Annotated in this window: 112 protein-coding genes, 1 pseudogene and 1 other annotated feature (2 of these 114 running past the window's edge); of the genes and pseudogenes, 100 read left to right on the top strand and 13 right to left on the bottom strand. The window is 41.2% G+C overall.

What is annotated here, in order from left to right; genetic code table 11:
* The 40 genes and pseudogenes from pheT to EL081_RS06610 all read left to right on the top strand — a co-directional run.
* On the top strand, nt 1-1,717 hold the 3' portion of the coding sequence (gene pheT, locus EL081_RS06815; protein WP_126404517.1) for a phenylalanine--tRNA ligase subunit beta. 689 nt of this gene lie to the left of the window's left edge; 1,717 of the gene's 2,406 nt are visible here — the last part of the coding sequence; its start codon lies off the left edge, out of view; it ends in the stop codon at nt 1,715-1,717.
* Between the two features lie 235 nt (nt 1,718-1,952).
* Nucleotides 1,953-2,261, top strand: coding sequence for a hypothetical protein (locus EL081_RS06805; RefSeq protein WP_126405059.1), 309 nt, complete (start codon nt 1,953-1,955; stop codon nt 2,259-2,261).
* A gap of 13 nt (nt 2,262-2,274) precedes the next feature.
* Nucleotides 2,275-2,484: a helix-turn-helix transcriptional regulator gene (locus EL081_RS06800; protein ID WP_003002675.1), complete on the top strand. Its 210-nt coding sequence runs from the start codon at nt 2,275-2,277 to the stop codon at nt 2,482-2,484.
* A 2-nt stretch (nt 2,485-2,486) separates the two neighbouring features.
* Nucleotides 2,487-3,260 (top strand): DUF3169 family protein, encoded by a 774-nt coding sequence (locus EL081_RS06795; protein WP_126404515.1) that lies wholly within the window; start codon nt 2,487-2,489, stop codon nt 3,258-3,260.
* 11 nt (nt 3,261-3,271) lie between these two features.
* Complete coding sequence (locus EL081_RS06790) at nt 3,272-4,165, top strand: ABC transporter ATP-binding protein (protein WP_013903836.1); 894 nt, start codon at nt 3,272-3,274, stop codon at nt 4,163-4,165.
* Nucleotides 4,162-5,376 (top strand): ABC transporter permease, encoded by a 1,215-nt coding sequence (locus EL081_RS06785; protein WP_126404514.1) that lies wholly within the window; start codon nt 4,162-4,164, stop codon nt 5,374-5,376. The genes EL081_RS06790 and EL081_RS06785 overlap by 4 nt, the downstream gene beginning before the upstream one ends.
* A 226-nt stretch (nt 5,377-5,602) precedes the next feature.
* Nucleotides 5,603-5,881, top strand: a complete 279-nt coding sequence (locus EL081_RS06780) for a TIGR04197 family type VII secretion effector (RefSeq protein ID WP_126404513.1) — start codon at nt 5,603-5,605, stop codon at nt 5,879-5,881.
* 2 nt (nt 5,882-5,883) lie between these two features.
* Nucleotides 5,884-6,231 carry a cingulin gene (locus EL081_RS06775; RefSeq protein ID WP_126404512.1) on the top strand — a complete coding sequence of 116 codons (348 nt, stop codon included), beginning with the start codon at nt 5,884-5,886 and terminating at the stop codon, nt 6,229-6,231.
* Nucleotides 6,222-7,826 (top strand): virulence protein, encoded by a 1,605-nt coding sequence (locus EL081_RS06770; protein ID WP_126404511.1) that lies wholly within the window; start codon nt 6,222-6,224, stop codon nt 7,824-7,826. The genes EL081_RS06775 and EL081_RS06770 overlap by 10 nt, the downstream gene beginning before the upstream one ends.
* 10 nt (nt 7,827-7,836) lie before the next feature.
* Nucleotides 7,837-8,445, top strand: coding sequence for a hypothetical protein (locus tag EL081_RS06765; RefSeq protein ID WP_003007944.1), 609 nt, complete (start codon nt 7,837-7,839; stop codon nt 8,443-8,445).
* The gene (locus tag EL081_RS06760; protein ID WP_126404510.1) at nt 8,442-9,071 is read left to right on the top strand and encodes a hypothetical protein; all 630 of its coding nucleotides are present in this window, start codon (nt 8,442-8,444) and stop codon (nt 9,069-9,071) included. The genes EL081_RS06765 and EL081_RS06760 overlap by 4 nt, the downstream gene beginning before the upstream one ends.
* Nucleotides 9,068-9,700 (top strand): hypothetical protein, encoded by a 633-nt coding sequence (locus tag EL081_RS06755; RefSeq protein WP_126404509.1) that lies wholly within the window; start codon nt 9,068-9,070, stop codon nt 9,698-9,700. The genes EL081_RS06760 and EL081_RS06755 overlap by 4 nt, the downstream gene beginning before the upstream one ends.
* The gene (locus EL081_RS06750) at nt 9,697-10,323 is read left to right on the top strand and encodes a hypothetical protein (protein ID WP_126404508.1); all 627 of its coding nucleotides are present in this window, start codon (nt 9,697-9,699) and stop codon (nt 10,321-10,323) included. The genes EL081_RS06755 and EL081_RS06750 overlap by 4 nt, the downstream gene beginning before the upstream one ends.
* Nucleotides 10,320-10,937, top strand: a complete 618-nt coding sequence (locus tag EL081_RS06745; RefSeq protein ID WP_126404507.1) for a hypothetical protein — start codon at nt 10,320-10,322, stop codon at nt 10,935-10,937. The genes EL081_RS06750 and EL081_RS06745 overlap by 4 nt, the downstream gene beginning before the upstream one ends.
* Nucleotides 10,934-11,560, top strand: a complete 627-nt coding sequence (locus EL081_RS06740; RefSeq protein WP_126404506.1) for a hypothetical protein — start codon at nt 10,934-10,936, stop codon at nt 11,558-11,560. Before EL081_RS06745 ends, EL081_RS06740 begins: the two co-directional genes overlap by 4 nt.
* Nucleotides 11,557-12,156, top strand: a complete 600-nt coding sequence (locus EL081_RS06735) for a hypothetical protein (protein ID WP_126404505.1) — start codon at nt 11,557-11,559, stop codon at nt 12,154-12,156. The genes EL081_RS06740 and EL081_RS06735 overlap by 4 nt, the downstream gene beginning before the upstream one ends.
* Before the next feature lie 26 nt (nt 12,157-12,182).
* Nucleotides 12,183-12,794 (top strand): hypothetical protein, encoded by a 612-nt coding sequence (locus EL081_RS06730; protein ID WP_126404504.1) that lies wholly within the window; start codon nt 12,183-12,185, stop codon nt 12,792-12,794.
* 111 nt (nt 12,795-12,905) lie between these two features.
* Entirely contained in the window at nt 12,906-13,829 is a 924-nt protein-coding gene (locus tag EL081_RS06725; RefSeq protein WP_126404503.1) for an aldo/keto reductase, read from the top strand.
* A 149-nt stretch (nt 13,830-13,978) separates the two neighbouring features.
* Complete coding sequence (locus EL081_RS06720; RefSeq protein WP_126404502.1) at nt 13,979-14,554, top strand: TetR/AcrR family transcriptional regulator; 576 nt, start codon at nt 13,979-13,981, stop codon at nt 14,552-14,554.
* Nucleotides 14,551-15,231: an ABC transporter ATP-binding protein gene (locus tag EL081_RS06715; protein ID WP_126404501.1), complete on the top strand. Its 681-nt coding sequence runs from the start codon at nt 14,551-14,553 to the stop codon at nt 15,229-15,231. Before EL081_RS06720 ends, EL081_RS06715 begins: the two co-directional genes overlap by 4 nt.
* 3 nt (nt 15,232-15,234) lie before the next feature.
* On the top strand, nt 15,235-16,380 hold the full coding sequence (locus EL081_RS06710) for an FtsX-like permease family protein (protein WP_126404500.1): 1,146 nt from the start codon (nt 15,235-15,237) through the stop codon (nt 16,378-16,380).
* Between the two features lie 258 nt (nt 16,381-16,638).
* Nucleotides 16,639-18,402 carry a glycerophosphoryl diester phosphodiesterase membrane domain-containing protein gene (locus EL081_RS06705; RefSeq protein ID WP_126404499.1) on the top strand — a complete coding sequence of 588 codons (1,764 nt, stop codon included), beginning with the start codon at nt 16,639-16,641 and terminating at the stop codon, nt 18,400-18,402.
* Between the two features lie 284 nt (nt 18,403-18,686).
* The gene (locus EL081_RS06700) at nt 18,687-20,435 is read left to right on the top strand and encodes an ABC transporter ATP-binding protein (RefSeq protein ID WP_126404498.1); all 1,749 of its coding nucleotides are present in this window, start codon (nt 18,687-18,689) and stop codon (nt 20,433-20,435) included.
* Nucleotides 20,425-22,293, top strand: a complete 1,869-nt coding sequence (locus EL081_RS06695; RefSeq protein ID WP_126404497.1) for an ABC transporter ATP-binding protein — start codon at nt 20,425-20,427, stop codon at nt 22,291-22,293. Before EL081_RS06700 ends, EL081_RS06695 begins: the two co-directional genes overlap by 11 nt.
* Before the next feature lie 507 nt (nt 22,294-22,800).
* Nucleotides 22,801-23,178 carry a YbgA family protein gene (locus EL081_RS06690; protein ID WP_126404496.1) on the top strand — a complete coding sequence of 126 codons (378 nt, stop codon included), beginning with the start codon at nt 22,801-22,803 and terminating at the stop codon, nt 23,176-23,178.
* Nucleotides 23,179-23,544 carry a TIGR02328 family protein gene (locus EL081_RS06685; protein WP_126404495.1) on the top strand — a complete coding sequence of 122 codons (366 nt, stop codon included), beginning with the start codon at nt 23,179-23,181 and terminating at the stop codon, nt 23,542-23,544. It abuts the gene before it with no gap.
* Nucleotides 23,545-23,949: 405 nt separating this feature from the next.
* Nucleotides 23,950-24,141: a hypothetical protein gene (locus tag EL081_RS06680; RefSeq protein ID WP_126404494.1), complete on the top strand. Its 192-nt coding sequence runs from the start codon at nt 23,950-23,952 to the stop codon at nt 24,139-24,141.
* Nucleotides 24,142-24,312: 171 nt separating this feature from the next.
* Entirely contained in the window at nt 24,313-24,594 is a 282-nt protein-coding gene (locus EL081_RS06675; RefSeq protein WP_126404493.1) for a hypothetical protein, read from the top strand.
* A gap of 76 nt (nt 24,595-24,670) precedes the next feature.
* Nucleotides 24,671-24,886 (top strand): hypothetical protein, encoded by a 216-nt coding sequence (locus tag EL081_RS06670; RefSeq protein ID WP_126404492.1) that lies wholly within the window; start codon nt 24,671-24,673, stop codon nt 24,884-24,886.
* Between the two features lie 60 nt (nt 24,887-24,946).
* A complete protein-coding gene (locus EL081_RS06665) occupies nt 24,947-25,174 on the top strand; it encodes a 16S rRNA processing protein RimM (RefSeq protein WP_126404491.1) in 228 nt (75 codons plus the stop codon).
* A 326-nt stretch (nt 25,175-25,500) separates the two neighbouring features.
* Nucleotides 25,501-28,563 (top strand): DEAD/DEAH box helicase family protein, encoded by a 3,063-nt coding sequence (locus tag EL081_RS06655; protein WP_126404490.1) that lies wholly within the window; start codon nt 25,501-25,503, stop codon nt 28,561-28,563.
* On the top strand, nt 28,563-30,167 hold the full coding sequence (locus EL081_RS06650; protein WP_126404489.1) for an HsdM family class I SAM-dependent methyltransferase: 1,605 nt from the start codon (nt 28,563-28,565) through the stop codon (nt 30,165-30,167). The genes EL081_RS06655 and EL081_RS06650 overlap by 1 nt, the downstream gene beginning before the upstream one ends.
* Entirely contained in the window at nt 30,160-31,467 is a 1,308-nt protein-coding gene (locus EL081_RS06645) for a restriction endonuclease subunit S (protein ID WP_126404488.1), read from the top strand. The genes EL081_RS06650 and EL081_RS06645 overlap by 8 nt, the downstream gene beginning before the upstream one ends.
* A gap of 18 nt (nt 31,468-31,485) precedes the next feature.
* On the top strand, nt 31,486-32,553 hold the full coding sequence (locus EL081_RS06640) for a hypothetical protein (RefSeq protein ID WP_126404487.1): 1,068 nt from the start codon (nt 31,486-31,488) through the stop codon (nt 32,551-32,553).
* Nucleotides 32,550-33,938: a hypothetical protein gene (locus EL081_RS06635; RefSeq protein ID WP_232011390.1), complete on the top strand. Its 1,389-nt coding sequence runs from the start codon at nt 32,550-32,552 to the stop codon at nt 33,936-33,938. The genes EL081_RS06640 and EL081_RS06635 overlap by 4 nt, the downstream gene beginning before the upstream one ends.
* A 295-nt stretch (nt 33,939-34,233) precedes the next feature.
* Nucleotides 34,234-34,590, top strand: a complete 357-nt coding sequence (locus tag EL081_RS06630) for a hypothetical protein (protein WP_126404485.1) — start codon at nt 34,234-34,236, stop codon at nt 34,588-34,590.
* Between the two features lie 89 nt (nt 34,591-34,679).
* Complete coding sequence (locus EL081_RS06625; RefSeq protein ID WP_126404484.1) at nt 34,680-34,943, top strand: hypothetical protein; 264 nt, start codon at nt 34,680-34,682, stop codon at nt 34,941-34,943.
* Nucleotides 34,944-35,084: 141 nt separating this feature from the next.
* Nucleotides 35,085-35,357 (top strand): annotated as a pseudogene (locus tag EL081_RS06620) (HigA family addiction module antitoxin); the annotation flags it as partial.
* A gap of 162 nt (nt 35,358-35,519) precedes the next feature.
* Complete coding sequence (locus EL081_RS06615) at nt 35,520-36,371, top strand: VOC family protein (RefSeq protein ID WP_126404482.1); 852 nt, start codon at nt 35,520-35,522, stop codon at nt 36,369-36,371.
* 147 nt (nt 36,372-36,518) lie between these two features.
* Nucleotides 36,519-37,058, top strand: coding sequence for an NADPH-dependent FMN reductase (locus tag EL081_RS06610; protein ID WP_126404481.1), 540 nt, complete (start codon nt 36,519-36,521; stop codon nt 37,056-37,058).
* 288 nt (nt 37,059-37,346) lie between these two features.
* On the opposite strand, the gene EL081_RS06605 is transcribed toward EL081_RS06610, so the two are convergent.
* Nucleotides 37,347-38,042 carry a VIT1/CCC1 transporter family protein gene (locus EL081_RS06605; protein WP_126404480.1) on the bottom strand — a complete coding sequence of 232 codons (696 nt, stop codon included), beginning with the start codon at nt 38,040-38,042 and terminating at the stop codon, nt 37,347-37,349.
* Between the two features lie 236 nt (nt 38,043-38,278).
* Here EL081_RS06605 and EL081_RS06600 point away from each other — a divergent pair, with 236 nt between their 5' ends.
* From EL081_RS06600 to trxA, 12 genes are all read left to right on the top strand, one after another.
* The gene (locus EL081_RS06600) at nt 38,279-38,884 is read left to right on the top strand and encodes a hypothetical protein (RefSeq protein ID WP_126404479.1); all 606 of its coding nucleotides are present in this window, start codon (nt 38,279-38,281) and stop codon (nt 38,882-38,884) included.
* Between the two features lie 184 nt (nt 38,885-39,068).
* Nucleotides 39,069-40,106: a M42 family metallopeptidase gene (locus tag EL081_RS06595; protein WP_126404478.1), complete on the top strand. Its 1,038-nt coding sequence runs from the start codon at nt 39,069-39,071 to the stop codon at nt 40,104-40,106.
* Between the two features lie 492 nt (nt 40,107-40,598).
* Nucleotides 40,599-41,954 carry an anthranilate synthase component I gene (gene trpE / locus EL081_RS06590; protein ID WP_126404477.1) on the top strand — a complete coding sequence of 452 codons (1,356 nt, stop codon included), beginning with the start codon at nt 40,599-40,601 and terminating at the stop codon, nt 41,952-41,954.
* A complete protein-coding gene (locus EL081_RS06585; RefSeq protein WP_126404476.1) occupies nt 41,951-42,517 on the top strand; it encodes an aminodeoxychorismate/anthranilate synthase component II in 567 nt (188 codons plus the stop codon). Before trpE ends, EL081_RS06585 begins: the two co-directional genes overlap by 4 nt.
* A gap of 64 nt (nt 42,518-42,581) precedes the next feature.
* Entirely contained in the window at nt 42,582-43,586 is a 1,005-nt protein-coding gene (gene trpD, locus EL081_RS06580) for an anthranilate phosphoribosyltransferase (protein WP_126404475.1), read from the top strand.
* A complete protein-coding gene (gene trpC, locus EL081_RS06575) occupies nt 43,583-44,350 on the top strand; it encodes an indole-3-glycerol phosphate synthase TrpC (protein ID WP_126404474.1) in 768 nt (255 codons plus the stop codon). The genes trpD and trpC overlap by 4 nt, the downstream gene beginning before the upstream one ends.
* Nucleotides 44,337-44,918 (top strand): phosphoribosylanthranilate isomerase, encoded by a 582-nt coding sequence (locus tag EL081_RS06570; protein WP_126404473.1) that lies wholly within the window; start codon nt 44,337-44,339, stop codon nt 44,916-44,918. Before trpC ends, EL081_RS06570 begins: the two co-directional genes overlap by 14 nt.
* Nucleotides 44,915-46,117 carry a tryptophan synthase subunit beta gene (gene trpB / locus EL081_RS06565; protein WP_126404472.1) on the top strand — a complete coding sequence of 401 codons (1,203 nt, stop codon included), beginning with the start codon at nt 44,915-44,917 and terminating at the stop codon, nt 46,115-46,117. Before EL081_RS06570 ends, trpB begins: the two co-directional genes overlap by 4 nt.
* 2 nt (nt 46,118-46,119) lie before the next feature.
* A complete protein-coding gene (gene trpA / locus EL081_RS06560) occupies nt 46,120-46,905 on the top strand; it encodes a tryptophan synthase subunit alpha (RefSeq protein ID WP_126404471.1) in 786 nt (261 codons plus the stop codon).
* Nucleotides 46,906-47,014: 109 nt separating this feature from the next.
* Entirely contained in the window at nt 47,015-49,015 is a 2,001-nt protein-coding gene (locus EL081_RS06555; RefSeq protein ID WP_126404470.1) for a peptide ABC transporter substrate-binding protein, read from the top strand.
* 114 nt (nt 49,016-49,129) lie between these two features.
* A complete protein-coding gene (locus tag EL081_RS06550) occupies nt 49,130-52,198 on the top strand; it encodes a CocE/NonD family hydrolase (protein ID WP_126404469.1) in 3,069 nt (1,022 codons plus the stop codon).
* Between the two features lie 93 nt (nt 52,199-52,291).
* A complete protein-coding gene (gene trxA, locus EL081_RS06545) occupies nt 52,292-52,606 on the top strand; it encodes a thioredoxin (protein WP_006595996.1) in 315 nt (104 codons plus the stop codon).
* Nucleotides 52,607-52,972: 366 nt separating this feature from the next.
* On the opposite strand, the gene EL081_RS06535 is transcribed toward trxA, so the two are convergent.
* The gene (locus EL081_RS06535) at nt 52,973-54,424 is read right to left on the bottom strand and encodes an alpha-amylase (RefSeq protein WP_126404468.1); all 1,452 of its coding nucleotides are present in this window, start codon (nt 54,422-54,424) and stop codon (nt 52,973-52,975) included.
* Nucleotides 54,425-54,898: 474 nt separating this feature from the next.
* Here EL081_RS06535 and EL081_RS06530 point away from each other — a divergent pair, with 474 nt between their 5' ends.
* From EL081_RS06530 to EL081_RS06515, 4 genes are all read left to right on the top strand, one after another.
* Nucleotides 54,899-57,991: a CocE/NonD family hydrolase gene (locus tag EL081_RS06530; protein WP_126404467.1), complete on the top strand. Its 3,093-nt coding sequence runs from the start codon at nt 54,899-54,901 to the stop codon at nt 57,989-57,991.
* 118 nt (nt 57,992-58,109) lie between these two features.
* Complete coding sequence (locus EL081_RS06525; protein WP_126405057.1) at nt 58,110-59,684, top strand: M20/M25/M40 family metallo-hydrolase; 1,575 nt, start codon at nt 58,110-58,112, stop codon at nt 59,682-59,684.
* A gap of 106 nt (nt 59,685-59,790) precedes the next feature.
* On the top strand, nt 59,791-60,534 hold the full coding sequence (locus tag EL081_RS06520; RefSeq protein WP_126404466.1) for an ABC transporter ATP-binding protein: 744 nt from the start codon (nt 59,791-59,793) through the stop codon (nt 60,532-60,534).
* Entirely contained in the window at nt 60,524-62,170 is a 1,647-nt protein-coding gene (locus EL081_RS06515) for a hypothetical protein (protein ID WP_126404465.1), read from the top strand. The genes EL081_RS06520 and EL081_RS06515 overlap by 11 nt, the downstream gene beginning before the upstream one ends.
* Before the next feature lie 233 nt (nt 62,171-62,403).
* Here the strand turns inward: EL081_RS06515 and EL081_RS06505 are convergent, their stop codons facing one another.
* Nucleotides 62,404-63,246: a DegV family protein gene (locus EL081_RS06505; protein ID WP_126404464.1), complete on the bottom strand. Its 843-nt coding sequence runs from the start codon at nt 63,244-63,246 to the stop codon at nt 62,404-62,406.
* Between the two features lie 127 nt (nt 63,247-63,373).
* Between EL081_RS06505 and EL081_RS06500 the strand changes: the two genes are divergently transcribed.
* Nucleotides 63,374-63,952, top strand: coding sequence for a TetR/AcrR family transcriptional regulator (locus EL081_RS06500; RefSeq protein WP_006596003.1), 579 nt, complete (start codon nt 63,374-63,376; stop codon nt 63,950-63,952).
* A 26-nt stretch (nt 63,953-63,978) separates the two neighbouring features.
* Here the strand turns inward: EL081_RS06500 and EL081_RS06495 are convergent, their stop codons facing one another.
* The 3 genes from EL081_RS06495 to coaA all read right to left on the bottom strand — a co-directional run bounded on the left by EL081_RS06495 (nt 63,979) and on the right by coaA (nt 65,850).
* The gene (locus EL081_RS06495) at nt 63,979-64,509 is read right to left on the bottom strand and encodes a DNA topology modulation protein (protein WP_126404463.1); all 531 of its coding nucleotides are present in this window, start codon (nt 64,507-64,509) and stop codon (nt 63,979-63,981) included.
* Between the two features lie 65 nt (nt 64,510-64,574).
* A complete protein-coding gene (gene rpsT, locus EL081_RS06490) occupies nt 64,575-64,823 on the bottom strand; it encodes a 30S ribosomal protein S20 (protein WP_023027010.1) in 249 nt (82 codons plus the stop codon).
* 106 nt (nt 64,824-64,929) lie between these two features.
* Nucleotides 64,930-65,850: a type I pantothenate kinase gene (coaA, locus tag EL081_RS06485; RefSeq protein ID WP_126404462.1), complete on the bottom strand. Its 921-nt coding sequence runs from the start codon at nt 65,848-65,850 to the stop codon at nt 64,930-64,932.
* A 95-nt stretch (nt 65,851-65,945) separates the two neighbouring features.
* On the opposite strand from coaA, the gene EL081_RS06480 reads away from it, so the two are divergent.
* The 6 genes from EL081_RS06480 (at nt 65,946) to EL081_RS06455 (ending at nt 71,681) form a co-directional block, all read left to right on the top strand.
* Nucleotides 65,946-66,539 (top strand): class I SAM-dependent methyltransferase, encoded by a 594-nt coding sequence (locus EL081_RS06480; RefSeq protein ID WP_126404461.1) that lies wholly within the window; start codon nt 65,946-65,948, stop codon nt 66,537-66,539.
* Nucleotides 66,536-67,813, top strand: coding sequence for a pyrimidine-nucleoside phosphorylase (locus EL081_RS06475; RefSeq protein ID WP_126404460.1), 1,278 nt, complete (start codon nt 66,536-66,538; stop codon nt 67,811-67,813). The genes EL081_RS06480 and EL081_RS06475 overlap by 4 nt, the downstream gene beginning before the upstream one ends.
* A 22-nt stretch (nt 67,814-67,835) precedes the next feature.
* On the top strand, nt 67,836-68,498 hold the full coding sequence (gene deoC / locus EL081_RS06470) for a deoxyribose-phosphate aldolase (protein ID WP_126404459.1): 663 nt from the start codon (nt 67,836-67,838) through the stop codon (nt 68,496-68,498).
* A complete protein-coding gene (locus EL081_RS06465) occupies nt 68,485-68,874 on the top strand; it encodes a cytidine deaminase (RefSeq protein ID WP_006596010.1) in 390 nt (129 codons plus the stop codon). The genes deoC and EL081_RS06465 overlap by 14 nt, the downstream gene beginning before the upstream one ends.
* A 78-nt stretch (nt 68,875-68,952) precedes the next feature.
* Nucleotides 68,953-70,008: a BMP family lipoprotein gene (locus EL081_RS06460; protein WP_120701814.1), complete on the top strand. Its 1,056-nt coding sequence runs from the start codon at nt 68,953-68,955 to the stop codon at nt 70,006-70,008.
* A 137-nt stretch (nt 70,009-70,145) separates the two neighbouring features.
* Nucleotides 70,146-71,681, top strand: a complete 1,536-nt coding sequence (locus EL081_RS06455) for an ABC transporter ATP-binding protein (RefSeq protein ID WP_126404458.1) — start codon at nt 70,146-70,148, stop codon at nt 71,679-71,681.
* A 294-nt stretch (nt 71,682-71,975) separates the two neighbouring features.
* Here EL081_RS06455 and EL081_RS10060 read toward each other — a convergent pair whose 3' ends face one another.
* Entirely contained in the window at nt 71,976-72,233 is a 258-nt protein-coding gene (locus EL081_RS10060) for a hypothetical protein (protein ID WP_164555420.1), read from the bottom strand.
* On the opposite strand from EL081_RS10060, the gene EL081_RS06450 reads away from it, so the two are divergent.
* Together EL081_RS06450 and EL081_RS06445 are read left to right on the top strand one after the other, a co-directional pair.
* Nucleotides 72,133-73,212 carry an ABC transporter permease gene (locus tag EL081_RS06450; protein WP_414485340.1) on the top strand — a complete coding sequence of 360 codons (1,080 nt, stop codon included), beginning with the start codon at nt 72,133-72,135 and terminating at the stop codon, nt 73,210-73,212. The genes EL081_RS10060 and EL081_RS06450 overlap by 101 nt on opposite strands.
* 2 nt (nt 73,213-73,214) lie before the next feature.
* Nucleotides 73,215-74,171, top strand: a complete 957-nt coding sequence (locus EL081_RS06445; protein ID WP_126404457.1) for an ABC transporter permease — start codon at nt 73,215-73,217, stop codon at nt 74,169-74,171.
* 59 nt (nt 74,172-74,230) lie between these two features.
* Here EL081_RS06445 and EL081_RS06440 read toward each other — a convergent pair whose 3' ends face one another.
* A complete protein-coding gene (locus EL081_RS06440) occupies nt 74,231-75,148 on the bottom strand; it encodes a polysaccharide deacetylase family protein (protein ID WP_126404456.1) in 918 nt (305 codons plus the stop codon).
* A gap of 221 nt (nt 75,149-75,369) precedes the next feature.
* Here EL081_RS06440 and EL081_RS06435 point away from each other — a divergent pair, with 221 nt between their 5' ends.
* The 25 genes from EL081_RS06435 to EL081_RS06315 all read left to right on the top strand — a co-directional run bounded on the left by EL081_RS06435 (nt 75,370) and on the right by EL081_RS06315 (nt 105,398).
* Nucleotides 75,370-76,656, top strand: a complete 1,287-nt coding sequence (locus EL081_RS06435; protein WP_126404455.1) for a homoserine dehydrogenase — start codon at nt 75,370-75,372, stop codon at nt 76,654-76,656.
* Between the two features lie 2 nt (nt 76,657-76,658).
* Nucleotides 76,659-77,534: a homoserine kinase gene (gene thrB, locus EL081_RS06430; RefSeq protein ID WP_126404454.1), complete on the top strand. Its 876-nt coding sequence runs from the start codon at nt 76,659-76,661 to the stop codon at nt 77,532-77,534.
* A 156-nt stretch (nt 77,535-77,690) separates the two neighbouring features.
* On the top strand, nt 77,691-78,617 hold the full coding sequence (locus EL081_RS06425) for a hypothetical protein (protein ID WP_126404453.1): 927 nt from the start codon (nt 77,691-77,693) through the stop codon (nt 78,615-78,617).
* A gap of 134 nt (nt 78,618-78,751) precedes the next feature.
* Entirely contained in the window at nt 78,752-79,654 is a 903-nt protein-coding gene (murB, locus tag EL081_RS06420) for a UDP-N-acetylmuramate dehydrogenase (protein WP_126404452.1), read from the top strand.
* A 205-nt stretch (nt 79,655-79,859) separates the two neighbouring features.
* A complete protein-coding gene (locus tag EL081_RS06415) occupies nt 79,860-81,017 on the top strand; it encodes an ABC transporter ATP-binding protein (protein ID WP_126404451.1) in 1,158 nt (385 codons plus the stop codon).
* On the top strand, nt 80,998-81,804 hold the full coding sequence (locus tag EL081_RS06410; RefSeq protein ID WP_023023685.1) for an ABC transporter permease: 807 nt from the start codon (nt 80,998-81,000) through the stop codon (nt 81,802-81,804). Before EL081_RS06415 ends, EL081_RS06410 begins: the two co-directional genes overlap by 20 nt.
* On the top strand, nt 81,801-82,574 hold the full coding sequence (locus EL081_RS06405; protein ID WP_126404450.1) for an ABC transporter permease: 774 nt from the start codon (nt 81,801-81,803) through the stop codon (nt 82,572-82,574). The genes EL081_RS06410 and EL081_RS06405 overlap by 4 nt, the downstream gene beginning before the upstream one ends.
* A complete protein-coding gene (locus EL081_RS06400; RefSeq protein WP_126404449.1) occupies nt 82,571-83,641 on the top strand; it encodes an ABC transporter substrate-binding protein in 1,071 nt (356 codons plus the stop codon). The genes EL081_RS06405 and EL081_RS06400 overlap by 4 nt, the downstream gene beginning before the upstream one ends.
* 275 nt (nt 83,642-83,916) lie before the next feature.
* Nucleotides 83,917-86,904, top strand: coding sequence for a CocE/NonD family hydrolase (locus EL081_RS06395; RefSeq protein WP_126404448.1), 2,988 nt, complete (start codon nt 83,917-83,919; stop codon nt 86,902-86,904).
* 148 nt (nt 86,905-87,052) lie between these two features.
* Nucleotides 87,053-87,763, top strand: a complete 711-nt coding sequence (locus EL081_RS06390) for a glycosyltransferase family 2 protein (protein WP_006597366.1) — start codon at nt 87,053-87,055, stop codon at nt 87,761-87,763.
* 1 nt (nt 87,764) lies between these two features.
* Nucleotides 87,765-88,100 carry a DUF2304 domain-containing protein gene (locus EL081_RS06385; protein ID WP_164555436.1) on the top strand — a complete coding sequence of 112 codons (336 nt, stop codon included), beginning with the start codon at nt 87,765-87,767 and terminating at the stop codon, nt 88,098-88,100.
* Nucleotides 88,084-89,367: a lipopolysaccharide biosynthesis protein gene (locus EL081_RS06380; RefSeq protein ID WP_126404446.1), complete on the top strand. Its 1,284-nt coding sequence runs from the start codon at nt 88,084-88,086 to the stop codon at nt 89,365-89,367. Before EL081_RS06385 ends, EL081_RS06380 begins: the two co-directional genes overlap by 17 nt.
* Nucleotides 89,351-90,133: a glycosyltransferase family 2 protein gene (locus tag EL081_RS06375; RefSeq protein WP_126404445.1), complete on the top strand. Its 783-nt coding sequence runs from the start codon at nt 89,351-89,353 to the stop codon at nt 90,131-90,133. Before EL081_RS06380 ends, EL081_RS06375 begins: the two co-directional genes overlap by 17 nt.
* A 99-nt stretch (nt 90,134-90,232) precedes the next feature.
* Nucleotides 90,233-91,207, top strand: a complete 975-nt coding sequence (locus EL081_RS06370) for a glycosyltransferase family 2 protein (RefSeq protein ID WP_232011392.1) — start codon at nt 90,233-90,235, stop codon at nt 91,205-91,207.
* Nucleotides 91,208-91,263: 56 nt separating this feature from the next.
* Nucleotides 91,264-92,190: a glycosyltransferase family 2 protein gene (locus EL081_RS06365; protein WP_126404443.1), complete on the top strand. Its 927-nt coding sequence runs from the start codon at nt 91,264-91,266 to the stop codon at nt 92,188-92,190.
* Between the two features lie 64 nt (nt 92,191-92,254).
* Entirely contained in the window at nt 92,255-93,103 is an 849-nt protein-coding gene (rfbD, locus tag EL081_RS06360) for a dTDP-4-dehydrorhamnose reductase (protein ID WP_126404442.1), read from the top strand.
* Nucleotides 93,104-93,202: 99 nt separating this feature from the next.
* Entirely contained in the window at nt 93,203-94,351 is a 1,149-nt protein-coding gene (gene cps2T / locus EL081_RS06355) for a beta 1-4 rhamnosyltransferase Cps2T (protein ID WP_126404441.1), read from the top strand.
* Nucleotides 94,348-95,289 carry a glycosyltransferase family 2 protein gene (locus tag EL081_RS06350; RefSeq protein ID WP_126404440.1) on the top strand — a complete coding sequence of 314 codons (942 nt, stop codon included), beginning with the start codon at nt 94,348-94,350 and terminating at the stop codon, nt 95,287-95,289. Before cps2T ends, EL081_RS06350 begins: the two co-directional genes overlap by 4 nt.
* Nucleotides 95,289-96,095, top strand: a complete 807-nt coding sequence (locus EL081_RS06345) for an ABC transporter permease (protein WP_126404439.1) — start codon at nt 95,289-95,291, stop codon at nt 96,093-96,095. Before EL081_RS06350 ends, EL081_RS06345 begins: the two co-directional genes overlap by 1 nt.
* A complete protein-coding gene (locus EL081_RS06340) occupies nt 96,095-97,297 on the top strand; it encodes an ABC transporter ATP-binding protein (protein WP_126404438.1) in 1,203 nt (400 codons plus the stop codon). Before EL081_RS06345 ends, EL081_RS06340 begins: the two co-directional genes overlap by 1 nt.
* Before the next feature lie 17 nt (nt 97,298-97,314).
* Nucleotides 97,315-98,973 carry a glycosyltransferase family 4 protein gene (locus tag EL081_RS06335; protein WP_126404437.1) on the top strand — a complete coding sequence of 553 codons (1,659 nt, stop codon included), beginning with the start codon at nt 97,315-97,317 and terminating at the stop codon, nt 98,971-98,973.
* Nucleotide 98,974: 1 nt separating this feature from the next.
* Complete coding sequence (locus EL081_RS06330) at nt 98,975-100,720, top strand: rhamnan synthesis F family protein (protein ID WP_126404436.1); 1,746 nt, start codon at nt 98,975-98,977, stop codon at nt 100,718-100,720.
* 10 nt (nt 100,721-100,730) lie between these two features.
* Nucleotides 100,731-102,215 carry a DUF2142 domain-containing protein gene (locus tag EL081_RS06325; protein WP_126404435.1) on the top strand — a complete coding sequence of 495 codons (1,485 nt, stop codon included), beginning with the start codon at nt 100,731-100,733 and terminating at the stop codon, nt 102,213-102,215.
* Between the two features lie 36 nt (nt 102,216-102,251).
* Nucleotides 102,252-104,780: an LTA synthase family protein gene (locus EL081_RS06320; RefSeq protein WP_126404434.1), complete on the top strand. Its 2,529-nt coding sequence runs from the start codon at nt 102,252-102,254 to the stop codon at nt 104,778-104,780.
* Nucleotides 104,781-104,909: 129 nt separating this feature from the next.
* On the top strand, nt 104,910-105,398 hold the full coding sequence (locus tag EL081_RS06315; protein ID WP_006596041.1) for an EbsA family protein: 489 nt from the start codon (nt 104,910-104,912) through the stop codon (nt 105,396-105,398).
* Here EL081_RS06315 and EL081_RS06310 read toward each other — a convergent pair.
* Entirely contained in the window at nt 105,395-105,592 is a 198-nt protein-coding gene (locus EL081_RS06310) for a ferredoxin (protein WP_126404433.1), read from the bottom strand. The two genes, EL081_RS06315 and EL081_RS06310, sit on opposite strands and share 4 nt — an antisense overlap.
* Nucleotides 105,593-105,637: 45 nt before the next feature.
* On the opposite strand from EL081_RS06310, the gene EL081_RS06305 reads away from it, so the two are divergent.
* The 7 genes from EL081_RS06305 (at nt 105,638) to EL081_RS06275 (ending at nt 110,294) form a co-directional block, all read left to right on the top strand.
* Complete coding sequence (locus EL081_RS06305) at nt 105,638-106,078, top strand: SAG1386/EF1546 family surface-associated protein (RefSeq protein WP_126404432.1); 441 nt, start codon at nt 105,638-105,640, stop codon at nt 106,076-106,078.
* Nucleotides 106,079-106,088: 10 nt separating this feature from the next.
* Nucleotides 106,089-106,772 carry a (d)CMP kinase gene (gene cmk, locus EL081_RS06300; protein WP_126404431.1) on the top strand — a complete coding sequence of 228 codons (684 nt, stop codon included), beginning with the start codon at nt 106,089-106,091 and terminating at the stop codon, nt 106,770-106,772.
* Between the two features lie 20 nt (nt 106,773-106,792).
* Nucleotides 106,793-106,923: a sequence feature (ribosomal protein L20 leader region), on the top strand.
* 15 nt (nt 106,924-106,938) lie between these two features.
* Nucleotides 106,939-107,469 carry a translation initiation factor IF-3 gene (gene infC, locus EL081_RS06295; protein WP_006597373.1) on the top strand — a complete coding sequence of 177 codons (531 nt, stop codon included), beginning with the start codon at nt 106,939-106,941 and terminating at the stop codon, nt 107,467-107,469.
* A 33-nt stretch (nt 107,470-107,502) separates the two neighbouring features.
* The gene (gene rpmI, locus EL081_RS06290) at nt 107,503-107,703 is read left to right on the top strand and encodes a 50S ribosomal protein L35 (protein ID WP_001125942.1); all 201 of its coding nucleotides are present in this window, start codon (nt 107,503-107,505) and stop codon (nt 107,701-107,703) included.
* A gap of 49 nt (nt 107,704-107,752) precedes the next feature.
* Entirely contained in the window at nt 107,753-108,112 is a 360-nt protein-coding gene (gene rplT, locus EL081_RS06285; RefSeq protein ID WP_000124834.1) for a 50S ribosomal protein L20, read from the top strand.
* 130 nt (nt 108,113-108,242) lie between these two features.
* The gene (locus tag EL081_RS06280) at nt 108,243-108,710 is read left to right on the top strand and encodes a deoxycytidylate deaminase (RefSeq protein WP_126404430.1); all 468 of its coding nucleotides are present in this window, start codon (nt 108,243-108,245) and stop codon (nt 108,708-108,710) included.
* 90 nt (nt 108,711-108,800) lie between these two features.
* Nucleotides 108,801-110,294 (top strand): hypothetical protein, encoded by a 1,494-nt coding sequence (locus EL081_RS06275; protein ID WP_126404429.1) that lies wholly within the window; start codon nt 108,801-108,803, stop codon nt 110,292-110,294.
* 192 nt (nt 110,295-110,486) lie between these two features.
* Here the strand turns inward: EL081_RS06275 and EL081_RS06265 are convergent, their stop codons facing one another.
* Genes EL081_RS06265 through EL081_RS06250 form a run of 4 tightly spaced genes read right to left on the bottom strand, consistent with a single transcriptional unit; the run spans nt 110,487 to nt 113,427 of the window.
* Nucleotides 110,487-111,338 carry a cysteine ABC transporter substrate-binding protein gene (locus tag EL081_RS06265; RefSeq protein ID WP_126404428.1) on the bottom strand — a complete coding sequence of 284 codons (852 nt, stop codon included), beginning with the start codon at nt 111,336-111,338 and terminating at the stop codon, nt 110,487-110,489.
* A gap of 11 nt (nt 111,339-111,349) precedes the next feature.
* Nucleotides 111,350-112,108 (bottom strand): amino acid ABC transporter ATP-binding protein, encoded by a 759-nt coding sequence (locus tag EL081_RS06260; RefSeq protein WP_126404427.1) that lies wholly within the window; start codon nt 112,106-112,108, stop codon nt 111,350-111,352.
* Nucleotide 112,109: 1 nt separating this feature from the next.
* Complete coding sequence (locus EL081_RS06255; RefSeq protein WP_126404426.1) at nt 112,110-112,787, bottom strand: amino acid ABC transporter permease; 678 nt, start codon at nt 112,785-112,787, stop codon at nt 112,110-112,112.
* On the bottom strand, nt 112,747-113,427 hold the full coding sequence (locus EL081_RS06250; protein WP_125374917.1) for an amino acid ABC transporter permease: 681 nt from the start codon (nt 113,425-113,427) through the stop codon (nt 112,747-112,749). Before EL081_RS06250 ends, EL081_RS06255 begins: the two co-directional genes overlap by 41 nt.
* 233 nt (nt 113,428-113,660) lie before the next feature.
* Between EL081_RS06250 and EL081_RS06245 the strand changes: the two genes are divergently transcribed.
* From EL081_RS06245 to EL081_RS06235, 3 genes are all read left to right on the top strand, one after another.
* Nucleotides 113,661-114,155, top strand: a complete 495-nt coding sequence (locus tag EL081_RS06245) for a hypothetical protein (protein ID WP_126404425.1) — start codon at nt 113,661-113,663, stop codon at nt 114,153-114,155.
* A gap of 408 nt (nt 114,156-114,563) precedes the next feature.
* Entirely contained in the window at nt 114,564-115,013 is a 450-nt protein-coding gene (locus EL081_RS06240; protein WP_126404424.1) for a hypothetical protein, read from the top strand.
* A 191-nt stretch (nt 115,014-115,204) separates the two neighbouring features.
* Nucleotides 115,205-115,343: the 5' end (the start) of a hypothetical protein gene (locus EL081_RS06235; RefSeq protein ID WP_126404423.1), read on the top strand. Its footprint extends 398 nt past the window's final position; 139 of the gene's 537 nt are visible here — the first part of the coding sequence; it begins with the start codon at nt 115,205-115,207; the stop codon falls past the right edge of the window.

Genomic DNA, 115,343 nt, shown 5'->3' with positions numbered 1-115,343 from the left:
AACCATCGCACCAAGTCCACAATGGTTGCAAAACCTCCTCATGAACGAAGGCATCCGTCCGATTAATAATGTCGTTGACGTGACCAACTATATCTTGCTTTACTTTGGTCAGCCTATGCATGCCTTTGACTTGGATACCTTTGAAGGAACTGATATCCGTGTGCGTGAAGCACGTGCTGGTGAGAAATTAGTGACCTTGGATGGGGAAAAACGTGAGTTAGAAACAACGGATTTAGTGATTACTGTTGCTGACAAACCAGTAGCCCTTGCAGGCGTCATGGGCGGAGAGGCTACAGAAATCTCTGAAAAGTCTAGTCGTGTCGTCCTTGAAGCTGCTGTCTTCAATGGCAAATCTATTCGTAAGACAAGTAGTCGTCTCAACCTTCGTTCTGAATCATCTTCTCGCTTTGAAAAAGGCATCAATGTGGCAACCGTTAATGAAGCCCTTGATGCAGCAGCAAGCATGATTGCTGAATTGGCTGGTGCGACAGTGCGTAAGGGCATTGTTTCAGCAGGACAGTTGGACACTTCTGATGTAGAAGTTTCTTCTACTCTTGCAGACGTTAACCGTGTCCTTGGTACTGAGCTTTCCTACGCGGATGTAGAGGATGTCTTCCGTCGTCTTGGATTTGGCCTTTCTGGAAATGCTGAAAGCTTTACTGTCAGCGTCCCTCGTCGCCGTTGGGATATCACGATTGAAGCGGACCTCTTTGAAGAAATCGCTCGTATTTATGGTTACGATCGCTTGCCAACCAGTCTTCCAAAAGATGATGGGACAGCTGGTGAGTTGACAGCTACACAAAAATTGCGCCGTCAAGTTCGTACCATTGCAGAAGGTGCTGGATTGACAGAAATCATCACCTACGCTCTGACAACTCCTGAAAAAGCAGTGGAGTTTACGACTGCACCAAGCAACTTAACTGAGCTCATGTGGCCAATGACAGTGGACCGCTCTGTCCTCCGTCAAAATATAGTTTCAGGTATTTTGGATACAGTTGCCTACAACGTAGCGCGTAAGAACAAAGACTTGGCTCTTTACGAGATTGGAAAAGTCTTCGAGCAAACGGGTAATCCAAAAGAAGACTTGCCAAATGAAATCAACAGCTTTGCTTTTGCCTTGACAGGTTTAGTCGCTGAAAAAGACTTCCAAACAGCAGCGGTTCCAGTTGATTTCTTCTATGCTAAGGGAATTTTGGAAGCCCTCTTTACTCGCTTGGGTCTTGAAGCAACCTATACAGCAACGCAAGAGATCAAGAGTCTTCACCCAGGACGTACAGCCTTGATCTCACTTGGTGATCAAGTAGTCGGTTTCCTTGGTCAAGTGCACCCTGTTACGGCTAAGGCTTACGATATTCCAGAAACTTATGTAGCTGAGCTTAACCTTTCGGCTATTGAAGCAGCCCTTCAACCAGCAGCAGCCTTTGTGGAAATTACGAAATTCCCAGCAGTCAGCCGTGATATCGCCCTTCTCCTCAAAGCAGAAGTGACTCACCAAGAGGTGGTTGATGCCATCCAAGCTGCAGGTGTGAAACGTTTGACAGGCATCAAACTCTTTGACGTCTTCTCAGGTGAAAAACTAGGAGTTGGAATGAAGTCCATGGCCTATAGCTTGACTTTCCAAAATCCAGAAGATAGCTTGACAGACGAAGAAGTCGCTCGCTATATGGAAAAAATCCAAGCATCACTCGAAGAAAAAGTAGACGCAGAAGTGCGGTAAATCGTAAAAAAATGAAACAGTTGAGAATTTCTCAGCTGTTTTTTTCTTACAGGATTTACAAGTTATCTGGCTTAAAACCCTATAAAAATAAAGAAATTCCTTTAAGTACTCAAAATATCCATGTCAACTATCCTTCTATTTTTGACAAATATTTTTATTTTTTTGTAAAATATACTTGTCAAAAAGAAAAAGAAGTGTTACAATGATTTCAGTTGAAAAAATAGGAGGTTTTCTTATGGGAGCCGTGTGGATTCTATTTATCCCTTTTCTGGTTATCATTTATGCAAGCTCAGAAAAGAAGATAAAAAGGTTGAACAAACGCATCAAAAGATTAGAAAAACAAGTGAAAGGAAATCAAGACATGTCTAGACTTTTAGAAGAATTGAAAGGCCAAACGGCCACTGTTTTAGTGAGTGGTGTTGGATTCGAGTATGAAATTTTGGATATCGACGAAGATTGGGTCAAACTGACTCGTGTGAATCATAAACAACAGAGGGAAACCAAATTAGTCCGCATCGAAGATATTCAAGGTATTCAACTATAAGGGGGCGAAAGCCATGATCTTAAAAAATCGACTGAAAGAGCTGAGGGCGCGTGATGGCCTCAACCAATCCGAGCTAGCCAAGCTAGCAGGAGTCTCGCGCCAGTCCATCAGTCTCTTGGAGCGGGGGGAATACACCCCCTCGGTTATTATTGCCATCACCATCGCCCAGATTTTCAAGGAACCGGTGGAGAATGTCTTTAGTCTAGTAGAGGGAGAGGAATAAAAGTGAAAAAGAAGTTAAAAGAAAGGTCAGCCCGTTTTCGTTTTTGGAGAAACATGGCCATGGTCCTATCAGGATTAATCATTGGTTTTTTGACAGGTTATTTTGGTTCAGACCATCCTATTGAATTCCAAAAGCTATTTGATCGAGATATGATCTATATAGGGTCAATCATTTTATATCTGGTGGTTTTCGGGATTGCGTCTACCTACCTCATCTCATCGCGCCAGTCTTATCAGATGATGGAGGAGGCAGAAGATGAAGACGAAGCCTACCGTTATGAAAGCCAAACGAGAAGAATCTATGACTTGGCTACGATGTTCAAAGGCGTCATGATTGTTCCCTATCTATTAGTGATTTTCTTCTCTTGCCAAAAACTAGTCTATGAAGAAAAACTAACAGGTGCTTTTGGGAAATACACCATCCCGCTTATTTTTCTTGCTTTGTTCCTTCTTACTTTTGGGCTAGAACATCAGTTTCGAAAAACCTTCAAACAGATTTATGGAAAAGCAATCCCACGCAATGCTAGTGGGGCAGAAGTCCGTGAACTAATAATGAGCATGATAGATGAGGCAGAGAAACAAATTTGCTACGAGGAGAATTACGATATTGTCTTCAAGTTAAGCAATTATGTCTTACCGATTTCCTTGATGGTGATATTCTTAGTTGGCATTGCTTTCCAGGCAGATATCTTGTTAGCATTAGTAGTTGTATCACTGATTTATGTCTATATCTTGGTCTCTCAGTACAAGATTACCAAACGTTACTATAAAGAGTAGAGGAGTTTTCTATGTTAGAAATCAGAAATTTAGAAAAAAGCTTTGGCAAAAAGCAAGTCTTGTTCGGCATTGACTTGACGGCGAAAAAAGGATCCATCTTAGGTTTGATCGGGAAGAACGGAGCAGGGAAGACCACTATCTTCCATAGTATCCTCCGCTTCCTTGACTACAGCGGCGATATCCAATTAGATGGCCAAGCAATCAGTCAAGAAACCTACAAGGAAATTGGCTACCTACCAGAAGAGCGGAGTCTCATGCCTAAGTTGACCATCTATGAGCAAGTCCGTTACCTTGCTAATCTCAAAGGCATGTCAACTGCTGAGGTCAAGGAGAAACTTCCGATCTGGATGGAAAAACTCCAAGTAAAAGGAAAATTAACCGATAAGATTAAGAGCCTCTCAAAAGGGAATCAGCAAAAGGTTCAATTGATCATTACCATGATCCATGAGCCAAAATTGATCATCTTGGATGAGCCGTTTAGTGGACTGGATCCTGTCAATACAGAAGTGCTCAAGCAGGTCATTTTTGAAGAAAAAGAGCGTGGTGCGACCATTATCTTCTCTGACCACGTCATGACCAATGTGGAAGAACTCTGTGATGAGTTGGTCATGATTCGTGATGGATCTGTGATTCTCTCAGGTCCCGTACAAGAAGTTCGCAATAGCTTTGGCAAGACTCGTCTCTTCGTATCCAATGACTTCAGTAAAGAGGAGTTGGAAGTGCTGCCTCACGTGACTAAGGTGACCATGACCAAGCAAGGCCTGTGGAAGTTGGTATTGGATGATGAAACAGCAGGTCCGGACCTCTTTGATCAGTTGACCAAGGGTCGCTATCTAGCAACCTTTGACCAACAAGCCCCAACCATTGATGAAATCTTTAAACTAGAATCAGGAGTAGAAGTATGAAACAGATGCTGATTGTTATCAAAGAAACTTATTTACGCCAAGTGAAATCATGGAGCTTTTTACTGATGGTGCTTACTCCCTTTCTCTTCTTCGGATTGACGATTGGAGTGAACTATTTCGTCGGATCTTCTACATCTGCGAAAAGCAACATCGCCTTGATTACAGATCAAGCTCCTGTCAAGGAAGTCTTGAAAGGGACCGATGGCTTGTCCTTTGACTATAAGGATGAAGCAGCAGCTAAGAAAGCTATGAAAGAGGAAGAAATCAAGGGAATCCTCACAGTTGAAGAAAAGGATGGCCAGCTAGAGGCTCGCTACCAGAGTGAGGATGCCATGAAGCCAGGTTTCAAAGCAATCCTTATGGCTAAATTGAGTCAGGTCCAACAAATGCTCAATGTTTCTAAAGCGGATTTAAGCCAAGAGCAGTTAGCAGCCCTTTCGCAACAGGTCTCATTGATTGAAAAAATTGATGAGAAGAAAGAAGGGCTGAAAATGGTGCAGACCGTGGTAGCTGGAGGAATCGGTTTTCTTATCTACATGATTCTGATGTTTTATTCAGGTATCACTGCTCAAGAGGTAGCCAGTGAAAAAGGGACCAAGATTATGGAAGTGGTCTTCTCAAGCATTCGCGCAACTCACTATTTCTATGCTCGCATGATTGGTCTTTTCGGAGTCATTTGTACTCATATTGGTATCTATGCAGTCGGATTGGGAGGCGTTTGGATTTTTAGAGACTCCATTCCTCTTGTGAAAGATATCTTATCTCCAGACTCTCCTATCACCCAACATATTGGACAATCCATTTCCTTGAATACCTTATTCTTGATCATTCTTGGAATCTTCATGTACGTGGTTCTTTCAGCTTTCCTAGGTTCAACAGTTGCTCGTCCAGAAGATACAGGAAAAGCGATTTCGCCACTGATGATGTTAGTGTTCTTTAGCTTCTTTGGAGTAACCACCTTGGGTAGTGCAGGAGATGTCCTTCTGTTGAAGATTGGATCATACATTCCATTCATTTCAACCTTCTTCATGCCATTCCGTACCATCAATGGCTATGCAAGTGGACTTGAATCATGGGGATCATTCGGAATTGCCTTGGCCTTCACGATCCTCGGCACCATGATCATTGGAAAAATCTATTCTAGCCTCATCTTACAAACAGATGACCTAGGTTTGGTCAAGACTGTTAAAAAAGCTTTGAGCTATCGTTAAAAGAGACACCTTCAGTGAATGCTGGAGGTGTTTTTATGTAATCAATTTTTTGTGAATCTAAAATACTTTAGATTGAGAAGTGTAAGAATATAAGCAAATCTAGTAGATGTACTTAAAGAGTGAAACGTACGAATTACTGTGGGGAGCTGAACGTAAAATTAACAATGTTCTTTACTTGTTAATATGGTAGAATAGTACTATAAATTGAAGGTGAGAGATGGTAAGAATGAAAAAACATAATATTAAGTCTAGTACTATTAATGCGAAAGAGGCTATTGCTGAATTAACCGGTGTTGATGTATCTGATCAAAAAAATATGCTTATTGAATTCAGTTATTCTTCTGGTATTCCAGGAATGGAAAAAGGTAAGGAATTGACAAATAACATGCTTCAAGCAGTGAGTAATTTTACTGAGGCTGTTTTAATACAAGCAAATAAATTTCCTCAGATTGCAATTAAAATTGAAGAAAGGGATATTGAGCAAGCTAAAAGATGGGGGAATTAATCATGATGGAAGATGTTAATAAAGATAAACGAGATAAACTATTTCAAGAGATAGTAAATATAGAAAAACAGGAAGATATTATTTTGGATTTAACTCGTGATTATCAAAAAAGTTTAGATGAATTTTTAGAAGATATTTCATTAATAACAAGAGAAGCAGAGATGAGATTGTCTTCTTCTTCTCAAAATGAATTGTTTTTCAAAGAAAAGTATGAAATGGATTTAATAGCAAGAAGATATGTGGCTAAACAGATGGAGGTCTTTAGTGAGGAGAGTGGGACAGCGTTAAAAAAATTAAGTATTAAGAAGGAAAGATTAATGAAAGAAAGGAGTCGTTTGCCGTGGGAGTGAGATACAGTTCATCAGAATCTGCTGCCTTGATTGAGGCTATGAGTGGAAATATTCAAATTGCTAAGCAAATTACAGAAAAACTTACAAGTGGGAGTGATTATTTAATAGCGGAAATTGAAGCTGGTAAACTTCAAGGTGCTGCGTATGAGGCAGGAAAAAATTTATTTGGAAACTTAATTGTCCCTAGTATCAAAAAATTACAAGAAGCGATTGATGATATTCAGATTGAATTAAATTCATACAAAAATGCAGATACAGTTGTATCCCAATATGGTAACATGGATTTAGATGATCTGAAGACACAAAAGCAAAGTTGGGAAAAACAGCTTTTAAAGTATCAAGAACAAATCAGAAAGAATGAAGATTTTTGGAATCGTGTAGGAGCATTTCTTACCGGAAATCTGGGTCAAAATTTATCAGATAATAGAGTACTTCATGAATTGGCTGATAAAACACGGATGCAAATCAAAGATGTGGAAGAAAAAATTGAAAAATTAGAGTGGTTTGTTGAGCAAGTCAATCAGTATTTTTCAGATAGTCTTGAAATTCTTAATTTAGCGATTGAAGGAGCAGGACAACTAAGCCAAATTATCGTTGATAGCAACGGAAATTACTATGCGGATGGTGTAGACATGACTTGGTTTGACAAAATGAAACAAACAAAAGTTGTTTCCTACGCTAAAAGAGACTATCAGGATGCCTTAACAAGGACTTTAAATCAAGCGTCGAGAGATATGTTATTATCAGAGGATGGTGATACCTATTATCGGGAAGAGCTAAAAAAACGCTTAAAAGGACATGATCGGTCACAGTGGAAAAAAATTATTGATGATTATAACCATACTCTAAAAATTGACAATGAAGGGAATTTAATTGAAATTTTTGATAATAGTGCTTATAAAGATCGACATTATCAAAAAGATGATAACTTTTCTGTGCTAAAAAATGGGAAGTATGATAGTGCTTCTACGAGATTGATCAACGAAAAATATCAAGAACTTCTTCAAGAAAATTTTGAAGCTAATTCCACTGAATTTTGGGGTGGAGTTAGTCAGATGTTATCAGGTTTACTGCTTGATTTTGCTAGCGTAGCAGCAGAAACTGGAGGTTTAGCTTTAGCTCCTGAGACAGGTGGAGCAAGCTTTATTGCTGGAACAACTGCAGCAGGGCTTGCTTTAGATGCAGGAAATGCACTCATATTTAGTGGTGTAGTATCTGTAGGATCTGCTATTAGTAAAACAGGTGGCGCAAACGCTGAAATTCAAGTTAATTATTCTAGCAACTACGATAGCTGGCAGGCAAATAAACCGACGAGTAAGACTTTTGGGAAAAAGGTTTCTGGACGAGTTAAAGGTAAAAAAGTCGATAATATTCGAGTTGATGCGGAGCCAGATAGTGGGAAAATCCAAGTTCAATCGGGAAGTGGGAAATCGGGTTATGGCCTCGACATAGATATCGAGGTTTCAAGGATTTCAAGTAGGCAGGATATTGTAGACTGGGTAAGCAAACATTCTGAACTAAAAGGACTTGGAAAAGGAGCTAAAGAAGAAGTTATCAAAAATATGTGGAAAGCTTTTAAATACTTAACGCAATAAGGAGTGAACAATGAAATTATATTTAAAAGGCGATTATACAAAAAGAGTACCTTATGGTTATTTAGAACTAGCTGGCAAAATGTGGTTTCCAGAAGAAAAGCAAGTATCTTACTCAAATGCAGGAGACAATGATGCATTACAAGAAGATTTTTCTGTAAATTTATCCCTGAGGAAAGGCACTGCCGATAAGAGATGGTCTAGTGTCCCCCTAAAGGAAGGGGTACGAAGACTCTTTTCACATCTTGACGAATGTATTGAGATAGAGTTTGAAAATGCATTCGCTACGGATTATAATGAAAAGGGAGACTATCTCCGTATTTTAACCAGCCATCTAGAAGTTTTAACAGTTGATAAACGCGCCATGTACATTATGGCGCTTGAGATTGCAAAGGTGATTGACGGGCAAATTAGCGAGGATAATAAGAAGACATGGCTAACAGTCGAGGAGTTTAGGAAAAAGCACGAGGCTATTCTATCTCTAACTTTTGAAGAAGCAAATGAACGAAGTTTGACTGAAATTCAAATGATGGATGTGGTAGATGACCCTCTTTGGGAGGAAGAAGCCACTCGTCGAAAAGAATATATACTAGCACATGGAGGCGATATCTCAGATTTATGAGACTATACATCAAAAGTGATTTTACGAAAAAAATAGACTTCACAACTAGAGAGCTTGTTTGGAAGATGTGGTTTAAGGAACGGAATGGCAAGAAAATAAGTTTCTCCAATGTTGGTGATGATGCTATGTTACAGGATGATTTTTACTTTGGTGTTCGGTTACACAAATGGTCTTCAGTTGACGAAAGATGGGATAAGGCTCCTTTTATAATTCCTAGTAATCCTTGGTTGTCTTTGGAATATGAGAGTATAACACTTGAATTTGAAAAAACTTTCATTACAGAGTGGAGAGAACGTGGAGATTATCTACGTATCGCAACATCTCATATAGATGTTTTAACTGTAGACAAACGTGCTTTATACATTATGGCAGCTGAAGTAGCATCAGCCATTGATGGTCAGATTAGCGAAGACGGCAAGCAAAGTTGGCTAAGTGTAGAAGAATTTAAGGAATATCACAAGGATGTTCTTTCACTGACTTATAATGAAGCTGTTGAAATCAGTTTGGAAGAATTAAAGACAATGGTACCGGTAAGAGAACCTCTATGGGAAGAGGAGGAACGGCTTCGAGAAGAATACATCAAAATCCATGGTGAACGTGTTTATGACGATGAGGAAGACGATTGAAATTATATATCAAAGGCGATTACACCAAAGAAATTCCGTTTGATTATTTAGAACTAGCGAAGAGAATGTGGTTCGAAAGCTATCAAGGAGAAGGTATATCTCTCTCCTATTCTGGTTTTCTTCAAATCAGAGATGGGAATGATATAGCCATTCATCTAAAACTAAATAAACAGGATTATGACGAACGTTGGTTGTGTATTCCGATACAAGAAGGGATAAAATATCGTTTTTATTCACAAATTGATGAAGACCTAAATTTGGAATTTGAGAATGCTTATGTAACAGATTTTCGAGAAAATGGAGACTGTTTGCGTATCGCTTCTACCCACCTTGAACTGCTCACTCTTGATAAAAGAGCGTTCTATATCATGGCCATTGAGATTGCCACAATCTTTAATGGACAAATCAGTGAAGACGATAAGAAAACATGGCTAACAGTCGAGGAATTCAAGGAAAAGCACCAAGATATCTTATCTCTAACTTTTGATGAAGCAAATGAGATAAGTTTGGAAGAAATTCAGACGATTGATGCTATTGACGACCCCATCTGGGAAGAGTTGGATAGGAAGCGCGAAGAATACATCAAAATTCACGGCGAACGAGTTTATGACGATGAGGAAGATGAGTGAGACTATATATCAAAAGCGATTTTAAGAAAAAAATAACCTTTACGACAAGAGAGTTGCTCTGGGAAATGTGGTTTAAGGAATGGCATGGTCATCCTATTACATACTCAAACGTTGGTGATGATGAGATGTTGCAAGATGATTTCTTTTTTGGAGTTCAATTTGATAAATGGCGATTTAATGATAAACGATGGAATCATATACCATATGACAAGAGTGAGCCTTGGAATTCGTTTTCAGATGAAAATATTCAATTAGAATTTGAAAATGATTTTATTACTGATGGTAGAGAACGTGGAGGATACCTTAGGATTGCGACTACCCATACGGACATTTTAACGGTTGATAAACGAGCTATGTATATCATGGCAGTCGAGGTGGCTTCTGCCATTGATGGTCAGATTAGCGAGGATGACAAAGAGACCTGGATGGATGTAGAGACTTTTAAGGAGTTGCACAAGGATGTCTTATCACTAACTTACGATCAAGCAACTGATATCAGTGTGGAGAAACTGAAAAGTATGAGACCTGTAGAAGATCCCTTGTGGGATGAAGAAGAGCGACTTCATGAAGAGTACATTGCCATCCACGGCGAACGAATTTATGACGACGAGGAAGATGAGTGAGATTATATCTTAATGGCAATTACGAAGCTAGTATCTATCAAGCTAGTATGGAATATCCTTGGAAAATGTGGTTCAAAGAACGAAAAGGTGTGAAAGTTGGTTTTTCTTACGCACGTGATGATGATTTCTATTTTAGCGTTAGTTTGGATAAATTTTCTTCAAATGATGAGCGTTGGGGTATGGCTGATTTTAGAGTAGGCAACGATCCTTGGGCGACTTTTAAGCGTGAAAATATAAATTTAAATTTTGAAGATTCCTATGAAAGCGATGGACGAGAAAAAGGAGACTATCTACGAATCATCACGACTCATAAGGATATTCTAACTGTTGATAAGCGAGCTCTCTATATCCTGGCGATTGAAGTGGCAACTGCAATTGACGGTCACATCAGCGAAGATGACAAGGAATCATGGCTGAGTATTGAAGAATTTAAAACGAAACATGCAGATCTGTTGCATCTGACCTACGACGAAGCAGTCGATATTAGTTTAGAAGAGATAAAGGTTATGAAAGCGATAGACGAGCCTCTCTGGGAAGAATTGGATAGGAAGCGTGAAGAGTATATCCGAATTCATGGGGAAGTGGAGTTGGATGACGATGAGGACGACGAATGAGACTCTATATCAAAGGCGATTATACTAAAAGAGTACCATTTGGCTACAGAGAACTTGCATGGAAAATGTGGTTCAAGGAACGGAATGGTCAAATGATAAGTTTCTCCAATATTGGGGATGATGAGATGCTGCAAAATGACTTCTATCTATCCTTACGATTAGATAAGTGGGGAGCAAGTGGCTCTCGTTGGAAAGAGGTCAAGGTAAAATGTGGTAGTGCTATCAATTCCCAAAAATATGAAAATATTGATTTGGATTATGAAGGAAGTTATGAAAGTGATGGTAGAGAAAAGGGAAAATATCTAAGAATCGCCTCTAATTATTTGGATGTTTTAACAGTTGATAAACGTGCTATGTATATTATGGTGCTTGAGATTGCATCTGCCATTGATGGACAAATCAGTGAGGATGACAAGAAGACATGGCTAACCATCAATGAATTTAAGAAAAAACACGAAGATATCTTATCTCTAACCTTTGATGAAGCAAATGAGCTGAGTCTGGAAGAAATTCAAACGATTGACGCTATTGACGATCCCATCTGGGAAGAATTGGATAGAAAACGTGAAGAGTACATTGCTATCCATGGTGAACGAATTTATGACGATGAGGAAGACGAGTGAGACTATATCTTAAAGGTGATTACACCAAAGAAATTCCGTTTGATTACATGGAACTAGCGAAAAGGATGTGGTTTGAGGAAAAATATGGAATAGAGCCAGATTTGTCGTATGCTGGGTATCTAGAACTACCAATTGAGAAACTTTCTATTCACTTAAAATTAAATAAGTGGATGCATGATAATAGATGGAGTAATGTTCAGATTAAGGAAGGGATAAAATATGATTTTTTATCCCATAAATATGAAGATATAGAGCCAGACTACGAAGATGCTATGATGTCGGACTTTCGTGAGAAAGGTGAATGTTTAAGAATCGATACTAAGCACCTTGACCTCCTCACCGTTGATAAACGTGCTTTCTATATTATGGCCATTGAGATCGCGACTGCTATTGATGGTCAGATTAGCGAAGATGATAAAGAGAGCTGGTTAAGTGTGGAAGATTTTAAAAATCGGCATGAAGATATCCTATCTATGAGTTATGAACAGGCTAATGAGCTGAGTCTGGAGGAAATTCCATTTATGGATGATGTGAGAGACCCAATCTGGGCAGAAGATGACCGCAGAAATGAAGAATACATTAAAATCCATGGATAAGTGGAGTTGGATGATGAGGACGACGAGTGAGACTATATCTTAAAGGCAACTACGAAACTAGTATTTATCAAGCCTGTATGGAATATCCTTGGAAAATGTGGTTCAAGGAACGTAAGGGAGTGCAGGTTGGTTTTTCTTATGCACGTGATGATGACTTCTATTTTAGTGTTAGTTTGGATAAATTTTCTTCAAATGATGAGCGTTGGGGAATGGCAGATTTTAAAAAAGAAAATAACCCATGGAGTTCATTTAAATATGAGTATCTAATACTGGATTTTGAAGATTCCTATGAAAGTGATGGACGAGAAAAAGGAGAATGTCTAAGAATCATCACGACTCATAAGGACATTCTAACGGTTGATAAGCGAGCGCTTTATATCATGACCATTGAGATAGCATCTGCTATTGGTGGTCACATCAGCGAAGATGATAAGGAAACATGGCTGAGCATTGAAGAATTTAAAACGAAACATGCAGATCTATTGCATTTGACCTACGATGAAGCGGTTGACATTAGCTTGAAGGAGATAGAAGTAATGAAAGCCATCGACGAGCCCCTCTGGGAAGAATTGGATCGAAAGCGTGAAGAGTATATCCGAATCCATGGTGAAGTGGAGTTGGATGATGAGGACGAATAAGAAATTCTACTTCAATTTGTAAGCTCTCAGTTATTGCTGAGGGCTTTTTGAATGCAAATTGACTTTTGCAAGCCTTTTCACTACAATAGAACTACAGAAAAGGAGGCGGACATGAACTATATTGAGTTTGCTGAAAATGAGCGTCTGTCCACAATTGTCCTTGGGATGATGCGGATTAGTCAGATGAGTGAAGATGAGGTGGAGGCCTTGGTGGAGGCAGCCTTGTCGATTGGGATTAACATCTTTGACCTAGCGGATATCTATGGCGATGGCCAGTGTGAGGTCCTGCTGGGGAAGGTTCTCAAGCGCCGTCCGGATCTTCGGGACCAGATGTGGATCCAGTCCAAGTGTGGGATTCGCAAAGATGGCTTTACCTATTTTGATTTTTCCAAGGACTATATTTTGGATTCTGTCGACGGCATCCTCGAGCGCCTCCAGATCGAGCGCTTAGATAGTCTCCTCCTTCACCGACCGGATGCCCTCATGGAGCCGGAAGAAGTGGCAGCAGCTTTTGATCACTTGGAGCAAGCGGGCAAGGTCCGTCATTTTGGGGTGTCCAATCAAAATCCTATGATGATGGAATTGCTCAAAACAGCTGTCAAACAACCACTCAAGATCAACCAGTTGCAGTTGAGTGCTGCCTTTACGCCTAGCTTTGAGGCTGGTTTTCATGTCAACATGGAAGGTCCAAAAGCAGCCGTTCGAGATGGCAGTGTCTTTGAGTATTGTCGCTTAACCGATACGGTGATTCAAGCCTGGTCTGTCCTCCAGCATGGCTATTTTAAGGGGAACTTTGTCGGCAAGGAAGAGTTTGCGGCCCTCAATCATGTCCTCAATGACTTGGCGAAGAAATATCAGGTTACTCCGACAGCCATTGCCCTAGCTTGGGTCCTCCGCTATCCAGGGAAGATGCAGGCCGTCATTGGAACGACCAAGCCTCTGCATGTCCTTGAAGCAGGGAGAGCAGCAGAAGTGAATTTGACCCGTAAGGAATGGTACCAAATCTACTTGGCAGCGGGAAATGATTTGCCTTAGAATCTTGTTAGTAAACCAGACTCCACTCCTATCAGTGGGCTGGTTTTTTTGTTTTATGTTTTACTGATTTTTCTTGACAAGTCTTTCTTTTTTATGGTATTCTTTAGGAAACGTATGTTGCGTAACAACTGTTGCGCGAAAGGAGTCTTATGCCACCAAAGGTTAAATTTAGTAAAGAGACTATCATTGGGACGGCTTTACAATTGGTGAGAGAAGAGGGCCTGGCTAGTTTGACGGCTCGAGCATTAGCAGAGAAACTGGGAGCCACGCCAAGGGTCATTTTTGGGCAATTTGCTAATATGGCTGAGTTACAAGCAGAGGTTATTGTTGCTGCGGAGATGGTCGTGGTGGAGTATATTCGTAAGGCCTTAGAAGATGAGAAGCCTTTTCGATCCGTCGGGGTTGCTTATATCCTGTTCGCCTCAAAAGAGCCCCAACTCTTTCAATTGCTTTTCCAAAATCCTAGCAAAGATCCGATTCGTCGCTTTCAAGATTTTCTTCCCATGAAGGATCATAGTTACCAAATGGTTCTGGATTCGATTGTCGCAGACTATCCGTTGACGTTAGAGGAGGCTAGTCGCTTGTACCAGCATCTATTCATCTACTCACACGGGATGGCCTCTATGGTTGCTTCTGGTATTTATCAGTTCAGCATGGAAGAAGTGATTGCTTTATTGACAGAAGTTTGTCAATCTCTCATCAAAGAAATGGTAGGAAAGAAATGATTCAACTAGAAAATGTTTACAAAGGCTACGGCCAAACCAAGGTTTTAAAAGGGATTGATTTGCAGATTCAAGACCAGGATGATGTAGTTATCCTAGGTCCTTCTGGATCAGGAAAGTCAACTCTCTTAAATGTGTTATCAGGCTTAGAAAAGGTAGACGAAGGGCATATTCTCATTCAAGGACAGGATTTGTCTCAACTCACGGATGCTCAATTGACAGCCTTTAGACGTGAGAAGATAGCCTTTATTTTTCAGCAGTATTATTTATTACCGAATCTCACGGTTAGACAAAATGTAAAGATGGGAGCTGACCTGGCAAACAATCATGATTTTTTGCAGATCATCGAGGATTTGGGCCTTGGCGATAAGCTGGACAAGTATCCGAGTGAATTGTCTGGTGGGGAACAGCAGAGAGTCTCCATTGCTCGTGCCTTAGCCAAAAAGCCAGATATTCTTTTCTTAGATGAGCCGACGGGGGCCCTGGATGAAGAAACAGGGCGCAAGATTCTGGACTATATCTGGAAGTTGAAGGAAAAGCTAGGCTTTACCCTCATTATGGTGACGCACAACCAAAATATTGCGGATATGGCTAGAACCATCATTCGCGTCAATAGTGGCAAGATTACCCAAGTTGTGACCAACGATCAGCCTCAGACTGCCTATGAGATTGGATGGTAAGCCATGTTTTCAGTAAAAGATATTCGAAAATTAGTTGTCGTCAGTATCATTGGGGCTTGTGCAGTCTTTGTAGCCAATCTCTTCTTGAATTTTTACCTGGATATCGAGCAGTTGGAGATTTCTAAAACCAATCCGATGATTCAGACCTACTATGATGCCCAGGTTTCGCTATCTTGGATGGTGGCCATGGTCAGTGGGGTTGTCTTGTCCTTGACGTCGATCCTTCTCATGTGTTTTTATATCAAACAATTTGTCGATGACCACAAGGAACAATTAGGGATTTTAAAGGCTTTGGGCTATAGCAATGGCCAGTTGGCGAAACGATTTTGGGCTTTTGGACTCAGTTTTGGAGTTGGAGCACTTCTTGGCTATTTCGCTTCTTTTCTTATGATGGGTCATTTTTATGACTTTCGCAATGAGAAGGGGATTTTGCCAGACATTACCATTCATTTTCATTGGCAGCTCTTGGTCGCTTTGGTGATACTGCCAACTACTTTCTTTATGGTCCTTGCGATTGCTTATGCTAGAAGACAACTACAAACGCCGGCCCTTCGCTTATTAAAAAAATCTCCAACACCGATTAAGGAAAAAAGGAGAAGAAGGGCTCCTAAGAAAGAGAAATCCTTCCTAAAAGAGCTGTCTTCGTCGCTGATTTGGGGGAGAAAATCGATCCTGTTTTTTGTGGTCTTTGGCTCCATGTGTTTCGCGGCCATGGTTCAATTGTCTTTTGGCCTAAGGGACTACACAGATGACATCATCCAAACGATGATGATTATGATTGGTTTGATCCTTTCTTTCTCGATCCTCTTTTTGTCATTGGGAATTGTGGTCTCAGAAAGTCGCGAAACCTTGGCTCTTATGAAGGCATTTGGCTACACCGATCGTGAATGCCAAAGTCATATTCTCGCTCCCTATCGTTTCTGGGCCTATCTAGGATTTGCCCTTGGGACGGCTTATCAATATGGCATCATGGAAATTTTGATTGGCGTAATCAAAGATACAGTTCCTGGTAAAATTGAGCATCACTTTGATGGGAATGTGTGCTTTTGGACTTTGATCGTTTTTGCGGTGGTTTACGAAAGCCTCTTTTATCTATCCAACAGAAAACTCCAAAAGCAAACCATTAGAGAAGTGCTCTTAGCTGAATAAATAGAAAAGAGAGTGGGACAGAAATTGGTAATTCGTTAGAATTTGATTTCGTCGTCCCACCTCCGCACAGTCGAGTAGGGCTGTAAAAGCTGATGAAATCAGCGTAGTAGAGCCCACTCAACCACTGCGTCTTGCTCGACAATCTAAAGACAATTGAGAGGCCAGGACTTTTGTCCCAGCCTTTTTCTTGTAGAATCATTGACAGGGAGAGGCTTTTCCGCTATTCTAGGGGAATAAAAGAAATGAAAGAGAGACAGCATGAAACGGAGTTATTGGCAGGACCTGAAAGGGGCCTTTTACTTAATCTGGCGCAATAAATGGTCCTTTATCTCTGTGGGGATTCTTTTGCAGTTTGTAGTTGGTATAGGGGCTGCGGCCTTGAGTTGGGTCTTTCAACTGGCCCTCCTCTTATCGGGTGAGTCCAACATTGACAAGAACAATATCCTATCTACCTTGACTAACCCTTTGAGTCTGGTAGCTTTGGTCCTCTTTGCTATTGTCTTTGCCTTTCTCTTTATGCTGGAGATGCGGACTATGATTGCCCTGATTTATCTGTCTCGTACGGATCAACACCTTTCCTTTAAAAAGGTCTTTCGCCAGTCTTTTGGTCGCTTAAAGGATTTTAGGAGTTGGAACCTACTTCATTTTCTCTTTTATATGCTACTGACCTTACCTGTAGCAGGTCTCTTGATTGGCTCTACTCTGACGGATGGTCTTTATATTCCGAATTTTATCACAGGGGAGTTTTCCAAGACGATAACTGGGTCTATCGGCCTCTTCCTAGTTCAAGTGCTTCTGATCTATCTCAATCTGCGTCTCATCTATACGGTGCCCAATATCGTGATTGAAGAGTTGCCTTTTGGCGCTGCCATGCGCAAGAGTTGGGAGATGACTAGAAAAGGTGGGATTCGCCTGATCCTGCGGATTTTCTCCTTTGAGTTTATCCTCTCTCTTACCGCTATTCTCTTGATCCTTGGCCTTGTCTTTGCATCTAGTCAGCTGGACAAAACGGGTCAGCATATCTGGGTACAAACCATCTTTTTGGTCTTGATCCGCCTCTACATTTTCCTCTTTTCTGTCATGTCTAAACTGGGAACCTTGGGAATCATCCTAGACAATGGCTGGGAGGCTCCAAGTCGCTCTGTCATCAAGACTCGTGGCTCTAGCAAGATGAAGGGACTCTTTGTCCTGACCTTTCTTTTCCTCTTGGCTCAGTCAGGGATGGCAGCATTTGACTTAGCGACCTTAGAGGTCAATGACCAGATCAAACTCGTAGCCCATCGTGGTTATGTGGCCAAGGGAGTAGAAAATTCCCTTGAAGCACTCGAGGCAGCTGCCAAGGAGAAGGCTTCTTATGTCGAGATGGATATCCTCTTGACCAAGGACAATCAATTCGTCGTCATGCATGATTACAATCTCAAACGCTTGGCTGGAGTAGACAAGGATGTCAAAGATATGACTCTAGCTGAGGTGCAGGGATTGAAGATCCAGCAGGATGGTCATACCAGTCACATCCCATCCTTTGAGGAGTTTGTCACACGGGCCAAGGAGCTGCAGATGCCGCTCTTGGTCGAGCTCAAGCCTCACGGTGCAGAACCGGAAAACTATGTGGATCTTTTCGTCCAAAAAATGAAGGAGCTGGGAGTTGACAAGGACTATCCAGCCATGTCCTTGGATCTGTCGGTGATGGAAAAGGTGGAGAAGAAAGCTCCGGAGATAAAGACTGGCTATGTCATTCCGATTCAATTTGGCAGCTTTGAAAACACCCCAGTCGACTTCTTTGCGATCGAAGACTTTTCTTATCAGGAGGATTTGGTAACCCAGGCTCATGAGATGAAAAAAGAGCTCTATGTCTGGACCATCAATGACGAAGAAAAGTTAACGGCCTATCTTCAACGGCCGATCGATGGAATCATCACGGATGAAGTCGCAGAGGCACAAAGATTGAAGAAAAACCTGAAGAAGAACAAGACCTACTTTGATCGCTTCTTGAGCTTGGTATCTCTCAGTACTAGTGAATAGGAATACAGTTTAAATAGAACTCTAGCCAACTGGGCTTCAAGAAGGTCAAATCGGAATATTCTGTGGAGAGGATGACTAAATGTTTGATTTTTCTCCCATATTGCTCTATACTAAATAGTATGAATAATGAAAGTCGTCCCTACAGTAACGCTGTCAGGGCGCTTTCTCTTTCTATAGCTTTCTTTTGTAGGTGCAATCCTTTCAGACCGAGGGACTGTTTCTTTGTTCGGAAATGGACGTCTTGCTAAAGAAAACTTTACTAACTAGTATTTTAGGAGGTATCTATGCTTCAGTCATTGATTGCTGAAATCAAGGAATACAAGAAACCCTCAATTTTAGCCTCACTCTATATGGTCTTTGAGGTCATGTTTGAGATTTCTATTCCATTCATTATGGCGACGCTTCTGGACAAGGGGGTTCAGAAAGGGGATATGATCACTGTTCTTACCTATGGTCTCCTTATGTTGGTATTCGCCTTTCTCTCTCTTTTCTGTGGGATGCAGTCGGCTCGCTACGGAGCTTTTGCATCAGCAGGATTTGCCAAGAATCTACGGAAGGCAATCTTCAAGAAGATCCAAACCTTCTCCTTCGAAAACATCGATAGTTTCTCCTCAGGTGGTCTGGTAACCCGGATGATGACGGATGTGACCAATGTGCAGAACTCCTATCAGATGGTGATCCGGATCTGTGTGCGGGCACCGCTCAACTTGATTTTTGCCATTGTTGCCAGCTACTTGATCAATCCGCAAATGGCTAGTATCTTTGTAGGGATTACCCTCTTCTTGGGGCTGGTCTTGGGTGTGATCACGAAGATTGTTTATCCACTCTTTACTAAGGTCTTTGATGCCTATGATAACTTGAACAATAGCATTCAGGAAAACATCACCAACATGCGCGTGGTCAAGTCCTATGTCAAGGAAGAAGAAGAGACGGTCAAGTTTAAGAAAGCTTCTCGCTTGATCTACAACATGTTCATGAAGGCTATTCGCATCGTGATTTTGAGTAGTCCAGCCATGATGCTCTCCTTGTATGCTTCCTTTATCTTGATCTCTTGGATCGGGGCACAGCTCATTGTGAGTGGAAGCTTCACGACTGGTGAGCTGACTTCTATGTTTGCCTATGTCATGACCATCCTTATGTCCCTCATGATGTTTATGATGATCTTCGTCATGCTCTCGATCTCTATGGCATCTGTAGAGCGGATCAATGAAGTCCTTGGGACAGAGTCTACTATCGTCTCTCCGGAGAATGGTCTGACAGAAGTAGCAGATGGATCGATTACCTTCGACCATGTGGACTTCGCCTACACGGACGAAAATGGCGACAAGGCCCACGTCTTATCCGATATTAATCTCAGCATTCGCTCGGGTGAAGTGATCGGAATCCTTGGAGGGACTGGTTCTGGTAAGTCTAGTCTGGTCCAGCTCATCCCTCGTCTCTATGATGTAGAGTCTGGTAGTGTCAAGGTAGCTGGTCAGGATGTGCGAAACTATGATCTAGACCATTTGCGCAAGCAAGTTGCCATGGTGCTTCAGACCAATGTCCTCTTCTCCGGTACCATCAAGGAAAATATGCGCTGGGGAAATAAGGACGCGACGGACGAAGAAATCGTGGAAGCTTGTAAGATCGCTCAAGCAGATGAATTTATCCAGAACTTTAAGGATGGCTATGATACCATGATCGAACGTGGTGGAGCCAATGTCTCTGGTGGTCAGCGCCAACGTCTCTGTATCGCTCGCGCTCTCTTGATGAATCCAAAGATTTTGATCTTGGATGATTCGACTTCAGCTGTCGATACCAAGACGGATAGCCTGATCCGTCAAGGTTTAGCGTCTAGTCTCAAGGACACGACCAAGATCATCATTGGTCAACGGATCTCTTCTATCCAAGATGCAGACCGGATCGTGGTCATGAATGATGGGAAGATTGATGCGATCGGTACTCACCAAGACTTGATCGAGACCAATGCCATCTACCGTGAAGTCTATGACATGCAAACCCAAGGGAAAGGAGGACAAGCAGATGAAGAATAAGAAAAAAGCCAGCTGGGGCTCTCTCGTACGCTTGCTAGACTATATGTGGAAGCAATATAAGTTTGTTCTTCTCCTAGCAGCTGCCCTCATCGTGACAGCCTCCCTCTCTACGGTCTATATCACGTCCTCTATCCGAGCCTTGGTGGACCAATACATCCAACCCATGTTGGATTCAGGAAGCAAGGATTTTGGACCCCTCTTAACTTTCTTATCGACACTGGCTGTGATTGGAGTGGTGGGAGTTTTGGCCAACTATGGCTTCTCCCTCATTATGTCGACAGTGTCTCAGGATACCCTGCGCTCTCTACGGAACCAGCTCTTTGCTCGTATGCAGAAGCTCCCTGTCAAGTACTTTGATACCCACCAGCACGGGGATATCATGTCTATTTATACCAATGATATTGACGCTCTTCGCCAAGCAATCGAGCAATCTATCCCACAACTCTTGCAGTCAGCCATCACCATTATCGGGGTAGCCGTCAGCATGATCATGATCAGCCCTCTCCTTTTCCTTCTCGTTCTTTCAATGGTCGGAGTCATGGCCTATGTCATCAAGGAAATCTCTGGTAAGTCTGGTCGCTATTTCGCCGATCAGCAAAAGAACCTTGGGATCGAAAATGGCTTTATCGAAGAGATGATGTCAGGTCAAAAGGTAGTCAAAGCCTTTGTCCACGAAGAGGAAAGCATCGAAGCCTTTGAACGGATCAATGACCAACTCTTTGAATCATCTTATCAAGCCAACCGCTATGCCAATGTCTTGATGCCTGTCTTGGGGAACCTGGGAAATGTCTCCTTCGTTTTGACTTCATTGGTCGGTGGGATCTTCGCCTTGAATGGCATCAGTGGCCTCACCATTGGTGGCCTCATGGCCTTTCTCCAGCTCAACCGTTCCTTCAACGGGCCTATCACCCAAGTATCGCAACAGTTGAACTTTGTCCTCATGGCACTTGCTGGAGGAGACCGGATCTTTGATCTCTTGGATGAAGAAGTCGAAGTGGATGAAGGAAAAGTGACCTTGGTCAACTATGAAGAGGTCGATGGTCGCATGGTCATCACCGATAAGAAGACCAACCTCTGGGCTTGGAAACACCCTCGGGAAAATGGCGACTACGAACTGGTCAAACTAGTCGGAAATGTCGTCTTTACCAATGTAGACTTCTCTTACAATGAGAAGAACCAAATCCTCTACGATATCAATCTCTACGCAGACAAGGGGCAAAAGGTGGCCTTTGTCGGCGCGACAGGAGCAGGGAAGACCACTATTACCAACTTGATCAACCGTTTCTACGATATCCAATCAGGATCTATCACCTATGATGGGATCGATGTGAAGCTGATCGAGAAGGCTTCGCTCCGTCGTTCGCTGGGAATCGTCTTGCAGGATACCCACCTCTTCACTGGAACCATCGCAGAAAATATCGCCTATGGTCGATCAGATGCGACCCGGGAGGAAATCCTGGAAGCAGCCCGCATTGCCAATGTGGATTCCTTCGTCAAACATTTGGACCAAGGCTACGATACCGTCTTGAGCGATGATGGAGCCGGTCTATCCAACGGTCAACGTCAGCTGATCGCCATTGCGCGTGCTGCCTTGGCCAATGCGCCGGTCTTGATCCTTGATGAAGCGACCTCCTCGATCGACTCACGGACAGAGAAGATGGTCCAAGAGGGGATGGATCGCCTGATGGCAGGACGGACCGTCTTTGTCATCGCCCACCGTCTCTCAACCATCGTCAACTCGGATGTGATCATGGTCATGGACAAGGGACGCATCATCGAGCGAGGTAACCACGCTTCCTTGATGGCAGAACGCGGGACTTATTACCGCCTCTATACCGGTGGTCTTGAAATTGATTAACACAAAAAGTCTGAGCGTTGGCTCAGACTTTTTGCTTATAGATAATGTTGTCTTTGAAACTTTCCTTAGGTGAGATCGGACGTCAGCGAACTTCGAAGAAGTTCAGTGAATAAATCAAGATACAAAGGGCGCCTGCGGATAAAGTCAAAATAGGGAGCAGGACAGAAGCACTTTTGTATGGTATTGCTTCGTTGTCCTGCCCCCACAAGGCTGATTAGGATTCTTCCGAGCTAAAAGGGGAGAGAAGAATTCAATCAGCTACTGTGTCTTGGATTTAGTACTAATGTATTTTGTGCTTTTGACACCATCCGCAGCCAGTGTTCAATTCGTTTTGAGCCCCTTCGCTCTTTATTTTCTAATCTCAGGCTAGAACAGTTAAAAGCCTCCCTTTGATAGATAGAGCGGAGAGAAAAAACGGGCCTTGTAGGTCCGCTTTTTTTATGACTTAACTCATTTCCATGGTATAATGGGAGGACTATTTATAGAGAAGATCAAAAGGAGACAAGAGTGGATCAAAAACATCACTGTCAAGTTCTATGGGCGAAAAATAAATACCTGGTGCTGAGTCATTCCAGCAATATTTACAAGGAGATTCGGGAATACCTCAAGCAAGACCAGGTGGAGGTCAGCCATGTCGAGGACCTGATCCAGCAAGCACTGGCCTTGCCGGAAAATCGTGGCCAGGTCTCTAATGCCTTTCAGCATATCTGGGGCTATTTCAAAAAGCAGGCGACTCCTGAGGAAAAGGCAGACTTCATGCTGCTACTTGAGAAGTACCAGCATGGCCAAGCTAGCCAAGAGGATCTCATCAAGGGAATCCAGGTGCTCCTAGAGCGCTATCCTAATCGCTACTTGCAAGACTCGACGCTTCTAGGAGGTCAATAGATGAGACTCTGGCACCAAGACTTGATTCCCAAACTCCCTCGTCCCCAGCTCCTGGGCCAACACCGGGAATGCTGCGCCCTAAGGGGAAATGGCTGGGGCAAGAAGCACGCGACGGTCAACTATGTCTTTGACTACTCGCCCTATCGCCTCTATGCCTATCACCGCCTGATCATGGAGGAGATGACGGCTCGTGGCTACAAGGTTAGCCCAGAGTGGTGGGAGCCGACCTACCGAGGCAAGACCTGCCCAGCCTACCCAGAGCTGGGAGAAGAATCCTTGAGCGCCCCTATCTATCCCGAGCACCAGAATACTTACCTTCAAGAATGCTTGGAGAACCTAGCAGAAAAAGGGATTCAACTAAACTAAGAAAAAACGGACCAGACCAGGTTCGTTTTTTTGCGCCAATTCCCAATAAAATTTTGTAATATCTTTTAACTATGACAGGCTATAAAGCCTTGAAACTAAAGACTTTAGGTCTCTATTCTAGAGTGCTTTCTTCTTTTTACTACCTATTTAGTTACCTATGACTGATTTTTATAAATTGCTAATAGTCATCTCAAAGCAGAGATGTTGCTGGATTTTGCTAAAATCTATCGAGAGGGCACTTTGTTAGCATATGAGTGATCTACGTTTCATATTTGTCTCGATAAAAAAATTAAACGTTTGTTAGGGTATATTGTACTTTAGTAAGTTAGGTATGCTATAATTCTCTTATTAGGAGGGGTAGGCTGTGAGGTATAGCTATATTTTTCCAAAGTATAGGGGTAAATCATGAAATTGTGGAGTTACTTAAGACAAAATGTGAAACTTGTGCTCAAAGGTGGCTCAATCGTTTCAGGCTTTATCCAAGAATACTGTAGCAAAGATGACAACGATGAGGGAATTGACTCAATCGGTTTAGATGTCAATGGTACTCTTTATGAATCTTTTGAGGATGAAATTCTTAGTATCAAAGAGGTTTAACATGAATTTATCAGAGGTTTTTTCTCAGATTGACTCAATGGGGTTGAGTTCTCCAAAGTTTAACCTATCTGAGATGACAGACGAGGAACTATCACATTTGAGGTTTACCACATTTTCAAAAGAAGATGAAGAGGCTATCATGGCTGAACTCAAGAAACGAGGTCTAGTGTTATGAAATACAGTCAACAAGTATTAGACATGCTAAAGCAAGCAGTCAGTGGTCAGATTGATAATTTTTGGGATTTCTCCTTTAAGTTTAACGCCCTTTTTGGAGAAGATGAGGGCTTTGCTGAGGCTTGGGATAATGAAAACCCTGAAATGTTTGACGCTCTCAACGATTTGGAGCTGATGATGTTTTTAGAAGAACATGACCCAAGTGATAAACAAGGCTTTATCAACTTCCTAACACCTTACTACGAAAAGGCAAAGCAATTAGCAAAACATAACGCATAGATCAATATAGGAGCTTTTATCGACCTAATTATAGAAGGACTATTGAAAAATTGATAGCGAATAACGGAGAATGTAAATGAGTAAACAACTTTGGGACTACCTACGATCAAGAGTTCAGGTGGTAACTAGTGACGGTAAAGTTATAAAAGGCTTTGTCACAGATTTTATTGACGAAATGGACAATGATGAGCAAGATGAAATCACTATCCTCATTGACAATCCTAGCACTGATGAGCCAACTGAGATTTCTCTCTTTGAGAGTGAAATTATCTCAATTAAAGCAATCTCGTAGCGCAAAGAACAATCTAGGCACTTTTACCTGCCTTATTTATGAAAAAGGATTTAGATTTATATGGCGATATTAGATGATTTACAAGCGTTATATGATAACGGCTGGGACGCCTCTTTTGATTATAATGGTCAAGCTTGTGGGATTTTTCCTAATTCTATTCATGATATTGTAGTGGTGATTGGAGATAAGGAATATCAGGTATCATCATTAAATGAACTGGTTTCTTTAAAAATTGGCGATAATACTTTAATAAATATTATGGATGGAATTAAAGTGCAGTATTATTAAAATAAAAAACACCTATGACGGGTGCAATTTACTTACTGAACTCATCGATTTAATTTCCTTTTAGTTACCCTCTGTATTTTCTCTGCTTATTTATAAGTAATAAAATTTGGTAGAAACAGGATAAGAAATAAAGCAGGCTTAGGCCTGTTTTTTGTACTTTTTAATAGGAAGATAACAAAATGCTTTGAAAGCGTTAATTTCTTTCCCAAACATGCTATAATAATAGGAGATTATGTACAGGAAAAGGATAGAGGGATGAAGGCAGAAGCAACTCCAGAACTTGAGATTGAAAGATCGGAGCAGCACAGCTTAAATAGGATGATGATATGAAAAGACAAAAAGAGTTTTCTGAACTAACCAGGGTACAAATACCAGCAGCTCTGCATTTCATGCGTATGGGCTATACCTATCTTCCTCGCAATGGAAAAGAGATTGCAGAAAGAGATCTAGATACCAACATTCTTGTATCTGTTTTTAAGAAACAATTTTTAAAATTTAACAACTACTTGTCAGAGGATGACTTTGAGAGAGAACTAGCCAATATCAAGTTGGAACTAGATCAAAACGATTTGGGACGTTCTTTCTTTAAACGTCTGCAAGGTCAGGAAGATGCCATTTATATTGACTGGGAGCATCCTGAAGCCAATACCTTCCATCTGGCGCTTGAAGTTACTTGTCAAAATGGTCAGGATGAATTTCGTCCGGATATCGTTATTTTTGTCAATGGTCTGCCTCTTTCTTATATCGAAGTGAAACAGCCCAATGCGATTCGTGATGGCAAGACTGGAATTCAGTCAGAGCAGGACAGAACCAGATACCGTTTTGAAAACCGTAAGTTCCGTCGTTTTAACAATATAACCCAGTTGATATCCTTATCTGATAACTTAGCGTATATCAGTGGACAAGGTCAGCAAAAACAGGGTTCTTATTACGGTTCAAACGCCTATTCAAAAACCAAATTTAATGCCTTCAAGGAAGAAAGAGTAGAAGATTTCCTTCATTCCCTTTCCCCTCTAACCGAGGACCAAATCGACTTTGTCCTAGAAGACATGAAGCGCTTTGCCCTCAAGTCCCAGCCAGAGTTTACAACAAACCTAAACCCTGATACACCTTGCAATGCCTTTCTGTCTTCTTTGTACCAGAAGGAACGCTTGCTCTTTATGCTTCGTTTTGGTCTTGTCTATGTCGAAGAAGAAAGCAAGGATGGACAGATGCAATTGCAGAAGCACGTCATGCGCTATCCGCAGTATTTTGCAACACGTGCTATCGAAGAAACAATCTCAAAAGGTGTCAAGAAAGGGGTTATCTGGCATACCCAAGGTTCAGGTAAGACTGCCTTGGCTTTCTTTAATATCCGCTATCTGACCAATTATTTCTCAAAAGAGGGAATCGTTCCTCAGTTTTACTTTGTCGTCGATCGTTTGGACTTGGCAGACCAGGCCTTTAAGGAATTCACCAAACGAGGCCTCAAGGTTAAGCGCATCAATAACCCACAAGAACTCAATCAAAAACAAGACGGCTATGATGTCGCAGTGGTCAATATCCAGAAGTTCAAGGATGATTCGGATCTGACAGACCGCTCTGGCTATGACCTCAATCGTCAAAATGTCTACTTTATCGATGAAGCCCACCGTTCTTACAATGAACGAGGTTCCTACCTGCCAAATCTCTATCAGGCAGATACCAAGGCCATTAAGATTGCCTTGACTGGAACCCCCTTGATCACATACAAGAAAGATGGGAAGACCAAGGAAAGTCATGCGACCACGCGTGATATCTTTGGGGATTACATCCACAAATACTATTACAACCAGTCTATCGATGACGGCTTTACCCTACGCCTGATGAGAGAAGATATCGAGACCTCCTATAAGGACAATCTCAGAACCATCAACGAAGAAATCCAACGTGGCGACCTGTCCAAGGAAGATATCTTTGCCCATCCTCACTATGTGGAGCCTATGCTAGACTTTATCATCGAGGACTTTAATCGTGCGCGTGATTTGGTATTTGATGACCAGACCATCGGTGGCATGATTGTCTGTGACTCGTCCAAGCAAGCGCGTGAGCTTGAAAAGCAATTAGAAGAACGACGCAAAGCTGGCTCAACCACCTTGACTTCCGCTCTCATCCTCCATGATGAGGGAGACAAGGAAGAGAAGAAGGACAAGGTAGATGCCTACAAGGAAGGTAAAATTGACCTTATCATCGTCTATTCTATGCTCCTGACAGGTTTTGATGCACCTCGTCTCAAGCGCCTCTATCTAGGGCGCAAGATCAAGGCTCACAATCTTTTACAGACTCTAACCCGTGTCAATCGTCCTTACAAGGACTACCTCTTTGGCTATGTCATTGACTTTGCGGATATTTCCAAGGAGTTTGACAAGACCAATCGTGCCTATCTGGAAGAACTCAATCAAGAGTATGATACGGCGCTAACAGGAGAAAACGGTGAGGATGTTTTTGGCTCCCTCTTTGTGTCAGCAGATGAGATTTCTCAAGAGTTGAGCAAGACTGAGCATATCCTCATCGACTATCCAACGGACAATCTAGAATACTTCTCCCAAGCTATCAATGATATCAAGGATAAGAAGCAGTTAATTGATCTTCGCAAGGCCTTGGAGTCTATCAAGCAGTACTACAATATCGCTCGTCTCCTCGGCTACGACCACCTGCTCCAGCAGATTGACATTGCCCAGATTGCAACCCTGCTCAATATCCTCTCTAGACGGATGCTGACACTGTCTCTGATAGATAAACCAGATGACTTCTCCAGTCGGACGCTCTTAAATCTTGCCATGTCTGAGACTAGCTTTAGTTTTGTTAAGATTGCAGAAGAAGAACTTCGTCTAGCAGCCAATGATCTAGAAGATTTGAAACGAAGAGTGGCAAGCGGCATTAAAAAACAACGTGATGAAAAGGATCCTGAGTGGGTCTCTCTCTACGAAGAATTCCAACGTATCATGAAAAAACACCTGATCCATGGCCAAGAAGGCTTTACCATGGAGAATATCAAAGAAACCCAAAAAGACTATGAAGAACTCTTTAAGTCCGTAGAGGATTATCATACTCGTATGAGACGCTTGACCATGAACTTTAACGGAGATGAGATGGCAGCTCGTTCCTACAAACACGTGACTAACTCGACTATGGTCAGTGATTATCCTGCTATTTACCATGTCATCAAGGGTTCTAAAGTTAGACTGGACCGTAAAATCGGTCAAAACCAAGGAGTGCTCGATAACGAGGACTTTCTCAAGAAAATGATTCGAGAAGAAGCTCGGATTGAAATGAAAACCAACCAATCTGCAAGTGCTTTGACAAGAGAAGATTTTAACTATATCGTCGAGTCACTATTTGAAGGATATGAAGAGGAATACCAACACTAATGAATGAAACATACAAAGTCCAAGTCCAAGGCTTGGTAGATGATTTGAAAGCTGTCTTTACTCACGCGGGACTAGGAGGAGAAGCGGGTGAGTACAAACTCCTCACACAGTCTTTCCTCTATAAATTTTTAAACGACAAGTTTTTGTATCAAGCCAAGGTCCTAGATGAGTCTAACACCTATGAAAACTTATTGTCTATGAGTGAGGAAGACTACGACTGGCTCTTGGAGGATATCGGTACTAGCACGGCTTGGCTCAAGCCAGACCAGTTGATCGAGACCCTCCACCGTCAGCAAAATGAACCAACTTTTTACGAGATTTTTGAGAATACCCTCAACCAAATCGCCATTGACAATAATGATATCTTCTCTGTGCATACAGACGGCGATACAACTGTTCGTCTCTTTACTGAGCGCCTGATTACCGATAACATCTCAGATAGCAGTAAGCGCAACGAGGTGGCAAAATCCATCATCAATCTGCTTGCACGCGTCAAGTTTGATGAAGCTATTTTTTCCCAAGGTTTCGACTTTTTCTCTACCCTCTTTGAGTACATGATCAAGGACTACAACAAAGACGGTGGGGGGACCTATGCTGAGTACTACACACCTCACTCAGTAGCCAAGATTATCGCCGATATCTTGGTGGGAAATGACCAGCCGTCAAACGTGCGTATCTATGACCCATCAGCAGGTTCGGGTACCTTGCTTATGAATCTGGCTAGTCGTATTGGTGTGGAAAAAACTACAGTTTATAGCCAGGATATCTCGCAAAAATCGTCTAATCTCCTCCGTCTTAATCTGATCTTGAATGGACTGCAACACTCCATCCATAATATCGTTGAAGGAAATACCATTTTGCGGAATCGTCATCCTGAAAAGATGGACTATATCGTGTCGAACCCTCCTTTCAAGCTGGACTTTTCAGAGTGGCGTGACCAAGTGGAGACCTTGCCGGAAGCCAGTGAGCGTTTCTTTGCAGGTGTGCCAAAGGTTCCAGCCAAGTCTAAGGACAAGATGGCGATTTATGAGCTCTTTGTTCAGCATATTATCTACTCCTTGAAGCCAGACGGTCAAGCGGCTGTTGTCTTACCTACAGGGTTTATCACAGCCCAGTCAGGGATTGACAAGACCATTCGTCAACACTTGGTGGATAATCAAATGCTGGCTGGTGTTGTCTCTATGCCGTCCAATATCTTTGCGACGACAGGTACCAATGTCTCTATCCTCTTTATCGATAAGAAAAACAAGGGCGATGTCGTCCTCATCGATGCATCAAACCTAGGAACCAAGGTCAAGGAAGGCAAGAACCAAAAGACTGTACTCTCTCCTGAGGAAGAACAGAAAATCGTCGAGACCTTTATCAAGAAAGAAGCCGTCGAGGACTTTTCTGTTACTGTCTCTTATGAGGACATCAAGGAGAAAAACTACTCTCTCAGCGCAGGTCAATACTTTGACATCAAGATCGACTATGTAGATATCTCAGCAGAAGAGTTTGAAGAAAAGATGACCGCCTTTCAAAGCAAACTCTCAGACCTCTTCCAGCAATCACATGCACTGGAGCAGGAGATTGAAGAGCAAATGAAGGGGTTGAAGTATGAGTGAGTTTAAAACCTATACTTTAGAACAACTATGTATCGTTGGTTCAAGTAAAAGAGTACATTTATCTGATTATGTTCAGCATGGAGTACCATTTTATAGAAGTAAAGAAGTGATTGAAATTTCAAGTGGTAAAAACATTTCCGAACAATTATTTATTTCTTTAGAAAAGTACTCTGAAATAAAATCAAAGTTTCCGGTCCCTCAAGAGAATGATGTACTTATCACAGCTGTAGGGACGATAGGTGAGATTTTGGTTGTAAAGGATCCGAATTTTTATTTTAAAGATGGAAATTTAATTTGGTTAAGAAATATAAATTTTGACATAATTGACGTAGATTACCTTTACTATTTTTTTAAATCTGACTTATTTCAAAAAACAATCAAATATAACAACATTGGGGCGGTACAAAAAGCTTTAACTATAGATTTTTTAAAAACTGTAAAAATAACATTACCATCATTAGATAATCAAAGAAAATTGATTTCTGTTTTAAAATCAATTGATAAAAAACTGAAAATCAACACCCAAATCAACAAAGAGCTGGAAGCCATGGCCAAGACCCTCTATGACTACTGGTTTGTGCAGTTTGATTTCCCAGACCAGAATGGCAAACCCTACAAAACATCAGGCGGAAAGATGGTCTATAACCCAGAACTTAAACGCGAAATCCCAGAGGGGTGGGGAGTGACCACATTTTCAAGCTGGATTTCAGACAATAAAACGGGAGATTGGGGGAAAGAGACTAGTCAAGGAAATTATACATTAGAGGTTGATTGTATTCGTGGTGCTGATATAAATGGCTTGTCAGGAAATGGGAAAACAGATATGCCAACACGATTTATCCTAGAAAAGAACAAAAATAAACTGTTGACAGATTTTGATATTGTTATTGAAATATCTGGAGGAAGTCCCACTCAATCTACAGGTCGTATAGTAGGTATCAGTGAAAATGTATTAAATCGATTTGATTTACCTTTAATCTGCTCAAATTTCTGTAAGGCGGTTTCACTAAAAGAACAGGAAACCTTCTATAACTTTGTATATGAATGGAAAAATCTATATGACAATGGTGTTCTATTTAGTTGGGAAGGAAAGACAAGTGGGATAAAAAACTTATTGTTTGATTCCTTTGTTACTAACTATCACATTGCGCAACCACCAATTAGTTTAATGGAACAATTTTTTGATTACGCATCTTCGGTAGATAGAAAAATACAATTATTATTAAAACAAAATCAAGAACTCACCCAACTTCGCGACTGGCTCTTGCCAATGCTGATGAATGGACAGGTTATAATCTAATGTTTAGGAGATAAAGATATGGAAAAGAGACTAAGGTTATTTCATTTTTCTAAAGACCAATACGGAGAACCGTATTATTCACCGGGTATAATTTTTGACGATTCTTTTGAAGAATTCAGTAAAATTGTAGAAGATTTAGATTCTAGAATAATTAAATGTATTGATGATAAATATGCTAAGAACTTCAGATTTAAGAGACCTTCTTCACAGATAGTAACAAATGTATCAGAGATTTTTGAAAATGAAGAAAATTTCGATAGAAATTCAGAAGAAATTGCAGGTAAGTTTCAAGAATCAATTGGACGTAGATTTCAAAATGATTTTTATTTAGTCGTACTTACAACTGAAATTGACAATAGAGAAATTCTTTTTCTTGTTAAGATGGAGACAGGAACGGCTATTCAAGTTTCTGATGAAAATACATTAAGGACATTGGATAAGATTCTTCCAGATAAGAAATCCAGACTTCAAAAGGCTACTGTAATCTACAAAGATAATACAATCCAATTTAAAGATAATAGAGAGGAGCCAAATTCAGAAAGAACAAATATTCACTCAAGAGTATTGGATAGAACCGATGATAATATATCGGGGTATTACTTCAAAGTATTTTTGGATAGTGACAACGTTATAGATGATGAAGATTCAGCAGCTAGAATGGCTATACAAGCGATTGAAACTATCGTTAAACCATACATAAAGTCTGAAGTGAGTCCAGAAATTGTAAAAGAAAAGTTAACAAGTTTTTTATCTCAGAGAAGAGATACATCATTTGAAGGGCTGATTCAAGAGGTTAGTGATGTATTAGACTTTAATATAGAAAATAGAGAAACAGATATAGAAAAATTATCACAGGAAGCATATGATTTAGCGAAAAGAAAAAATAACACTGTTGTAGCTAGTTTCGTTGCAAAGTTATATCGTCCACCTAAAGTAACATATGTAGCTCAGGGAGATGAACAACAAATTAAAATAAGCTTTCTTAAAAGTCTAGAGAGTCATAGAGATGTTTATTGGGATGATGACGACGACGGTTTTTACGTTTTAAAAATTAACAAAGAAGTAATTACTCTGATTGAGAGGTGATTACATTGATTAAAGAACTTATTAAATATATTGACGCTTTCAATGATGTTGTCGGACGTATTAATATTGATTATAAAGAAAATAAGTTTATCTACATTTTAGAGTTTGAAATTTCAGAGAAAGAGTTAGATAGTTTTAAGGAAAAGATCAATAGTTATAAAATAAATGAACTGGATATAACTTGTAATGATTACCCATTGGAGTCCTGTAAAGAAACTAAGGAAATCAATAGGGTTGCTGTAACAATGAAGCAAAACCAATTTCCTTTAGAGAGCCAGTCATTATATTTTAGAAACAGCAATGACTTTTATACATTTGAAAAAAAGTTTTTAAAAAGTACAACATTCGAAAGGCTCAAAAATAGGAATACGAAGATAAGAATCTGGATTCCAGAAGAAGATAGTGATATATATTCGCCCGTTTTTTCAATTTGTGAAGAAAGTTTACAGATACCTGATATTTTAATTTCAAAAACGGAATTTAATCATAATATGCTTTGTGCTCTTCCTAAAATAATTTTAGATAGAAATTTTGATGAATTTAAAAGTGATACACTTGATGGCTTTCTAAGTATAGTGTCGGAAAGAAAAATATCTAGAAATGAATATATTATAAGTTTTGAAAAAAATGCTATTTTAGAAATGAATAGTATTGAAATAGATAATATAGATCTATTTGGTACACTCAATCAATTATTTGATTTTATTTTTGATGATGATAAAACTTATTATGAAAAGTTGATAATTTTTAGAAATATTTTTTCCGAATTTATCAAGCGACAAAATACAATTAGTAATATGGACTTTCAGTATATTTTAAAAGATGTACAATCCAATTATAATTTATTTATCAATGATAAATTAAAAAAGTTTATCTCTGATAAACAAAAGTTAACAGAAGATTTCTCAAAACTTCAAAAAGAGATTTTGGTTAGTATCAAAAACATTTCTAATACATTATCTCAGCAATTTTTAGTTCTAATTATAACAATATTAACTACATTTGTTTTTAAAAATTTTAATACAAGGTTAGCTATGTCACTAACAGTATATTCTGGAATATTGTATTTAATTTGTATAATTTTAGTAAATACAATAAGAGGATGGAATTTTGATTCTAAGTCTATAAAATCAGAGTGTGACGATATTGATAATAATTATAATATGTTATACAGTATAGATAAACATTTTATTAATACTTTGAAAGAATCTGATAGCTACAAAACAGAATTTAAACGGTTAGAAAAAATTGAAACTTTATATAAATGGTTAATTTACAGTCTCTTATGTAGTTTGATAGTTATACTAATTTTGATTTATAATCATAATGAATTTTATACTAAATTTACTTTCTATAAACAAGTAGTCGATTTGTTACTTCCGTAAAATTATAATAATTGCAATCTTCTCAAAAAGAACAAGATAAATCTGGGCATTTACTCTGCATATTTTATAAGGGAATTGAAAGTGGTAAGAGCTAGAACATAATGACGGATTTCTATGTTGAAATTCATGGATGTAATTAAGGATTTATATGAAAATATGATTGAAAAGTTTTTTGAAAAAATCAGAAATAGATGAAATTTAGGCCTTGCTTAATTTGGAAAATTGGTTTTACTTATGTTGAAAACTGACTTAGTGAAGGTAAAGTAGAAGTTTTAAATTTAGAAAGAGTTTTTCGATGTCAGATCAAGATATTTTAAATTTGATGCATATTCCTAGTGAACAACTTACTGATTTGGTTGGATACTCAGTTCAGTATGCATCAAATTATTTTGTAGTAAATGATAATATCGCAACAATTCGCTTTATGAGTAAGGGTGAATCAGGGTATATTGTTCCGCATTCACTAGAGCTAGGTAAGAGACCTAAAGGTGCTATTTTTTATATCAATAAAAATGATAATAATGTTATTAAAACTCAAAAAGAATCAAGTGATAAAAAGAAACGTCGTAGACTTGGAAAACCAAAAGGTTGGAATGATTTATTAAAACCTAATATAAAAAAGCTATTAAGTTTTTTCATCGAGGACATTTAATTGCCTATTCTTTGGGTGGTGATGAGGAACTTCATGGTCATCCTAATAAAGCTTTGAAATCCTTGTTTATACAAACAGCATGGAGCAATATGGGGAAAGATGTTAAGAAAAAAGGTTTTGAAAATCAATTCAGCCAGTGGCATTTTGAAGTGAAGGTAGTAAAAGAACTTAAAAAAAGTTCGGTATGCATGGCTTCTCATCCCATTTATCGAAACAAGGCTGATGTAATTCCGATTGGAGTTCACTTGCAAGCAGTGACGAAAGAAAGATCTTTATTTAACGTCTTTCTTCCAAATATCGATCCTAATATTGTAATTGATTATAAAAAATGTACTTTTAAACCGAAAAAGTAATCCTTTGCAAATGCTTTGCTTTTTGTATGTGAAAGTCATATCTTTTTAAATTAATTATTTTTCCAAGATTTATAACGACGAGCCTTCGTTCTAGTCTGATAAAATTTAAATTCTTAAAAATAAAGGAGGTCAGTAATCACTATGTGTATGAAAATTGTTGAATACAAAGACGGAATTGCTTTCCATCCAGGTCAATATATTGGAGAGCTAATTGAAGATTATCAGATTACCCAGAAAGAATTTGCGGAGAAGTTGGGGCTATCACCAAAGACGATCAGTAAATTAGTGAATGGTGAGGAATCAATTAGTAATGATATTGCTCAGAAGTTAGAGAAGCTTACTAATATTTCGATGAAAACTTGGCTTAATTTACAAGATTTATTTGATAGGAAAGTGGCGGAAGTTACACAAGAATTCTAATAATACGTCCTTTTTTATATCTTTACTAACACATCCCTCCTTAGTTTTCTAAGGAGGGTTTTCTGTCGAGTTATTTAATTTGCTTCTTTTAAAAAAGAGTGTATAATGATGTAATATAAACAGTTACAGCAAAACAAAACCGACAAGGAGATACCCATGAGCTATACCTACAATAGTAAGATTTACTTGGCAGAAGTTGCGCTCAATGTGAAGGACCTGGTGCGCCAAACCGCTTTTTACACCCAAATGTTGGGCTTGGAGATGTTGTCTCAGACGGAGGAGCAAGTCCTTCTTGGGGCTGGAGGCAAACCCTTGGTGCATCTCATCCAAACGGATCGGGCCGAAGCCGTTAAAGCTAGCTATGGTCTCTATCACATGGCCATTCTCCTACCTAGTCGGGAGGACTTGGCGGATGTCTTCAAGAATATGGCTGAGCTGAAGGTTCCCTTTGTCGGGGCTGCCGACCATGGCTACAGCGAGGCTCTCTATCTCGAAGATCCAGAGGGAAACGGCATTGAGCTCTACCGGGATAAGCCAGTGGCGGAGTGGGATATCCGTGAGGATGGTCGCATCATTGGAGTGACAGAGGAGCTATCTGCTCAAGAGATCTATGAAATGGGGCGCAAGGTGGAGCCCTTCCAGATAGCGTCCGCTACCCGCGTGGGACATATCCACCTCTCCGTTAGAGATAGCCGAGCAGGGTCCACCTTTTACCAAAAGGTGCTAGAATTCTCGGATAAGTTTACCATTCCATCCGCCAGCTGGATTGCTTCTGGAGACTACCACCATCACCTAGCAGTCAATGAGTGGGGTGGCAAGCATTTGGCTAAACGGGAAGCCCAGCTTCCTGGCCTTGCTTATTACGTCGTCCACGTAGAAAAGAAAGAAGACTTGGTTGCCATCGCAGAGAGAGCAAAAGAGCAGGAGGCCCCTGTCACTTGGTTGACCTCAAGTGAGCTCGCCTTTACAGACCCAGATGGGATTGTAACTCGTGTCAGAAAGGGTTAGAAAGCTTGATAAATTTTGGCTTATTGAGAGAAAAAAACAAATAGTAAAAATTAGTGATATTTCAAGATGTAATCTTTGACATTACATCTAGGCCGTGTATAATAGTTTTTGTAATAAATAATCTTACAACAGAAAGAGGAAACAGCTATGAAAAACATTTTATTTATCGTCGGATCCCTTCGTCAAGGATCTTTCAACCACCAAATGGCTAAGAAAGCAGAAAGCCTTCTTGAAGGAAAAGCAGATGTAACTTACTTGGACTACAAGGACATCCCTATGATGAACCAAGATTTGGAAACTCCTACCTTGCCAGCAGTGCAAGCGGCGCGTGATGCGGTCCTTGCTGCAGATGCCATCTGGATTTTCTCACCAGTTTATAACTTTGCCATTCCAGGTGTGGTAAAAAACTTGATCGACTGGCTCAGTCGTGCGCTTGACCTATCAGAAACTCGTGGCCCATCTGCACTCCAAGACAAGATCGTAACCGTCTCTTCAGTCGCTAACGCAGGACACGAGCCAATGTTTGCGGCCTACCAAGCCCTCTTACCATTCGTTCGTACCCAAGTAGTGGGTGACTTCACAGGAACGACCGTTAACCCAGAAGCCTGGGCAACAGGTGAATTGGTCTTGACAGACGAAGCCATCGCAGGATTGGAAAAACAAGCCCAAGCCTTGTTGGAAGCATAATAAAAGCTGAAACTGAGGTTCCAGCTTAGATTTCAGAATAAAAAATTTCTAGATGATTCTTCCACATAATGACTTCTGTTTTTTTCATTTAGGAAGATCTAAAAACTTTCCGCTGTGAGAAAGTGCCTGAAACGCATTTGTTTCAGGCACTCGGGAGTTTTGGAACCTTGGGTCCAAAACTAAGTCATGGAACTTCTTCGAAGTTCGCTGACGTCCGTACTCACCTAAGGAAAGTTTTTTAGAGGATTAAATCTTCAAATTTAGCTGAGACAGAAGTCTCAGCCTTTTTTAAATACTAAACAATTGTCCAAAGAGATAGGTAACCCCCATAGTCAGTAGTCCGATGATCAAGTTACGGATCATGGCTTGCTTGGTTGGTGCTTTTCCTAGCTTGGCACTGGTGTAGCCGGTAAAGAGAAGGGAAAGGGCCACGATGATCACCGTTGCTGGGATCCGGATTTCTTTTGGAAAGAGAAGAATGGACAGCACAGGTGGAAGAGAGCCGAGGACAAAAGCAACAAAGCTAGAGATGGCTGCATGCCATGGATTGGTAAACTCTTCAAACTCCAGGCCATACTTTTCTTCCACTAGGGCCTTGAGAGGATGTCTGAGAAAGGCCCGCTCTGTCATGATTTGAGCAGCCGTTTCGCATTCCCCATTTTGGATATAGGCCGCATAGAGGGAATCGCGGGCGGCTTTTGGATCCCGGTCCAGAAGGGCTTGCTCCCGACTCACAGCAGCTTCTTCTGTATCCTTTTGGGTCGATACAGAGACGTATTCACCACCCGCCATAGAGAAGGCACCAGCTAGAATTGCAGAGAGACCAGAGAGAAAGATGATCCAGAGGTTACTGGTCGCACTGGCAACCCCGATAACAACTCCAGCGATTGAGATAATGCCATCATTGGCACCCAGCACTCCAGCCCGTAAGATATTTAAGCGATCGTTAAATGAAGCATCAATGCCATGTTTTGTTTCAGTCATACTTGTCTCCTGATTTCTTATTTAGAATGATTATAATTAAAATTAATTAGTTTAGCAAGTTTTTTGTCCTAAATGATAAAAGTCCGACAATTTAAGAAATGACTATAGAGGATAGAAGGCCTATCTCATCTTAAAAAATGTACCGTCAGCAGAAGGAGCTAAGATATTATAATGCTTTGACAATCGAAATAATTTTAGATATAATTCTATAAATGAATTATGAATAGGAGTCAACCATGAAAAAATTAGTCGCAAGCGGTATTACCCTTCTCTCGGTCTTGACCTTGGTCGCATGTTCGGGAAATCAAACTGCAAAACCAAAGGCTTCTTCAGAGAAGTCTTCAAGCAAGGTGGAGAAATCTTCTTCCTCTAAGAAAACATCCTCATCTAAGAAGAAATCATTTTCTTCAAAGAAATTTGAGTTGACGGATGATACAAGTAGCTCTTCCAGCCAGTCTTCATCAGGCTCTGGCGCTCAAGCAACAGCTCCAGAAGTTGTTTTGGTAACAGATCAGGAAATTGAAAATGCTAAAACAATCGGTGAAATCAAGGGACTTTATGCAAAACTAGCTGAAAATTATAAGAAGCATGCCAATGAATTGGGAGAAAAGTTGCCAAAATCTGAACAAGAATCTTACTTCAAGACCTTGGAACCTGGTATCAAGAAGATGGATGAAGAGTTGGCTTCTGTGAATGAAACACTTGCTCAATTTGGAGATGATACAACGCTATTCCCAGAAGAGCACCGTGCTGCCTTTATTGAGGCCTTCAAAGCAACTCGTGATACAATGACAAATGCTTTGGTAACTGCTTATAAGTTTGTTGGAGGTTTGAGTAGCTAATGTTCATATCTTCTCTGTGGGAACTTAGTTTCTGCAGCTATAGATTGGATCAAGATCGAAAGTAAGAAAAGAGTCAGCAGATTGCAATTTCCATCTGCTGACTCTTTTTTGCTGTCTTGCTTTGCTAGTCTTTTAAAGGCAGTCGTGCTATAATCGTACTAGCAGATTATTGAAGGAGAAATTCATGAATCAAACAGTCGAATATCTAAAAGAACTCACAGCCATCGCATCACCGACAGGCTTTACGGAAGAAGTAGCAGCATACTTGGTTAAGACTTTGACAGAGATGGGCTACAGTCCGATCCGGACGGCTAAGGGGGGTGTGACCGTTGTCCTCAAGGGGGAAAATGACGAGCAACACCGCTACATCACAGCCCATGTGGATACGCTTGGAGCGATCGTACGGGCAGTTAAGCCAGATGGTCGTCTCAAACTGGATCGCATCGGGGGCTTCCCTTGGAACATGATTGAAGGGGAAAACTGTACCGTCCATGTGGCCAATACAGGAAAGACTCATTCGGGTACTATCCTTGTCCACCAAACCTCTTGCCATGTCTACAAGGATGCGGGAACTGTGGAACGGACCCAGGACAATATGGAAGTGCGCTTGGATGAAAAAGTGACCAATGAAAAAGAAACGCGTGACTTGGGGATCGAAGTGGGAGACTTTATCAGCTTTGATGCTCGGACTATTGTCACGGATACAGGCTTTATCAAGTCTCGTCACTTGGATGACAAGGTTAGCGCTGCTATCTTGCTCAACCTCCTCCGCATCTACAAAGAAGAAGGCGTGACCCTTCCAGTAACGACTCACTTTGCCTTTTCTGTCTTTGAAGAAGTGGGCCATGGGGCTAACTCCAGCATCCCAGCTCAAGCGGTTGAATACTTGGCAGTGGATATGGGGGCTATGGGAGATGACCAGCAGACAGACGAGTATACAGTTTCTATCTGTGTCAAAGATGCTTCTGGTCCTTACCACTATGGTTTCCGTCAGCATTTGATGGCCTTGGCCAAGGAGCAAAATATCCCTTACAAACTGGACATCTATCCTTTCTATGGATCCGATGCCTCCGCAGCTATGAGCGCAGGAGCAGAAGTCAAGCATGGTCTTCTTGGAGCAGGGATCGAGTCTAGCCATTCCTATGAGCGGACCCATGTGGATTCAGTGGTGGCGACAGAGCGCATGGTCGATGCCTATCTCAAGAGTGACTTGGTGAAATAGGCTCAGTTTTTAAGTATCACAAAAATAACATCGAATCTGCCTGGACAAGCTGTCTAGGCAGATTTTTTAGGATAAACTGTCAAAAAATTCTTGACAAGCCTAAAAAATGTAGTAAAATATGAAGTAAATCAGAAAGTAACTAGTCTAAGATTTTCAGGGAGCCTGCGGGTATTGTGAGCAGGTAGTCGGAGCTAGTGAACATTGGGCTGATTGTTTAGAGTAGGAGAAGATAACACATATTCTTCTCGGTAGGCACCCCTTATCGTGCGACTCCTTGTTAGAGGAGATAGAGATAATGGTCGCTTTCTACCCTTTTGACCATTAACTGAGGTGGTACCGTGTTAAACCCGATTTAATGCCCTCACAGAGTGTTACTCTGTGAGGTTTTTTGTATTCTTTTGAAGTTGGTCTAGTTGTTAACTTTGAAGAGTATTGAATGTGATTGGATCAGGACTTGCATCGCTTTGTCCCTAGGAAAAGAAAGGAATTCCTATGAAAAAAAATTTACCAGCTGATACCTTAACCCCCATTCTAGCCTACATGCGTGTCCAAGGTGACCATAAGGTCATCCTTGAGTCGATCCCGCGTGAGAAGGAGAACGCCCGCTTTTCTATCGTGGCCTATAATCCAGTGTTTGAGGTGGTCTATCAGGATGGGATTCTGTATGAGAACGGCAAGGTGCTGGAGCAAGATCCTTTTGACTATCTCCATCAGGTAACGGTCAAGGGACTGACGTCTGATCTTCCTTTTGCCGGTGGAGCTATCGGTTTTGCAGGCTATGATATGATCGGGGTTTACGAAGAGATTGGACGGATTCCTCAGGATACGATCGGGACACCAGACATGCATTTCTTCATCTACGAGTCCTATGTGATTTTTGACCACAAGAAGGAAAAAGTCTATGTGGTGGAGGACAATATCTATTCTGGTCGGAGCAATGATGCGGTCCGCCAATCACTGGGGCAAGTGGTGACCGATCTGCAAACCCAAGCGCCCAATGAGTTCACCCCTCAGGCCTTGCAGGCTCTGCAGTTCAGCAACCACATTGAGAAGGAAGTTTTTATGGAGATGGTGGATCAGGCCAAGAAGCTGATCCGCGAAGGCGATATGTTCCAGTGTGTCCTCAGTCAACGCTTCTCAGCAGACTTCGAGGGAGATCCCTTGGATTATTACCGAAATTTGCGCGTGACCAATCCGTCCAACTATCTTTATTTCTATGACTTTGGAGACTACCAGATCATTGGGGCCAGTCCGGAAAGCCTGGTATCTGTGAAGAAGGGAGAGGTGACGACGAATCCGATCGCCGGAACTCGACCTCGTGGAGCGACGGAAGAAGAGGACCAAGCTCTGGCTCATGAACTCCTTCACGATATCAAGGAAACTGCCGAACACCGCATGCTGGTGGATCTGGGACGCAATGATATCGGGAAAATCGCCCAAAATGGGACGGTCGAAGTGACCAAGTATATGGAAGTGGAGCATTTCCGCTATGTCATGCACCTGACCAGTGTGGTCAAGGGGCAACTCCTTCCTCACCTAACAGCCCTGGATGCCCTTAAGGCTACACTACCAGCGGGGACAGTCTCTGGTGCTCCTAAGATTCGGGCCATGCGTCGGATCTATGAGTTGGAACAGGAAAAACGGGGGGTCTATGCAGGTGCGATCGGCTACCTCTCCGCGACAGGGGACATGGACTTTGCTATTGCTATCCGGACCATGATCCTCAAAAATCAAAAGGCCTATGTCCAGGCAGGAGCAGGGATTGTCTATGACAGTGTTCCGGAGAATGAATTTTACGAGACGATTAACAAGGCAAAATCGATGACAAGAATAGGAGATGTTCAATGATTTTATTAGTGGATAATTACGATTCCTTCACCTATAATTTGGCCCAATACTTGGGAACTTTTACAGAGGTCGAAGTCTTGCGAAATGATGATGAGCGCTTGTATGAGCAGGCGGAAGTGGCAGATGCCCTCGTCTTCTCCCCAGGTCCAGGCTGGCCAGCAGATGCTGGGAAAATGGAAGCCATGATCAAGGACTTTGCAGGGAAAAAACCTATGTTAGGGATTTGCTTGGGGCATCAAGCCCTGGCGGAGACCTTTGGTGGCAAGTTGCGCTTGGCTAAGAATGTCATGCATGGCAAACAAAGCCAGATTACCTTTGAAACGCCATCTCCCATTTTCAAGGACATTGAGAATGATGTGCGCATCATGCGTTACCATTCTATCGTCGTTGACCAAATGCCAGAAGAATTTGAGGTTACGGCCATGACCACGGACGACCAAGAAATCATGGCCATTCAACACAAGAGCCTGCCCATCTACGGACTTCAGTATCATCCTGAGAGTATCGGCAGTCCAGATGGTCTAAAAATGATCGAAAATTTTGTGAAGCTGGTCCTAGACTAGACCAGCAGTTCCAAGCAGATAAAATTTCAATTGAATCGTGTAGAAAAGACAAGAGGAAACCCTTATGAAAGAATTATTCTTACAAATCTCTAATCGCCAAGACTTGACGCAAGAGCAGGTCCAAGAAGTCTTTGATCAAATCTTGCAGAACCAACTATCAGAAAGTCAAATCGCTGCCTTTTTGATGGGACTCAAAACCAAGGGGGAAACAGCGGACGAAATTACGGGTATCGTTCGCGCCTTAAAGGCCCATGCGACGGTATTGCCCGAGACTTTTTCAGATGCTATGTGCAACTGTGGGACTGGTGGCGATCAATCCTATAGCTTTAACATTTCGACGACCGTTTGCTTCGTTTTGGCTGCTGGAGGGATCCGCATGGCCAAGGCCGGCAATCGCTCTGTTTCTTCTAAATCGGGCTCTGCAGATGTCCTAGAAGAACTTGGCATCAATGTGGCTGCCTCACCAGAGATCCTTTCGAAAGCTTTGGATGAGGTTGGTTTAGCCTTTATCTTTGCGCAGACCATGCATCCGGCTATGCGCTTCATTGGCCCAGCTCGCCAAGCTATGGGGATTCCAACTATTATGAACCTGGTCGGCCCTCTCGCTAATCCGTTGGATCTAGAAACGCAACTCATGGGTCTTTATCGTGCCGAATTGCAAGAGATTGTCGCGCGTGCTATTCAACAGTTGGGACGTAAACGTGCCGTCGTTATCACAGGTCCTGACAATATGGATGAAGCGGCTCTTTATGGAACCAATACCTACACCCTGCTAGAAAATGGCAAGATCAGCCAGCATACCTTTACCTATGAAGATCTGGGTATGGCCAAGGTAGAGCTGTCTGAAATAACTGGTGGAGATGCCAAGGAAAATGCTACGATTCTCCTCAGTGTCTTGAAGAATGAAGCCAGCCCTTATCTGGAAACAACGGTTCTCAACGCAGGTCTTGGTTTCTATGCCAATGGAAAAGTCGCAACCATCAAAGAAGGGGTGGAGTTGGCACGTCAATTGATTGCGGATGGTTCTGCCCTTGCTAAATTGCAACACTTACAAGAGGTTCAAGTATGAGTAAAGCCTTTCTACCGACGATCCTAGAACAAAAAGAAAAAGAAGTGGCGCAAATGGTCATGGAAGACCTCCAACCTCTCCGTCAGGCCTATCGCCTCTATGATTTTCTCAAGAGCCATCAAGAGCACTTGCAGATCATCGCCGAGGTGAAGAAGGCAAGTCCTAGTATGGGGGATATCAATCTGGATGTAGATATTGTCGCCCAAGCCAAGACCTATGAAGAAAATGGGGCAGCCATGATCTCGGTTCTGACGGACCAAGTCTTCTTCAAGGGAGATCTAGACTACCTTCGTGAGATTTCTTCCCAGGTGACGATTCCAACTTTGGCCAAGGATTTTATCATTGATGAGAAACAGATTGTCCGATCTCGTAATGCCGGAGCGACGGTTATTCTCTTGATTGTAGCAGCTCTGCCAGAAGCCCGGCTCAAGGAGCTTTATGATTTTGCGACGGGGCTTGGTTTGGAGGTGCTGGTAGAGACCCATAACTTACCTGAGCTCGAAATAGCCCATCGGATCGGGGCGGACATCATCGGGGTCAACAACCGGAACCTCGTCACCTTTGAAACGGATCTGAATACTAGTCTGGAATTGTCTACACATTTTAAAGACCAGCCGGTTTATATATCGGAGTCCGCTATTTTTAATGGTGCAGATGCGGCTCTAGTCGCTCCCTACTTTAATGGGATCTTGGTAGGGACTGCCCTCATGACAGCAGGGGATGTAGCAGAAAAGGTCAAGGAGTTGCAAATTGACAAAGGTTAAAATATGTGGCCTGTCTACAGTGGAAGCAGTGGAGACGGCTGTCCTAGCAGGCGCAGACTATGTCGGTTTTGTTTTCGCTGAGAGCAAGCGACAAGTCAGTCTGGAGCAAGTCCACGAATTAGCAAAACTGGTGACTGGCAAGACCAAAATTGTTGGAGTCTTTGTCTCACCAAGTCTAGAGGACTTGGAGCAAGCCATTGCTCAGGTTCCCTTAGACATCGTTCAGATTCATGGAACGTTTGATGAAGCTCTGATACAAAAGATCTCAGTTCCAGTCATTCGAGCCATCCAGCTCAGTGACCAGAAAACTAAAGTAACCAGCCCGGCAGATTTTCTGCTCTTTGATGCTCCCGTAGCTGGGAGTGGGCGAACCTTTGATTGGGATTTGCTGAAAGATCAGAAGATCCAGCAGGATTTCTTTATTGCAGGGGGCTTAACAGTGGACAATGTCCGTCAAGCTAGAGAGACCTTTCAGCCCTATGCACTGGATGTCTCATCAGGTGTCGAAACAGACGGACGCAAAGATATTGAAAAGATAAAAGCATTTATAGAAGGAGCGAAAGCATGAACTATCAACTACCGGATGAAAAAGGGTTTTATGGAAGATTTGGAGGACAGTTTGTCCCAGAAACCCTGATGACAGCCGTGATTGAACTCGATAAGGCTTATAGAGATGCCAAAGCAGATCCAAGCTTTCAAGCGGAATTGGATGACTTGCTCAAGAATTATGTAGGTCGGGAGACTCCCCTTTACCATGCCAAAAGTCTTTCCAAGCACATCGGTGGAGCGCAAATCTACCTGAAACGGGAAGACCTCAACCATACAGGGGCTCACAAGATTAACAATGCCCTTGGTCAGGTCTTGCTGGCTAAACGGATGGGCAAGAAGAAGATTATCGCGGAGACAGGAGCTGGTCAACACGGGGTGGCGACAGCGACGGCAGCGGCTCTCTTCGAGATGGAGTGTACCATCTACATGGGGGAAGAAGATGTCAAACGCCAAGCCCTCAATGTCTTTCGGATAGAGCTCTTAGGAGCAAAAGTCCATAGTGTGACAGATGGATCGCGCGTGCTGAAAGATGCGGTCAATGCAGCCCTTCGTGCATGGGTAGCTGGGATTGATGATACTCACTACATCATGGGATCTGCCCTTGGACCAGCTCCCTTCCCAGAGATTGTCCGAGATTTTCAATCCGTGATTGGTAAGGAAGCCAAACGTCAGTTTGCTGAAGTCTCAGATGGAAAACTTCCTGACGCGGTCCTAGCCTGTATCGGTGGAGGCTCCAATGCCATTGGTATGTTCTACCCCTTCGTAGAAGACGAATCAGTAGCCATGTACGGAGCAGAAGCCTCTGGTCTTGGTTTGGATACGGACAAACACGCAGCGACCTTTGCCAAAGGTCGTCCAGGAATTCTTCACGGAGCTTTGATGGAAGTGCTTCAAGATGCCCATGGACAGATCATGGAAGCTTTCTCTATCTCAGCTGGCTTGGATTATCCTGGTGTGGGGCCAGAGCATTGCTATTTTAATGAAATTGGCCGGGCAAGCTATGATTCCATCACAGATGAAGAAGCCCTCGAAGGATTTAAGTTGCTTTCTCGTTTGGAAGGGATCATTCCAGCATTGGAGTCCAGTCATGCTATCGCTCTAGCGCAAAAGGTCGCAGCAAAAATGACTCCGGACCAAACGCTCATCGTCTGCTTATCTGGTCGTGGAGACAAGGATGTTATGCAGGTAAAAGAACGGTTTGAAGCAGAAGGGAAGTAGAGATGACCAAAACATTAACACAGCATTTACAAGTCATTAAAGACAACAAGCGGGGGATCTTCGTACCTTACATCATGGCGGGCGATCATGAGAAGGGACTCGATGGCCTCTTTGACACCATCCAACTCTTAGAAGAAAGTGGAGCATCGGCTATTGAAGTGGGGATTCCATGGTCGGACCCTGTAGCGGATGGGCCAGTCATCGAAATGGCTGGGCAACGCAGTTTGGCTAAGGGCGTGACTTTAACAGCTATTGTAAAAAAACTCCAAGAACAAGAGACCAAGATTCCTCTGGTCATCATGACCTATATCAATCCGGTCTACCAATATGGGATTGAAGCCTTTATTAAAGAATTGGCTTCTACCTCTGTCAAAGGCTTGATCATTCCAGATCTACCAAATGAGCATGCGGATATGCTAGCACCTTACTTGGATGGGAGTGATATTGCCCTTGTTCCCTTGGTCAGCTTGACCACAGGTATCGAACGGCAGAAGGCCTTGATCCAAGAAGCAGAAGGCTTTATCTATGCAGTAGCCATCAATGGAGTTACTGGGAAGATGGGCAACTACCGGGATGACTTGGATCAGCACTTAGCGACCTTGAGAGACTTGGCCACTATCCCAGTTCTGACAGGCTTTGGGGTTTCCACCCAAGAAGATATCCAACGCTTTAATCAGGTATCTGATGGTGTCATCGTGGGGTCAAAAATTGTTCGGGACCTTCATGAGGGCAAAACCAGCGATGTTAAGGCATTTGTAGACTATGGTTCACACTTTAATAAATGCTAAGGACAAGAAAAATTACAAAATTTAATAAATTTTCAGAAAATTACTTCTCTTCTGAAAATCTTTGTGGTATAATCTTATGACAACCTTAAAAATTTATTAGGAGTAAACAATGAAAAAAAGAAATGTCATTGCTCTTGCAGGAGTAGCTCTTCTTTCAGCAGGTATTCTTGCAGCATGTTCCGGTGGTTCTAAACCATCAAGCTCAAGCTCAAAATCAAGTGAAGCAGGTCAAAAATTCTCTTACGTTTACGAGACAGAACCTGAAAACTTGAACTACATCACATCTGGTAAAGCTGCAACCCATGAAATCACAGGAAACTTGATTGATGGATTGTTTGAAAACGACAAGTATGGGAATTTGATTCCTTCACTTGCTAAAGATTGGACAGTTTCAGAAGATGGCTTGACTTATACTTACAAACTTCGTGATGATGCCAAATGGTATGATTCAGAAGGGGAAGAGTATGCGGACGTGACAGCTGAAGACTTCGTTGCAGGGATCAAGTATGCCGCTGACCACAAGTCTGAAATGCTCTACATCATTCAAAACTCTATCAAGGGCTTGAATGATTATGTTGAAGGTAAGACTTCAGACTTCTCAAATGTAGGCATTAAAGCAGTCGATGATCATACCCTTCAAATCACTTTGAACCAAGCAGAGCCTTTCTGGAATTCTAAGTTGACTCTTGGAATCACTTTCCCTATCAACGAGAAATTCGTAGAATCTAAAGGGGATAAATTTGCCCAAGCAAGTGACACTAGCTCTCTTCTTTACAATGGTCCATACATCTTGAAGAGCTTCACTTCTAAATCATCTATCGAGATGAGCAAGAATGAAAACTACTGGGATAAGGACAATGTTCACATCACAGATGTTAAGCTCGAGTACTATGATGGTCAAGACCAAAGTAAATTGGCCAACTCGTTTGAGGACAATGCTCTTAGCCTTGCTAAATTGTTCCCAACTGGACCTGGATTTACAGACCAAGCTAAGAAGTTTAAAGATGAAATCATCTACACACCTCAAGATGCCAGCACATTCGTTATCGGTGTGAATATCGACCGTCAGTCTTACAAGTACACTGCAAAAACAACAGATGAAGAAAAATCATCTACTAAGAAAGCTCTTTTGAACAAAGACTTCCGTCAAGCAATCAGCTTTGCCTTTGACCGTGAATCTTATGCTGCCCAAGCAAATGGTAAAGATGGAGCAAGCAAACTGATCCGTAACTTGTACATCCCACCTACATTCGTTCAAGCAGATGGCAAGACCTTCGGTGAGATGGTTAAAACTGAGTTGGTTACTTATGGAGACGAGTGGAAAGATGCAAATCTTGACGATGGTCAGAATGGTCTTTACAACGAAAAACAAGCTAAAGAAGAGTTTGCAAAAGCAAAATCTGCACTTGAAGCAGACGGTGTGAAATTCCCAATCCACTTGGATATGCCAGTTGACCAAACGACTCAATCTAAGGTTCAACGTGCTCAATCTTTCAAACAATCGGTTGAAAGTACGCTTGGAAAAGAAAACGTCGTTGTCGACATCCATATGGTATCCAAAGAAGACCTCTTGAACGTGACGCTCTTTGCTGCTAAAGCAGAAGACGAAGACTGGGATATCTCAGATAACGTTGGATGGAGCCCTGACTATCAAGACCCATCAACTTACCTTGATATCTTGAAAGCATCTTCTGGTGAAAATACTCGTACCTTCCTTGGATTTGACCCAAGCGAAAACAATGAGGCAGCTAAGAAAGTTGGTCTCTACGACTTTGAGAAGATGGTAACGGAAGCAGGAGCTGAAACCAAAGACCTTAACAAACGTTATGAGAAATATGCTGCAGCTCAAGCTTGGTTGACAGATAGTGCTTTGGTTATCCCAACAACATCTAAGACTGGTCGTCCATTCTTGACTCGTGTTGTACCATTCTCAGCACCATTTGGCTGGACCGGTGGTAAAGGGAAAGACAACGTTGTCTATAAAGGCATGGAACTTCAAGACAAGGCTGTAACAACCGAAGACTACAACAAAGCTCTTGAAAAATGGAAGAAAGAGCAAGCAGAGTCTAACCAAAAAGCTCAAGAAGAATTAAAAGATCATGTGAAATAAGTATCTTTAGATCGAGGCAAATTTGCCTCGATTTTTTTCTTGGAAAAAATTTGATACAAAAGCGCTTACATAGTATAATAGCTGTATTGATTATAAAATAGCGAGGTTTCGTTTATGAAAAAGAAAACAGTGGTGTCCATGGTAGCTTCTAGCCTCCTGCTAGCTCCCTTTATCTTAAATCAAGTGGTGGCAGCAGATGAGAATCTACCAGAGCTTTCTCCGACGAAAGAAGTCGTGACTCAGGTGGCTCCGGAACCTGTAGCATCTGAAGGAGCAACTTCCCAATCTCAAGTAGATCAAGCATCCGCTCCAAGTGTGGAACCTAAGAAGGAAGTAGAGACTTCTGAACCTGCAGGACCGAGTCCAATTGCTCCGGCGGAGACGGAGAAGGTTGACAAGCCAGTCGAACAAGAAAAGACCGTGACGGTAACTGAAAAAATAAATCTCCCTCAGGCACCTCAGGGGGCAGGTGTCCCAGCTAGTCCAGCAGCTTCGACGGTAGCATCTTCTCCAGCAACAGGACAAGCCTTAACTTCTTATACAGGTAGTTTGGCCAATAGCGACCTCAAAGACAAGGAATTAACGGTTCAAAATGCTGTTGATGAATTGCTTCAGTGGGCTGCGAAGGATCCTAAGCAGGCTGGTCAATCAGCTGCAGATCGAGAACGTTTTGCCAAGAGTCTAGGGATGATCAGCACTCAAGAGGACTTGAACCGCAAGGTTAGTCAAGAAGAACTGACCAATATGTACAGCATCGCCAAGAAGCTCTACGTTGCCTATCGTTCTGAAAAGAAAGCTCCTCTCTTTTTAAATGGACGGGCTCAACCGATTTTCCCTTATACAACTGGGGAAAAATCAAATGAAGACTATCACTATGAGGATAGCGAAATTGTTCGCTTCCCAGTCTATGTGGAGACCGATTACGATACGGATGCGGATGGCAAGCCTGACTTAGTCAAGGCCATTGTCCAGTTGCCTAAGGCAGTTGCCAGGGGAGATTTTAAGGCGGCGACCATTCTCGAAGCGCGTCCTTACGTAGCAGGAACCTTGGATGAGAACTATGTGACTCTTGAAAGCTTGGGCTTACCGACAGATGGCTCTTACGATATGAAGAAATTGCGGGAGCAACCTGCTAAACGACAGGCTGTCGGAAACTCGTCAACTGTAGATGCGGCTAAGAAGGCCAAGGCTTCGGATTGGTACTACTACAGTCCCTACGAGTATATCTATGACTACGAAAACTTGAACTGGTATGACTATTTCTTAGTCAGAGGCTATGCCTTTATCTCCAGTGCGGGGCTTGGTACCAAAGGGTCGGAAGGTTTTAACACGACAGGCTCTGACCTTGAAATCAATGCGTTTAAGAATATCATCGAGTGGGTCAATGGCAAGCGCAAGGCCTACACCGATAAGACCAGCAATGTCGAAATCAAAGCAGACTGGGCTACAGGAAATGTTGCCATGACCGGTCTGTCCTGGGCTGGAACCACGACCTTTGGTGTGGCAAGTACAGGAGTCGAAGGTCTGAAGACCATCGTACCAGCTGCTGGGATCGCTTCTTGGTATGATTATTTCAACAGTCAAGGAACAGCTTATGGGAACCCACCATATAGTGATTTATCTTGGTTGTCCCTCTATGTCGGTACTCGGATTCTAGATGAAAAAGACTGGGCTGGTATTTGGCAAAATTATGCCAACTACATCAACCAGCTCAACAAGGATCAAAATGCGCATGAACGCAATTACAGCGATGTCTGGAAGGAGCGGGATTATACCCTGCATCCTGAAAAATTCAAGACTAGCGCCCTCTTGGTTCACGGCTTGAATGATGACAACGTTAAAACCAAGCATTTTGAACTCATGTACGATGCCCTCAAGAAGGCAGGCCAAGATGTCAAGCTCTATCTCCACCAGGGAGACCACGTCTATCCAGCAGCCATGTCTCGTGGCTATGGCATCCAGGCGAATGGCCAAGATTTCTATGATCTTTTGAATACCTGGCTTAGTCATTACTTGTACGGGGTAGAGAATCAGGTTGACAAATTACCAGCTGTTCTAGCTCAAAACAACTATGACCCAAGTAAGTGGACCACTTATGATAACTGGAAGACTTCGCAACGCCTCTTCCTCAATGCCCAGTCGAAACGCTTGGAAGAGACGATTTCAAGTGACTATGCAGGAGCTGGCATAGAGATTGCTAAACGCAACGAAACTGTGAGCCAAGCTTCTTCAAAAGCCAACATGACCTTTGTATCAGAAGTGACAGAAGATACTACCATCAAAGGGCATATCCCTGTACACTTCAAGGCAGCCCTAGCTAAGGGGCAAGGCAAGAACTTCCAGATCAATGCCCTCTTAGTCGACGTCTCTGATGAGGAATTTGATGTGGTCGGTAACGGTAGCGTCAAGGCAGATAAAAAAGCAGATGGCTTCTGGATGGGAAGTACCCTCTCTAATCTCTCTGTAGCAGAGTTTGAGACCATTAAGACAAAATACAAGGTCATTGCCAAAGGATGGATCAACCTGGCCAACCCTGAGTCTGGCTATGATTCAGCCAGCTCAAGAAATAGTATCGAGCCAAAAGTTGGGGAATTCCACGACTATACGGTCCATCTCCAACCAAACCTCTATACGGTTAAAAAGGGCCACAAATTAGCCCTAGTCTTCAATACCTATGATCCATCTGACTTAACCGTTGAAAATCCTTATGAAGTCACCTTCAAGACAGATTCAATCCGTGCGAGCATTCCAATTGTAGAAGGAACGCGTTCGCAAGTGGCTTCTTATCTTCCTAACGCAGCTGATACAGCATATGCTGCCCTTCCAGAGATTCAGGGGGCAAAATTGGTAGAACCAGCAGTTCATTACATCGAAGAATACCATCTGCCAGTCCTTCCAGAGCCTGAAAGATATGGTAGATCAGAGATTCCTGCTAGTCCAAATCTTCGTTCTCTCGTCAAAACGGCTGAGAAAGAAACTGCAAAACCAGAATCTCTATCTGTTGCTTATGGACAAACATTTGTCTATGAGACGGGTAAAACAGTCCTTCCAGCGCAAGAAAAAGCAGGTCAGCTTCCTCAAACAGGCACGGAAGAGGAATGGATAGGATTCTATGGGTTAGGTACCCTCCTCTTGTCTAGTCTTCTTTTCTGGAAGAAAAAGAAAGAAGATGTCCAAGGCTGAGAGCGTAGCAAATATTTCTAAAAACTTGAATTTTGGTGTAGAATAGAACTATCAATAAGAGATTAGTGGAAATCACTAATCAAAGGAGGAACTATGGTACACGTACTAACAGATGCAACATTTGAACAAGAAACTAGCCAAGGCTTGGTCTTGGTAGACTTTTGGGCAACTTGGTGTGGTCCTTGCCGGATGCAGGCACCAATCTTGGAACAGTTGGCAGAAGAGATCCATGAAGATGACTTGAAAATCTTTAAGATGGATGTGGATGAAAATCCAAACACTGCTCGTAACTTCGGCATCATGTCCATCCCAACACTCTTGTTCAAAAAAGATGGCCAAGTGGTGAAACAAGTCGCTGGTGTTCACACCAAAGAACAACTCAAAGCGATTGTTGCGGAATTAAGCTAAGTTAGAAGAAGCCCTTGCTTCTCAGATCAACTAAACTCGTTCATTTCCAACTATGGAAGTGGGCGAGTTTTTTCTTTTTATGAATTTGTTAACAGAATAAGATAAGGAATTGACAGCGCTTTCCTAAGGTGTTAGAATGAACCTGTGGTTTGCCATGAAATATAAGAAAGAGAGTGGGACAGAAATCGGTAATTCGTTAGAATTCGATTTCGTCGTCCCACCTCCGCACAGTTGAGTAGGGCTGTAATAGCTGATGAAATCAGCGTAGTAGAGCCCACTCAACCACTGCGTCTTGCTCGACAATTCAAAGACAATTGAAAGGCTAGAACTTTTGTCCCAGCCTCTTTACTCGATTTTATTTTCTAGTTAGTCTGCCAAAATCCATGCGCTGACGGAACGTTCTGAGACTGGGAAATCAGCCCAACCGTCTTCTTCAATTTGGATGGTATCTTGGTAATTTCCTAAGGTGTCGTAGTAGGACCGTCCTGCATATGCTTGGCCGATTTCCATCCGTTTGGCAGATGCAGCAGCATTTGAAATGACGCAGGCGATAGGAGCAGACTCTTCAGTTCCAGAGCGAGTCCAAGCGATACAGTTAGGATCGTCAAAGTAGTCTCTTTGTTCACCGTAGGCTAAGTCTTTGCGGATCCGAAGGAGTTGATCAAGCTCCGCTTGGAAAGATTGCTGGGCAAAATCGCCTGAAATTCCGTAATAGTCTCCATAAAAGACACATGGGAGCCCAGCCTCGCGGAGGAGAATGAGGGCGTAAGCAGCAGGCTTGAACCATTCACCGACTGTGGACTCTAAGGCTTGTCCTCTTTGGGTATCGTGATTATCGACAAAGGTCACAGCACTTTCTGGATGATTGCTTGCGAGAGTGCCATTGAATATAGTCGTTAAATCAAAGTTTTCCCCTTCTTGGCTAGCTCTAAAGAGATTTTGGTGGAGGGCAACGTCGACTAAGTCGAACTGATAGTCAATGCTGGCTAGGTAATCATTGTTGCTTTGTTCATCCCCATTCCAAAACTCACCAAATACATAGAAATCTTCTCCATATTTGTCTGTGATTTGCTGGATGAAGTTCTTCATAAAGAAGGAGTCGATGTGTTTGACCGCATCTAGTCGGAAGCCTTGAACTCCAGTGGTTTCGATAAACCATGCAGCCCATTGGTTGAGGTTTTCGATCACTTCTGGGTGTTTAAAGTCGATATCGGCATACATAAGATAGTCATAGTTTCCATTTTCACTATCAACGAGATCGTCTTGTGCCCAACCTTTGTTGTCCCCTTGGATCTGGTAAATCCCACTCTTATTGCGGGAAGCATCGTAATCAGTACCAGTAAAGTGGTACCAGTGCCAGTGGAAGTCATTATAGGTTCCATTTCGACCATCAAAGGTAAATTTTGTCCATCCCTTGATAGTAAAAGGCTCTGTCAATACGATGGTTCGATCGTTAGGGTCCACTTCGACCACTTCAAATTTTTCCAAACCATCGGCAGCTGCCTTATGGTTGAGAACGACATCGGCCATGGGCTGGATTCCAGACTCTTTTAAGGCCTGGATGGCTTGCAAGTAGTCGTCTTTGAAACCATATTTGGTCCGGACAGTTCCTTTTTGGTCGAATTCTCCAAGGTCAAAGAGGTCATAGACGCCGTAGCCGACGTCATTGGCAGATGTCGCTTTAAAAGCTGGTGGCATCCAGATTTTACGAATGCCCAAGTCTGCTAGGTGAGGAGCATCTGCAGCTAAGCGGAACCAGTGTTGACCATCCGAAGGTAAGTACCATTCAAAATATTGCATTAAGGTTTGATTTTCCATTTGTTTCTCATCTTTCGTGAATAATGCCTTATTTTACCAAAAATGACAAGATAGGGCAAAGGTTTGCACTCTCGAAAACGCTGTCTTTATTGGATTAAGGATAAATGGGCTGGAAACGAGCTCTCGCATGAGAAAAATGGGGAATTTGCCCTCATGAATAGGAACTATTTTTTTCGGTTTTGTTCAAGTTGGCTCAATCTGTCTAAGAAGGCTTTGCTACTAGAAGAAGTGTCTCCATCATTTGATTGACAGGAAGGAATGTCTGTAGGATCTTCCCTGCTGTCAGTTAAGTTGTTATCCTGTTTGAAAGCTAGCTGACTACCAGATAAGAGGAAAACTAGCTTGCTGACAGGAGGAGATGCTGTTGTTGAAAGGAGGGTTCGTTTTTACTGCATCTATTAAAGAATGATTTTGTCTATTATTTGTCGTTTCGGTTAAAACGGTCAAAACGACACGTTTCAAAGGAGTTTGTATATGAAAAAATCAACCATTGTTTCGATTGTGTTTGCAAGTTTATTAATAAGTCCAGTTATTTTGGCGCGTCATGTCCAGGCTGAAGAAGTGACTGCGAATAGTCAAGAACCAGCCTTAACCTCTCATGTGGGACAGCCAAGTACAGCAGAAGCCTCTGCTGTTTCAAATGAAATTCCAGCAAGTGGGGAGCTGTCTCCTAAGAAGGAACTTACAAATCAACCTAACTTGGACCAAGCGACTGCTGAAACAGGTCCTACAACAATTCAGCCGACAACGGGAAATGAATCCTCTCCGACCAAGGAGACTGCTGTAGTAGAAAAAGCTCCAGTCCAGCCTACTAGTGATGCTCCTCAATCAGCAGAAGTGTCTGTTGCAGAGAATAATCCATTGCCTGTTTCTAACGCTCCTAAAGTGACTCTAGGAGAGCTTTCAGAAGTGACAGGTCAACCAGTAGCAGAGGCAGATGTGAAGAAGGAAGCTACAGTGATAGACGCTGTCAACCAGCTCTTGAACTGGGCCTCAACCAAGGAGAATCAAGTCGGATCTACTGATAAAGACCGATTGGCTTTTGCTAAGAGCTTAGGAATGATCAAGGAAGGAGTGGAGGGTTCTGCTCCAGTTACTAATCTCACTTCGATGGTTGATGTAGCCAAAAAGCTCCGTGCCGCTTACCGCGCAGACAGAAAGACCCCTCTCTTTTTGAATGGACGAGCACAGCCTATCTTCCCATTTTCACCTGGGGATGATATTGAGCATTATTCCTATGATAAGAGTGACATCGTCCGCTATATTGTCTATGTTGAAACTGACTATGATACGGATGGAGATGGCAAGCCTGACTTGGTCAAGACCTTTGTACAGGTGCCAAAAGCTGCTGTCAATGGGGACTATAAGGCTGCCAGTATCTTTGAAGCTAGCCCTTATGTAACAGGGACGACCGAAGAGCGGACTTTAGAAGGGATTGGCCTAAAAGAAGGCGGTAACTTCGAGATGGCCAAGCTCTATGAAAAACCTGTCAAACGCCAAGCCAGCAAAACCGTAACGACAGAAGAAGTAGCCAAAGCGACCGATCCAAAAGAATGGTACTATGTCAATCCTCGTGAAAGCTCGGATGACTATACACACTATGACTATGAAAATCTCAACTGGTACAATTACTATTTGGTTCGTGGCTATGCAGTGGTGACCAGCAGCGGATTGGGCTCAAAAGGATCCGATGGAATCAATACGACCGGCTCAGACCTTGAAGTGGCAGCTTACAAGAATATCGTGGAGTGGCTTAACGGCAAACGAAAAGCCTACTCTGATAAGACTAGCAACCACGAAGTCAAGGCAGACTGGTCCAACGGCAATGTCGCCATGACAGGCTTGTCTTGGGCAGGTACGACGACATTTGGTGTAGCGTCTACTGGAGTCGAAGGGCTCAAGACTATTGTACCAGCAGCAGGGATTGCCAGTTGGTATGACCATTTTAACAGCCAAGGATCTCCTCTTGATACAGGAGCTTCCAATGACCTCTCTTGGTTATCAGTCTATACCTCAGGCCGTATTCTTGATAAGGAAGATTGGGACAAGGTTAAGGACTACTATGCTGCCTATATTACCAAGCTTAATGAGCTCCAACACAAGGATGGTCATAATTACAACGAAGAGTATGTCAAACGTGACTACACCTTACATGCAAGCAACTTAAAGGCGGCCCCTCTCATTATCCAAGGGCTCAATGACGACAATGTCAAGCCTAAACATTTTGAATTAATGGTTCAAGCCTTCAAGAAGGCAGGGATTGATCCCAAGGTCTTGCTCCACCAAGGCAATCACATCTATCCATCCACTCGTTGGTCAGGAACAGAAGTGGCAGGACAAGCCTTTAATGACCTGATGAACCTCTGGTATAGCCATTACCTCTACGGTATCGAAAATGGCATTGAAAACCTCCCGCAAGTAACAGCTCAGGACAATCTGGATCCTAGCAAGTGGCATCGTTTTGACAAATGGGATACGGATCAAGCTATCTCAGGTCGGATCTACTCTAAGCGGGAAGAGGTAACGGTGACGGGTGATTACTATGGCACGGGAAACAATTGGACCACACGTAACCAGGATGCGGCCTTCCATTCTTCCGAAGTAGCAGCTTCCTATGCAGCAACCGTTGACCAAGATACGACCATCAAAGGTCATATTCCGGTACATTTTAGCGCAGCTTTTGTCAAAGGAGACAAGAAGCATGCCCATGTCAGTGCGACCCTGATGGATGTTTCAGATGAAGAATTTGATGTCGTTAAGGAAGAAATCACCTATGATAAAGATGGCTACAGCATGCGCACATTGGAAAAAGAAACCATTGATGAGACAGGTTACTGGAATGGTAGCAACCTTGAAACCTTGCCTCTCAAACGTTACAAGACCCACAAGGTTAAGAGTGTGGTGATTGCGCGTGGTTGGATGAATTTGGCTAATCCAGCATCTCGCTATGACTCAGCAAGTTCTAGTCATTCTATTGATGTCAAAGAAAATGAATTCCATGATTACACCATGTACTTGCAACCAAACTTGTATACAGTGAAAAAAGGCCATCGTCTGGTCTTGAGCCTACACACCTATGATCCGGATTATATCTATTTTGCGGATCCATATGAAGTGACCTTCAAGACAGACTCTATTTCAACAACCATCCCAACTGTCGAAGCTAGTCGGTCGCTCTTATTCCGCTACCAGCCAAGTGAAAAGGATACTGAATATGCAAGCTTGGCAGATCGTATTCTCCCAATCGCTAAGAAGAATCCTACTGTAGTGGAAGAAGCCGGTAAGATCTCTGTTCCTGATCAAACTAGTCATCTGGAACAACAACCACCAGTCGGACGAGACCAAATGGACTTCCGTAAAGAACAGAAAGAAGAATTGGCTCAATTAGCACACGTCAGCGAAAGTACAAGTCAAGGAGAGGAAAGTGTCGCTCACTTGCCTAAAAAGGAGGAAATTCACTTGCCTGAGACTGGGGAATCAGCAAATATCTGGACAGTTTATGGCTTGTTAACGGTACTTGCCACTAGCTTGTGGAAAGTTGTCTACCGTCGCAAAGAAGATCAATAATGTCAGTCTTATCGCCCAAGGGTGATAGAAAAAAAGGATCCAGTCCATCAGAAGGAGGCTTCCATTGAGATCCATAGAACATTTCCAAGAACAAATTGCCACCATTTTTCAAGAGGCAATGTCCATACCTAGCTTTACCAATACCGAGACAGAAAGGGAGATAGAAGACTATTTAGACCAACGAATTGGGGCTATTCCATATTTTAAGACGCATCCCCAGCACTTTGGACGCTACCCTCTTCCCAATGACCATCTCCATCGTACTGTCAATTGGGCCTTGGTCGATAAAGGCAAGAAAAAGACAGTGATCCTTTTTCACCACCACGATACGGTAGATCTAGAAGATTACGGTCCCCTAGCCCCTATAGCCTTGGATTCCGAGGCTCTGGTTCAAGCCTTAAAGGGTATTGATTTTCGATCAGAAATGCAGGAGGACCTAGATTCTGGCAAATGGCAATTCGGACGAGGTTCTTGTGACATGAAGGCGGCCTTGGCGCTTCAGCTGGGTGTCTTAGAAGCCTACGCCTCCGATTCAGAAGGGGGACAGGTCAGTCTCCTCTACCTTTCTGTGGGAGATGAGGAGTCCTATTCACGTGGAATGAGAGGAGCCTTGGGTCTACTTTGTCAGTTAAAAGAAGAGTTTGACTTGGACTATGTCTTAGCGGTGGATTCAGAGCCTTTTGAAGCCACTAGTGACAAGGAGAAGGTCCTACATATCGGAACGGTCGGCAAGCTCATGCCAGTCGTCGTCACCCAGGGAGTCTTATCCCACATGAAGGAACCTCTCAAAGGAATCAACGCCCTCTCTCTCCTAATAGCAGTCGCATCTAAATTGGACCTCCATCCAGACCTATCCGACCAAGCGCTGGGAGAGCAATCTCCTCTTCCTTCTTGGTCTTATCTGCGAGATTTGAAGGATCAATATGATGTATCGACTGTCCTTCATGCTGCTGGCTATTTCAGTGTGCTGCATCTGAAAAAGACCCCTCAAGAATTGTTGCAACGCATCAAAGAGTTGAGCCAGGAAGCGGTCGATGAGTTTTATGTCAAATACCTGTCCCTCCAGGACCAAGCAGGACAAGACCATGTGATCTCTCAGCCAAGGGTGATTAGCTATCAAGAATTGCTGGATCGTTGCCAAATGAAGGAAGGATTTTCAAGCTTCCAAGACCAGTGTGCGCAAAGAGCCTACAAAGATTTCTTAGCCGGAGTCGGCTATCAGGCTATTGCCATCCAGCAGATCCAAGGTTACTTAAACTTCCTAGGTGAGAAAGCTCCATTAGTTGTCATTGGCTTTGCTCCACCTTATTACCCTTCTATGAATTGTCGGTCTTTACCGAATACCAGTCTAAAAATTGGTAGCCTTGTAGATGATTACCACCACTATTTAGAAAGCAAGGGCTTGTCACTGAAGGTGGAAGAGTATTTCATGGGCATTTGCGACACTAGTTATTGTGCCTTGGAGAGAGATCTAGCAAGCTATCAAGTCGTATTGGATAGTTTAGCTACCCCCTCTCAAGTTTACGAGTTGGATCTTGAAAAGATTGCACAGATCCAAGTGCCTGCGGTCAATTTAGGGCCTTGGGGCAAGGAACTCCATCAAAGAGGGGAGCGGGTCTTCAGGGAGGATCTCCTGGAGACCATCCCTAACTATCTATTTGGCCTTCTCTACCGTTTTGAGGAATTGCTTTAATACTTGAGTTTTCCATTGACAAAAGAGGAAAAGAGGAATAAAATATAGGCAATATGAATAAACCATTTTCTTTTATTAGAGAAGTGGAATAGGAGAAGGAGAATCTATGATTGAATTTCAAGGAGTTACAAAAGATTACGATGGGCATCTGGCATTGAACCACTTGAATCTGACCATTGAAGATGGGCAGATTGTCGGCTTGATTGGCCATAATGGAGCCGGAAAATCAACGACCATTAAGAGCCTGGTCAGTGTCATCACCCCAACGACCGGTAGCATCCTAGTAGATGGAAAGGACCTCTATAGCAATCGCCTAGAAATAAAGAAGAAAATTGGCTATGTAGCTGATTCACCAGATCTCTTTCTTCGTTTAACGGCCAATGAATTTTGGGAGTTGGTTGCCACGTCCTATGATATGAGCCAGCAGGAATGTGATGACCGTTTGGATCATTTGCTCCACCTTTTTGACTTTACTAGTCATCGCTATGAAGTCATCGAGTCTTTCTCTCATGGAATGCGCCAGAAGGTATTTGTTATCGGGGCTCTACTATCTGATCCAGACATCTGGGTTCTAGATGAGCCCATGACGGGTTTGGATCCCCAAGCCTCTTACGACTTGAAGCAGATGATGCGGGAGCATGCGGATAAGGGAAATACCGTCATCTTCTCTACCCATGTCCTCGAAGTGGCAGAGCAACTCTGTGATAAGATTGCCATCCTGAAGAAGGGGAACCTCATCTTTTATGGAACTATCGAGGAGCTGAAGGGGCAACACCCAGAACAAAGCCTAGAGTCCATCTATCTTGGACTGGCCGGTCGAAGAGAAGAGGTGAGTCCAGATGCGTCTTAAGATGGTTCGTCGCCTAGTGGATGTCAACATCATTTATGCTACTCAGCCGGCCCAATTAGCGAAATTTCGTAAGAAGCAGGAAAAGGATCCGACTAGGAAGGTCAATGTTTCCGCTCAGTCTATTCGGACCTATATTTTTATCGGTCTCCTTTATCTTTTCCTCTTTGGGATTCTCTCGAGTGCCAATGATTTTGTCTCTAGCCCTGGTCCCTTTGTCAATATGATTACGCTCTTTGCGCTCCTGACGATCTCCCAAGGTTTGATGAGTTTTTACAATGTCTTTTACGAGAGCAAGGATTTGCAATTTTATCGTCCCTATGCCTTTTCGGATGCAGAAGTGATTGCAGGAAAGAGCATCTCGGTCATTTTAGTGCTCTTGATGGCTCTGCTTCCAATGATTAGTTACTTCATCATTCTGCCCATCCAAGCAGGGGGAAATATTCTGGTGGGGCTCCTTCTTGGCCTTCTTTGTGCCATGATTCTCCTCTCCATCCTCTTTTTAGGCACCTTGTTCTTATCCCACCTGATTACCAAATCAGCTATCTTTAAGAAGCACACGAGTTTGGTGTCTAACCTCATCATTGGCTTGAGTAGTCTCATTTCCATTGGAGCTTACCTCTATATTAATATGCTCCAATCAGAGCATTCGGTGGCTGGTGATCTGGTTACTCAACCCAGTATTTTTCCTCCAATAGAGGTCTTTCATAGCTTTATCTTGAATCCTTTGGATTCAGGTGCTCTGCTTGGGATCTTGGCTTGGATTCTGCTTCTAGCGGTTCTCGTTTGGCTGGTCAAAAGTCAGGTCTTGCCTCATTTTTATGATGCTGCCCTTGAGGTTTCTTCCAGCCATGCGGTTAAGGAGCGGGTGAGTCAGATGAAGGTGGGAGATCAGAAGGCCTTCCATCGCTTTACTGTTTCCTATCATAAACGGCTTCTAAGTGATGGTACCTTGCTGACGCAAGTCATCTTCATGATGGCGATTTTCCCTTATCTTTTCACATTTGGCTTATTTTTAGGAGCGTCGCGAGCTTCCCTTCAAATTGAGAACTACCTCACACCCCAATATTTACTTCCCTTATCCCTCATCGCTTTCATGATTGGAGTCTTCAACTCTGTGGAAAGCTTGACCAGTATTGGGATCTCTTTGGAACGGGAAAATTTCGCTTATCTTCGTGCCCTTCCGATTGACTTCAAACGCTATTGTTTGAAGAAATTTTGGATTCTCTTTTCGGTTCAGTCTGCTTTGCCGATTGTGCTTTTGGTAGGGGTGTCCTGTTACTTTGGTGTCCATCCCCTCTCCCTTCTAGCCATGCTTTTGATTTGGTTTTTGACCAGTTTGAGCTTGAGTGTGATTGCTTTTCGACGTGACTACAAGCTCTTAACGACTAATTGGTCGACTGTAACAGACCTGATGAACCGTAATAGAGGAAACGCAGCCCTGAGAGGATTATTGATCTTCGTCTTTATTATCGTTATGCTAGTCCTGATAGGCTTTACCTTCTATCTATCCGCTGTGGCTTTCACCACCCTGATTGCTAGTGTGATTTATCTTCTCATTGCTGGTATAGGTGCTCTTGCGACTTACTTTATTTATAAAGGTACTTTCTACAAATTTAACCAAGAAATTGGTGAATAAAAAAGATTCCCTCTGGTTTGACCGGAGGGAATCTGTATGGTAAAAGAGAGTGGGACAGAAATCGGTAATTCGTTAGAATTCGATTTCGTCGTCCCACCTCCGCACAGTTGAGTAGGGCTGTAAAAGCTGATGAAATCAGCGTAGTAGAGCCCACTCAACCACTGCGTCTTGCTCGACAATCCAAAGAAAATTGAGAGGCTAGGACTTTTGTCCCAGCCTCTTTTTATGTTGATTTAAATTTCATAGCCGATTAAGAGGCCACCTTCTTCAGCGTAGAAGCTGCAGAGGCCTGAGGTCGGAAGAGCTTCGATATCCGCATTGGCGAACTTTTCATGGACCAAGGCAGAGAGTTGTTCTACGAATTTTTCGTTGCGACGGTGAGCGATGGTGATATGTCCACCTTTATAGCCGGCTTTAAGCATTTCTTCAAAAGTAGTGGAAATGGCTTTCTTTTGGCCACGGGCTTTATGGAGGAGCTCAAGGGTTCCAGTATCGCTAGCTTGGCCAACCATACGGATGTTTAAGAGGCCGACAACTGTTCCGATAATTTTATTGAGTCGGCCATTTTTGACCAAATTATCGACTTTAGCAAGGACAAAGATTAGTTTGGTTTTTTCTTGGTATTTGGTGATGACTTCGACCACTTGATCAAAGTCAAGGTCTTGAGCGATGAGTTGATGAAGTTTACGAACGAGTAGATCCACTTCACCACCAGCTGATAAGCTATCAATCACGTGAATGTTGGTAGTCGGATGATCTTCTTGATAAAGCTTTTTAGCGACCTGAGCACTATTGTGGCTACCAGACAAAGTACCAGTGATGGTAACAACGAAAATATTATCAGCTCCCTCAAAGGCTCTCATATAGTCATCAGGACTAGGACAAGCTGATTTGGAAGCAGTAGTCGTTGCATACATATCTTCCATCATTTTATCTGTATCCAGATTAGCGTCGTCTGTATAGATGGTCTCACCAATCTGAATGGTAAGGGGCACTGAAACAAAGCTAGTATCTGGTGCAGCACTTTCGTAAGTACGATAATCACAGCCAGAATCTGCGATAATTTTCCATGTCATTTTTATTACCTCAAAATGTAAATAATTGTTCATTGACAAGTGGTTAGTCTTTTTTTACAATTATATCATGAAGTTGCATTCTCTGAAAGCAGATACATTCAGATGATACAGATAGAAAGTAAGTGTTATGGCAGAAAGAAAGATATCCGAAAAATCCTTAGAAAATTTGAAACGATCTAACCAAGAAAGCAATGCCATCACACGGGAGTCCTTGGAGATTTCCTTGCTTCAGTTGTTGGATAAAAAGGACTTGAAAAAGATTACCATTTCAGAATTGGTGGAGAGAGCAGGAGTTTCTCGCGCAGCCTTTTACCGAAATTATGAGTCGAAAGAAGAATTGCTGGAATCCATCTTCCAATCAACTGTTTCGAAAATTACCAAGTCTTTAGAGGGGTATAATTTTAAGACCGATTTGTACCAGATTTGGGTTTATCTCTTTAAAGAGGCCAAGAAAGAAGCCCGCATTATCAGCTTGGCCGTCGATTATAATTTTGAGAAATTACTTACCAAGGCTGTTTATGAGTTTCTGGAAAAGAGAAGTAAAAGTCAAAAATCCTCACAAGGACCGGCTAGTTATTTGAATTCCTTCCTCAGCTCAGCCATTGTCTCTGTCCTAGCCAAGTGGATTAAGGATGGCATGAAGGTGCCAGCGGAGAAGATGGCTTCTTTAGGACTTCCCTTGTTTCCTCAAAAGAAAAGAAAATAAGAAAAATGATCTACTAGATCGAATATTTACTTCGATTCCAGTAGATCATTTTTGATGTTATTGAGGAAACGGTCTAGTTCCTTTTGGTTTTTGAGAGTGATGAATTTATCGGGATAGCTAGAACGGATATTTCGATATCTTTCTTTGGCATTCTTAGTTCGACCGTCCCAGAGAATCCAACGGATGAATTCCCAGTCAAAGCGTTCTGGGCAGCCTGCTGCCATACTCTCACGGACTCTGCCTTTATAGCGACGGTATCGTTTCCATCCTCTATAGAGGCAGTTCCAACGGGAGAAATTCAGGAAGATAATCTGGTCGGCTTGCTCCATTCTCTCCTCATAGCAGCACCAAGAGTAATTGCCATCAATGACCCAGTCTCTATGAGTACTGAGAAATTGTTTCATTTCTTCCTCCATCCAATCCCGGTCACTGTCTATCCAACCCGGTTGAAATTGAAGGGTATCCATGTGGAGTTTGGGAATGGAGTAGTAGCGGGCTAAGGTTTCAGCCAAAGTTGACTTGCCAGAACCGGAATAGCCGATAATCGAAATTTTCATCGTATCTCCTCATATCGAAGCAACAAAAAAAGCTCCGGAGAGCTCATTTTGTATGCAATTCTTGATTAACCAAGTTTCGCTGCAAGACGTGCTTTATCACGGCTAGCTTTGTTTTTGTGGATCAAACCTTTAGTTTCTGCTTTATCGATAGCTGAGCTAGCAGCGCGGTAAAGTTCTTCAGATGGGTTTGCTTCAAAAGCTTTGATTGCAGTACGCATAGCTGATTTTTGAGCTGAGTTTTTTTCGTTGTGTTTAACGTTCAATTCAGCGCGTTTGATAGCTGATTTAATGTTTGCCAATTTTTTCACCTCCAATGATATTCTAACTCTCTTATTATATCTGAAAACTTTTCTTTTGACAAGCCCAAACTAATTTTTCTTCGAATCGCCATCTTTTGGGGGTCGTTTTGTTACAATCTCTTTATCTCTTAAGATAGATTTCATCAATCTCATGGTTGGCAGCTTTGTGCAGAATCAGTTCGGCTCGGTTTCGAGTGGGTTCGATATAGTCTTTTAGATTTAAGAGATTGATCGACTCCCATACCTGATGAGCGAAGGCTAGGACTTCAGCTTCTGGTTGCTGGGTAAAGCGGTGGTAGTAGTTGCTTGGGTCATCCTTTGCACGGTCCAACAACTTTTTAAAGCGATCAATATACCAAGACTCAATGTTGGCAACCTCAGCATCCACATAGATGGAAAAGTCAAAGAAGTCCGTCATATAGAGACGATCATTTTGAGGATTCTGAAAAACATTGATCCCTTCTACGATAATGAAGTCTGCAGCTTGGATGGTTTGCTTCTGGTCAGGGACGATATCATAAATCTCGTGAGAATAAACGGGAATCTGGTAACTCTGACCATTTTTAAGCTGATTCAAGAAATCTAAGAGAAGTTCCATATCATAACTTTCAGGGAAGCCCTTGCGATTGAGAATGTTTTGTTCAATCAGGGTCGCATTGGGATATAAGAAGCCATCTGTCGTCACTAGCTCCACTGTAGAACCGGAAAAGGTTCGAGAAAGAAGGATTTGAAGGAGGCGACTAGTCGTTGATTTGCCGACAGCCACAGACCCTGAAATTCCAATCATAAAAGGCTGTTTTTTGCTTTCCTGTTGGAGAAAGATGCCTTTAGAGAAAGCTAAGTCTTCTTTCGCTTTTTTGTAGATTTGAATTAAGTGTGTCAGGGGTAAATAAATGTCTGTTACATCTTGTAAACTAATGAGGTCATTAAAACTCTTGATTGAATTCAATTCCTCTTCAGATAGAGGAGGAGTTGATTTCCGGTGGAGATTTTGCCAAGTTTGTCGATTGATCTTTTCGAAGTGTAGAAATTCTTTATCCATTTCAAGCTTTTCCTCCATAGTGACCTTTAGTATATCAGTTTTAAGATCTTCTGTAAACGATTTAAAAATAGGTTAAATTATGCTATAATGCTAGTATGAGTAAAATGTACTATGATGAACATCCAGATGCTCAACATGATATCCATGAGTTACATGTGGTCCTTCTAGGAGAGCGGATGAAATTTTTGACGGATGCCGGTGTTTTTAGTAAGAAAATGATCGATTTTGGCAGCCAGGTCCTCTTGTCTTGTCTGTCTTTTCAGCAAGGAGAGATGGTTTTGGACGTCGGTTGCGGGTATGGTCCTCTTGGTCTCTCTTTGGTCAAGGCGCAAGGGGTTCATGCTACTATGGTAGACGTTAATACACGTGCCCTTGATCTAGCTCAGAAAAATGCGGCTTTAAATCAAGTCGAAGCTAAGATCTTCCAATCCAATGTCTATGATGAGGTTGAAGGGTGCTTTGACCATATTATCAGTAACCCTCCCATTCGGGCTGGGAAAAAGGTAGTTCATGAAGTACTTTCTGGAAGCTTTGACCATTTGAATCCTGGTGGAGACCTAACCATTGTCATTCAGAAAAAACAAGGTGCTCCCAGTGCGAAAGCAAAAATGGAAGAAATCTTTGGAAACTGTGAAATCCTCAAAAAAGACAAAGGTTATTATATTTTAAGGAGTGAGAAAGTTACATGAGAGCTGTAGATATCATTCAGAAAAAACGTGATGGCATTGAGTTGAGTAAAGAAGAAATTCACTGGCTGATTGAGGGCTATGTAGCGGGAACAGTACCAGACTATCAAATGGCTGCCTTTGCCATGGCAGTTTATTTCAAGGGAATGACGACTCGAGAAATATCAGATTTGACCATGAAGATGGTGGAAACAGGGGAGCAATTCGACCTCTCTGCTATTAAAGGCATCAAGGTGGACAAACACTCAACAGGTGGTGTAGGGGACAAAGTAACGATTGTACTGGCCCCTCTAGTAGCCAGCTTTGGAGTTCCAGTAGCCAAGATGAGTGGTCGTGGTCTTGGACATACAGGGGGGACCATTGATAAATTGGAATCGATTAAGGGATTCCAAGTTGAGCGGACCCAAGAAGAGTTCATCAAACAAGTACAAGACATTGGTCTTTCTGTTATCGGCCAATCTGATCAATTGGTCATGGCGGATAAGCTTCTCTATGCACTTCGAGATGTGACGGCAACAGTTGACACGATTCCATTGATTGCCAGTTCCGTTATGAGTAAGAAGATTGCGGCTGGAGCAGATGCTATCCTTCTCGATGTTACCGTTGGAGAAGGGGCCTTTATGAAGACCATCGAAGAGGCGCGTGAACTAGCTCGTACCATGGTGGATCTTGGAAATGCTGTCGGGCGCAAGACCATTGCTGTCTTGACGGATATGAGCCAACCTTTGGGAACCAGCATCGGAAACCGTCTCGAAATTCTTGAAGCCTTAGATATTCTTCAAGGCAAAGGCAGAGAAGATGTCACCCACTTTATTTGTGAATTGGCTCAAATTATGTTGGAACTCGGTGGGGTAACGGCTAGCTTGGAAGAAGTCAAACAACATCTGACAGCCGGCAAAGCTCTGAAGAAATTTGAAGAAATGGTCCTCGCTCAAGGTGGCGATTTAGAAGATCTCTACCGTCCAGTTCAGGTAAAAGAACAGGTGCCTGTCTATGCAGAAGAGGATGGCTATATTGCAGCCTTGCCTGCCATGGAACACGGACTCTTCGCTATGCGTCTGGGGGCTGGCAGAGCAGTAAAATCAGATGATTTAGACTATGAAACAGGAATTGTTTTTGCTAAGAAAGTCGGTGATCCTGTTCAAAAAGGGGAGCTTGTTGCAACTATTTATACAAATTTAGAAATTTGTCAAAAAAACATTGCAGAATTCCAAAAAAATGTTAAAATACTAGACGAGGTTGTAAGCGTTTCAGAGATTATTGAAATCGTTTCGTAATTCGTTTGGGGGAGATTTATTAATGAAATTAAACAAATATATTGACCACACATTATTAAAACCTGATGCACAACAAGAACAAATCGAGGCTTTGATCGAAGAAGCGAAAGAATATGATTTTGCGAGTGTTTGTGTCCAACCGACCTGGGTTAACTTCGCTGCAGAAGGACTTCGGGATTCAGATGTAAAAGTGTGTACGGTGATTGGTTTTCCTCTTGGCGCGAACACACCAGCTGTTAAAGCATTTGAAACTCAAAATGCCATCCAAAATGGAGCCGATGAGATCGATATGGTCATCAATATCGGTGCCTTGAAATCAAAAAATCTGACATTAGTAGAAGAAGATATTCAGGCCGTTGTAGAAGCAAGTGGCGATCGCTTGGTAAAAGTGATTATTGAAACTTGCTTATTAACTGAAACTGAAAAAGTAGTGGCTTGCCAGATTGCCAAATTGGCAGGAGCAGACTTTGTGAAAACTTCGACTGGCTTCTCTAGTGGTGGAGCAACTGTTGAGGATGTAGCTCTCATGCGCCAGGTTGTTGGACCGGATATGGGAGTGAAAGCATCTGGAGGTACTCGTAGCTATGAGGATGCTCAAGCTATGATCCAAGCGGGTGCTAACCGAATCGGCACTTCCTCTGGAGTAGCCATCATGAAGGGAGAAGTAGCCCATGGCGACTACTGAGTTGATTGACCTAGCTGTAAAAACAAGCGAGAATGCTTACGTGCCTTATTCTCACTTTCCAATTGGAGCTGTCTTAGTTACAGCAGAGGGAAAGATTTATACAGGCGTCAATGTTGAAAATGCGAGTTTCGGCTTGACCAATTGTGGTGAGCGAACAGCTATCTTCAAGGCTGTTTCAGAAGGCGAGCGTTCATTTAAGGAATTAATTATTTATGGCCAGACGGAAAAACCAGTTTCACCCTGTGGTGCTTGTCGCCAGGTGATGGCTGAATTTTTCGAGCCAGACCTACCGGTTACTCTGGTAGCCAAAGATAAATCGACGGTCGTGATGACGGTCAAGGAATTGCTTCCATATTCCTTTACAGATCTTACCTAGTAACTTCTGTAAAGGCGGTCTATTGACCCTTTTATTAATCCGCAACATAGTTGCATATCTTATTTAGGAGGTTCAGAAATGAACAAGAAACAATGGTTAGGCCTAGGTCTAGTAACTGTCGCTGCAATCGGACTTGCTGCATGTGGAAATCGTGCGTCTCGCAAAGATTCTTCAGATGCAAAAACTGATTTAAAAGCTGCTATCGTTACTGACACAGGTGGTGTTGATGACAAATCATTTAACCAATCTGCATGGGAAGGTCTACAAGCTTGGGGTAAAGAAAATGGTCTTTCTAAAGATAACGGATTTACTTACTTCCAATCTACAAGTGAAGCAGATTTTGCGAATAACTTCAGCCAAGCTGCTACAAACGGCTACAAATTAGTGTACGGTGTTGGTTACAAACTTGCTCCAGCTGTTACTGCTGCTGCAGATGAAAATGCTGATATCAACTATGTTATTATTGACTCTGTTGTTGGTGATAAGAAGAACGTAGCATCTGCTGTTTTTGCAGATAATGAAGCTGCTTATCTTGCAGGGGTTGCTGCAGCCAAAACTACGAAGACAAACAAAGTTGGTTTCATCGGTGGAGCACGTGGTGAAGTTATCACTCGTTTTGAAAAAGGATTTGAAGCAGGCGTGAAGTCTGTAAACAAAGACATTTCAGTTGATGTACAATATGCTGAAGACTTCAACAACCCTGAAAAAGGTAGAACAATTGCAGCAACACAATACGCTGCAGGAGCTGACGTTATTTACCAAGCTGCTGGTGGTACAGGAGCTGGTGTCTTCAAGGAAGCAAAAGACTTGAACGAGAAGAAAAACGAAGGCGAAAAAGTTTGGGTTATTGGTGTAGACCGTGACCAAGTTGATGAAGGTAAATACACTTCAAAAGATGGTAAAGAATCTAACTTCGTATTGGCTTCTACTTTGAAACAAGTTGGTAAAACTGTTCAAGAAATCGCAACTCAAACTGCTGACGGTAAATTCCCAGGTGGAAAAGTGATCACATTTGGTTTGAAAGATGGTGGTGTTGATTTGACAACTTCTAATCTTTCAGAAGATGCTAAAAAAGCAGTAGAAGATGCTAAAAAACAAATTATTGATGGTAGTGTAAAAGCACCTGAGAAATAAAACCTTCCGGAAGCGATCCATCCTTCTTGGGTCGCTTTTTTATGAGGTGTTGGGACATTTTGTCTCAATAGAACTTACTAACTTGTTTAGCAGGTCCTACTGAAATAAAATATAGTTTTCTAGAAAGGAATATTCGAATGGCACACGAAAACGTCATTGAGATGCGTGAAATTACCAAAATCTTTGGTGAATTTGTCGCAAACGACAAAATCAACCTCGAATTGCGTAAAGGTGAAATTCATGCACTTCTTGGTGAAAATGGAGCTGGGAAATCAACCCTGATGAATATGTTGGCTGGTCTTTTGGAGCCAACGAGCGGAGAAATTGTGGTCAATGGGAAATCTGAAAAACTAGATTCTCCTTCAAAGGCTGCTTCTCTAGGGATCGGGATGGTTCACCAGCACTTCATGTTGGTAGAGGCTTTCACTGTTGCAGAAAATATCATTCTTGGTAGCGAAGTAACGAACAAGGGTGTATTAGATTTGAAAAAAGCTAATGCAGATATTCTAGAGTTATCTGAACGCTACGGCTTGGCTGTGGATCCTACAGCAAAAGTTGAAGATATTTCTGTTGGGGCTCAACAACGTGTAGAAATCTTGAAGACACTCTATCGCGGAGCTGATATTCTGATTTTCGACGAGCCTACAGCAGTGCTAACTCCTGCTGAAATTTTGGAGTTAATGGATATTATGAAAACCCTCGTTAAAGAAGGCAAATCCATTATCCTCATCACTAACAAACTGGACGAAATTCGTGCCGTTGCGGATCGTGTCACAGTCATTCGTCGTGGGAAATCCATTCAAACGGTTAGCATCGAAGGTGCTACCAATAAAGATTTGGCGGAAATGATGGTTGGGCGCTCAGTTTCTTTCGTAACAGAAAAAGAAGAAGCGCAGCCTAAAGAAGTGGTTCTGCAAATTTCTGACTTAGTCGTGAATGAAAACCGCGGTGTCCCTGCGGTCAAAGAACTATCTCTTGATGTTCGTGCAGGTGAAATTGTCGGAATTGCAGGGATTGACGGAAATGGTCAGAGTGAATTGATCCAGGCTATTACCGGACTTCGCAAAGTCAAATCAGGCAGTATCAAAATTAAGGGACAAGAAGTTGTTGGTCTTTCCCCACGTAAGATTACTGAAATGAATGTCAGCCACGTGCCTGAAGATCGTCATCGCGATGGTCTTGTGCTCGAAATGATGCTTTCTGAAAACATCGCACTTCAAACTTATTACAAAGAACCACTTAGCAAGAACGGTGTGTTGAATTACAATCAAATTAATTCCTATGCTCGCAAGTTGATGGAAGAATTTGATGTTCGTGCAGCCAACGAGATTGTTCCAGCAAGTGCTCTATCAGGAGGAAATCAACAAAAAGCCATCATTGCTCGTGAAGTTGATCGGAATCCAGATTTGTTAATCGTTAGCCAACCGACACGTGGATTGGACGTTGGTGCGATTGAGTACATCCATAAACGTTTGATAGGTGAACGTGATAAAGGAAAAGCCGTCCTCGTTGTCAGCTTCGAATTAGATGAAATTCTAAATCTATCAGACCGGATTGCTGTTATTCATGATGGAAAAATCCAAGGTATTGTGAAGCCGTCTGAGACCAACAAACAAGAGCTTGGTATTCTTATGGCTGGTGGAGAAATCAAGGAGGTCGGTCTGAATGTCTAAGAAAAGTTTATTCATATTTATAGCATCTATTTTATCAGCAATAGCTCCTTTTTTAGAATGGGGAGGAGTTACACTAGGAAAAAGTGGACACTTTGGTTTTGTAGGAATTAGTAGTGGTTATGGTAAAATCATTCTAACTTTTTCAATTATTACCATTCTTTTAGCTTTTCTAAGTTATTATTTAACGAATAAAAAAAGATTAATAGATTTAGCTATTCTTATTTTATCAACTGTCAGCATTGTTATATCCTTGATTACGATGTTTACGTTAAATGATGTTCTAGAACTTGTAAATCAATTAAAACCACTAGGTGTTTCGGCTAGTGTAGGAATAGGTCTAATCCTTTCACTTGCATCTTCTCTAATAGTTTTTGGTATATGTCTGTCTAGTATTTTAAGTAAGGAAGAAACTGATGGTGAAAATATACCTAAAAGGTTTTCTTTTCCTAAAATTCCAGATAAATATCTTCCAAAAGTTCCAAAGAAATATGTTCCAATCGTTATACCTCTTGTTTCAACCTTTTTAGGTATTTTACTCGGTGCGATCATCATGTGGATCTTTGGATTTGACGCCCTTTGGGGTTATGAAGAACTTTTCAGGACAGCTTTTGGTTCCATTAAAAATGTGGGTGAAATTTTCCGTACTATGGGACCTCTGATTTTGATCGCTCTCGGATTTGCAGTAGCTAGCCGAGCTGGATTCTTCAATGTCGGCTTACCAGGACAGGCCTTGGCTGGTTGGATTGCGGCAGTATGGTTCGCTTTGTCCTTCCCAAATATTCCGCGAATCCTGATGATTCCTTTGACCGTCCTTGTGGCTGCAATTGCCGGTGGTGTCATCGGTTTGATTCCGGGACTTCTGCGAGCATTTTTGGGTACGAGTGAAGTCATCGTCACCATTATGATGAACTACATCGTATTGTTTGCTGGAAATGAAATTATCCGAAATTTTCCTAAAAAGTTTATGGCAAATACGGAATCTACCATTACAGTTTCCAAAAATGCAAGTTATAAATTAAGTTTTCTGACTGAATTGACTAAGTCGCGGATGAATATCGGGATCTTTATCGCTTTGATTGCCGTTGCAGTAGTTTGGTTCATTATCAAGAAAACAACACTTGGCTTTGAAATTCGTTCTGTTGGTCTCAACCCCAATGCTTCAGACTATGCAGGGATGTCAGCTAAACGGACCATCATCCTTTCCATGGTGATTTCAGGTGCCCTCTGTGGAATCGGTGGAGCAGTAGAAGGGATTGGTACCTTCCAGAACGTTTATGTTCAAGCTGGATCTTTGGCTATTGGATTTAATGGGATGGCGGTTGCTCTACTTGCTAGCAATTCTCCTATTGGGATTGTCTTTGCGGCCTTCTTGCTCGGAACCTTGCAAACCGGTGCACCAGGTATGACCACAGCGACTATTCCACCTGAATTTGTCAATATTGTGACAGCTTCGATCATCTTCTTTGTAAGTGCTCACTACATTATCGAAAAATTTATCAGAATTAAAGAACAAATGAAAGGAGTAGAGTAAGAATGAATACGGTTGCTATACTAACGATTCTTGTATCGAATATGCTGGTCTATGCTGCTCCCCTCATTTTCACTAGTATCGGAGGAGCCTACTCCGAACATGCTGGTGTCGTTAATGTTGGTTTGGAAGGTATCATGGTTATGGGAGCTTTCACAGGGGTTGTGTTTAACTTGACTTTTGCTAGCTCTCTTGGTGGCATGACAATCTGGTTGTCTCTCCTTGCAGGTGGTTTGGTTGGTCTTATTTTCTCTGCCATCCATGCGGTAGCGACTATTAACTTCCGTGCTGACCACGTGGTGAGTGGTACAGTATTGAACTTGTTGGCTCCTGCCTTAGCCGTCTTCTTGGTAAAAGCCATCTATGGAAAAGGTCAAACCAACAATATCGATTTGTCATTTGGTAAATTTGATTTTCCTCTCTTGTCTGATATTCCTGTCATTGGTGATATCTTCTTCAAGAATACAAGTTTAATGGGATATGTCGCGATTGGATTTTCATTTGTAGCATGGTTTATCATGTTTAAAACGAAATTCGGTCTTCGCCTTCGCTCAGTCGGTGAACACCCACAAGCTGCGGATACTCTCGGTATCAATGTTTACCTCATGCGTTACTATGGTGTGCTCATCTCTGGATTTTTAGGAGGAGTTGGTGGTGCCTTGTATGCACAATCTGCTTCTGTCAATTTCTCTGCCACTACCATTGTGGGACCTGGATTTATCGCCCTAGCGGCTATGATCTTTGGTAAATGGAGCCCAATCGGTGCCATGCTATCAAGTCTATTCTTTGGACTTTCACAAGCCTTGGCGGTTGTATCTACGCAGATTCCTTTCCTTGCTCATATTCCTGGAGTATACCTCCGTATTGCTCCGTATGTCTTGACCATCATCGTACTAGCAGCCTTCTTTGGTAAGTCGGTTGCACCAAAAGCAGATGGTGTGAACTACATCAAATCCAAATAAAAGCCTCCATTATGGAGAAAGAAAGCACGAGTCATTTCGGACTCGTGCTTTTTGTATGTTTATGGATTAGTTTGCATTTCTGCAAGTAGGTTTTCTGCTGTCGTAGTAGGTAAGATCCGCAGGCGATTTAGTGAGTAAAGGCCGTCATCTAGACTGGCTAGTCCATTGTTGGTTGTTAAGCCCATTTTGTAGCCATTGTTTTTTGCTAGTTCCATGGTGACGTCAGAGTAGCGACCGGCAGGGTAGACAATGGTAGTAGTGGTTTGATGGAGTTTCTTGTCTAGTACATGTTTGGAATTTGCTAGTTCAGATTCCTGACGAGAGCTATCTGATCGGGCCAAATCTGGATGAGATACTGTATGACTCTCAAACGTCATACCTTGCGCTTTCATTTCTTTGATCTGATCGAAGGTTAAAACACTGGGTCTTTCCTCGTCAGAAAAGGAAGTAATGATATTGTTGGTTGCGGTCATTTGGTATTTTTTTAGGAGAGGATAGACTATGGTATAAAAGTCAGCAATTCCATCATCAAAGGTCAACCAAACGACTTTGCCACCTTCCGGCAGTTCGTTTTTGGTGAGTGCCCGATAAGCTTCTTCAGGAGTTAAGGTGTAGTAACCGGCCTCTTTAAGAGCTTTGAGATGACTCTCAAAGGTTTCAGGTGCCACGATGAGATTGGCATTGGCTTCTTCTGAAGGGGCCATCGTGTGAACAGCGTGGTACATGAGGATCGGGATTTTTACAGGTTGATCTTGTTTTACCCATTTAGTAGTAGCTCTTTGCTGTTTCATCGTCTGACTTGTATTTATTTCTTGCTTGTCAGCAACGGGAGTTGTTGCAACACGATTCAATAGGAAAAAGCCTAAAATGAAGATGCAGAATAGCAGAAAAGCATTTAAAATAAGTAATAATCGTATTTTCTTTGGGACGCGTCTTTTTCGGTGATTCATAGAGACCCCTTTCTTATTTCTTATCATTATATCACAGGGATAGGAAATCATTTAAAGACAAAGTTACAATTGGGGAAAAATTTCAGGGAATCTCGCCGGCTTTTGTAGGAATGAGTTGCTAGTTGCTTTTAAGAGGAGGTCTAAATCCCAAAAGGTAAAGTTCTTGTAGAGGATGAAGGCCAAAGAACTAGTCAGAAGGGCCTAGTTTTTGATATAATGGAATATATTAGATTTTTAAGGAGACCAACATGTCTGTTAAAATTGCCTTATTAGGATTTGGTACTGTTGCCAGTGGCGTACCATTTTTATTAAAAGAAAACCATGAAAAAATCAGCCAGGCTGCTCAGGATGACATTGAGATCGCTAAGGTCCTTGTTCGTGATGATGCGGAAAAGCAAAGCTTGCAAGCGGCTGGCCATGACTACAACTTTGTGACCAATGTCGATGAGATCATTGAAGACAAAGAGATTGCCATCGTAGTTGAATTGATGGGCCGGATTGAGCCAGCGAAAACCTTTATCACCCGTGCTCTGGAAGCAGGTAAGCATGTGGTCTCTGCGAACAAAGACCTTCTAGCTGTTCATGGAAGTGAATTGCTAGAGGTTGCTCAAAAACACCAAGTAGCTCTTTATTATGAAGCGGCCGTAGCTGGTGGGATCCCAATCCTTCGAACCTTGGTGAATTCCTTGGCTTCTGACAAGGTGACCAAAGTACTCGGTGTGGTCAATGGAACATCCAACTTCATGATGACCAAAATGGTGGAAGAAGGCTGGACTTATGAAGATGCGTTAGCAGAAGCGCAACGCCTTGGTTACGCTGAAAGTGACCCAACCAATGACGTCGAAGGGATCGATGCAGCCTACAAGATGGTGATCTTGAGTCAATTTGCCTTTGGGATGAACATCCAATTTGACCAAGTAGGTCACAAAGGGATCAGCCAGATCACTCCACAAGATGTCTCTGTCGCTCAAAGCCTTGGTTATGTGATCAAACTGGTTGGCTCGATCGTTGAAACGGAATCAGGGATTGCAGCAGAGGTGACACCAACCTTCCTTCCAAAACAACACCCACTTGCTGGTGTGAACGACGTCATGAATGCGGTCTATGTGGAATCAATCGGGATTGGTGAGTCTATGTACTACGGACCAGGGGCAGGCCAAAAACCAACTGCGACTAGTGTCGTTGCCGACATCGTTCGTATTGTCCGTCGTCTAAAAGAAGGAACGATCGGTAAAGCCTTCAATGAATACAGCCGCCCTCTTCAATTGGCTAAGCCTGAAGATGTGAAGAACAATTATTACTTCTCAATCAAGGCACCAGATGCGACTGGTCAAATCTTGCGTCTCGCGGAGATCTTTAATGCAGAAGGAGCTTCCTTCAAGCAAATCCTCCAAGAAGACTCAGATGGTCAATTTGCAAGTGTGGTCATCATTACCCACCAAGTCAACCAAACCCAATTCAAGAACTTGGTTGAAAAACTGGATTCAGAGCCGAATTTCGAACTCTTGAATACCTTTAAGGTCTTGGGAGAATAAGCATGAAGATTATTGTTCCAGCAACCAGTGCCAATGTAGGGCCCGGATTTGATTCTGTTGGTATCGCTGTTTCTAAGTATTTGACCATTGATGTGCTAGAAGCGCAAGAAAACTGGTGGATTGAACACGACTTGGGAGAGGAGATTCCAAGCGATGAAGAGAATCTCTTGCTTCAAACGGCTCTCCAAGTCACAGCCGATTTGCCTCCTCATCGTCTCAAGATGACCAGTGAAGTGCCTTTGGCGCGTGGACTTGGTTCTTCTAGCTCTGTTATCGTTGCGGGGATTGAGTTGGCCAATCAACTGGGCAAGCTAGCTTTAAGTGATGAAGATAAACTAGAAATTGCGACAAAAATTGAAGGGCATCCTGATAACGTAGCCCCAGCTATTTTTGGAAATCTGGTCGTAGCGAGCTATGTGGATCAGCAGACCAATCATTTGGTCCTTCCATTCCCTGAGTGTGCTTTGGTAGCCTTTGTCCCCAATTACGAACTCAAGACTAGCGATAGTCGAAATGTCCTTCCAAGTGAGTGGACGTATAAGGAAGCTGTGGCAGCTAGTTCTATTGCAAACGTGGCTATTGCTGCCCTTGCTAAGGGAGACTTGAGAGTTGCAGGAAAAGCTATCGAAGCGGATCGCTTCCATGAACGCTACCGCCAACAGCTGGTTGCAGAGTTCCCTCAAGTCAAAGAAGTTGCGCATCAACACGATGCTTATGCCACTTACCTTTCTGGTGCAGGTCCAACTATTATGACCTTGCTTCCAGTTGAACATACAGAAGCCTTTGCCAAAGACTTGGAGTCTAAGGGCTTAAATGGTCAGGTCTTCTCACTAAAGATTGACACAACTGGTGTGAAGGTAGAGGACAGTGAATCTTGATTCAATAAAAAATGATTAGATAGGCTAAATTAGTCTATCTAATTTTATTTATCTATGATAAAATAGTTCTATAAATCATTTGTCTATCAAATTATTTTAGGATAATAAACAATTATTCGAAAGATAGATAGAATTGTAAAGGAGATTGTAATTCTAATGAAAGACTTTGAACGTCATCAACTTGCTACGGAACTTGGATTCCAATATGATCCGGAAACCTCATCTATTTATGGGGAAAACTCTGGCTATTTCTTCTTAATGAAAGAAACCGACACAAAAAATGTTTTTACCATTGCTCTTTCTGTCTCACGTGATGATGCAGAAGAAGCAGCGGCTCAATTGCATCAAATGGTCAAAGAATCTTCTGTTCTGAAGAGCATTAGCCTCAACCAATATGTCACAACTTTCACTGTAAAAGCTGGGATGACCAAAGCAAAAACGGTTGAAAACATTCACCAAGCCGTAACAGAAATCCTGGAATTTTTACAAACCAATGGCTTCTACACTGTTTGTGGATACTCTGGTGAAAAAGGACCGGTTGGTCTCTACCAGATTGGAGATTCCCTTTTCTTGATGAATGAAGAAAACTATCAAATTGTGAGTTCCCAACTAAAAATTGAAACAGATTCATATAATAGTCAGAAAGAAAATGTCCTTCTTGGAACAGTCGGTGCCTTTATTGGTGCCATTATTGGAGGGGCTGTTACTCTTTTTATTGCCCGTCTCGGCTACGTAGCTTTTTATGCTGGTTTTATCCTTGGGATCTGTGTTGTCAAAGGCTATGAGATCTTAGGGAAGAAATTTAGCAAACTTGGTGCAGTTATTTCTAGTATCCTCTTGTTGGTGACTATTGTTCTCGTTCACCAATTTGACTATGCCTTAGAAGCAGTTAAACAGCTTGGACTCGACTTTAGTGATGGATTTGATTTGATCAATTCCCTTGTACTAAATGGTGAAGCACCTGAAAAATACTTCTTTAACTTCTTTATGTTGGCAGTCTTCACTATTATTGGGGGTGGTGTTGCCATTAGCTCAGCCTTGTCTACTCAAAAAACACGTGGGATTGCACGTAAGATTGGCTAATTCAATTAACCCTTGTTTAAAAAAATTAAAACAGAATCGGTCCTTTGGCTGTTTCTGTTTTTTTACTTCTGGGTCGAAAAGTGGGCTGGTTTTTGTTATAATGGATAAGATAACGTATAAAAGAGAGTTGTGAGATGGAAATCGTAAAGCAAATCAAAGAGGAATTGGCTGGTATTGAGATTTTGTTCAATGAGCCACTCAAACAATACACCTATACCAAGGTTGGAGGGGCGGCAGATTATTTAGCCTTTCCTCGTAATCAATATGAATTAAAACGAATTGTTACCTTTGCAAATGCCCAGGAAATCCCTTGGATGGTCTTGGGGAATTCTTCCAATATTATCGTCCGTGACAGTGGGATTGAAGGCTTTGTGATCATGTTTGATCATTTTCATGATATCCGGGTCAATGGGTATGTGATTGAAGCAGAGGCAGGTGCTAAGCTGATCGATGTGACTCATGTAGCCCGCTACCATAGCTTAACAGGTTTTGAATTTGCTTGTGGGATTCCAGGTAGCATCGGTGGAGCTGTCTATATGAATGCTGGCGCCTATGGTGGTGAGATTGCTCACATTCTCCAATCGTGTAAGGTCTTGACTCCAGAAGGAGAAATTAAAACCTTAACAGCAGAAGAATTAGCCTTTGGCTATCGTCATTCCAATATCCAAGAGACAGGAGATGTGGTGATTGCTGCTAAGTTTGCCCTAGCGCCAGGCAACTATGATCAGATCAATCAAGAAATGGCTCGCTTGACTCATTTGCGTGAGCTTAAGCAACCACTTGAGTATCCATCTTGTGGTTCGGTCTTTAAACGGCCAGTGGGTCACTTTGCTGGACAATTGATTAGTGAAGCTGGATTAAAGGGACACCGGATTGGTGGTGTAGAGGTTTCTGAAAAGCATGCTGGCTTTATGATTAATGTCGATCATGGTACTGCCAAAGATTATGAAGACTTAATCACTCATGTCATCGCGACAGTTGAAAAATCAGCTGGTGTGACCTTGGAGCGCGAAGTCCGTATTATTGGGAAAGATTAAGGGTTCAAGATGGAATAAGGGTTACTCTAGGGTAGACCCTTCCTACTTTAGAAGGGGGGTGAGTGCCTATCGATACCGAAAATAGGTGGGGCAGTCTTATAAGTCCCCGAGAGGTGTTGGTGGCCTGACGGGTTCGCTCGTCAGCCTATGAGACTAGTGGTTGGTCTCAGAAGGAAACGCATGAAAAAGAAGGAATTTATGTGAATTGAAAAAACCAATTATTGAGTTTAGAAATGTCTCAAAAGTATTTGAAGACAGCGATACAGTGGTTCTCAAAGATATCAACTTTGAGTTGGAAGAAGGGAAATTCTATACCCTCCTCGGTGCTTCAGGATCTGGTAAATCAACGATTCTGAATATCATTGCCGGTTTGTTAGACGCTTCAACAGGGGATGTCCTCTTGGATGGTGTTCGGATCAATGATGTGCCGACTAACAAACGGGATGTCCATACCGTCTTCCAATCCTATGCCCTTTTCCCACACATGAATGTGTTTGAGAATGTTGCCTTCCCCCTTCGTTTGAAGAAGATAGACAAGGCTGAAATCGAGAAACGAGTGACTGAAGTCCTCAAGATGGTGCAATTGGGAGGCTTTGAGAAACGTTCCATCCAGAAACTTTCTGGTGGACAACGCCAGCGGGTAGCCATTGCACGGGCTATTATCAATGAACCGCGAGTAGTCCTCTTGGATGAGCCCTTGTCTGCCCTTGACTTGAAGTTGCGGACAGACATGCAGTATGAGCTTCGTGAATTGCAACAACGCTTGGGTATTACCTTTGTTTTTGTAACCCATGACCAGGAAGAAGCGCTAGCGATGAGTGACTGGATCTTCGTTATGAACGAAGGAGAAATCGTCCAGTCAGGGACACCAGTTGATATCTACGATGAGCCCATCAACCATTTTGTTGCGACCTTTATCGGTGAATCCAACATCCTTCCAGGAATTATGATCGAAGACTACCTAGTAGAATTCAACGGCAAACGCTTTGAGTCGGTCGATGGTGGGATGAGGCCAAACGAACCGGTCGAAGTCGTGATTCGTCCCGAAGACTTGCAGATTACACTGCCTGAAGAAGGTAAGCTCCAGGTGAAGGTGGATACGCAACTTTTCCGTGGCGTTCACTATGAAATCATTGCTTATGATGAATTGGGCAATGAGTGGATGATTCACTCGACGCGTAAGGCTATCGTGGGTGAAGAAATCGGTCTGGACTTTGAGCCTGAAGACATCCACGTCATGCGTCTCAATGAAACGGAAGAAGAGTTTGATGCTCGGATCGAAGAATACGTAGAAGTGGAAGAGCAAGAAGCTGGATTGATCAATGCCATCGAGGAGGAAAGAGATGAAGAAAACAACCTCTAACCTCTTTGTGGTTCCCTACTTTCTCTGGATCCTCCTCTTTGTCTTGGCTCCTGTAGCCTTGATCATCTGGCAATCCTTTGTCAATGTCCAGGGACAGGGTTCCTTAGAGAACTATCAAACCTTTTTTACAGCGCAGAATTGGACTTATTTGAAGATGAGTTTTAACTCCATTCTCTACGCTGGGATCGTTACCTTTGTAACGCTCTTGATTTCTTACCCGACAGCTTATTTTTTGACCCAACTCAAGCATCGTCAACTCTGGCTCATGCTGATCGTCCTTCCGACCTGGGTCAACCTCCTGCTCAAGGCTTATGCCTTTATCGGGATCTTTGGTCAAGGGGGTTCTATTAACCAATTCTTGAGCTTTATCGGGATTGGTCCTCAACAGATCCTCTTTACGGACTTTTCTTTCATCTTTGTCGCTAGTTACATTGAGTTGCCCTTTATGATCCTTCCTATCTTCAATGTCTTGGATGATTTGGATCCAAATCTCATCAATGCTAGCTATGACCTAGGAGCTAATAAGTGGGATACCTTCCGTCGGGTTGTCTTCCCACTGTCTATGAATGGGGTTCGCTCTGGTGTCCAATCGGTCTTTATTCCAAGTTTGAGTCTCTTCATGTTGACGCGTTTGATCGGAGGGAACCGAGTGATTACGCTGGGGACTGCCATCGAGCAACATTTCCTCACAACGCAAAACTGGGGAATGGGTTCGACCATTGGAGTGGTCTTGATCCTTGCTATGCTCTTAGTCATGTGGGTAACGAGAGAAAGGAGTGAACGATGAAAAAGATTTCACGTATCTATTTAGGATTGATTTTCCTGCTCCTTTATCTACCAATCTTCTACTTGATTTCCTATGCCTTTAATGCTGGCGGAGATATGAATGCTTTTACAGGCTTTACCTTGGAGCATTTCCAAAGTCTCTTTGAGGACACGCGTCTCATGTTGATCCTCTCACAGACCTTCCTTTTGGCCTTCTTGTCAGCCTTGATTGCGACCATTATTGGGACCTTTGGGGCGATCTATATCTACCAATCTAAGAAGAAATTTGAAGGACCGTTTTTGTCCATCAATAACATCCTCATGGTGGCACCTGACGTTATGATCGGAGCTAGCTTCCTGATCCTCTTTACGACGATCAAGTTCCAGCTTGGCTTTGCCTCGGTCTTGATGAGTCACGTGGCCTTCTCGATTCCAATCGTAGTCTTGATGGTCTTGCCACGCTTGAAAGAAATGAACCGTGATATGGTCAATGCAGCCTATGATCTAGGAGCTAATCAGGTGCAGATGTTGAAGGAAATCATGCTTCCTTATTTGACACCTGCCATTATCGCCGGTTATTTCATGGCCTTTACCTATTCCTTGGATGACTTTGCGGTGACCTTCTTTGTCACAGGAAATGGTTTTACGACCTTGTCTGTTGAGATTTACTCACGTGCTCGCCAAGGGATTTCATTGAATATCAATGCCCTTTCTGCCTTGGTCTTCCTCTTCAGTATCTTACTGGTGGTCGGCTATTACTTTATCACTAGAGAGAAGGAGGAGACAGTATGAAAAAACTCTATTCATTCTTGCTAGGGATTGTCGTTGTGATTCTCGTATTAGCGGGGCTAAGTGCCCGTCTTGAAGCCAAGACCAATCCAAAAGACAGTGACAAGCTGGTCATCTACAACTGGGGAGATTATATCGATCCTGAATTGCTTGAGGAATTTACCAAAGAAACAGGTGTTCAAGTCCAATACAATACCTTTGATTCCAATGAAGCTATGTACACCAAAATCAAGCAAGGGGGAACGGCATACGATATTGCTATCCCAAGTGAATACATGATCGCTAAGATGATGGATGAAAACCTGCTTGAAAAGTTGGATAAGTCCAAACTGAAAGGCTTAGACAATATCGACCCACGTTTCTTGGACTTGGATTTTGATCCGGACAATCAGTATTCAGTTCCTTACTTCTGGGGGACTCTTGGCATCATCTACAATAGCAAGATGGTTGATAAGGCCCCTGAGCACTGGGCGGATCTATGGAGACCAGAGTACAAGAATGACATCATGATGTACGATGGGGCGCGTGAGGTCATGGGGATTGGACTCAATAGCTTAGGCTATAGTCTCAACTCCAAGGATCCTCAGCAATTACAAGAGTCTGTTGATAAGCTTTATACCTTGATGCCCAATATCAAGGCCCTTGTAGCCGATGAAATGAAAGGCTACATGATCCAGAACAATGCGGCTATTGGGGTGACCTTCTCCGGTGAAGCCAGTCAAATGCTAGAGGCCAATGAGGACCTCCGCTATGTCGTCCCATCAGAAGCCAGTAACCTTTGGTTTGACAACATTGTCATTCCAAAGACCGTGAAGAATAAAGAAGCAGCTTATGCCTTTATCAACTTCATGCTTCGCCCAGAAAATGCATATAAGAATGCTCTCTATGTCGGTTATTCCACACCGAACAAAGAAGCTAAGAAGATGCTACCAGAAGAGGTCCAAGAAGACCAGTCCTTCTACCCAAGTGATGACACGCTAAAGAACTTAGAAGTCTACGAACAACTTGGCAAGAAGTGGTTGGGCGTCTATAACGATCTCTACCTACAAGTGAAGATGTATCGCAAGTAGGATAAAATTCTATAAAAGTTAAAGCAAGTTTCTACCGGTAAAAAAACGGATTGAAACTTGCTTTTTTATGTGAAAAGAGGGTATGAAAACTATAAAATATTTATCATAGGTCTTTTTCAATTATTTCAACTTTCAGAAAGATTATATTTTGATAATGGCTTTTTATTTGATTTGACTATAAAGTCTGGAGAGACTACAATAAAGTTGTAAACGTTGTCATTTTGTCAGAAGGCTTTCCTTCTTTCAATTTTCTACAATTTTAAAGGAGTTTCATTATGAGGAAAAAGAAGCTTACTTTTATTTTTTCTGCTTTATTGCTATCGCCTATAGTAATAGCCAATCAGGTTCAAGCCGATGAGCAAGCTGAAAAGCCGATCGAAGCAGTTGCTGAGCTAGTTCGTTCTCCAGAAACTATTTCTAAAGAGAATTCACAAACCAATGCCCAGTCTGAAACTGCAAGCCTTAATTCAGTAGTGGAGGCAGATGCTGAGGAAGAGCGCCCAGTGGAGGTGGACGCTAGCAAGCTAACTGAAACTGACGATACTTTAGGAGGGTTACCGAAACCTTTATCGGTATCAGAAACGTCAGGAAAACTCTCTAGTTTGATTGAAAATCCAAATGTGGCAAATCAAAATTTGACCATAGGAGAAACAGCAGACGAGTTGCTGAAATGGGCGGAGGCCAAACCGGATCAAACAGGTGCAACGATTGATGATCGACTTGAGTTTGCAAAGAGCTTGGGGATGATTCCGGACGGGGTAGGCAAGGATGAGCCCGTCCAGAATCTAAATCATATGATTTCAATTGCTAAGAAATTAAGAGAGGCCTATCGTGCAGAGAAAAAAGAACCTCTCATCCTTAATGGCAAGACCCAGCCTATTTTTCCTTTTACTCCGGGTGATGTAGAAACTGGCTATTCCAATGAAAAGAGTGATATTGTCCGCTTTGTGGTCTATGTCGAATCAGACTATGATACAGATGGAGATGGCAAAAGAGATCTTATTAAAACATTTGTTCAACTACCGAAAGCTGTTGCCAATGGGGATTTCAAAGCCTCTACTATCTATGAGGCAAGTCCTTACGTAGCAGGAACAACTAATAAGGAAACCCTTGGCGAAATTGGTCTAAAAGAAGAGGGCGAGTTTGACAACAAGAACCTCTATCGTTATGTAGATCCTCGTCGTCAAACTGGTTCTACCACGACTTTAGAACATGCTAAAAAGGCAGATTCCAAAGACTGGTACTATAAAAATCCAAATGAGAGTGATGCGACCTTCACTCGCTACGATTATGAAAATATTAACTGGTACAACTATTTCTTGGTGCGAGGCTATGCCGTGGTTACTACATCTGGATTGGGAAGCTATCAGTCGGAGGGAATTAATACAACAGGAAGCGACCTGGAAGTAGCTGGTTATAAGAGTGTCATTGAATGGCTAAATGGCAAACGTGTTGCTTATACAGATAAGACATCGAATATTGCTATTAAAGCAGACTGGTCAAATGGAAAAGTCGGTATGACAGGCCTGTCATGGGCAGGAACCACTACTTTTGGAGTGGCTGCGACAGGAGTCGAAGGTTTAAAGACTATCGTCCCTGCAGCTGGAATCGCAAGCTGGTATGATTATTACAACAGTCAAGGAACGACCTTTAACGTCGGTCCTTATAGAGATTTGTCTCATTTGTCTGTCTATGTATCCAATCGGATTCTAGATCCGGCTGATTGGAACAAGATTAAAGAGGACTATGCCCGCTACATTACTCAGTTGAATCGCGACCAACATAAACATGGCTATAATTATAGCGACATCTGGAAAAATCGCGATTATACCCTTCATCCAGAAAAATTCAAGGCCAGTGCCCTAGTCATGCATGGGCTAAATGATGATAATGTCAGAACCAAACACTTTGACCTGATGTATCAGACTTTGAAGAAGGCTGGACAACCTGTGAAGCTTTACCTCTATCAAGGAGATCATATTTATCCTGTCAATAAACGCTTCGGAATTAAGGAGGGCCAACAAAGTGTTAGTGACCTTCTCAATCTTTGGTTTAGTCACTACCTATATGATGCAGAAAATCAGGTAGAGTCTTTACCAGAAGTAACCGTGTCTAATAACTACGATCCATCTAAGTGGGAACACTATTCTAGCTGGGAGTCTAGCAATCAATTGACCCTGAAGACCCTTTCTAGACGAGAGGAAGAAACCATTGATAATGATTACTATGGGGCAGGGATGGATTGGACCAATCGGGATTCTCATACCACCAAGCAATCGTCTACTGCCAATGCTTTGTTTGCAGCTGAGGCTACCGAAGATGTGACTATTAAAGGGCATATTCCCGTCCATTTCCAAGCTGCCTTAGCCAAGCTAACCAATCAAGAGATCAAAGACTACCAAGTTAATGTGCAACTGGTCGATCTCTCCGATGAGGAATTTGATGTCGCTTCCAATAAGATTACCTATGATGAAGCTGGCTACAAGTACCAAGAAATGCCTCTCAACACGCTTTCTGAATCAGGCTACTGGATGGGAAGCAATCTAAAAAATATTGCCAACAAACAATTTGGAACCATTAAAACCAAGTATAAGGTCATCTCTTCTGGTTGGATCAACCTAGCCAATCCTGATGCAGGCTATGCCTCCGCTAGCTCAAGTAGTAGCATCGATCCCAAGCTCGGAGAGTTTCGGAACTACACCGTCTATCTACAACCAAATCTTTACACGGTTAAGAAGGGGCATAAACTGGGCTTAGTCTTTACCACCTTTGATAGTAACTATGTCTGGACGGATGATCCGTATTCCTATCGTTTGAAAACACGGTCCATCGTAGCAGAAATACCAACTGTTCAAAAAAGTAGTCTTCGCTATGCTTGGTATGTTCCAAATGAAAAGGATGAGGCTTATCAGGTCCTTCCACTTGTTGAAGAACCCCTACCAGAGTATCCATTGGATCCCCTTGTACCATCCGTGAATCAGAAGGAGCAGATGCCAAACAAGGATTATACACCATACAATTCAGGTTCATTAGCAGTTGAGTCTAGCAAGAAGGATATGCTGGCACCACTAGCTGTCAACTACCAACAAGAAACACCAGAGACGGTGGATGAAGATCTCCCTCAAGTGAGCAGTACTCGTAAGGAAGGACTTTATTTGCCGCAAACTGGAATGACCACCAACTTTGAAGTCACTTCAAGTGTGTTGGGAATCGTTCTTTTAGTCGGAATGGGAATCGTCCAACTAAAAGAAAGAGAAAATTAGTCACATAGATTGAATCACCAGCTTTCCTATTTTTTAGGGGAGCTGATTTTTCAGTCGTTTGCGTACTTCTAAGCATTGCCCTGAACTAGAAAAAAAGCCTTAAATATAGTATAATGAAGTGATATGCTTAGAAGGGAATGTAGAAGTATTGAGAACTTCAGAATTGCTAATTATTATTCCTGCTTATAATGAAAGTGGTAATATAGAAAAAACAATCAAGATGATTGAGGAACATACGCCAGAATTTGACTATGTCATTATCAATGATTGTTCCACAGACAATACTCTGGAAATTTGTAAAAGGAATCAATTTAATGTCATTGATTTACCCATCAATTTAGGAATTGGTGGCGCTGTACAAACAGGATATCAATATGCAGTTAGACACAGCTACCAATACGCTGTCCAAGTAGATGGAGACGGCCAACACAATCCTGAATTTATTAAAAAAATGTTAGAAGTTCTTCAAGAACAAAAAGTCAACATGGTGATTGGTTCTCGTTTCATTGAGAACCAAGGTTTCCAATCCTCATTCGCGCGGCGGATTGGAATTTCATTTTTTGAAAAATTAATCAAGGTTTTGACGGGTCAAAAGGTAACAGATCCAACTTCTGGTTTACGAGTTGCTGACCGAAAAGTGATTGAGGAATTCGCCAAGCAATATCCGAGTGATTATCCAGAACCAGAGACGATTGTGTCCCTGTTAACCTCAGGATATTCAGTTGCAGAAGTGCCTGTATTAATGAATGAACGAGAGCACGGGGAATCATCTATCACATTAAGCAAATCTGTTTACTATATGATTAAAGTAACTATGGCAATGTTATTGGCTAGAATTGGTGGAGGATATAAGAAATAAAATGCTAAATATTTGGTTGACCATTATTGTAATTATTTTTATGGTTTATATTCTGAGACTAGTTGCAAAGAAAGTTGTTGAAATGAGAAATGTCATCTCTTGGCTTATTCTTTGTATCGTCTCGTTGCCAGTCATTTGGTTTCCTAATTTGATTGGAACAATATCTGAATTTCTTGGGATTCAGACATTAAGTAACTTTGTTTTTTTATTAAGTACATTTTTATTAATATTCTTAATATTTTCATTAACTCGTACTGTATCAAAGCAATCAGTACAGATTAAGAAATTGTCACAAACAATCGCCTTATTAAGAAGTGAGAATGAAAATGAACAATAAAGCAAATAGGAGTGTCTATTTTTGGAATTTTGCTGGGAATATAGCAGCGGCTGCAGTTTCTATATTGTATTTGATTATTGTCTCTCGATATACTTCCGCAAGTGATGCTGATAATTTTAGTTTGGCTTATGCAATTGGGAATCTCTGGATTGTTATTGGTATGTTTCAAGTAAGAAATTATCAGGCGACTGATTTGAAAGAAACATACTCCTATTTGGAGTATTGGCTAACTAGGGTAATAACAGTTTGTTTGATGTTAGTCACATTATTTCCATATTTACTTTTTAATGGAAATAATGTTGGAAAAGGAAATTTATTTTTAATTATAATCCTAACGGTGCTTTATCGTTCTTGTGATGCTTTTTCTGACTTATTCCAAGGATTGTTTCAACAACATGAACGTTTAGATATAGCAGGGAAATTAATGGTGCTACGTTATGGTTTGAGCACAATCATTCTCCTAATTACTTTGTTACTTTCAAATTCTTTAATTTTTTCTTTAATTTGTTTATGCTTATTTAATGTTTTATTTGTTTTTTTAGGTGATTATTTCCAATCCAAACAAATTAGAACGATACCCTTTAATCAGATTTCATATACTACATTTAAGCGTTCAATTAGTATCATGAAAACTTGTCTTCCCTTGTTTGTCAATGGTTTTTTATTAGTGTATGTATTGAATTATCCAAAACAAGTGATTGATAAATTGCTAGTCGAGGGTGTATTACGTGAAGGTGCTCAAAGAGACTTCAGTATTCTATTCATGCCTGTTTTCTTTATGAGTTTATTTGTATTAGCATTAAGACCGTTAATTACTGATTTGGCAAAAAAATGGTCAGAAAAAAAGTTTCATACGTTTAATGCTATGGTTCGTAAGATTTTATTATTACTTATGATTTTGGGACTGGTAGTATCAATACTAGCCTATTTGTTAGGGATCCCTATTTTGAATATTATAAGTGGTATTGATTTATCAAATTATAGTTTATTACTTACTATTTTAGTGCTTTCCGGCTTTTTATATTCTATAGCTTCTGTCATAGGTGATTTTTTAATTATATTGAGGAAGCAAGTCTATCTACTCTATGTTTATATCGCAATGGCGTTGTTGACAAATCTTCTTACGCCATTAGCGATGAGGGAATTTGGCTTGTTTGGAGCAGGGCTTAGTTTTGTTATAGTTATGTTATTTTACACGCTTGCGAGTTGGATTGTCTTTGTAATTATGAGAAGGAAGGAAATTCAAAAATATGAATCAGTGGAATGATCATACATTTGTAATCTGTGCCTACGGGGATAGCCCTTATTTAGAGGATTGTATAAACTCGTTATTAAGTCAAACCGTAAAAAGTAATATTATTTTATATACCTCTACTCCAAGTGTCTTTATCGAAAGTGTTTGCCAGAAATATGCCATTCCGTTTAATACAAGTGTAGGTGGTGGGATTGGGAAAGATTGGAATAATGCTTTATCTTTTGTTACCACCCAATATGCTACAATTGCCCATCAGGATGATTATTATGAACCAACCTATTTAATGGAAATTCAAGAGAGGATAAAGAAGTATCAAGATGCTATTATTCTTTATTCCGATTATTTTGAAGAAAAAAATGGAGAGGTCATTAAACCGACTTCAAATCTAAAAATCAAATCATTAATGTTAAAAACAATTTCATTATTCCCTAAAACTAAATGGTGGAGAAATCGTATTCTTGCTTTTGGAAATCCGATTTGTTGCCCTGCTGTAACTTATAATTTAGAATTGGTTAAGGGGTTTAGATTTGATGAGGAATGGAGAGTTAGCCTGGACTGGCTTGCTTGGTATCATTTAGCTAAATATGATGGCAGATTTGTATATGTTCCAAAAAAATTAATGTGCCATCGTATTCATGAAGATTCTGAAACGAGTAATACCATTAGTGATAATACTCGAACTAAGGAAGATTACATGATGTATAAACTTTTTTGGCCAAAAGGATTAGCGAAATGTTTAAATCGTTTTTATAAAAAGAGTCAGGATACAAATGGTTAAATATTACTTGTTTGAGGTTTGCTAACAATATAAAAGTTCTATTTTCTTGCTTATCTGTAAAAACTATGAGTGATGTTTATAAATATAAAGGATAAAATTGTGAAAGAAGCGCCTAAGATTAGTGTTATTATTCCAGTATATAATGCAGAATTATACCTGAAAAGATGTATAGATTCAGTTTTGAACCAAAGTTTTAAATCATATGAAATTATTGCAATTGATGATGGTTCAAAAGATGGTTCGTTCAAAATATTGAATGAATACCAACAATTTTCTACAAATATTAGAATTTTGAGCCGAGAAAATAAAGGTGCGGCATATACTAGAAATGAAGGTATTAAGCTTGCGAAAGGTGAATTCATCATGTTTATTGACAGTGATGATTACATAAACCCAGACTACTTGCAAGTATTTTACGATGAAATCTCAAGAGGGATGGATGATGCAGTTATTGGAGGACTTCAGAGAGTAAACCAAGATGGTAAACAACTATTTTCTATCCAATTGGGTAAAGATAAATGGTCGAAATATCGATCAATTTCACCATGTGCTCGCATCTATAGAAAAAAATTTATAGTAGATAACGAACTTTCTTTTCCAGATATTCCGTTGGCTGAGGATTTATTATTCAGTTTAACCGTATATACAAAATCTAAGAATATTAGAACCATACCATATTGTGGATATAATTGGTTTTACAATGAGAATAGTGCATCTAATACATTAAATAAGGGTTTTAATCCAAAATTAGATATCAAGAATGTTCTTGATAAGATAGCAGGAATTATCCCAAATGATTTTTCTGAAACTAAATTAATTAAATTCTTTATAAAAAAATTTACTCTTTATTGGTTATTGGACGGTGGGAGACATTCCACAAGTGAAGAGTTTTTACGTCAATATAAAGAAATTAATGACTGGATCAGGATAAATGGAATGAAGTCCACACTTTCTGTTTTTAATCGAGAAATTAGAGATGAGAGATTGATGGTTAAATTAGCTATCTTTACAATGAACTTGATTGAAAAAGTCGGTTTATTAAAACTGTTTGCAAAACTGTATTGTAAAGGATAGTTAGAGAATTTATAGTCTATCGATAAGATAGTAGCAAATGTTAATAGGAGCAATGAATGGTTATATCAGTTGTAGTCCCGTGTTTTAATGAAGAAGAATCGATTCCATTGTTTTATGAAAAAATGGAAAGGGTTCGGACCTCCATGGGGGAAGAATTTGAATATATTTTTATTAATGATGGGTCTTCTGATAAAACTTTAGATGTTTTACGTGAACTCAATCTCTTGAATCCTTGTGCCCATTATCTTTCTTTTTCACGGAACTTTGGGAAGGAAGCTGCACTCTATGCTGGCCTCCAACACGCTACAGGAGATTACGTAACGGTCATGGATGTGGACCTACAAGATCCGCCAGAGTTATTGATCGAAATGAAGCAGAGGTTGGATCAACAGCCAAATTTGGACTGCGTCGGAACCCGTCGGGTAACCCGTGACGGGGAACCGCCAATTCGATCCTTCTTTGCACGGATGTTTTATAAATTGATCAATCATATCAGTCAAGTGGAAATGGTTGACGGAGCGCGTGATTTCCGTTTGATGCGTCGCCCGATGGTCGATGCCATTCTTGAACTATCTGAGTACAATCGGTTCTCTAAAGGGATTTTCGCCTGGGTTGGATTTGAGACAGAATACCTAGAATATAAAAATGTAGAGCGCGTGGCAGGAGAGACTTCCTGGAATTTTTGGTCCCTCTTCAAATACTCAATCGAAGGGATTGTAAACTTCTCAGACGCCCCACTAAATATTGCCTTTATTGGTGGACTTTTATCTTGGGTGTTAGCCTTTGTCATGATGGTTCTGATTGTGATCCGGACCTTAGTATTTGGAGATCCAACTTCTGGATGGCCATCCCTCATGACAGTGATTCTTTTCCTTGGGGGCTTCCAATTGCTAACCATAGGAATTTTAGGTAAATATATTGGTAAAATCTTTTTAGAAACTAAGAATCGACCAGTCTATGTCATCAAGGAGAAAAGCAAGTAAAAGCAGAATTTTTCTGCTTTTTTTGCTATAATGATAGGGATAAAGCAATTGAAAGGAAAGTACCATGATTTTAATTACAGGAGCAAATGGTCAACTTGGAACTGAGTTGCGCCATTTGTTGGATGAACGAAATGAAGAATATGTAGCCGTTGATGTGGCGGAAATGGACATCACAAATGCAGAGAAAGTAGATGAGGTTTTTGCGCAAGTGAAGCCAACTCTAGTCTATCACTGTGCTGCCTATACAGCCGTTGATGCTGCTGAAGATGAAGGGAAAGAGTTGGACTATGCTATTAACGTGACTGGTACGGAAAATGTAGCGAAGGCGTCTGAAAAACATGGTGCAACCTTGATCTATATCTCTACGGACTATGTGTTTGATGGGAATAAGCCAGTTGGACAAGAATGGGAAGTGGACGATCAACCAGATCCCCAAACAGAGTACGGCCGTACAAAACGCATGGGAGAAGAATTGGTTGAGAAGCATGTTTCGAACTTCTACATCATTCGTACAGCTTGGGTATTTGGAAATTATGGTAAAAACTTCGTCTTTACCATGCAAAATCTAGCCAAGACTCACAAGACTTTGACCGTTGTTAATGACCAACATGGTCGTCCAACTTGGACACGTACGTTGGCAGAGTTTATGACCTATCTAGCTGAAAACCGTAAGGAATATGGTTATTATCACTTGTCAAACGATGCAGCAGAGGATACAACGTGGTATGATTTTGCGGTTGAAATCCTCAAAGATACGGATGTTGAAGTGAAACCAGTGGATTCTAGCCAATTCCCAGCTAAGGCGAAACGCCCACTGAACTCAACGATGAGCTTGGCTAAGGCCAAGGCGACAGGTTTTGTCATTCCAAGCTGGAAGGATGCCTTGAAAGAGTTCTATAAACAAGAAGTGTAAAGAGAAGCGTCCCTAGGGTCGCTTTTCTGTTTGAATTAGGCAAAAAGCCTAGAAAATGGTATAATTGAATAGACTGTAAATTGTTAGAAAGGGAATATTATGCAACACGTTTTTATTATCGGAAGTCGTGGGCTTCCGGCTCAATATGGCGGTTTTGAGACTTTTGTGGACCAATTGGTCTCCCATCAAGTGTCTTCAGAAATCCAGTACCATGTTGCTTGCCTTTCTAATGATCAAGCCTATCAACATTTTGACTACAAGGGTGTCGATTGTTTTACGATTAAAGCTCCGAAGCTTGGGCCTGCACGCGTCATTGCCTATGATATGATGGCCATCAGTTATGCCCTGAAGGTTATCAAAAAGAAAGGAATTACACAGCCGATTTTTTATGTTTTGGGCAATACAATTGGGGCCTTCGTGGCACCCTTTGCGCGTAAGATTCATAAAATGGGTGGAAAATTCTATATCAATCCAGATGGACTGGAGTGGAAGCGGGCCAAGTGGGCCAAACCGATCCAAGCCTATCTCAAGTATTCTGAAAAGATCATGACGCGCCATGCGGATTTGGTGATTTCTGACAACCCTGGTATCGAGTCCTATATCAAGGAAGCCTATCCCTGGTCCAAGACGACCTATATTGCCTATGGGACGGACTTGTCTCCGACTAGCCTGACCAGTCAGGATAGGAAAGTCAGAGAACTCTATCAGAAGTGGCAGACAAAAGAGAAAAACTATTACCTAATCTTGGGTCGCTTTGTTCCAGAAAATAACTACGAGACTGCCATTCGTGAATTTATGGCCTCTTCAAGTAAGCGGGATTTGGTCATTATTTGTAATCATGAAGGCAATCCTTATTTTGAAGAGCTCCGAGCTCGAACAGGCTTTGATCAGGATCCACGCGTCAAGTTTGTAGGAACGGTCTATGATCAAGACCTATTGAAGTATATCCGTAAAGAGGCCTTTGCCTATATCCATGGTCATGAAGTGGGTGGAACCAATCCGGGCCTCTTAGAAGCACTTGCCCAGACGGACCTCAATTTGGTTCTAGGAGTCTCTTTTAACCAAACGGTCGCAAAGGATACAGCCCAATATTGGACCAAAGAAACTGGGAATTTAGCGCATTTGATCAACCAGGTTGATTCTTTAGAAGATGTATCTGAATGGGGTCAATTAGCTAAAACCAACATGAAGCATAACTTTACCTGGGAAAAAATTGTAGGTGAGTACGAGGAATTATTCTTATCATGAAAGTAAATATCTTGTTGTCCACCTACAATGGTGAGCAGTATCTAAAAGAGCAGGTCAAAAGTATCCAAGACCAGACCTATCCAGACTGGCAACTCTTGATTCGGGATGATGGTTCGAGAGATGGTACGGTGGAAATCATTCAAGAGCTGGTAGCTCAGGATAAGCGCATCCGCTTTATCAATCAAGGAGCCATCGAAAATCTGGGTGTCATCAAGAGTTTTCACACACTCTTAAAATATGAAAAGGCTGATCTTTATTGCTTCAGTGACCAAGACGATGTCTGGCTTCCTGAAAAGATTGCCCTACAAGTGGAAGAAGCAGAGAAACATCCGCAAGAGGAGCCTTTGCTGGTCTACACAGATTTAAAAGTGGTTGATGAAAACTTGAATGTGCAACACGAAAGTATGATTCGCACCCAGTCTGATCATGCCAATACGGAACTGATTCAAGAATTGACGGAAAATACGGTGACTGGCGGAGTAGCCATGATTAACCATGCGCTAGCTGAGTTATGGACAGGTCAGGAACAACATGCGCTTCTCATGCATGATTGGTACCTAGCATTGTTGGCAACTGCTTTTGGGAAGCTCATCTATATCGATCAGCCGACAGAATTATACCGTCAGCACAGTAGCAACGTTCTTGGAGCTCGAACCCTAAGAAAACGGGTAAAAAACTGGGTTCGTCCTCATATTTTGTTTGCTAAATATTGGAATCTCATCGAGTCCAGTCAAGAACAAGCAAAAAATTTATTGGATCTACCAGTCAGTCCCCAAAATAAAGAAATTATTGAGAACTTTGTGACCATCATGGACGTACCGCTAGGAGAACGTTTGAGACGGATTCGTCAGTATGGTTACCGTAAGAACCGAGCTTTTCACACCTTTGTGTTTACTAGCTTGATTCTGACAAAGTTTGCATATCGAGGTAAAAAATAATGTTTGACGTTTTTAGTCAGAAAAATCGAATTTTATTACGAGAGTTAATTAAAACAGACTTTAAATTACGCTACCAAGGATCAGCAATTGGTTATCTTTGGTCGATTTTAAAGCCCTTGATGACCTTTAGTATTATGTATATTGTCTTCATCCGATTTTTACGCTTGGGTGGAGATGTACCCCATTTCCCAGTTGCCCTTTTGTTGGCCAATGTAGTCTGGGGGTTCTTCTCAGAAGCGACCTCCATGGGGATGGTGTCGATCGTTAGTCGAGGCGACCTGTTACGAAAGTTGAACTTTTCCAAACACATCATTGTCTTGTCCGCAATTTCAGGAGCAGCGATTAACTTTGTCATTAACCTGGTTGTGGTCTTGATTTTTTCATTCTTTAATGGGGTGACATTTTCTTGGACAGCCTTGATGGTCATTCCGCTATTCTTTGAGTTATTCTTGATGGCGACAGGATGTGCATTGATCTTAGCGACATTTTTTGTCCGTTTCCGTGACCTAGGTCAAGTTTGGGAAGTGCTCTTGCAAGCCGGATTGTATGCAACGCCAATTATCTATCCGATTACCTTTATTGCAGATCGCAATCCATGGGCTGCTAAGTTGGTCATGATGAATCCCTTGGCTCAAATTATTCAAGACATGCGTTATTTCTTGATTGATAAGGCCAACACCCCAGTCTGGCTTTTGGTGGAGAATAAGTTCTTGGTACTGATTCCTTATGTCTTGCCAATTCTTATTTTTATTGCTGGCTTTGCTTACTTTAACAAACATGCTAAGAAATTTGCGGAGATTCTCTAATGACAGATAAACAAATTGCAGTAAAAGTAGACCATGTCAGCAAGTACTTTAAGTTGCCAACAGAGGCAACCAACAGTCTTCGGACAGCTATGGTTAATCGCTTCAAAGGCATTAAAGGCTATAAAGAACAGCACGTTCTTAAGGATATTTCTTTTGAAGTAGAAAAAGGAGACTTTTTCGGGATCCTCGGAAGAAATGGTTCTGGAAAATCAACCCTCTTAAAAATTATTTCCGAAATCTATGTGCCGGAAAAAGGTTCCGTCACCATTGATGGGAAGTTGGTATCCTTTATCGAGCTTGGCGTCGGTTTCAACCCTGAACTGACTGGTCGAGAAAATGTCTATATGAACGGTGCCATGCTGGGCTTCTCAACAGCTGAAATTGATGCCATGTATGATGACATCGTAGACTTTGCTGAGTTGCATGACTTCATGAACCAGAAGCTCAAGAACTACTCATCAGGGATGCAGGTTCGTCTTGCTTTTTCAGTTGCCATTAAGGCCCAAGGCGATATCTTGATTTTGGACGAGGTCCTAGCAGTAGGAGACGAAGCCTTCCAGCGCAAGTGTAATGATTACTTCCAAGAACGCAAGAAATCAGGGAAAACCACTATCTTGGTTACCCATGATATGGGAGCCGTCAAGAAATATTGTAACAAGGCTGTTTTGATTGAAAATGGTTTAGTGAAGGCAATTGGTGATCCCTTTGATGTTTCAGATCAATATAGTTTTGACAATTTGGAATCGAGCTCCCATCCTAGTGGAAATGAAGATGAGGGCTTAGTCACAATGGAAGTTGAAGGTTTTACAGCTAGACTGCTTTCTCCTAAAAAAATAACTCCGGATGATGAGGTCATTATTGAGTTTGCATTTAATCTCTTAGATGATTCTGTTAATCCTCATATAGCCTTTTCATTTGTTGATATTTCTACTGGGAATGGACTTTATAACGATAATTCCATGGATATTCCATTATCTGGTGTCGGCTCTAAAAAAATCACTTATAAATGTAAGTTGCCGTACTTTAATCATGTGAAGTTAAGGCTAGTAGCATTTTTAAGAGACGAAAATCAAGAAAACTTAGCAATATTGTCGACAACGAACACTCCAGTCTTTTCAATTGATCGGGTTGTGGATCGAACAAATCGTTCAGAGTTGGATTCTTCTACTGGATTGTTAATCCGTCAAGGCAAGTGGGAATAATTTCTTTGGTGTAGGTTATGAAAATTTTATTTGTATCTCCTGTTGGAGCCATGTTTAGTGGAGCAGAAGTATCGATTGTGAACCTAATGAAGTTGTTAGTTCAAGAAGGTCATGAAGTTTATAATGTGATACCGGATAATACTCCACACATCGATAAAGATTATCTTCGTCATATGGATACCACTGGAATTAAACTATTTCAGTTAAAAACCAATCAGTGGTGGTGGCCTGAGTCTAAAACGCTGGATATTTCGGATTTAGAAATCCAAGCCTCTCAACAAAAGAATATTGATGAAGTAAGAGAAATCATTCAGAACGAACAGATTGAACTGGTTATTTCGAATACAGTAAATGTGTTTCAGGGAGCAATAGCTGCTGCATGTGAAAAGGTGAGACATTTTTATATTATTCATGAATTTCCTTTTGGCGAGTTTGGCTATTATAAGGAGCTAATTCCCTTAATTGATGATTTGTCTGATAAAATTTTTGTAGTCGAAGGGGAATTATACCACACTCTTACGAATTATTTTACGACTGATAAATTGATTCCGTTTATTCCCTATACAGAAGTTCAAGAGCGTCCGCTAAAGAATTCTACCATTTCTCGTTTTGTATCAATCGGTGGGATTAACGAACGAAAAAATCAGCTAGAGTTGCTCGCTGCTTATCATCAATTAGATCGGAAAGATATTGAACTGGTCTTTATCGGAGGATGGGATGAACAATACAAAAAGTTGATGGATGACTATATTCAAACGCATCATCTTGAGCGTGTGAGTTTTGTTGGGTTTCACTCGGATCCATGGTCCTTGGTGACAGATAAAGATATCCTTGTCTTACCTGCTAAATTAGAAACATTTTCTTTGGTATTTGTGGAATCAGTCCTAAATGGTGTTCCGGCAATCATTTCCGATAATTTAGGTCATATGTCTTCGAGTAAATTTTTAGAAACTGGGAACTTATATTCACTAGGGGATAGGGATTTGCTAAGTCAACAAATGGCTACAGTGATTGAGAATTTTGATACCTATAAAGAAAAACAACTACTGGATCAAGAACGCGCTCGAAAGAAGTATAATCTTGAAACAATCTATTTTGATTTTAAAGATAATATTGAAGTAGAAACACCAATTGTGAACCAAAAGCTAACCTCTAAGTATGCTCGATTTTTTGGGATGAAATTCAAGAATCGTGATATCGAAGTTATTGGTAAATCTCAAGTGGTTATCTATGCATCTAACGATGGACTGCACTCAATCTATCATGAAATAACAAAAGAGAGACTGGAAAATACGGGCACCGTTATCTTTCAGCTTGAAAATGAAAAAAGTCTAAAAATTTTACTTTCAGAATTTCCTAGCTCCTATAAAAAATTGTCATTGATAGCATTAGATGATCAGAGAGAAATTCCTCTTGCAACTTCAAATGGAATTGATTTCGAGGATGTTTTGGTTTTCTTTAATACCCATCCACACATTCTTTTTGATCTTTCAACTGTATCAGGAAATCAATTTCAATTTTCGTACGAAAAAGAGGATGACGAAGGATTTATTAAACACCAATACAATTTAGCTGAAAGTTATAGAAAATTAACTCATGAATACAACTCTGTCATCCATTCTCGACGTTGGACCATTCCAACAAAAATCTTGAAATTCTTAAGAATAAGGAAATAATATGCAACGTTTACTTCTATATGTTCACTTCAATAAATTTAACTTTATAAGTGGACATGTACTCTACCAATTAGAAAAAATTCGTCCCTTGTATTCACGGGTGGTCTTTATCTCTAATAGTCAGCTACCAGAAGATGTGAAGGATCATTTATCTTCCCAACAGTTGGTGGATGATATTCTTGAGCGCCAAAATAGTGGCTTTGACTTCGCTGCTTGGCGGGATGGAATGAAGACAGTCGGCTTTGACCAACTGGCCCACTTTGATTCTGTTACCCTCATGAATGATACCTGCTTTGGCCCTCTTTGGGATTTAGAACCAATTTATCAGCAGTTTGAAAATGACCCTGAAGTAGATTTCTGGGGAATGACCAATTACCGGAAAGACAAGGATTTTAACGAGCATATTCAAAGTTATTATCTTAGCTTTAAAAAACAGGTTATTGAATCAAGTACTTTCCATGAGTTTTGGCAGGGCGTTCAAGACTTTACCAATGTTCAAGATGTGATCGATCACTACGAGACCAAGGTCACAACGAATTTCTTGGATGCTGGTTTTCGCTATAAAACTGTCTTTAATACCATCCATGAAGATACAACAGGGATGCTCTATCCAGACTTTTCTTACTACAATCCTACAGCCATTCTCAAACATAAGGTTCCTTTTATCAAGGTCAAAACCATTGCAAACAATGAAGGAATCATGCCCTATATTTTTGACGAATTGGAGCGTGTATCAGACTATCCATTAGACTTGATTCTCAATCATATGTCTATGATTGATTGTCCGGACTATCCTTATTTGTTATCTCGTAAGTACTTGAAAAACCTAGAATTGCCAGGAGATTTCGATAAAAAAGTTGCGGTTCATCTCCATGTCTTTTATGTGGACCTTTTAGAAGAATTTTTAGATGCTTTCCAAGCTTTTCATTTTGCTTATGACTTATGGATTACGACAGATGTAGAAGAGAAGAAGCAGGCTATTGAGAAAATTCTTTCTAATCGGGCTCAAGATGCAACGGTTGTGGTGACTGGAAATATTGGGCGAGATGTGTTACCAATGTTGCTCTTAAAAGAGCAACTCTCTCGCTACGATTATGTCGGCCATTTCCATACTAAGAAATCCAAAGAAGCAGATTTCTGGGCGGGTGAATCTTGGAGGAAAGAATTGATTGACATGTTGGTTAAACCTGCAGATCAAATTCTTGCCAATTTGGAGGTCAATACAAAAGTCGGAATCACCATCGCAGATATTCCAACCTTCTTCCGCTACAATCGAATAGTGGTTGCTTGGAATGAGGCCCTCATTTCACCAGAGATGAACAAGCTCTGGCAACGGATGGGAGCGACCAAGACAATTGATTTCAAGAATATCAATACCTTTGTTATGAGTTATGGGACTTTTGTTTGGTTTAAGTATGATGCTTTGAAACCACTCTTTGATTTGAATTTGACAGTAGCAGATGTTCCAGCTGAACCTCTTCCTCAAAATTCGATCCTTCATGCGATTGAACGCTTATTAGTCTATATTGCTTGGGATCAAAAATATGACTTTAGGATCTCCCAAAATCCACACGTTCTCACACCATTTATCGATAATAAGCAGTTGAACAATCGTGAGGATCTCCAACCACATACCTTCGTGGACTTTAATCAAATCGGTGGGATTAAAGGAGCCTTGAAGTATATCTTGATTGGGCCAGCAAGAGCTTTGAAATATATTATATTGAGACTTCTCAAGAGAAAGTAGAGGAAATTTCGTGAGTTTATTTGATAAAGAAAAGTTAAGGAATATTATCATTGCAATCGTCTTAATTTTGTTCTCAAGGATTTTTTTGACCAGTTTATTTGAATTTACTTTGAATAAGAAAGTTTTAATTCTAATAATAGCATCAGTTATCTACCTGTTACTGTTTAACTCCAAAGACTCTGCTAAATTACCACGGAATGCATTTTTGTTAATAGTTATATTTGGTGGTTTTATCTCTGTTGTTAAGCCAGTTCAATATGGATTGGATGAAGAATCTCACTTGCCAAACGTCATTAGTGTATCCGATAGCCCAATTTTTAAGTACTCGAATGAAAAGCTAGAAGATTATGATTCTGTATTTGGTTATGATGCGCTAAGAAATCCTGGGAAGAAATCTTCACAGTATTGGTATAATGTAGAACATAAAGATAGTAAAATTAGAGGAACAAGGGTTGGTTTTGACAATCCTGCTTTTCTCCCTAATGCTATTGGATGGTCCATTGGTAGATTAATTTCAAAAAAAGTATATGTTTCTTATTATTTAGGAAGAATTTTCGAAGTTATAGCGTTTGCGATTTTAGCCTATCTTGCATTAAAAATCAGTAAGGTATTTAGGGAAGCTATCTATCTTTTCTCTACATTCCCGGCTGTTTTGTATATTATCGCTGGTTACCATTATGATTACTTGTATTTTGGAGCTAGTTTAATTGCTTTAGCATTATTAACAAATGTTCTCTCTGAGAAAAATAAAGTTGATAAAAAATATGCAATTGCTTTTCAATGTACGACATTGCTTTTTGCATTTTCGAAATTCCCTTTTATTCTAACAGGAAGTTTATTATCTGTTTTACCAAATAGATATTACAAAGATAAAAGAATGAGGTCATTTTCTTCCTTGCTTTTTCTTTTAAATCTATTTATATCATTTATTTATGTTGGTATTATTAAACTATTCCCATCTGGAAGTTCCATATCAGGGGAAGGTCCAGGTCTATTCTATTTCTTAACGCATCCATTGCCATTGTTACGAACCTTATTCTTAGCACCGCATGGAATTATTAATGACTTTATTTCAGATCCATTAAAGTATGTTTCTGAAAAATCAGCATTTTTAATAGCAGCTTCAATTTTTACTTTCTTTTTCATTCTATTTATTATTATTCTTAGAAATAAGATTGAACTGCCTAAATTCTTTAAATATTACAGTTTGCTTTTACTTTTAGGTATAGCGATACTAATTATTGTTGCGATTTCTGGAGATCCTCGTGTATATCACACAGGTGATATTGTTGTTGGTGGGGTTCAAGGTCGTTACTATTATTATATTTTAATGTTTCTGCCACTTTATTTTGGGACATGGTTCCACAAAAAGGTGGGTATAGCGGATATTGCTCAAAGTGAGGATTCAAATTTTGATATATCGTTACAATATGCGCTCATCTTCTTAAACATTTTGACGATAAGTATTGGTATTTATACACAAATTCAGGGTTGATTTTATAATTTCAACATCTTAGTTATGGGGAGAAAAATGAAGAGAAAAAAGAAGTTTAATTTAAAAGAGTTTCTTCTAAGAAACTATCAAAAATTAACGAGAACACAATTGTATTCTCTTGCTCTTCTTGTGTTATTCCTTGTCATTAATACGTATTTAGTTCAGCATGTTATTGCTGATAATCTAGGAGCAACAGGGTCCGTTATAACATTGATTAATCACTGTGGGATCTATTTTGGGCTTGCAACAGTCGTTTTAGTTGCCTTAATTTCTCAATATGATTTAAAGCGAATTTTTGCTTTAAAGATTCTTGTATCGTATAGTGTCTATTTAATTCTTTCCTATTCAGTTGAAGTTGCTCTTCATATTAATGTACCGAAGTATAAGATATTTGATTTTGCCAAGAATGGTTTTTGGCAGACTAATTCAATAGTTTTTGTATCGGTATTAGTTGTTAGTTCGCTTTTATTTTCAACTATTAGACAGTGGTTTGATAATAAGGCTGTTAACAGAAAGATGAGACCAATTGGAAAACTATTTGAATACTTATTGCATTCTAGTATTTTAACAACTTTTGTTTTAACGGATTCAAAAATTCCTTCAACTCTCTATCGTACGACCTGGTATTTGTTTGATGGTATTGGAAAAACTGGAGGAGGCAAATATTCTCTATCGCAATTTTGGTTTATTGAGTTTAAAATGCTTGCCTTCTCTATTCTTTTGACTCTTATCGGATTGTTTTTTGTCAAAGGTCAAATAGATTTAGTTAAAAATAGATCGAGTTTCTCACTGGCTGTCATGACTAGTATTAGTTTAGCCATCTTAACGAATACTGGTGTGCAAGTTGGACTTGGAGTAGGAGATTTATTAGTGGGTTATTCGATTTTTCCAGGTGGAGTCGTATTTCCTATCCTTTGTCTCGTGTTTCTATACATCTCTCTATATGTGTTAATTAATAGATATTGGTTTACGACGATTTTAATAGTCTTTAGTAGTATTTTTTTCGTTGTAGGCAATGCTGTTAAATTTAGTATGAGGGGCGAGCCAATTTTACCGAGTGATTTAGTCTGGTTATCTCAACCTTCCGTTTTATTTAGCTTTGTTGATGTCTCCTTTATGTTCATCGTCATAGCCGTTGCAGTAGGTCTATCAGTTACCTATATTCTCGGCAGACGGTATATTTATACAGGTAAAATTATTAGATCAACCATAATTCGATATCTTACCCTTTTTGCTCTGGTATTATTTGGTTATAAAGTATATTCGATCTTTGACCAAAAAGAGAATGGTATGATTTCAGAGAAAGTACCAGTTATCACCTTACTGAATAACTTTCAGGATACGAAATGGCTGGGGAATTCGATAAATGCAAGGTATCGATCACTAGCTTATGTATGGTTTAATCAATTGACAACAGAAGTCATGATAAAACCTGAGGGATACAGCAAAGAAAAAATGCAAGAGATTGAAAAGAAATACTCTGTGCAAGCTTCTGAAATTAATCAAACAAGAAATGAATATGTCGATCAACAGACCATCATTTATGTCCTGAGTGAGAGTTTTTCGGATCCAAGCAGAATCGAAGGAGTGACAATTTCTAGAAATCCTATCCCAAATATTCAAAACATAAAATCAAGAGTGACAAGTGGTTTAATGAAATCAGACGGCTACGGCGGTGGTACGGCTAATATGGAATTTCAAACCTTAACAGGCTTACCATTTTATAATATCAGCCCTACCGTCTCTGTTCTATACTCAGATGTTGCTCCAAAAATGCAACATTTAATTTCGATTAGTGATTCTTTTAATTCTAAAAATAAAGAAATCATACATTTCGAATCTAAAATCAATTATTCAAGAAATGTTATATACAATAGACTAGCTTTTGATAAGTTTGTAAGCATTGATGATAAAAAAGATTACAATGTAGGTTATCAGGAAATTCATGTCAGTGACCAATCAACCTATAATTCAGTATTAAAAGATTTAGATCCTAAGCGGAGTCAATTCTTTTCAGTCATTACGATGCAAAATCATGCGCCTTTTATTGCAGGTGAACCATCAGATGTAACTGCTTCTGGAAAAGATTTCTCAGAAGATGTGAATACTCGTTTGACAAATTATTCAAGGTTACTAACATTCACCGACAGCGCCACTCAAGATTTCCTAGAAAAGCTATCCAAAATCGATAAAAAGATTACAGTTGTCTTTTACGGAGATCATTTGCCTGGGTTGTATCCAGAATCTGCCTTTAAGAACTATCCAGAAGGTCAATACCAAACAGACTACTTTATTTGGAGTAATTTCGATGCTCCGAAGTTGGACTATCCTTTAGTCAATTCAAGTGATTTCTCTGCTATGGTCTTTGAACAGACCAACTCTAAAATCTCACCTTACTATGCTCTCTTGACTGAAGTTTTGAAGAAAGCAAGTGTTGATAAAAAAGCTTTAGAAGGAGAAGCTAAAGAGATTGCTGAAGATTTGAAGATGGTCGAGTATGATTTAATCAGTGGCAAAGGCTATCTATCCCAATCTTTCTTCGAGGTACCATCGGCGAAAAATTAATGGAAAGAGACTAGCTTTTATCAATCAGTTGTTTGGTTATTTGATTGCTAAAATTATTAAAAATAGAACAGGCTTTCCTGTTCTATTTTTGTTGATTTTATGCTAAACTAGTAGGAGGGGGTTCCGGATATGATTAAGATTTTTGGGAAAATCCGATACCATTGGCAGCCTGATTTATCCATGCTGATTACCTACTGGTCCTTATCGGTTATACCCGTCTTTATTGGATTAGCTCTGATGTATGAGAGTTCCAGTATCCCGACGGTGGTACTCTTTTCATTCTTTCTCTTTATGGCCTTACTGGCTGTAGGAGTGCATCGCTATTTTACGATATACGATGATGGGATTCTACGGATTATCACGGCGAACCCATTAACTCCTATAAAAGTTCCGATTTCATCGATTGAAAAAGTGGAAGTTACAAAGAATTCCATCAAGTTGATTTTCAATGATGGATCAAGAAGTCGGACCTTCTGTATGCGTAAGTGGCCCAAAAAATACTTTATCAATGCCTTGGCCTTGAATGATCATTTCAAGGGAGAGATTGAGTTGACTGATAACTTTATCCATGTGGACTATTATCAACTCTACTATGCAGATAATGAAAAAAGCTCTTAATCTTTGATAAGAGCTCGAGTCGGACAATTTTTAACAGCTTCTTGGATGGCTACATCGGTAGGAAACTCTTTTTCCAATCGTTCATCCTCAGAGGTGAACTTAACAATGCCATTATCATGATAGTCAAAAATGTCCGAGTATGTTTGGCAGAGGCCACATGCGATACAACGTTCAGGTATTAAGGTTATTTTCATATCTATATTGTAATGATTTTAACAGGAAAACACAAGGAGGAAGTTATGCCGAAAGAGCCATGGGAAGAAGAAATTTATGATGACGGAGAAGAAACATTGAAACGAACAAACAAATTAAATGGGATAAAAGCTGATCGCTTGTTGACCATCTTGGCGATTATTTTCTTTATTATTATTGTAGCGATGGTCTGCTTCTTAATTTACCTTTCTACAGGTGGTAGCGATAAGAAAAAACAAATGAGCGGTTTCTATAATGGTGAAACAACAGTCGTTGCAGCAAGCAGTGCTCCAGCTGCAGAACAGACAGAGGAAGCAAGTGCAGAAGAATCTGAAGAAGGAACGATTACAGTCCTAGCTGGTGAAGGAGAGGCAGCGATTGCAGCGCGTGCTGGAATTTCGATTGCCGAATTGGAACAACTGAATCCATCTCACATGTCTACTGGATCATGGTATGCCAATCCAGGAGATGTCGTCAAGATTAAATAAAGGATAAGCTATGAAACAGATTCAAATCGCGATTGATGGTCCTGCATCTAGCGGGAAGTCAACTGTTGCTAAGATTATTGCTAAAGAGCTAGGTTACACCTATCTGGATACGGGTGCCATGTACCGAGCAGCTACTTATTTGGCTCTTCGTCATGACCTTTCAGAAGATGATGTGGAAGGTTTGATAGAACTGTTGGATCGCTATCCAGTTAGTTTCGGACGCTCTGAAGATGGCCAACAGATGGTCTTTGTAGCAGATGTCGATGTGACACATCCTATCCGTGACAATGAAGTAACCAATAATGTCTCTTGGGTATCTGCCTTGGCACCTGTTCGTGAACGCTTGGTAGCGCAACAACAGCAGATTGCAGCTCAAGGTGGAATCGTGATGGATGGTCGCGATATTGGAACGGTTGTCCTGCCAGATGCAGAATTGAAGATTTTTTTAGTAGCTTCTGTAGAAGAACGAGCAGAGCGTCGCTATAAGGAAAATTTGAGCAAGGGCATTGAAACAGATTTAGAAGTATTGAAAAAAGAAATTGCTGAGCGGGACTATAAAGACAGTCACCGAGAGGTTTCTCCATTGAAACCAGCAGCAGATGCCATTCATTTTGATACGACTGGTGTCGGGATTGATCAAGTGGTTGCATTTATTGAAGAAAAAGCGAAAAAAATCCTTGACAATCCATCATAAACTTGATATCATATAAAAGTTGAGAAAAGCAGAAGTGAGAACTTCTCGCCTTGCGACTAACGTTGTCTGGCCCCTACGGATCAAGTTTCAGAAATGAACTATAATCATGTAGTGCGGGTTTGCGTTAGCAAGTCCGCTCTTGTTTTTCTCTAAAATAAAAAAAGAGGTGAAAACCATAGCAAAGCAAGACTTATTCATCAATGATGAAATTCGTGTACGTGAAGTTCGCTTAATCGGTCTTGAGGGCGAACAATTGGGTATCAAACCACTTGGTGAAGCGCAAGCACTTGCGGACGACGCTAATGTGGACTTGGTTCTCATTCAACCTCAAGCTAAACCTCCTGTTGCGAAAATTATGGACTACGGTAAGTTCAAATTTGAGTACCAGAAGAAACAAAAAGAACAACGCAAAAAACAAAGCGTTGTGACCGTGAAAGAAGTTCGTTTGAGCCCAGTTATTGACAAGGGTGATTTCGATACAAAACTTCGCAATGCTCGCAAGTTCCTTGAAAAAGGAAACAAAGTGAAGGTTTCCATTCGCTTTAAGGGTCGTATGATCACCCATAAAGAGATTGGGGCAAAAGTTTTAGCCGACTTCGCTGAAGCAACTCAAGATATTGCTATCATCGAACAACGTGCTAAAATGGATGGTCGTCAAATGTTCATGCAGTTGGCACCAGCAACTGACAAGAAATAAACTGTCAGAAAGTTAAAAAAAGGAGAAAATATCATGCCAAAACAAAAAACACACCGCGCATCAGCTAAACGTTTCAAACGTACAGGTTCTGGTGGACTTAAACGTTTCCGTGCTTACACTTCTCACCGTTTCCACGGAAAAACTAAGAAACAACGTCGTCATCTTCGTAAAGCATCTATGGTGCATTCAGGAGATTTCAAACGTATCAAAGCAATGCTTACTCGCTTGAAATAATCGCGTATTTGTAAGTAAAGAATTCTAGGAAATATTGGAGGAAATATAAATGGCACGTGTTAAAGGTGGCGTTGTATCACGCAAACGTCGTAAACGTATTCTTAAATTAGCTAAAGGTTACTATGGAGCTAAACACATCTTGTTCCGTACTGCAAAAGAACAAGTAATGAACTCTTACTACTATGCATACCGTGACCGTCGTCAAAAGAAACGTGACTTCCGCAAATTGTGGATCACACGTATCAATGCGGCAGCTCGTATGAACGGTCTTTCATACTCACAATTGATGCATGGTTTGAAATTGGCTGAGATCGAAGTTAACCGTAAAATGCTTGCTGACTTGGCTGTTAACGATGCAGCAGCTTTCACAGCTCTTGCAGACGCAGCTAAAGCAAAACTTGGTAAATAATTGATTAAGAGATCCGCATGGATCTCTTTTTTTGGATGATGGAATCAGCTGTGACAGTGTCATCTTTTTTTCTTGCTGATTTCGTGCTATAATGAAAAAAATTAGAAGGTTTATGAAGGAGGATAAGACTGTGGGACACAAGCGATTAGCCTGGGATGAGTATTTTGCAGCACAGGCTTTGTTAATATCAAATCGAGCAACCTGTAAGCGGGCTAAGGTGGGGGCTGTATTAGTCAAGGATCATAAGGTAGTTGCGACGGGCTACAATGGCTCTGTCTCTGGTACAGAACATTGCTTGGATCATGACTGTCTCATGGTGGAAGGGCATTGTGTCCGAACCCTCCATGCGGAAGTCAATGCCATTTTACAGGGAGCCGAACGGGGGATTCCCAGAGGTTTCACAGCCTATGTGACCCATTTCCCTTGCCTCAATTGTACCAAGCAGTTGCTTCAAGTTGGTTGCAAGCGGGTTGTTTATATCCATCAATACCGTATCGATGAATATGCTGAGTACCTCTACCGTGAAAAAGAAGTAGAACTGGTCCATCTCCCATTGGAAGTGGTCAAAGAAGCTATTGCAGAGGCTGATTTTATTTAAGAATGAATTACTGTCTCACTAGCTACAATTAAAAAGAAAGCTCGTTTTGAGTTCACGCTTCACTGATTCGTCTAGAGGAAGGAGATTGTGATGAACCGTAAAATTTGCTACCCAATTCTCTTACTAGTCTTGGTTTTTGGAGCTCTTTTTCAAGTATCTATGTTCTTATCCGGAGAGCCTGGAAACGGTGAATCTCCCCCTATTATCTGGTTGTCAATTCTTCAGATTGTTTTATGGCTGGCTATTCAAGTTTTTCTCACAGTAAAGATTTGGAAAGATGAGAAGAAGGCGGAAGGTCTTCTTCCCTATGCTCTCTTCCTAGTCCTCAGCATCTTTTGGCCACAAGAGGTTCCCATTGCTTTATTTGGTACGGAGGTTGTGATGAGACTCTCTCAACTTCCAACCTTAGCTATTGTCCTGATAATGATCAATAAGGTGGAGTGGCCACATCTTCGTTCTTTGGTTGGTCAGGAAGGGACTTGGTATCCAATCGTTCCGTTGGTTTCCTTTGGGATTAGTATCTTACAATTGGTAGATCGGACTCCTGTTGTATTACGCTTATGGAATATATTGGATCATTCAAAATCTGACATTTACTGGAGATTATTTGAAGGAGTGGACCAAGAAGTCCTGCTAGTCATCTTGTTGTCTAGTTTCCTCATCATTAAGAATCAGAAGGTTCTATTTGTGCTCAGTTGCCTTTATGCTTGTTACTATCTCCCTTCTGTCACGCTAGACCTGCTTGTTTTAAAGACGACTTCACCTATTCCTTTTTACCATTCTGTCATTTCCCTTTATCTGGTATATAGACAGAATGAAAGTTTGCAGAAGCTGTTTGGGACGCGGTCAAGTGTCTATACTGACAAAGATAGTGCTGCAAGTGGAGATGAAGAAGAGTCAGCTGAGCAGATAGAAAGTCAATGGGAATCGGATGAAGTAATCTCCGGAAATAAGGAATCTTCGTCCTTATTATCCGATTTGCTTTCTTACCCAAAACGATTTGGCTATCCTAATGTATTCGTCTTGATGAAAGAAAAATTAGTCATAGCTCCCCTTGTTATGTTATTTGGGAACCAATCGAGTGATAATGGTGAAGGAGTAGTAACAAAGGGGTTAGAGTATGGGCAAGAAAGGCCTACAGTGGACGTGACTTTGGAGCAAGACGACAATAGCAATCAGTCATTTGAGAACTCTAGACAGCCTATTAACGGGGTCTTAACCAATAAAGGAAATGCATCGTCTCTTTATTCGTATCTTTTTGCTCTTCCCAAATGGCTAGGTCTTGCTTATTACGGCTTGGGTATCATCGGACTCTTCCTGACCGGCCCTTTTGCTTTCATCCTTTTTTATGCAACGGGTATCCATTTGGTTTTATTCACAATCGGCTTTGTCTCAAGCCAGTTCGCTTTGGCGATAGAATCTCGAATTCTTTGGGCTTCGGCAAGTATTTTCTATGGTCTATCTGCTGTTTATGGCTTGCTTTGGCCTCTACAGATCCTCTCTGTCTGTTTAACCATCGATGTCCTACTGGGTGCCTGCTTTTGGAAGAAACGATCAGAAGCACCAGTGGAAGATAGTTTTTGACTAGAAAAAGAGAGTGGGACAGAAATCGGTAATTCGTTAGAATTCGATTTCGTCGTCCCACCTCCGCACAGTTGAGTAGGGCTGTAAAAGCTGATGAAATCAGCGTAGTAGAGCCCACTCAACCACTGCGTCTTGCTCGACAATCCAAAGACAATTGAGAGGCTAGGACTTTTGTCCCAGCCTCTTTTTTTGTTATTTCACTTCGCCACCTTCAACAACGAGGTCATCTGCTTTTGCAGCATCTCCGTATGTTGGGTGAAGCGTTTTCTCGTAAGCTTTGTGGAAGAAGTTTTCTTTTCCAAGCTTTTTAATGTCATCATTAATGAAATCAAGGAGTTCTTTGTTTCCTTTTTGAACAGCAGGGGCAATAGTATCTGGATCACCAAGTGAAGTAATTCCAACTTCATATCCCTTGTTTTCAAGGGCCCAAGCAAGGACTTCTGTGTTGTCTGTTGAGAAAGCATCGCCACGTCCATCTAGGAGAGCTTGATAGGCATCGCTGTATTGGTCATATTTTTGAAGTTTCACTTCTGGATGGTTCTTTTCGAAGTAAGTTTCAGCAGTGGTTCCCTTGGTTACGATCAAGGTTTTTCCTTCCAATTGTTTCACATCTGTGATGACTTTATCTTTAGGAGACACCACACCGAGTGAAACCTTCATATAAGGAAGGGCGAAGTCTACTTGTTTCTTCCGCTCATCTGTTACGGTGAAGTTGGCCAAGGTGATATCGACTTTATTGGAGATCAAGTATTCGGCACGGTTAGCCGCGTCCACTGAAACGTATTTCGGTTTGACACCTAGGTCTTTAGCTAATTGATTCCCTAGTTCAATATCATATCCTTGGTAGGAACCGTCATTATCAACATACCCAAATGGTTTTTTGTCCCCAAAGACTGCGATACGAAGCTCACCACTTTTCTTGATTTCTTCAATGGTACGTGCTTTAGAGCCGGAAGAAGAAGTTTTGCTGGAGCCACAAGCAGTGATAAAGAGCAGAGCAAGGGCGAAGGTGAATAGAACTAAAATTGGTTTAATGAATTTCATAAAAATCTCCTTTATAGATATGAGCCAAATTGGCTAAAGTCAAATACATTTAAAAATTCTTGTGCTCGTTGGGTTTGTGGGTTGCTAAAGAAGGAATGAGCACTTCCTTCTTCAGCAATTTTGCCTTGGTCTAAGAAAATAATTCGATCGGCAATGGCTTGTGCGAACTGTAACTCGTGGGTCACCAGAATCATGGTCCGTCCTTCTTGGGCCAAGTCATTGATGAGCTCTAAGACTTCCCGAACCATCTCAGGGTCAAGAGAAGCTGTCACTTCATCGAAGAGGATGATTTCTGGATGCATGAGGAGGGAACGAACGATCGCTACCCGTTGTTTCTGTCCCCCAGATAGCTGTCTTGCGTAACTATGTTTTTTGTCTGAGAGTCCGACTCGTTCCAGTAACTCTTCTGCTTCCTTGATGACTTCCTCTTTAGGCCGTCCTTGAGCTTTTGTAGGGCCTAGGATCAAGTTTTGGAGGACGTCTAAATGGGGAAAGAGTTCATAACTTTGGAAGACCATCCCAATCTTTTGGCGGACCAGGTGGAAGTCCTTTTGGTTTTTAGTAATGGATTGACCATCCAAGAGGATATCGCCGGCTTGGATGCTTTCTAAGCCATTGATACAACGAAGAAGGGTACTCTTACCACAACCAGAAGGACCCAAGATCACCACGACTTCCCCTTTTTGAACTTTTAGGGAAAGTCCTTGGAGGATAGGGGTATCTCCGAAGGATTTTTTTAAATCCTTGATTTCTAAAATGGTTTCAGACATATTAATTCCTCCAGTGGTTTTCTAAATGTCCTGCCAATTTGGAAATAGGGAAGCAAACGATAAAGTACAAGACTAAAATGGTTCCATAAATCCAAAAAGAAGCGGTAGGGATGGTCAAGCGGTTGCTATCGATGATTTGTTGACCGACCTTGGTAACTTCTACAACCCCGATGAGGACTACTAAGGAGGTTGTTTTAATCATACGGGTAATCAAGTTAATAGCTTGTGGAAGCAATCGTCTGAGAACCTGTGGGATAATGATGTAGCGGTATAGTTGGACCTTGCTTAGTCCTAAGGCCTGTCCACTTTCAAACTGGTGTTTTGGAAGAGAAGTGATGGCCCCACGGACCAAATCTCCCATCTCGGCTGTTCCCCAAAGGGTAAAGACGATAATGGCTGAACTTTCGCCAGAAATGTTTATGTTGAAGTTGCGGGCCAAACCGAAGTAAACAATAAAGAGCAAGACCAACTGGGGCATGATTCGAATAAATTCGAGATAAAAGCGAGTGAGTAGACGAATGAATTTTGATTGAGAAGTCATCACGATGCCGAGGAGGGTTCCAAGGATCATAGATAGGAGGACAGAGACGATGGAGATCCCAATGGTCACACCCAAGCCCTGGAGTATTCGAAGGAGATTATTTCCCTGAAAGAGTACCTGAATTCCCGAATCCTGCATGGCGTAATCTCCTTTCTATCCAACTAAAGAGAAGTGAAATCGGTAGTAAGAGGAGCAGATAGGCAATGACCAACATGGCCAAGGCGATGTCTGTCTCGTAATAGAGTCCGATCAAATCTTTTGCTACATACATGAGGTCAGCTAAAGCGACTACAGAGAATACAGAGGTCTCCTTAATCAGGAAAATGACATTGGCACTAAAGGAAGGCAGAGCCACTGCGGTTGCTTGTGGTAGGATCACATAGCGAAAGACCTGTCTGGGTGTTAGCCCAATGGAGAGACCGATTTCATGCTGGGTTTGGCTGACAGCTTCTAGACCGCTTCGGAAGGACTCAGCCATATAGGAACCACCTAAAAAGATAAGACCAATGGTTGCACAGACTTCTGAAGAAAGTACGACTCCTATCCTTGGTAAGCCAAAGTAGAGGAAGAAGAGCTGAATCAAGAGAGGTGTATTTCGAGAAAGTTCGATGTAACAACCAGCTAGTTGACTTAAAATCGGTAGACGATAATGTCGGATGATACTCACAATCAGTCCTAAAAGAAATGAACCTAAAATTCCCCAGAAGGCAATGTGAAAGGTCAAGAAAAAGGCCTGCTGGTAGAGTGGAAAATATTGTTCAACAATTGACCAATCCAAAAATGATTTCCTCCTCTCTAATGAGCAAGGAAAAAAGAAATGCTACCTTACTGATTAGAAAATAATACAGTCATTGTAACACGAAACAAATCATTTGAATAATATGGATAATTTATCAAGCTGATAGATAAAATTTATCACTCATCATAGCCGATGCAATAGATCATCAAATGGGGTATAATAGGAGTATGAAACACCAAATAACGTAACTTTATAAAAGAGGACTAAGAGCGATGACAGACCAAAATCCAAAGTATGAATCAAACCAAGAGCATCAAGGTGTGCCTGAGGGGGGTGTTCAGCCACCCATGGTGGGGGAAGAGCAGAATCCCCCAAAAAATAAAGACAAAGAGGCATATGTTTTAGGAGATAGTCTCCTTTCTAACAATGAGATGAAGCCAGAAAAAAGAGTCGGAAGTACGCTAGTACTATCTATTGCACTTGTTTTGGCAACTATATACCTAGGATGGTCTCTACTCGGCGCAATCGTACTTATAGAATGGACAATTATGCAACAGCTCCATTTTCTCTGTATTATCATTGCGACCCTCCTGCTTTGGAACGGAAAAACGATGGGTAATAGAACAACTCTCTATACATCCGCAGTTTTATATTTTGTTTCGATGATTCTAGCGTATGACCCAGCTGGGGGATTATTTTTCCTTATGCCTCTTATAATAGCTATAGTGGTTTTTTTCGGAACTGTAATGTTTGATAATGGAGAGTAATTATAGAAGATAGGGCGTAAAATCCTATCTTTTTTATATAGCGAGAAAAGATGGAGGAAGCGGTTACAAATTGTGGTATAATGAGAGGTAATAAATCAATTTATACTTTACTTTGAAAGTGGAGTGAAATAAATGGTATCAGGGCTCATTTATTTTATAACCTTTCTTTATATTTCGACTGTTTGGATAGCAGGTAGTGAAAATGGATCGGGTACGATTATGTTCTTCGATTAGAAAAGAGCATACCTGGTATCCAATCCTTCCGTTGGTTTCCTTTGGGGTCACTATCCTGCAATTGCTAGATCGGTTTCCTCTTGTCTTACGGTTAATGAAAAGAATGATGGAATAGTGTCTAATTGTTTTAAGAGAAAATATAAATAAAGTAATAAGAAAAGGTAGGAGAATGCTATGGAAAATCAGCAGAATAATTTTGAAGAAAATAAAGATAGGATGAGGATAAGTGGAGATGGTTTTTATTCGGCACCTATCCAGAATTATCCAACAAGAATCAAATTTACTTCCATTCTTCTTTCAGTCGCCTTTTACTTATCCATTATCTATCTTGTATTGTTTATCTCTTACTTTGCACTTTCGGGTAATGCTTGGGGACTTTTCATTTTAATTTTTCTAGGACCAAACCTATTAGGTATTGCTATTGGGGCTATTTTTCTTAGAATAGGGATGGAGAAAGGAAATAAGGCGCTACTCTATACAAGTTTCGTACTTTATATATTGTCCATTATTTTAGCTTATGATCCAGACTGGGGAGTTTTCCGAATTGCACCGATAGTTTTAGCTATTCTTGTTTTAATTGGAACAATCCTAGCGAAAGAAGATAAAGAAGTATTGAGATATTAAGAAGGGGGAACTTTTTTAAATCAGTATTGGCTTGATCAATGATCTTATCGAGTCAAGAATTTCTGTCAAGTTGTATATCTTAAAAATATCAATAGATGCATGGAAGAATTCAGTGAATATCACTTATAAAATCGTTTATTCCAGCTTTTTAAGAAAAGCAAAATATTTTAGAAAAATGTCAGGAGAAAATTATGACAGATCAACAGCTAAATTCTGAAACAAACCAAGAAAAAGACGGAATGCCTGAAGAATTTATTCAGCCACAAATAGCGGATCAAGGCCCAGCAAATCCTGTTCAGCCACCAATGGCGTATCAAGGTCCAGAAAATT

Source organism: Streptococcus viridans, assembly GCF_900636365.1.
Taxonomy (GTDB): Bacteria; Bacillota; Bacilli; order Lactobacillales; family Streptococcaceae; genus Streptococcus; species Streptococcus viridans_A.
This window is presented reverse-complemented; position numbering and strand designations above follow the sequence as displayed.

Excerpts from the sequence above, each read along its gene's own strand:
- EL081_RS06805 (WP_126405059.1), top strand. The coding sequence starts at position 1,953 with ATGGGAGCCGTGTGGATTCTATTTATCCCTTTTCTGGTTATCATTTAT.
- EL081_RS06800 (WP_003002675.1), top strand. The coding sequence starts at position 2,275 with ATGATCTTAAAAAATCGACTGAAAGAGCTGAGGGCGCGTGATGGCCTC.
- EL081_RS06790 (WP_013903836.1), top strand. The coding sequence starts at position 3,272 with ATGTTAGAAATCAGAAATTTAGAAAAAAGCTTTGGCAAAAAGCAAGTC.
- EL081_RS06785 (WP_126404514.1), top strand. The coding sequence starts at position 4,162 with ATGAAACAGATGCTGATTGTTATCAAAGAAACTTATTTACGCCAAGTG.
- EL081_RS06780 (WP_126404513.1), top strand. The coding sequence starts at position 5,603 with ATGAAAAAACATAATATTAAGTCTAGTACTATTAATGCGAAAGAGGCT.
- EL081_RS06775 (WP_126404512.1), top strand. The coding sequence starts at position 5,884 with ATGATGGAAGATGTTAATAAAGATAAACGAGATAAACTATTTCAAGAG.
- EL081_RS06765 (WP_003007944.1), top strand. The coding sequence starts at position 7,837 with ATGAAATTATATTTAAAAGGCGATTATACAAAAAGAGTACCTTATGGT.
- EL081_RS06760 (WP_126404510.1), top strand. The coding sequence starts at position 8,442 with ATGAGACTATACATCAAAAGTGATTTTACGAAAAAAATAGACTTCACA.
- EL081_RS06740 (WP_126404506.1), top strand. The coding sequence starts at position 10,934 with ATGAGACTCTATATCAAAGGCGATTATACTAAAAGAGTACCATTTGGC.
- EL081_RS06725 (WP_126404503.1), top strand. The coding sequence starts at position 12,906 with ATGAACTATATTGAGTTTGCTGAAAATGAGCGTCTGTCCACAATTGTC.
- EL081_RS06720 (WP_126404502.1), top strand. The coding sequence starts at position 13,979 with ATGCCACCAAAGGTTAAATTTAGTAAAGAGACTATCATTGGGACGGCT.
- EL081_RS06715 (WP_126404501.1), top strand. The coding sequence starts at position 14,551 with ATGATTCAACTAGAAAATGTTTACAAAGGCTACGGCCAAACCAAGGTT.
- EL081_RS06710 (WP_126404500.1), top strand. The coding sequence starts at position 15,235 with ATGTTTTCAGTAAAAGATATTCGAAAATTAGTTGTCGTCAGTATCATT.
- EL081_RS06705 (WP_126404499.1), top strand. The coding sequence starts at position 16,639 with ATGAAACGGAGTTATTGGCAGGACCTGAAAGGGGCCTTTTACTTAATC.
- EL081_RS06700 (WP_126404498.1), top strand. The coding sequence starts at position 18,687 with ATGCTTCAGTCATTGATTGCTGAAATCAAGGAATACAAGAAACCCTCA.
- EL081_RS06695 (WP_126404497.1), top strand. The coding sequence starts at position 20,425 with ATGAAGAATAAGAAAAAAGCCAGCTGGGGCTCTCTCGTACGCTTGCTA.
- EL081_RS06685 (WP_126404495.1), top strand. The coding sequence starts at position 23,179 with ATGAGACTCTGGCACCAAGACTTGATTCCCAAACTCCCTCGTCCCCAG.
- EL081_RS06680 (WP_126404494.1), top strand. The coding sequence starts at position 23,950 with ATGAAATTGTGGAGTTACTTAAGACAAAATGTGAAACTTGTGCTCAAA.
- EL081_RS06675 (WP_126404493.1), top strand. The coding sequence starts at position 24,313 with ATGAAATACAGTCAACAAGTATTAGACATGCTAAAGCAAGCAGTCAGT.
- EL081_RS06670 (WP_126404492.1), top strand. The coding sequence starts at position 24,671 with ATGAGTAAACAACTTTGGGACTACCTACGATCAAGAGTTCAGGTGGTA.
- EL081_RS06665 (WP_126404491.1), top strand. The coding sequence starts at position 24,947 with ATGGCGATATTAGATGATTTACAAGCGTTATATGATAACGGCTGGGAC.
- EL081_RS06655 (WP_126404490.1), top strand. The coding sequence starts at position 25,501 with ATGAAAAGACAAAAAGAGTTTTCTGAACTAACCAGGGTACAAATACCA.
- EL081_RS06650 (WP_126404489.1), top strand. The coding sequence starts at position 28,563 with ATGAATGAAACATACAAAGTCCAAGTCCAAGGCTTGGTAGATGATTTG.
- EL081_RS06645 (WP_126404488.1), top strand. The coding sequence starts at position 30,160 with ATGAGTGAGTTTAAAACCTATACTTTAGAACAACTATGTATCGTTGGT.
- EL081_RS06640 (WP_126404487.1), top strand. The coding sequence starts at position 31,486 with ATGGAAAAGAGACTAAGGTTATTTCATTTTTCTAAAGACCAATACGGA.
- EL081_RS06630 (WP_126404485.1), top strand. The coding sequence starts at position 34,234 with ATGTCAGATCAAGATATTTTAAATTTGATGCATATTCCTAGTGAACAA.
- EL081_RS06625 (WP_126404484.1), top strand. The coding sequence starts at position 34,680 with ATGGGGAAAGATGTTAAGAAAAAAGGTTTTGAAAATCAATTCAGCCAG.
- EL081_RS06615 (WP_126404482.1), top strand. The coding sequence starts at position 35,520 with ATGAGCTATACCTACAATAGTAAGATTTACTTGGCAGAAGTTGCGCTC.
- EL081_RS06610 (WP_126404481.1), top strand. The coding sequence starts at position 36,519 with ATGAAAAACATTTTATTTATCGTCGGATCCCTTCGTCAAGGATCTTTC.
- EL081_RS06605 (WP_126404480.1), bottom strand. The coding sequence starts at position 38,042 with ATGACTGAAACAAAACATGGCATTGATGCTTCATTTAACGATCGCTTA.
- EL081_RS06600 (WP_126404479.1), top strand. The coding sequence starts at position 38,279 with ATGAAAAAATTAGTCGCAAGCGGTATTACCCTTCTCTCGGTCTTGACC.
- EL081_RS06595 (WP_126404478.1), top strand. The coding sequence starts at position 39,069 with ATGAATCAAACAGTCGAATATCTAAAAGAACTCACAGCCATCGCATCA.
- trpE (WP_126404477.1), top strand. The coding sequence starts at position 40,599 with ATGAAAAAAAATTTACCAGCTGATACCTTAACCCCCATTCTAGCCTAC.
- EL081_RS06585 (WP_126404476.1), top strand. The coding sequence starts at position 41,951 with ATGATTTTATTAGTGGATAATTACGATTCCTTCACCTATAATTTGGCC.
- trpD (WP_126404475.1), top strand. The coding sequence starts at position 42,582 with ATGAAAGAATTATTCTTACAAATCTCTAATCGCCAAGACTTGACGCAA.
- trpC (WP_126404474.1), top strand. The coding sequence starts at position 43,583 with ATGAGTAAAGCCTTTCTACCGACGATCCTAGAACAAAAAGAAAAAGAA.
- trpB (WP_126404472.1), top strand. The coding sequence starts at position 44,915 with ATGAACTATCAACTACCGGATGAAAAAGGGTTTTATGGAAGATTTGGA.
- trpA (WP_126404471.1), top strand. The coding sequence starts at position 46,120 with ATGACCAAAACATTAACACAGCATTTACAAGTCATTAAAGACAACAAG.
- EL081_RS06555 (WP_126404470.1), top strand. The coding sequence starts at position 47,015 with ATGAAAAAAAGAAATGTCATTGCTCTTGCAGGAGTAGCTCTTCTTTCA.
- EL081_RS06550 (WP_126404469.1), top strand. The coding sequence starts at position 49,130 with ATGAAAAAGAAAACAGTGGTGTCCATGGTAGCTTCTAGCCTCCTGCTA.
- trxA (WP_006595996.1), top strand. The coding sequence starts at position 52,292 with ATGGTACACGTACTAACAGATGCAACATTTGAACAAGAAACTAGCCAA.
- EL081_RS06535 (WP_126404468.1), bottom strand. The coding sequence starts at position 54,424 with ATGGAAAATCAAACCTTAATGCAATATTTTGAATGGTACTTACCTTCG.
- EL081_RS06530 (WP_126404467.1), top strand. The coding sequence starts at position 54,899 with ATGAAAAAATCAACCATTGTTTCGATTGTGTTTGCAAGTTTATTAATA.
- EL081_RS06525 (WP_126405057.1), top strand. The coding sequence starts at position 58,110 with ATGTCCATACCTAGCTTTACCAATACCGAGACAGAAAGGGAGATAGAA.
- EL081_RS06520 (WP_126404466.1), top strand. The coding sequence starts at position 59,791 with ATGATTGAATTTCAAGGAGTTACAAAAGATTACGATGGGCATCTGGCA.
- EL081_RS06515 (WP_126404465.1), top strand. The coding sequence starts at position 60,524 with ATGCGTCTTAAGATGGTTCGTCGCCTAGTGGATGTCAACATCATTTAT.
- EL081_RS06505 (WP_126404464.1), bottom strand. The coding sequence starts at position 63,246 with ATGACATGGAAAATTATCGCAGATTCTGGCTGTGATTATCGTACTTAC.
- EL081_RS06500 (WP_006596003.1), top strand. The coding sequence starts at position 63,374 with ATGGCAGAAAGAAAGATATCCGAAAAATCCTTAGAAAATTTGAAACGA.
- EL081_RS06495 (WP_126404463.1), bottom strand. The coding sequence starts at position 64,509 with ATGAAAATTTCGATTATCGGCTATTCCGGTTCTGGCAAGTCAACTTTG.
- coaA (WP_126404462.1), bottom strand. The coding sequence starts at position 65,850 with ATGGATAAAGAATTTCTACACTTCGAAAAGATCAATCGACAAACTTGG.
- EL081_RS06480 (WP_126404461.1), top strand. The coding sequence starts at position 65,946 with ATGAGTAAAATGTACTATGATGAACATCCAGATGCTCAACATGATATC.
- EL081_RS06475 (WP_126404460.1), top strand. The coding sequence starts at position 66,536 with ATGAGAGCTGTAGATATCATTCAGAAAAAACGTGATGGCATTGAGTTG.
- deoC (WP_126404459.1), top strand. The coding sequence starts at position 67,836 with ATGAAATTAAACAAATATATTGACCACACATTATTAAAACCTGATGCA.
- EL081_RS06465 (WP_006596010.1), top strand. The coding sequence starts at position 68,485 with ATGGCGACTACTGAGTTGATTGACCTAGCTGTAAAAACAAGCGAGAAT.
- EL081_RS06460 (WP_120701814.1), top strand. The coding sequence starts at position 68,953 with ATGAACAAGAAACAATGGTTAGGCCTAGGTCTAGTAACTGTCGCTGCA.
- EL081_RS06455 (WP_126404458.1), top strand. The coding sequence starts at position 70,146 with ATGGCACACGAAAACGTCATTGAGATGCGTGAAATTACCAAAATCTTT.
- EL081_RS10060 (WP_164555420.1), bottom strand. The coding sequence starts at position 72,233 with ATGATGATCGCACCGAGTAAAATACCTAAAAAGGTTGAAACAAGAGGT.
- EL081_RS06445 (WP_126404457.1), top strand. The coding sequence starts at position 73,215 with ATGAATACGGTTGCTATACTAACGATTCTTGTATCGAATATGCTGGTC.
- EL081_RS06440 (WP_126404456.1), bottom strand. The coding sequence starts at position 75,148 with ATGATAAGAAATAAGAAAGGGGTCTCTATGAATCACCGAAAAAGACGC.
- EL081_RS06435 (WP_126404455.1), top strand. The coding sequence starts at position 75,370 with ATGTCTGTTAAAATTGCCTTATTAGGATTTGGTACTGTTGCCAGTGGC.
- thrB (WP_126404454.1), top strand. The coding sequence starts at position 76,659 with ATGAAGATTATTGTTCCAGCAACCAGTGCCAATGTAGGGCCCGGATTT.
- EL081_RS06425 (WP_126404453.1), top strand. The coding sequence starts at position 77,691 with ATGAAAGACTTTGAACGTCATCAACTTGCTACGGAACTTGGATTCCAA.
- murB (WP_126404452.1), top strand. The coding sequence starts at position 78,752 with ATGGAAATCGTAAAGCAAATCAAAGAGGAATTGGCTGGTATTGAGATT.
- EL081_RS06410 (WP_023023685.1), top strand. The coding sequence starts at position 80,998 with ATGAAGAAAACAACCTCTAACCTCTTTGTGGTTCCCTACTTTCTCTGG.
- EL081_RS06405 (WP_126404450.1), top strand. The coding sequence starts at position 81,801 with ATGAAAAAGATTTCACGTATCTATTTAGGATTGATTTTCCTGCTCCTT.
- EL081_RS06400 (WP_126404449.1), top strand. The coding sequence starts at position 82,571 with ATGAAAAAACTCTATTCATTCTTGCTAGGGATTGTCGTTGTGATTCTC.
- EL081_RS06395 (WP_126404448.1), top strand. The coding sequence starts at position 83,917 with ATGAGGAAAAAGAAGCTTACTTTTATTTTTTCTGCTTTATTGCTATCG.
- EL081_RS06385 (WP_164555436.1), top strand. The coding sequence starts at position 87,765 with ATGCTAAATATTTGGTTGACCATTATTGTAATTATTTTTATGGTTTAT.
- EL081_RS06380 (WP_126404446.1), top strand. The coding sequence starts at position 88,084 with ATGAAAATGAACAATAAAGCAAATAGGAGTGTCTATTTTTGGAATTTT.
- EL081_RS06375 (WP_126404445.1), top strand. The coding sequence starts at position 89,351 with ATGAATCAGTGGAATGATCATACATTTGTAATCTGTGCCTACGGGGAT.
- EL081_RS06365 (WP_126404443.1), top strand. The coding sequence starts at position 91,264 with ATGGTTATATCAGTTGTAGTCCCGTGTTTTAATGAAGAAGAATCGATT.
- rfbD (WP_126404442.1), top strand. The coding sequence starts at position 92,255 with ATGATTTTAATTACAGGAGCAAATGGTCAACTTGGAACTGAGTTGCGC.
- cps2T (WP_126404441.1), top strand. The coding sequence starts at position 93,203 with ATGCAACACGTTTTTATTATCGGAAGTCGTGGGCTTCCGGCTCAATAT.
- EL081_RS06350 (WP_126404440.1), top strand. The coding sequence starts at position 94,348 with ATGAAAGTAAATATCTTGTTGTCCACCTACAATGGTGAGCAGTATCTA.
- EL081_RS06345 (WP_126404439.1), top strand. The coding sequence starts at position 95,289 with ATGTTTGACGTTTTTAGTCAGAAAAATCGAATTTTATTACGAGAGTTA.
- EL081_RS06340 (WP_126404438.1), top strand. The coding sequence starts at position 96,095 with ATGACAGATAAACAAATTGCAGTAAAAGTAGACCATGTCAGCAAGTAC.
- EL081_RS06335 (WP_126404437.1), top strand. The coding sequence starts at position 97,315 with ATGAAAATTTTATTTGTATCTCCTGTTGGAGCCATGTTTAGTGGAGCA.
- EL081_RS06330 (WP_126404436.1), top strand. The coding sequence starts at position 98,975 with ATGCAACGTTTACTTCTATATGTTCACTTCAATAAATTTAACTTTATA.
- EL081_RS06320 (WP_126404434.1), top strand. The coding sequence starts at position 102,252 with ATGAAGAGAAAAAAGAAGTTTAATTTAAAAGAGTTTCTTCTAAGAAAC.
- EL081_RS06315 (WP_006596041.1), top strand. The coding sequence starts at position 104,910 with ATGATTAAGATTTTTGGGAAAATCCGATACCATTGGCAGCCTGATTTA.
- EL081_RS06310 (WP_126404433.1), bottom strand. The coding sequence starts at position 105,592 with ATGAAAATAACCTTAATACCTGAACGTTGTATCGCATGTGGCCTCTGC.
- EL081_RS06305 (WP_126404432.1), top strand. The coding sequence starts at position 105,638 with ATGCCGAAAGAGCCATGGGAAGAAGAAATTTATGATGACGGAGAAGAA.
- cmk (WP_126404431.1), top strand. The coding sequence starts at position 106,089 with ATGAAACAGATTCAAATCGCGATTGATGGTCCTGCATCTAGCGGGAAG.
- rpmI (WP_001125942.1), top strand. The coding sequence starts at position 107,503 with ATGCCAAAACAAAAAACACACCGCGCATCAGCTAAACGTTTCAAACGT.
- rplT (WP_000124834.1), top strand. The coding sequence starts at position 107,753 with ATGGCACGTGTTAAAGGTGGCGTTGTATCACGCAAACGTCGTAAACGT.
- EL081_RS06275 (WP_126404429.1), top strand. The coding sequence starts at position 108,801 with ATGAACCGTAAAATTTGCTACCCAATTCTCTTACTAGTCTTGGTTTTT.
- EL081_RS06265 (WP_126404428.1), bottom strand. The coding sequence starts at position 111,338 with ATGAAATTCATTAAACCAATTTTAGTTCTATTCACCTTCGCCCTTGCT.
- EL081_RS06260 (WP_126404427.1), bottom strand. The coding sequence starts at position 112,108 with ATGTCTGAAACCATTTTAGAAATCAAGGATTTAAAAAAATCCTTCGGA.
- EL081_RS06255 (WP_126404426.1), bottom strand. The coding sequence starts at position 112,787 with ATGCAGGATTCGGGAATTCAGGTACTCTTTCAGGGAAATAATCTCCTT.
- EL081_RS06245 (WP_126404425.1), top strand. The coding sequence starts at position 113,661 with ATGACAGACCAAAATCCAAAGTATGAATCAAACCAAGAGCATCAAGGT.
- EL081_RS06240 (WP_126404424.1), top strand. The coding sequence starts at position 114,564 with ATGGAAAATCAGCAGAATAATTTTGAAGAAAATAAAGATAGGATGAGG.